Here is a 95016-nt window from a genome sequence, read left to right as displayed (position 1 = left end):
TTATAAAATATATCATAAAAAAATTCAAAATTTGTACATTTTGGGTGTACAGATTTTGAAATTGTGTATACCTTAAATGTAACGTTAGTGATTACAAAATTTTACAGGAGCGAAACATGCAGCAGAAAGGTTACGCCACAGATTCCGCAGCAGCGATCGCACAGTACTTCGAAAAGGCCGCCCTTCCGACCCAACAGGAGACGCTGGGTCAGGTGGTAGTAGAAATTCTCAGCGACGGGCGAAACCTGAATGGCAAATCGCTCTGTACCAAGCTGCTCAGCCGACTCGAGAAAGCGGATGGGCCGGAAGAGGAAGAGCATTACCACATGCTGCTTGGTCTGCTCTTCGAACGGTAAGGTTATGAACAGCAGTGACGCAGACAGTCTGATCGACAAGCTTATCGGTGAAGCCGTTCTCTCTCTGTTGAAAGAGCGGGGGCCTGTGACAACCGAAGGATTGCTACAGCGTCTGCGGGCGATGAAAGCCTGTGAAAAGGATCCCCGGCGGCGGGAGACACTTGCGAGGGTGATTGCCGACATCGGCTCTAACAATCTCGCCTTTACACGTCGCAGAACCGCACAAGGACGAACGAGAAGAGAGGGACCTCTCAACGATAACAGAGACAATGTAGTGCCGTTATTTGGAAGTGGAAAACCGTCCGACCCCAAAAAAATACATTGACTGCAATTTAACAGCTACGGTGAGAACAAATGAGACAAAATATTCAGCTTCAACCCGAATACCACTCTGCTTTTTTAGACAGTGCGCTGGCGGAATATTTCCGTCACGCAGGCGATCGTTTTGCTGAAGAGTCCGCTATTTTTTCTACTGCAGTACGCTGTGTTCTGGCCTCCGAGGGTCACCTGTCTAATAAAGCGATCATCTTATGGCTTATTCAGACGCTGGAAGCCACTAACGACGTGGTTCAGGCGGACGTCATTCGTAAAACGCTGGAAATCGTGGTGGGTTACACGATGGACGATCTCTGAATTCCCGCCAGCCACGCCCCCGACGTGTCATCGTCAAAACTGACGAACAGCCTGACGATGACACGTAACGCCCCGCATAACACCCTGTAAAACCAGCAAACCGAAACTGGCACGCTTCCTGCTTAACGCCACGTACGGGACTGGGTTGTCCAGTCAACTTTGCTTCATTTCTTAACAGGTCTGTTATTGATGAAAAAGATCGCCAGCGTCTGCCCGTACTGCGGTGCAGGCTGTAAATTAAACCTTGTCGTAGAAAATAACCGTATCATCCGTGCCGAAGCGGCAGAGGGGGTAACAAACCAGGGCACCTTATGTCTGAAAGGATTTTACGGTTGGGACTTCCTCAACGATACCCGTCTGCTCACCCCACGCCTGACCCAGCCAATGATCCGCTACCACAAAGGCGAGCCATTCACCCCCGTTACCTGGGAAGAGGCTATCCGTTACACCGCTCACCGGCTCAGCAGCATTAAAGCGCAGCACGGACCAAGGTCAATTATGACCACGGGCTCCTCCCGTGGAACCGGCAATGAAACCAACTATGTGATGCAGAAATTTGCCCGTGCGGTGCTAAACACCAACAACGTGGACTGCTGCGCGCGCGTCTGTCATGGCCCATCCGTTGCCGGGCTTCAGGAGACCCTCGGCAATGGCGCGATGAGTAATTCCATCAACGATATTGAGAACTCAAAATGTCTGCTGGTGTTTGGCTATAACTGCGCAGACTCCCACCCTATCGTCGCCCGGCGCGTGCTGAAAGCGCGTGAAAACGGCGCAAAAATTATCGTCTGCGATCCGCGGCGCATTGAAACGGCGCGAATTGCCGATCAGCATCTGCAGCTCAAAAACGGCAGCAACATGGCGCTGGTGAACGCCTTTGGCTACGTGCTGCTGGAAGAGGAGCTGTACGACAAAAACTACGTTGCACGCTTTACAGAAGGGCTTGAGGCCTACCGGCAGACGGTAAAAGACTATGCGCCAGAGCGTGTGGAACATCTCACCGGCCTCCCCGCCCGTGAGGTGCGTCAGGCGATGCGTACCTTCGCGGCGGCCCCTTCCGCTACCGTGATGTGGGGGATGGGCGTCACCCAGTTTGGTCAGGCCGTTGATGTGGTCAAAGGGCTCGCAAGCCTGGCGCTGTTGACCGGTAATCTCGGTCGCCCTGCCGTCGGCGTCGGACCGGTGCGCGGTCAAAACAATGTTCAGGGGGCCTGTGATATGGGCGTGCTGCCCAATATGTTCCCCGGCTATCAGGATGTCACCGATCCGGCCGTTCGGCAGAAGTTCGCCGACGCCTGGGGGATTGACGTTGCGGCGATGGACGATCGGGTCGGGACGCGCATCACCGAAGTGCCGCACCTGGCGCTGGAAGGCAAGATCAAGGCCTACTACATCATGGGGGAAGATCCGCTGCAAACGGAGGCCGATCTCGGGCTGGTGCGCAGCGGTTTTGAAGCGCTGGATTTTGTCGTGGTTCAGGACATCTTCATGACCAAAACGGCGGAAGTGGCGGACGTTCTGCTCCCGGCAACCTCCTGGGGTGAACACGGCGGCGTCTTTACCTGTGCCGACCGGGGATTCCAGCGTTTCGGCAAAGCCATCGAGGCCAGCGGCAACGTGAAGCGCGACTGGGAGATTATCAGCCTGCTCGCCACCGAGATGGGTTACCCCATGCACTACGACACTAACCAGCAGATCTGGGATGAGATGCGCGAGCTGTGCCCGCTTTTCTACGGGGTAACCTATGAAAAAATGGGCGAGATGGGCCACGTGCAGTGGCCGTGCCCGACGCTGGATCACCCCGGCACACCGTACCTGTACAAAGATAATCAGTTCGACACCCCAACCGGTAAGGGGCAACTGTTTGCCGCGCCGTGGCGCGCGCCGGCAGAAACGCCTGATGACGATTACCCGCTGGTGCTCTGTACGGTGCGCGAAGTGGGACACTACTCCTGCCGCTCCATGACCGGTAACTGCGCCGCGCTGCAAAGCCTGGCCGACGAGCCCGGCCGGGTGCAACTGAACCCTGCCGATGCGGACAAACTGGGCATTACTGACGGGCAGCTGGTCTGGGTGCGTTCGCGTCGCGGCAAAGTGATTACCCGCGCCAGCATCAGCGAGCGCATCAACGCCGGGGCCGTCTACATGACCTATCAGTGGTGGATCGGCGCCTGCAACGAGCTGACCCAGGATAATCTCGACCCCATCTCCAAAACGCCGGAAACGAAGTACTGCGCAGTGCAACTGGAAGCGATTGAGGACCAGCGCTGGGCTGAGGACTATGCGGCGTCTGCCTATCAATCGATGAAGACCCGGTTGATCAGCGCAGTGAATGTGTGAGTAAAAAGAGGCTCACAGCGTGGGCCTCTGACACATTGCGCGTTTATCCAATTAACAGCAGGCAGGATAAATCATCACCGCCGTTGATTTTATTAATTGCAAAGTCCATGCGCGCATCAATGGTCGAATTGTGCATGGTCTTTTCTGACAGGCTGGCGATGGTTTTCATCACCACCTGCTGGTCGATTTCACCCTGCATCGATTTAACGCTGAGAATGCATTTGACGTAGAAAAAGTCCAGCACCATACGATAAAACTGTCGCATGATGGTTGCCGTGTTTTTGCCGGGGAAATAGCTGCTGTAGAGTTTATACAGCAGATAATTGCGTAACACATAAGGCTCTGACAAACAGGAATCCTCACACAGTGTACGCCACTGCTGATTAATCTTGTCGAACTTCGCCTCCAGGTCGGCCGGGTCGTCTGAACCGGCAATATCCAGATACGCGGCAATGTGCTGATGCCCTTCCAGAATAAAACCGTCCCGGGCCGAATCTTTCGCCACGTTGGTTCCCATTACCGACAGCGCAAGATATTTCATCGCGTTTGAACGGGCCAGATTACCGGAATCCATCAGCGATTTTCCGCTTTGCAGTTCAGTCAGTAACGCGTCGTAGAAACGTTCCACTTCCGCAAATCTATTATGCAAATCAAAGTTAACGTGCTGAAGACAGAGAATAAACTGTGCCAGCGCCATTAAATTCTCTTCAATGTTACGGGATGGCGACTGGATGATATTCCAGGCAAAGAGATGGATCACCTGCTGCGTCTGCGAAGCAGACTGGCGCTGCCCAATCAGGTTTGTTTTATAGCGCGCCACAAGCTCATCCTGCTCCTGAAGCAGCATGGCATCCGGGTCAAACAGCACACGTCGCACCACTTCCGGACAGGAGAGCGTCATCGTATGTCGCGTCTCATCCTGATAGCGGGTTGAGTTGCGGGGATAGATACTGCAGGTAGGCGACAGCGCCTCTTCCCCTAAATCACGGTGTACCATGCAGAGCTTGTTTTCATCGATAAACGGACAGTCCCCGTTTTCGTTGAGCCTGATTCTGGAATAGCTGCTCTTGCCCTTGCGCTGCAGGATGAGATTCTCTTTGGCAATGGCGGCAATGCCCGGGTGCGAGGAGAGGAGATATTTCTGGTGGGTTTTCTTATCAATGTTGATCGTCCAGCCACGACAGCATGACATTAAGCACTCTGGCCCAACGCACTGAAACTTAGTAAAAAAAAGCGGCTTGATAGTTTTATGAATATGCATAGCGAAGGCGTCATTTTATAAAGCATAAAAAGTACCATGACGCGCTCGCTATTCTAAAGGCGCATAACCGTGCACTATGTTTTGTAATTCACTGCATCACGGGAACACACTCCCCGTAATGATTGACCAGATAGTCACGCAGCAGGTTCGGGTAACTCTTTTTCTCCACCATTTTACGAATCAGCGCAATCAGTTCAAAATCCGTTCGCAGATTGAATTTCTGCATCATCATATATTTATGCGTAAAGACAGTTTTATCATTCATCTCCAGCGCCCGGGCCACCTGCACTACCGATAGCCCCCGGTAAAAATTCACCATAATGCGAATTTGCTGGGGCGATAATATTTTATACTGGCATTCACAGCAGCTTATTTTTTTCCAGATATAACCGGGCGCCTGCGTGCGATACCAGGCGAGAAACAGCATCTCGCTCAGGCTATCGAGCGAGACATTACGCGGAATAAAAAGAATATCCTGGAAACAGGCGTTAAATGCCGAAACGCCCGGCGCATCCTCCACCAGTCCTATCACGATCCCTTTCTGGCGGGCCTGTAATTCTGGAATACAGGTGAGCGTCTCCCCTTTACAGAGGGAGAGCACGATAATATCGGCAGTGCTGACGTTTTCATGGCTAAATTGCGTCGCGAAGTGGATCGGCTGTTTAAAATTACGCAAAAAGAAATCCATAAAAAAATGCTGCAGTCCACTGCGAAAAAATTGATCGGCTTCCTGAATAAGAATATTCAACATAGCAAGTACCACTGTCCTTAATGAGTGAGGAACGTCAACGCTGACATCTCAGTTATATTGCATCGTCATCACAACGACTGCACTGATACTCCCCGGCGTCGCGCCGCCGCTAACCGATTTGACCGACGCCTGCATGGCCATCGTGGCGGTTCTGTCTGCCGCAATAGTTTGCGTTATTCTGGAACCTGTTCCCTTTAGCGTCCCGGTTCCGGCCTCACGCATGGCGACCGCCACGTTTGTCGCCGAGCCGCTGTTCATATAGTAGTCCGCCCCGGCGAGCGGATCGGGGCTTTCTGTGAACGAGACCGTGACGCTACGGGTTCCCGCCGGACACTGGGTAAACAGCAGGTTAAAAGGCACCGGATCGGATGATGACCCCGGCGTCGCCATATTGGTGGCCTGTATATTCCCAAGATTAATATCCATACTGGTGCTCCCGCCGTTAAAGATACAGGGCGAGGCAACGATATTTCCCGTGACGCCAAGATTCACGCTGTCAGCCGCGAACGTGTGCCCGCAGAATAAAAGCAAAATAAGCCCACGCTGATAATGTAATTTCATCACTCCACCTGTTACTGGTACGTCAGATTTAGCGTGGCGGAGGCATTCGCGGAGCCGGACTCAACGGAGGTTAAGGTCTGGTAATAACGCGCCGTTAACGGGAGCGTCTCTTGTCCACCCGCAGATTGTTTTAATAACAGACGGCTATTTAATGCCAGCGGCGTACCGTTATATAAAAGCTGCACGCCGACACCTTTTGCCGTACCGGCACTCCCCTGCCCCGTTAAGGCCATCACGCTGGTATTTGCACTGTCGGGATTCTGTATTCCGCTGAGCGAGACCGTAATATTGGTGCCAGCGCTGCAGGTTAATCCCAGATTTTGTGTATTCTGCGCCACGCCCGGCGTGGTCCCCACTACGGTGCCAAACGCGGATGCCGGAATATCACCAAGCGGGAACGTCAGCTGTGGCGTACTGATCGTGCATGCCAGGGCGTTGATGGTTCCGCCGGTAAGTTGCTCGGTCAGCCCGTCACGATAAACCCCGTCGCTGCCCTGGAGCGTGACCACGCCGATGACCCCCGGCGTTAAGGCACCGGATGACACCGGGCCGGTCACCACCAGCTCGACCCGGCCGCCATACCAGTCGACATAAGAGGTCTGCGCACTGTAAGAGAATGTATTGCTCGGGTTCTCGAAATAGGCATTTGAAGAAAACCGAATGCCTATGCCGCTGACGTTGGTGTTATACACATGATTGCCGTAGCTGCTCAGCGTGGCATTGTTATAGCGCATGCTAAAACCCAGCATTAAGGGATTGGTACACCCTGTCAGATAGCTGCCTGTCATGCTTCCCGTGCCGGAAAAAATCACCGTGCCGACAGGCGTATCACGTTGAACATTAATGGTCCCCACCGATAGCGTCGACAGCTGCGGCGTAATAGTGGTGCAGGTCCCTGCCCTGGCCACTTGCCAGCCGCACAGACAACACAGCAGTAAAATAGCGTTGATGAACTTCATATTAATGCTCCTGGCGACACGTGACGCTAATGTCAGCGATGCCACCATACTGAGATCCTTTCGGCAGATTAAAATCCGCCCGACACTGCTGGTGGGATTGCGTCCCCCAAGTCGCCAGAACGGTGCCCTGTTCGCGCAGGCCGGTTAAATAGACCTGACCGCGATCGCCGACGATAAAACTGCTGCTGGTGTCTCCCTCCAGCGTGACCACCGCGCCAAACGGCACGAAACGGTTATTGTCCATTAAGGTCATCAGCACCCGGCGTCCCACTTTGGAGAGGTAATCGGCTTTCACGACCGCACCGCGTGTCGGCGTGACCGTGCGCGTGTTGATCTCCAGCTCCACATCCTCGGGCATATTCTCAGGATCGAGGGCGAGATCGTTTTTCCGGTACACGGAGAGGTTATTCACCACCGTGTAGCCCCGGTAATCCGTCCGCACGCCAGCCTGATTGCGAATATTGACGCCGTGCGCGCCAGGGGCTTTGATTAACGCGTTGGTTTCCCCCAGCGGCTGCGACAGCGTAATGCCGTCAGCATGCGCAAGGATGCCGCCCTGTAAGCCATAATTCAGGCGCTCACTACTGGTGTCGTAGCCATAGCCCGCCGAGACCTCGCCGTATGTGCCTTTATAGTCGCCGTTCATATTGCCGGTATAACCCACGCCATCGGTGCCGTAGCCCTGCTGGATATTCCAGTTCAGGGCGCTGTTTTCGAGAGCAACCCCATTCATGCCGAGATTGTGTGTTGTGCCATTATTCTGACTGGCGTTCAGGCCATAGTTGGTCCACGTCTGCGGCAGAAATTTGTCCAGCGGCACGCTGACGGTAAACGCCAGAAGCTGGTCGCGATCCCAGGATTTCGTACCCCCGCTACCGGATGACGCCGGGCTGCCGTTTTTACTGAATGTCCAGGTCACGCCATAGCTGATGTTGTGCCAGTAATTGTTGTAACCGACACTCCATGACGCCATTGATTTGTCGGCGTTCCAGTAATCCTCCCGTGCGGCGCTCAGCGTCAGCGCGCCCAGGTTTCCACCCAGCGTCTGGCTCATCGTCAGCTCCACGCGATTGCGCCGTCTCTCCTGAAGTGCGCCGCTGTCCCCGAAGGAATCCAGCACTTCCTGCATCCCGTAATAGCCACGGGTTGAATAGCGGTATCCTGCAATCGAAAAATTTGTGCCGGTATTGAGCAGGTTCTTGCTGTAACGCGCTCGCAAGGACTGCCCCTGCGTTTTTGCGATATCGGCCGGTGATGACCTGGCCTGGGTGATATCCGCGGAAAGCGCACCGAAATCGCCCATGTTTTTACCTACTCCAAGCGCCAGGGACTGGTACTTGCCGGAACCCTGCACGCCGCCATAGAGCGTAATGCCATCCGGCAGGCCATAAATCGCGGTGATCTGGCCAAACGGGGTTTTCTCCACGCTGCTGTTATAGGCGCGATACTGTCCCGCGGAGAGGGCATATTTCAGCCGTCCCTCGCGCTGCAATACCGGTACCGAGGCATACGGCAGCGTGAAATGCTGCTCGCTGCCATCCGCCTCTTTGATGGTCACGTCTAAGTCGCCCGCGCCGCCGGTGGGGTACATATCGCTAATCTCAAACGCGCCCGGCGCCACATAGCTTTGGTAGATCTGATAGCCATTCTGGCGGATCACCACCTGGGCATTGGTGCGCGCGATCCCGCGTACCACAGGCGCATAGCCCTTCAGGGAATCCGGCAGCATGTCATCGTCCGACGCCAGCTGGACGCCGCGAAACGGCATACTGTCAAACACATCCGCCGGGGCGGAACTGTCCCCGACGGTAAGCTGCGCTTTCAGCGGGATCACGGCGCGTTGCAGGTAGCTGTAGACCGTGTCCCATTGATCCTTGCCGGAAGGATCCCGCGACCAGGTGGTGTAGTTGCGTAAACGCCACGGCCCGATATTGATCCCCGGACGCAGGTTCGCATACTGGCTGTTGCTGCTGGCCCCCGCGCCCGTTTTCGCCCGGCTGGTCGCCCCGCTCAGGCTGTAATTGAGCATGGCTGCGGTTATCCCCTCATCCCACATCTGCGGCGGGACATAACCTCTCGCCGGCAGGTCGATGGCTGCCTGAGGGATGCTGAGCACAAGGCGCTGGGCGCTAAACTGGAAATCTGCACTGGCCTGCGGTATCGCCTGAAGATTGACACATTCGCCCGGTTCCGCACTGAGTGCGGGAAATAATGCGGTTTTAACCCCCCAGCGTTTTAATTGTTCACTGCTCAGGCACGGCTGCAATGTCTCATCGCCATTCTCGTTTTTGCCTGCGGTAAAGCGAATATCCCCCGTCTCCACTAACGCGTCGTCAACAATAATATCGACATGGTAGTTCCCCGGCGCCTGAGAGCCTGATTCAAAAGCCGACAGATCGGCTTTATCCATGCCGGGATTATCCAGCTCTATCAGATCCGTGTTAAATGCCACACTGGCACAGAGCGTCGGAGAGGATCCGGCAAACGCCAGGGCGATAAACGTCGCCAGGCGTGCAGGCCGCATCCTGTTTATTACTGTCATGACGAATTACCTGATAAATACGGGCGTTGCCGTTTGCTAACACATTACAAACTGGCCTGGTGTAAAACGCCGGGACTGCCATAGTCATTAATGATTTTAAACGTGAGTGAATTTCCCCTTACTTCATTCGGTAATGCAAACCGGGCTGAAGCGCCGGGTAAAACGTACGTCACGTCATCCAGTTTTTTCCCCGCCAGCGTAATTTCATTAAAATTAATGACGTATTGCGTGGGATTTTTGACCTCAAGGTTATTTCCTGTTCGTTGCCAGGTTAATTTATTGGCCTGTTCCTCTGGTGTTGACGCCCGCAGACATTCAGGCCGGTAAATCAGTTTGATGCGGGTTTTCACTGCAATTTGCAGGGAGTTCGTCTGTTTTGATGCCGACGGAATCGCTTTAATATTCAGCCAGAACAGACTTTCCCGTTCCTGTGGCAATGCACCCGTCATTACAATTCGCTCAATGTTTTTTTGTCCGCCATCCAGGCGATATAATGGCGGTGTAATAATAAAAGGCGCTTTACCTGAATTCCCTTCCTGCATATCTATCCATGACTGAATTAAATAGGGCGTACTGTCAGGGTTATTTATGCTTATTGACGCTTCTTTTTTAGCCCCATCGAAGATGAGGCGGGTGCCGCCAATAATAACGCCGGCGTTGGCTGTGGTCAGCGTGAGCGCAGACAGCGCCAGGGCCAGTCCTGTCGTGGTGATAAAACGCATGATAAACCTCATACAACAAAGGGGCCGGGTTGGCCCCTTAATGATTCTGCAAAATATCAGTTATAGATCACTGAGAAGTTAGCGACAGAGTTTGCCGGGCCAGCGGTGACTGTCGCTGCGGTGGAAATATACTGGGCATAGAAGCTCAGGGTATTATCCGCCGTGCTGCTCAGCACATAGCTGTAGCTGTTGCTGCCATGAAGCGGGAGATCCGCCTTATCGGCCGTCATCAGGTTAATGGCCACCCCGGTCGCCGCCCCCGCCGCAGACGAATCAATCGCCAGCAGGCTGGCATTGGTGGCATCCGGCGTACCATCAAAACGCACTTTGGCGCTGGTCACCGTCACCGGACAGTTTTTCAACACAATATTAAACTGCGTTGCTGCCGTTCTGGCGCCGGTGGTTGGGAACTCCGTTTTATAATGATCCCCTAATACCACGACCTGATTCTGAGACGCGACATCCACATCGCAGGCGGAATCCAGAATATTACCGTTAAAGTTAACGGTACCGGCTGCGGCAAAAGCGTGCGTCGTTGCCAGAGTGGAGCCGATTGCCAGCATTGCTATCATCATTTTATTTTTCATAAGTAAATCCTGTATCACTTTATTTATTACAGAAATCCAGACAAAGCGGTTTAATGCTGTTCACCGCCACCTCACCTTGTCATTTATATATTGTCAGGTGCCCATTAAATAACGTCGCTTCATAGCTCAGCTTAAACATTTCGGGTTATGCCTGCCGACGAGTAAAATTTATACAACTCTTTTTCGGCGCACAATCTATTTGAGGTCTAGCTGTAGACTCAGGTTTAACAAAATTAAAACAATTCTCTTTAGAATTATCTCAATGCCATTATTACGGGTCTACTTTTAGACCCGTAAAAGACAACCTTAAAATTCATATAATTAGGACTACAACATCTTGCGGTCTATTTTTAGACCTGCCGTAAACATTCCACGACTCGCTGTTTTTTAAGATAATTCTTTATGCCGATCAAAAAATGATCGCATCCGTAAGTGAGGTCTCTGATGAACACCCGAATGGCTCCCGAAGTCGATATTGAAAAAACCCCGGTGCTGACTGCAAAACCCTATAAGCACATCGAGAAATTAATTAATACTCTTCTTCCCCTGACAGAAAGACGCATTCTGTCCAGAGGGGAAGTGGTTCACTATTACCATCACGCCGATCGTCAGTGTTTTTTACTTCTGCAGGGCAGCGTGGCGTTGCACCGTCGGGGAGATGGCATTGTATTAAATTCTGAATCCTCGCCGTTTATTCTCGGCGTCAGCAGTCAGTTCTCGTCAGAACATCTGTACGTCCGGGCGCTGGAAACCTCTGAACTCGCGGCCGTTTCGCTGGAACGTTTTAACAGCACGATTGCGCAACACAATTTGTGGGAACCCTTTTCGCATCTGCTGATCTATACCGCCTCCCGGGTCTACGAACACTGCTCGCGGATCTCACAGATGTCGGCCTATGACATCATCCGGTTTCAACTGGTGGAGTTGATGCAGGAGCCGGAAGCAATACGGATGAACACCACGGCGGCTGCGTATATACAGAGTCGAACCTGGCTGTCGCGCAGCGGGATTATGCGGATCCTGGCCGAACTGCGCACCGGGCAGTACATTACAATGGAGCGCGGCGTGCTGCTTGATATACACCATTTACCGAGGAAATACTGACCCAGGTGGTGCTGGCGAAAACGAGTAACGCTATAATCAGAAAGATGATTCTTTCAGGTTCAGGTTATGTCCACCACAGAAAAGCCACGACGTGGCTCCCCTTATGCACAAGAGCTGATTACGCACTTACAACCTTACTCTGCGATTCGTAACACCGGTCGCGGGGAGCAACTGGATCTGGTGGTCAACGGTCAGGGGATGAGTTATTTGATCCTGGAAGGCACCGTGGCCATTTACCGACGCAGCGACAATCTGATGCTGTCGACGGCGAAAAGCCCGGCGTTTTTTGGTGTGGCCAACCTGAATGACATCTTTTTTGACGACTACCTGAAAACGGTGACCCCCTGCAAAATTGGCCTGTTGCCCACCCGGGAGCTCAACGTCCTCATTCAGGAGAAGGCGCTATGGGGGCTGCTGTCTAACCATCTGATGTTTATGTACAACCGGCTCTACAACACCGTCATGCCGAAGGGCGCCCCAACGGCCTATGAGATGATCCGCCAGCAGCTGATGTTATTGATGAATGAAGATGAGTCTTATCGCCAGGGGATTACCGCTGAGCGCTACATTCGCGACAAGACCCAGCTTTCCCGCAGCGGCGTGATGCGGATCCTCGCGGATTTAAAAACCGGGGGGTTTATCGAAATGGAAGAGGGACGGCTCATTAAAATCAATAAACTGCCCGCTAAATATTGAATTCCGGAGACAAAAAAGGCCGCGGTTGCGGCCTTTTTACGCTCTCAATGGACGTGAACGCCCAACCGCCAGGCAAAATAGATCTCTTCTTTCAGCTCATTCGAAGAGAGCGCCAGCAAATCTGTAAATTCCAGCTCAAGCTGTTTCAGCTTTTTCAGATACTGCGCCGGAGACAGGTTGCTCTTATCGCGACGTAAATATTCAATTGCCAGCTGTGTTGGGGTTATTTCAGTATCCATGATGTCCTCGCTTATGTACAAAACCTGACCAGTATACCACAACCTGCTGGCTAGTTTTTGACCGATTGCAAAAACATCAGGAAAATTTATACAACCGCCGTCGTCAGCCTCGAAGAGCAGCACAGACGGTCCTGCTCATCGCGAATATCGATCTGCCACACCTGATGACGGCTACCGGCGTGCAGCGCACGGCAAATACCGCGCACGCGCCCGCTGCGCACCGAGCGAATGTGGTTAGCATTCACCTCAAGCCCGACAACCTTCTGCTCCCCTTCGGTGCAGAGATACCCCGCCACCGAGCCCAGCGTTTCGGCCAGCACCACGGAGGCGCCGCCGTGCAGCAGGCCAAACGGCTGATGCGTGCGGTGATCGACAGGCATGGTCGCCTCCAGATCGTTCTCGCCGATGCGGGTAAACTGGATATCCAGCAGCCCGACCATATTCCCCTCGCCCATGGCGTTTAACGCCTGTAGCGTGACAGCGCGTTTCCAGATCATCCAATAATCTCCAGCAAAGCCTGCAATGGGTGGCGTACCCCGTTACCTTCGACCCGTTTCACCTGGCTTCGACAGGAGTAGCCCGTCGCCAGGCAGCGGTTTCGCGGTAAACGCTGCATCGCCTGATGCCAGGACAGCTCGTAAATGCCGAGCGAGTTGGCATGGTTTTTCACTTCATGTCCGTAGGTGCCGGCCATTCCGCAGCAGCCCACGTTGACGCTCTCAAGCTTTGCGCCGAACCGGGCAAAGACAGAGGCCCATTGTGCGGGGGCGCCAGGCAATGCGGTGACTTCGGTGCAGTGACCGAACAGGTACCACGGTTCACCGCTGACATCCTGAACCGCTTTGCCTTCCAGAGCCGCCGGCAGCCACTCATGCACCAGCAGCACGTTGAAATCGCCACGCTTGTCGCCCAGCGTCTGCTTATATTCATCGCGGTAGCACAGCACCAGCGCCGGATCGACGCCGACCATCGGTATCCCCAGCTGCGCCACGCGATTCAGGAAATCAGCCGTTTTCTGCGCGGTCTTCGCAAAGCGCGTCAGGAAGCCCTTAATGTGCTGCGCCTTGCCGTTAGGCGAGAATGGCAGGACCACCGGCTGATAGCCCAGCTTTTCTGACAGGCGGATGAAGTCCGCCACCACCTCTGCATCGTAGTAGCTGGTAAACGGATCCTGCACCACCAGTACTATCTTCGCTTTTTGCTCAGGCGTGAGCGCCTCCAGCTGCTCCAGGGTCATGTTCGCCGAGCGATGCCCGACGAGCTGGCGCTGAAGAGAGGGCACCGAGAGCAGCGGCAGATCGACCATCCCGATATGCTTTTCAGAAAGTTTGCGCACCAGCGGCTGGTTAATAAAGAAGTTAAAGGTCTTTGGCGCTCGCGCCATCAGCGGCGCGTAGCTCTCTACCGTCGCCACCAGATGGTCGCGCACCGGACGCAGATAGCGCGTGTGGTAAAGCTGCAGGAAACGCGAGCGGAATTCCGGCACGTCGATTTTTATCGGGCACTGGGTGGAGCAGGCTTTACAGGCCAGACAGCCGGACATCGCCTCTTTCACCTCGTGGGAGAAATCATACTCGCCCTTGCTGGCATGCCAGCTGTTGCGGGTGCGCTCGATAAGCGAGCGCAGGCTGGCGCGTTTTTCCGGTAACTCCTGCTCGAGCCGGAGCGGATCAACCCCGCGGTCGGCGAGCAGGCGCAGCCACTCGCGCACCAGCGTCGCCCGCCCTTTTGGCGAGTGAATACGGTTGCTGGTGATTTTCATCGACGGACACATCGGGCTTTTGACATCAAAGTTAAAGCACAGGCCGTTGCCGTTGCACTCCATCGCGCCGCGCCAGGAGGAACGCACCGCAATCGGGATCTGTCTGTCGTAGGTGCCGCGCTTGACGGCGTCCACCTGCAGCATCGGGGCATCGACACCTTCAGGCGGGCAGATTTTACCCGGGTTGAGGCGGTTATGCGGGTCGAAAGCCGCCTTCACCTTACGCAGCTCCGCATAGAGCTGTTCACCGAAGAACGCCGGGCTGTATTCCGCGCGGAACCCTTTCCCATGTTCGCCCCACAGCAGACCGCCGTATTTGGCGGTTAAGGCCACCACCTCATCGGAGATCTGCTTCATCAGGATCTCCTGCTGCGGGTCGCACATATCCAGCGCAGGACGCACATGCAGCACCCCGGCATCCACGTGGCCGAACATGCCGTAGCTCAGGCCGTGGCTGTCCAGCAGGGCGCGAAACTCAACGATATAATCCGCCAGGTGCTCAGGGGGAACGCAGGTATCTTCGGCAAACGGAATCGGCTTCGCCGCCCCTTTGGCATTGCCGAGCAGCCCCACGGCTTTTTTCCGCATCCCGTAGATACGCTCGATACCGGCCAGATCGTTACAGAGCTGCCAGCCGATCACGCCGCCTTCGCCATGGGCAATCAGTTCGTCCAGTCGCTGACACAGCGTGGTCACCTGGCTGTCGATAAGCGCTGCGTCATCGCCGGCAAATTCCACGATATTAAGACCCAGCATCTCTTTACCCGGCACGTCGGTAATCAGCTCGCTAACGGAGTGCCAGACGATATCTTCCCGGGCCAGATTGAGCACTTTAGAGTCAACGGTTTCCACTGACAGCGCCTGGGCTTCCACCATAAACGGCGCATTGCGCAGCGCGGAGTCGAACGAGTCATATTTGACGTTCACCAGGCGACGCACCTTCGGCAACCGGGTGATATCCAGCCGCGCCTCGGTGATAAACGCCAGCGTCCCTTCGGAGCCGGTCAGCACGCGGGTTAAATCAAACTGGGTCAGGTCATCGTTAAAGACGTGGCGCAGGTCGTACCCGGTCAGGAAGCGGTTCAGTTTGGGGAATTTATCGAGGATCAGCTGCCGGTTGTCGCGGCAGCGCTCCAGCACGGTACGATAAATACGCCCGCTGGCGGTGTTATCTTTGCCCAGCGTTTCCGCCAGCTCCACCGCCATCGGCTGGGTATCGAGGATATCGCCTCCCAGCAGAACCGCTCGCACGCCCAGTACGTGATCGGAGGTTTTGCCGTAGACCAGCGAGCCCTGGCCGGAGGCATCCGTGTTGATCATCCCGCCAATGGTGGCGCGGTTACTGGTGGAGAGTTCAGGTGCGAAGAAGTAGCCGTACGGTTTGAGGTACTGGTTAAGCTGATCTTTGATCACGCCCGCTTCGACCCGCACCCATCCCTCTTCAGGATTGATCTCAATGATGCGGTTCATATAGCGCGACATATCAATAATGATGCCCTGGTTCAGCGCCTGACCGTTGGTCCCGGTGCCGCCGCCGCGCGGCGTAAAGACCAGCGAGGCGAAGCGCTCCTGCGTGGCGAGCCGGGCAATCAGCGCCACGTCGGCCGTTGAACGAGGAAAAACGACGGCATCGGGAAGAAGCTGGTAAATACTGTTATCGGTGGCCATCGTCAGCCTGTCGGCATAGTTCGTGGCGGTATCACCTGTAAAACCCTGTTGCTCCAGTGCCTGCAAAAAATTAAGCACCAGCTGAACGACGCCAGGTGCCTGAGAAATCTGTGGGATCATGACCGTCGACCCTAATTAGAGTAATGTGAAATCGTTTGCGTTGTGTCCGGAAAGTTTTATCACATTTTTTTCTTATAATCTCTGCTGAATTACAGGCAGAATTCGCCTGTCAAAAATCGCTGATATCATTAATGATTAGAGAGACGCGGTTTTCCCTTCCCGCCAGCCTCGCTGGTGTTTTATTAAGGAAAGTTTCATTTATGGTCAATGTTCGCCAGCCCAGGGATGTTGCGCAAATTTTGCTGTCGGTGCTGTTCCTGGCCCTCATGATTATTGCGTGTCTGTGGATTGTTCAACCCTTTATTCTCGGCTTCGCCTGGGCTGCGACCGTGGTCGTCGCCACATGGCCTTTATTGCTGCGCTTGCAGAAGCTGCTGTTCGGCCGCCGCGGATTAGCCGTGCTGGTCATGACGCTGCTGCTGTTTCTGCTGTTTATTATTCCCATTGCTTTGCTGGTGAACAGTCTGGTGGATTCCAGCGGCCCGGTTATCCGTGCCATTACCAGTGGCGACCTGACGCTGCCGGATCTCGCCTGGCTGAACAGCATTCCGCTGGTGGGGGCCAAGCTCTACAGCGGCTGGCATAGCCTGCTGGAGATGGGGGGCAGCGCGTTGATGGCAAAAGTTCGCCCGTATATTGGCACCACCACCACCTGGTTTGTGGGTCAGGCGGCGCATATTGGTCGCTTTATGATGCACTGTACCCTGATGCTGCTCTTCAGCGCCCTGCTCTACTGGCGCGGTGAACAGGTGGCGTTGGGCGTTCGTCACTTTGCAACCCGCCTGGCGGGTAAACGGGGCGACGCTGCGGTACTGCTGGCGGCACAGGCCGTACGCGCGGTTGCGCTGGGCGTGGTGGTGACCGCGCTGGTGCAGGCGGTGCTGGGTGGTATTGGTCTGGCGATTTCCGGCGTACCGTACGCCACGGTCTTCACCGTGGTCATGCTGATGACCTGTCTTGCGCAACTGGGGCCGCTGCTGGTGCTGGTCCCCAGCATTATCTGGCTCTACTGGACGGGTGATACCACGTGGGGAACGGTGTTGCTGGTCTGGAGCTGCGTGGTCGGCACGATGGATAACGTCATTCGCCCGATTTTGATCCGCATGGGCGCTGACCTGCCGCTGATCCTGATCCTCTCCGGGGTGATTGGCGGCTTGATTGCCTTCGGCATGATTGGCCTGTTTATCGGCCCGGTGCTTCTCGCCGTCACCTGGCGTCTGTTCTCCGCCTGGGTGCATGAAATTCCACCGCCGGGAACTGATCCGGACGTGATTTTGAGCGAACTGGAAGAGCTGGAAGAAAAGAATACCCATTAAGCCTTGTTGCCGGGTGGCGCTGACGCTTACCCGGCCTACATTCTCCCGCTCAATACTTTAACGCCGCTAAAGTATTTATTCGTTGCACACTGGTCAGACCCGCGATTCCTGCACTCAATCTGCTCCTAACCTCAAGAAATCTTTACGTCTCTTTAACTATTGAGACGAATCCGATCGACGCTAAAAGCGGACATGCCTACTATTAGCACACGGTTATAAATCAACACCTTGATTTATAAGCATGGAAATCCCCTGAGTGAAACAACGAATTGCTGTGTGTAGTCTTTGCCCATCTCCCACGATGGGCTTTTTTTTATCCTGACTACGCGCGCTTAACCTCACAGGTACTGAGCATCCGCCACTCAGCGGGCAGCACCCGCGTTTCCCCTGTCACATTAACCGTAACCGCCTCGCGGATATCCGCCGACGATGCGCCCATCTGCAGCTCAAACTCGCCCGGCTCAACGATGCGTTTCCCGTCACGACGGGTGAAGTTGAACATCTCCACCGGCAGCGTAAAGGTGAGCGTGGCGGTTTCCCCCGGTGAGAGCGTGACGCGCTGGAAGGCCTTCAGCTCCTGGAGCGGCCGAACCTGCGTGGCGACCTTATCCCTGACGTAAACCTGCACTACCTCGCTGCCGCTGCGCTCCCCGGTGTTGGTGATCTCCACGCTCAGTGCCACCTCGCCGTCGACCGACACCTCAGATGAAGCCACGCTCGCGTTCCCCCAGCTAAATGTCGTCCAGCCGAGGCCGAAGCCAAACGGGTAACGTGCACCGAAATGGAACGCAAACGGCGTGCCGCCGCTTTTGAGCTTGTGATTGTAGTAGTACGGCATCGCGCCGGCGCTTTTCGGCACGCTCACCACCAGACGCCCCTGGGGCTCCGCACGCCCCGTTAGCACGTCCGCAATGGCCCAGCCCCCTTCCTGCCCCGGTGCCCACGCCACGATCAGCGCGGCCACCTTGTCCTCCAGGCCCTGAAGATGGTAAGGACGCCCCCCGGTCATCACGACAATCACCGGTTTGCCCGTCGCCACCAGCGCCTCCAGCAGCTGTTGCTGCACGCCCGGCAGGTTTAAGGAGTCGGTATCCGATCCTTCCCCCACGGTACCGCTCTGGAACAGCCCGGCGAGATCGCCCACGCAGGCCACGACGACATCACTCTCCTGCGCCGCGTTCACAGCCTCGGGGATCAAGGCGGTGCTTTGCGAAACCGGCGACTGCTGCATCGGTTTGCCGCCGCTGTCCCCCGGGAAGACCGGCGCACCCGCCATCCGTTTTTCGATGATGTGACACCCTTTCGCGTAGCGAACCTGCGACGCGCCGAGATAGTGCTCCAGCGCCGCGCGCGGCGTCGTCACCTGAGAGGTCTCCTCGACCATATCGCTGATGATCAGATGCACGGGGAAACTGTAGCCGCTGAGTAACGCCAGCGGATCGTCTGCCGTCGGCCCTACCACCGCCACGCGGGGTTTGCCACCAAGTGGTAAGATGCCGTTGTTCTCCAGCAGCGTGACCGATTTTGTCGCCACCTCCCGCGCGACCTGGCGGGTCACTTCATTTTGCAGATCGATACCGTTTTTATCGACATACGGCTCTTCAAACAGACCGAGACGGAATTTTTCGGTCAGTACACGGCCCACAATCTCATCCACTTTCGCCATGGCGATCAGCCCGCGATCGACGGCTTCGGCCAGGTGGCGTGCGCAGTCATCTTTCGGCAGCTCAACATCCAGCCCGGCGTTGAAGGCCAGCGCAGCAGATTCTGCCGCATCGTGGGAAACCCCATGATGCTGATGCAGCAGGCTGACGCCGCCGTAGTCGGCCACAACGATCCCGTCGAAGCCCCACTGTTCGCGAAGGACGGTGGTCAGCAGGAAGCTGTCGCTGTGTCCCGGCTGGTTATCAATATCGTGATAGGCGGGCATTACCGAACCGGCGTTGGCGAGCTTCACCGCCATTTCAAACGGCAGCAGGAAGGTGTCGTTAAGCTCGCTAAAACCCAGGTGTACCGGAGCATGGTTACGCGCGCCTTCACTGAACGAGTGACCCACATAATGTTTGAGGGTCGCCAGCAGGTCACGTTTGTCGCCCTGCAGTCCCTTAACGTAGGCGGTGGCCATGACGCCCACCAGCCAGGGATCTTCGCCAAAGGTCTCTTCGGTTCGCCCCCAGCGCACGTCGCGGGAGACATCCAGCACCGGCGCCAGCCCCTGTTGGCAGCCCACAGACCGCGCCTCTTTGCCAATCTGTTGTGCCGCTCGCTGCACCAGTTCAGGGTCCCAGGTTGAACCGTAGTTCAGCGACGACGGGAACAGCGTGGCGTCTTTACACAGCAGCCCCACCAGGCACTCCTCATGGAACAGCGCCGGTATGCCGAGACGCGTCTCCTCCATCATCATCCGCTGCAAGCGGTTAGCGGCGCGTACCCCGGTTTTCGCGTCAACGATATGGGTCCCCAGCGGACGGGTGATCTGCCCGACGCCCAGCTTAAGCCGTTCGCCGAGGGAGGCCTGTTGGCTCACGCCGGCGAATTCGTCACTCAGATCGCTGCGCTCGCGGTGGTTGCCGTTTTCATCGAGGATCAGCCAGTACGCATGCATCTGGGCGAACTTCTCTTCCGGGGTCATGCGTGCCAGTAAATCGGCGACGCGCTCGTGCACGGGACGTCCCGCGTCCTTATAGATAGCTGTCATGTTTTACTCCTGTAGTGCGGAAGGGGTTGCCGGGCTGAGCTGCCCTGCTTCGGGTCTTACCTCACGTTTGCTGGCCAGCTCCCGGGCGATGGAGTCCACCAGCCGGCTGTTCAGTTTGTAGATGGCCAGCAGCGCGACCATGCAGAGGAACAGCGCGCAAGGGATAAGGGTGAACAGTGCGTTAATGGTCGAGAGCACGTGCGGTGCCTGGGCTGCCTCACCGGGTGCATAATCCACCATGCCCAGCACCCAGCCGACGACCGCCCCGCCCAGCGCCAGGCCAAATTTGATGGCAAACAGCGCGGTGGAGAACACCAGCCCGTCCAGGCGGCGGCCGCTGCGATGCTCTTCGTAGTCCACCACATCGGAGAACATGGTCCACTGCAGCGGTGTGGTGAGGTTTTGCACAAAGCTGAAGACGATATTGAGGCCAAAGATGAGCCAGACCTGAGAAGGCGGCAGGAAGAAAATCAGCGCGCCGAAGATGACGAAGGAAATAATGGTCCACTGATAGGCGCGTACGCGGTCAAATTTCCCCAGCAGCCGTTCGGATAATAACGCGCCGCTTAAGGAGGCCACCATCCCGGAAACAATAAAGGCAAAAACCAGCTCCGGACGCAACAGCACATATTTCACGTAATACATCGTGGCGGAACCCCGCGTCACCACCGCCGTTAACAGTAAAATATTAAACAGGAACACAATACGCCACTGGCTGTTTCCGGCCAGCAGTTTTAAATCGGTGAACATGGATCCGGAGGTATCGTTGCGTGGAGAATAACGCTCGCGGGTCATCATGAAACAGCAGAAGAACAGCACAATCCCCAGCAGCCCCATCAGGCTCATGGCATAGAAATAGCCTTTCTGCACGTTGCCCTGGCCTAACAAGGAGACCAGCGGCAGGGCAATTACCGTCACAATCAACCCGCCGATAAACGACAGGCCAAAGCGCCAGGATTGCAGGGAGTGACGCTCGCGCGGGTCCAGCGTCAGCGCGCCCGGCATGGCGCAGTAAGGCACGTTAATCGCGGAGTAAATCAGGCTTAAAATAGCGTAGGTCACGCAGGCATACACGATTTTTGCCGTTGGCCCAACATCCGGGACATAGAACGTAATCAGGCAGCTCACGCCAAACGGAATGGCAAACCACAGCAGCCAGGGACGGAAACGACCGTGGCGCGTCCGGGTGCGATCCACCAGCGCGCCAATGCACGGGTCGACAAACGCATCGACCACGCGCACCACTAAAAACATGGTGCCCATAACCGCGGCGGGTAAACCAAAAACGTCCGTATAGAAATAAGCGAGAAATAGCGTTGCCGTTTGCCAGACCAGCGCGCTGGCCATATCACCTAAGCCATAACCTATTTTATCTTTGGTACGCAATACAGAGGAGATTGTCATTGTTATTTGCCTTTTTATCAGGTTAAAACGTATTTCAACCAGTTGCGCATCTTCACCAGGGAAATGCGCAGTAAGGCTCAAGTATTAGCAACGCTTTGCGGGCTAACAATTGTCTAAATTAACAGACAAATTATGATATTTAGTTTTTTACTTTATTTGTGATGGGGAGCATATTCGGGCGGAAATAAAAAAGGCGAGGAGATATCTCCTCGCCTTTATCCGTTTTTTAGCGGTTACTTGTTCAGTTCCGCCAGGCTCAGCCAGGTTTGCACCACGGTGTCCGGGTTCAGGGACAGACTATCAATCCCCTCTTCCATCAGCCATGCGGCAAAGTCTTCATGGTCGGATGGGCCCTGACCACAAATCCCGACGTATTTACCCTGCTTCTTCGCCGCGCGGATGGACATAGAGAGCAGCGCTTTCACTGCCTCGTTACGCTCATCGAACAGCTCAGAGACTACGCCGGAGTCGCGGTCCAGACCCAGCGTCAGTTGCGTCATGTCGTTCGAACCGATAGAGAAGCCGTCGAAGTGCTCAAGGAACTGCTCAGCCAGCAGGGCGTTGGACGGAATTTCACACATCATGATGATCTTCAGCCCGTTCTCGCCGCGCTTCAGCCCCTGACGTGCCAGCTCGTCCACCACGGCTTTCGCCTGATCCACGGTACGCACGAACGGGATCATGATCTCGACGTTGGTCAGCCCCATGTCGTTGCGCACGCGTTTCACCGCCTCACACTCCAGCGCGAAGCAGTCGCGGAAGCTGTCGGATACGTAGCGTCCGGCTCCGCGGAAGCCCAGCATCGGGTTCTCTTCTTCCGGCTCATAGCGCTCGCCGCCCACCAGGTTGGCGTATTCGTTAGACTTAAAGTCTGACAGACGCACAATCACGCGTTTCGGCCAGAACGCCGCGCCCAGCGTGGCGATCCCTTCGGTCAGACGGCCGACGTAGAACTCTTTCGGCGAGTCGTAGCCTTTCATCATCTCGCGGATTTCGTTCTGCAGTTTCGGATCCTGGTCGTCAAACTCCAGCAGCGCACGCGGGTGGACGCCGATCATACGGTTGATGATGAATTCCAGACGCGCCAGACCTACGCCTTCGTTCGGCAGGCAGGCGAAGTCAAACGCGCGGTCCGGGTTGCCGACGTTCATCATGATCTTCAGCGGCAGGTCCGGCATGGTATCCACGCTGGAGCTCTTGACGCTGAAGTCGAGGATATCCGCATACACGTAGCCGGTATCGCCTTCGGCACAGGAGACGGTCACATTCTGTCCGTCCTTCATGCGCTCGGTGGCGTCACCGCAGCCGACAACCGCAGGAATACCCAGTTCACGCGCGATGATGGCAGCGTGACAGGTACGACCACCGCGGTTGGTAACGATAGCCGCGGCTTTCTTCATGATCGGCTCCCAGTCCGGGTCGGTCATGTCGGTTACCAGCACGTCGCCAGGCTCAATACGGTTCATTTCGCTGATGTCGTGGATCACTTTCACCGGGCCGGCACCGATACGGTGACCAATCGCACGGCCTTCCGCCACGATTTTGCCCTGCGCGTGCAGCGTATAACGCTCCATCACCTGGCCGCGAGAACGGACGGTTTCCGGGCGCGCCTGCACGATAAATAGCTTGCCGGTGTTACCGTCTTTCGCCCATTCGATATCCATCGGACGGCCATAGTGTTTTTCGATCTGCACCGCCTGCTTCGCCAGCTCCTGCACTTCGGCGTCGGTCAGGGAGAAGCGATCGCGCTGCTCCTGCGGCACATCTTCAATTTTCACCTGCTTGCCATGCTCCTGCGTCGGGGCATAGATCATGCGGATTTTTTTCGAGCCCATGGTGCGGCGCACCACCGCCGGGCGGCCAGCGGCCAGCGTCGGCTTGTGGACGTAGAATTCGTCAGGGTTAACCGCCCCCTGCACCACCATCTCACCGAGACCCCATGCGGAGGTGATAAACACCACCTGGTCGAAGCCGGATTCAGTATCAATGGAGAACATGACGCCGGAGGAACCGACATCCGAACGCACCATGCGCTGAACGCCAGCGGAAAGCGCAACGCCACGGTGGTCATAGCCCTGATGCACGCGATAGGAGATAGCGCGGTCGTTGAACAGGGACGCAAAGACATGTTTCACCGCCACCAGCACGGCGTCATATCCCTGAACGTTCAGGAAGGTTTCCTGTTGCCCGGCAAACGAGGCGTCCGGCATATCTTCTGCGGTGGCAGAAGAGCGCACGGCAAAAGAGGCCTGTACGTCATCAGCAGAGAGCTGGTTGTACGCGTCGTGAATGGCTTTTTCCAGTTCCGGCTGGAAAGGTGTGTCGATGATCCACTGGCGGATCTGCGCCCCGGCTTTCGCAAGCTCGGTAACGTCATCAATATCCGTTTTATCCAGCAGGTCGTAAATGCGCTGGTTAACACCGCTCTGGTCTAAAAACAGGTTAAAGGCATCGGCGGTGGTGGCAAACCCGTTCGGTACGGAGACACCCATACCTGACAGATTTGTAATCATTTCACCCAGGGAGGCATTTTTGCCCCCAACTCTGTCTACATCATTCATGCCGAGTTGGTTATACCAAAGCACCAGCGGTGACGAGCCATTGTTGGACATCGAAACAATCCTTTTGTGATATTTGATCGGAGTAAGTAACGCCTGACTACGTATTTATAGTGGCATATTTATTTCCGCTAAAAAAACGGTGAATCGTGTAAGCAATTTAAATTTTCAATTTTTCGGATACTTTCCCATCAACGATTAAGCCGATGATTCCTCTATATTCAGCCAGAAACCCCAAAAATAAAGTCGCTATTTGAAAAATGAAATCCACTTTTCAGGAAAATCAAAAACAGCGTTTCATTCATAATTAGGATAAGTTCTTTGCTGTATAAATTACTTTTTTAATTTATGCTTTCAGACAATTACGTATGATATTCAGGGTGGGTAAAATGGATAGTGCTGTCGATCGCCACGTTTTTTATATTTCTGATGGGACGGCGATCACCGCCGAGGTGCTGGGCCACGCGGTGATGTCGCAGTTCCCCGTTTCGATTAACAGCATCACGCTGCCGTTTGTCGAAAATGAGAGCCGCGCCAAAGCGGTGAAAGACCAGATTGACGCCATCTATCAGCAGACCGGCGTCCGCCCGCTGGTGTTTTACTCGATTGTGATCCCCGAGATTCGCTCGATCATTCTGCAAAGTGAAGGGTTCTGTCAGGATATCGTGCAGGCGCTGGTGGCCCCGCTGCAAAGCGAACTTAAGCTCGACCCGACCCCCATCGCCCACCGTACCCACGGGCTTAATCCCGGTAACCTGACCAAGTACGATGCCCGTATCGCCGCTATTGATTACACGCTGGCGCACGACGACGGTATCTCTCTGCGTAATCTCGACCAGGCGCAGGTGATCCTGCTGGGCGTGTCGCGCTGCGGCAAAACCCCGACCAGCCTCTATCTGGCGATGCAGTTCGGTATTCGCGCCGCCAACTACCCCTTTATTGCTGACGACATGGATAACCTGGTGCTGCCCGCCGCCCTGAAGCCGCTGCAGCACAAGCTGTTTGGCCTGACCATCAACCCGGAACGCCTCGCCGCCATCCGCGAAGAGCGCCGCGAAAATAGCCGCTACGCCTCGATGCGCCAGTGCCGAATGGAAGTCTCCGAAGTGGAAGCGCTGTACCGTAAAAACCAGATCCCATGGCTGAACAGCACCAACTATTCGGTAGAAGAGATCGCCACCAAAATTCTCGACATCATGGGGCTTAACCGCCGCATGTACTAATATGCTAGTACATTAACTCAGATTCAGGTATCATCATCGGCAACCACGGGGCGGTGTCGCCCCGAACTTGAAATCAGCAGGGATTGGTTTAAGGTGATGCCCATCACTTCCCGGTAGTCTGCCGATGAAGCAAAAATTTTCTGAGACATTCCATGAATAAAACCGATGAACTCCGCACTGCGCGCATTGACAGCCTTGTTACGCCGGCTGAACTGGCACAGCGGCATCCCGTTTCCGCCACCGTTGCGGAACATGTGACGGCCTCCCGTCGACGCATTGAAAAAATCCTCAATGGTGAAGACCCGCGTCTTCTGGTGGTGATTGGGCCGTGCTCCATCCACGATCTGGATGCGGCGATGGATTATGCCAAACGGCTGCAGGGGCTGCGGGATAAGTACCAGCATCGCCTTGAGATCGTGATGCGAACCTACTTTGAAAAACCGCGCACCGTGGTGGGCTGGAAAGGCCTGATTTCCGACCCTGACCTGAACGGCAGCTATCGTGTGAATCACGGTATTGAGCTGGCGCGTAAGCTGCTGTTACAGGTCAACGAGCTGGGCGTGCCGACGGCAACCGAGTTTCTCGATATGGTGACCGGGCAGTTTATCGCTGACCTGATCAGCTGGGGCGCCATTGGCGCGCGCACCACCGAGAGCCAAATCCACCGCGAGATGGCTTCTGCCCTCTCCTGCCCGGTGGGCTTTAAAAACGGTACCGATGGCAACACCCGTATCGCGGTGGATGCCATCCGCGCAGCCCGTGCCAGCCACATGTTCCTGTCGCCGGACAAGAGCGGCCACATGACCATCTATCAGACCAGCGGTAACCCGTACGGCCATATCATCATGCGCGGCGGCAAGAAGCCCAATTACCATGCAGAAGATATTGCGGCGGCCTGCGAGTCGCTGGCCGAATTCGACCTGCCGGAACATCTGGTGGTGGATTTCAGCCACGGCAACTGCCAGAAACAGCATCGCCGCCAGTTGGATGTGTGCGATGAGATCTGCCAGCAGATCCGCAGCGGTTCAACCGCTATCGCCGGCATTATGGCCGAAAGTTTCATCAAGGAAGGCACGCAGAAGATCGTTGCAGGACAGCAGATGGTTTACGGGCAGTCCATCACCGACCCGTGCCTGGGCTGGGAAGACAGTGAACTGCTGCTGGAGAAGCTGGCTGCCGCCGTGGACACTCGCTTTTAACATCCTGCCGGGTGGCGCTGCGCTTACCCGGCCTACGATTTGTGCCCTTCTCCCTCTCCCCGTGGGAGAGGGTCGGGGTAAGGGCATCAAACCGCACTTCACCCCCAAAGTTGATCCCCTCACCCTTTTTTCACAAAAACGCTTGCTGTGAATTTGCAGTTTATTGATAATGATTATCATTGTTACATTGATTGTTATTTATAAACATTATGTCACGTACGGATAACAGCGCGGCAACGCCAGCCAAAACACACACAGCGCCAGCCCCTACCGAGCGCAGGATTGACAGCAAAACCCTGCTCGGCGATGAGGGACGGGTCATTATCGAGCATGACGGCCAGCGCTACCTTCTGCGCCAGACCCATGCCGGAAAACTGATCCTCACGAAATAAACAACACAAAAAACGACGCCAGCCACCCAGGTGAAACCCAGGCAGCCAGCGCTTTTCAATGCTTATGGAGAGTTGCTATGCCACACCTGCCTTCCGCATCTTTACGCCCGTCACTTCTGGCGCTGGCGATCGTCAGCGCCCTGCCGGACATCGCCTTTGCCGCCACCGATGAAATGACCGTGATCGCCACGGGTAACGCCCGCAGCGCCTTTGAAGCCCCCATGATGGTGAGCGTGATTGACGCCAGAGCCCCGGAGAAACAGACCGCCAGCTCGGCTGCCGACCTGCTGCGTAACATCCCCGGTCTGACGCTGGACGGCACCGGGCGTACCAACGGGCAGGATGTGAACCTGCGCGGCTATGACCGTCGCGGCGTGCTGGTGCTGGTGGACGGCGTGCGGCAGGGAACCGATACCGGACACCTGAACAGCACTTTCCTCGACCCGGCGCTGATTAAACGTATCGAAGTGGTTCGCGGTCCGTCGGCCCTGCTGTACGGCAGCGGCGCGCTGGGCGGCGTGATTTCGTATGACACCGTCGATGCGAAGGATCTGCTGGAGCCGGGGAAAAGCAGCGGTTACCGCGTGTTTGGTACCGGCGCGACGGGCGATCGTAGCCTTGGCATGGGGGCCAGCGCCTACGGCCGCACAGACACGCTGGATGGGCTGGTGTCCTGGTCCAGCCGCGATCGCGGAGATATCCGCCAGAGCGACGGTGCAACGGCGCCTAACGACGAATCCATCAATAACATGCTGGCGAAAGGCAGCTGGAAAATCGATCCGGCCCAGACCCTGAGCGGCTCCCTGCGCTACTATAACAACGCCGCCCGGGAGCCGAAAAACCCGCAAACTCCCGGGGCGGACAGCAGTAACCCGATGACCGATCGCTCCACCATTCAGCGTGACGCGCAGCTGGGCTATAACATTGCCCCGGCGGGTAACGACTGGCTGAACGCCGACGCGAAAATTTACTGGTCCGAAGCGCGCATTAACGCACAGAATATCGACAGCAGCGGTGAGTTTCGCCAGCAGACCACCAAAGGCGGCAAAGTTGAAAACCGCACGCGCCTGTTCAGCGACACCTTTGCGGCACATCTGCTGACCTACGGTGGGGAATACTACCGTCAGGAGCAGCACCCGGGCGGGGCCACCACCGGCTTCCCGGAAGCGAAGATCGATTTCAGCTCTGGCTGGCTGCAGGATGAAATTACCCTTCGCGATCTTCCCGTCACCCTCCTTGGCGGCACACGCTATGACAATTACCGCGGCAGCAGCGATGGCTACGACGATGTCGATGCCGATAAATGGTCGTCCCGCGCCGGGTTAACCATCAGCCCGACCGACTGGCTGATGCTGTTTGGCTCTTACGCGCAGGCGTTCCGCGCGCCTACCATGGGCGAGATGTATAACGACGCCAAACACTTCTCCATCGGACGCTTCTATACCAACTACTGGGTGCCAAACCCGAACCTGCGCCCGGAAACCAACGAAACGCAGGAGTTTGGTTTTGGCCTGCGCTTTGACGATCTGCTGCTCGCCAACGATGCGCTGGAGTTCAAAGCCAGCTATTTCGACACCAAAGCTAAAGACTACATCTCCACCACCGTCGATTTTGCCGCCGCGACCACCATGTCCTATAACGTCCCGAACGCCAAAATCTGGGGCTGGGACATGATGGCAACCTACTCGGCCGACCTCTTCAACCTTGACCTGGCCTATAACCGCACGCGCGGGAAAGACACCGATACGGGCGAATACATCTCCAGCATCAACCCGGACACCGTGACCAGCAAGCTGGACATTCCGGTGGCGCAAAGCGGTTTCTCCGTCGGCTGGATTGGCACCTTTGTCGATCGCTCAACGCATATCAGCAGCAGCTACAGCCAGCAGCCGGGCTATGCGGTCAACGATTTCTACGTGAGCTACAAAGGTCAGCAGCGGCTCAAAGGCGTAACCACAACGCTGGTGCTGGGCAACGCCTTTGACAAAGCGTACTGGTCACCTCAGGGCATTCCGCAGGACGGCCGTAACGGCAAGATTTTCGTAAGTTATCAGTGGTAATTCCCGTCGGGGCCACTCTTCAGAAGGAAAAGACAATGAATCACTACACACGCTGGCTTGAGCTCAAAGAAGATAATCCGGAAAAGTACGCGCGCGATATCGCTGGCTTAATGCACATCAGCGAAGCAGAGCTGGCCTTTGCCCGCGTGGGTCACGACGCCTGGCGACTGCGCGGTGAAATCCGCGAGATCCTGGGCGCGCTGGAAGCGGTGGGCGAAACCAAATGTATCTGCCGTAACGACTATGCCGTACATGAACAGAAAGGGAGCTTCACCAACCAGCACCTGACCGGACACGCCGGGCTGGTGCTTAACCCGCGCGCGCTGGATCTGCGCCTGTTCCTCAACCAGTGGGCAAGCGCATTTCACATCAGCGAAGCCACCGCCCGCGGCGAGCGGCAGAGCATTCAGTTCTTCGACCACCAGGGCGATGCCCTGCTGAAGGTCTACGCCACGGAGAACACCGACGTTTCCGCCTGGGGCGACATGCTGACCCGCTTTATCTTTGCCGAGAATCCCCCGCTGGGGTTACAGGTGGCCGATCGCCCGGCCCACGCTAAACAGCCGGAAGCCGCGCGCGTGGATGCCGAGTGGCGCGCCATGACCGACGTGCATCAGTTCTTCAGCCTGCTCAAGCGCCATAACCTCAGCCGCCAGCAGGCGTTTCGCTTGGTGGGGGACGATCTGGCCTGCAGGGTAGCGAACACCGCGCTGGCGCAGCTGCTGGAGACGGTCCGCCAGGACGGGAACGACATCATGATCTTCGTCGGCAACCGCGGCTGCGTGCAGATCTTCACCGGCGCGGTGGAAAAGCTGGTGCCGATGCAAGGCTGGCTGAACATCTTTAACCCAACCTTTACCCTGCATCTGCTTGAAGGATCCATTGCGGAAACGTGGGTCACGCGCAAACCAACGGCAGACGGGCATGTCACCAGCCTGGAGCTGTTTGCCGCCGACGGGACGCAAATCGCCCAGCTGTACGGCCAGCGTACCGAAGGCGAACCGGAGCAGAGCCGGTGGCGCAGCCAGATTGACGCCTTAACGGCGAAAGGGCTGGCCGCATGAAACGGTGGTTTGCCCTGATCGGCGCCCTGCCCCTGCTGGCGTTTGCTGCGCCGCCGGAGAAAATCGTCACGCTCGGCGGCGACGTCACTGAGATTGTCTACGCCCTCGGTGCGGCTTCTTCGCTGGTGGCGCGCGACAGCACCAGCCAGTGGCCCCAGGCGGCGAATGCGCTCCCTGACGTGGGCTATCTGCGCCAGCTCAACGCGGAAGGGATCTTATCCCTGCGCCCCACGCTGGTGCTGGCCAGCGCCCAGGCGCAGCCGTCTCTGGCGCTAAAGCAGGTTGAGCAAAGCCACGTCAGGGTGATCGAAATTCCCGCCAGTAACGACCTGAGCGTCATTGATGAAAAGGTGCGGATCGTGGCGGAAGCAACGCACCGCGAGGCCGAGGGGCAAGCCCTGCGCAACAGGCTGCGTCAGGCGCTGTCGACACTTCCCGCATCGCCGCTCAACAAGCGGGTGCTGTTTATTCTCAACCACGGCAGGATGACCGCCATGGCTGCCGGACAACAGACCGCCGCCGATGCCGCTATCCGCGCGGCGGGACTGCAGAACGCGATGCAGGGGTTCAGCCGCTATCAGCCGCTGTCTCAGGAAGGCATCATCGCCAGCCGGCCCGATCTGGTGGTGATTTCCTCGGACGGAATCACCGCCCTGGGCGGTGAAGCGAACCTGTGGACGCTGCCCGGCCTGGCGCAAACCCCGGCAGGACGAAACAAGCAGGTGCTGGCGATTGACGATATGGCGCTGCTGGGCTTCAGCCTGCGAACGCCTGAGGCCATCCAGCAGCTGCGCAGCAAAGCGGAGCAGCTGCCCTGATGTCCCGGCGGATCACCTTATCGTTATGGATGCTGACCGCGATCCTGGTCATCATCACCCTCGCGGCAACCGGGGTCGGGGCGTTACACCTGCCGGTCAGCCTGCTGTGGAACGGCACAGACGAGGCGCTACGTCAGATCTGGCTGACGATCCGCCTGCCTCGCGTGCTGCTGGCGCTGGCGATCGGCGGTTCACTGGCAGTGGCGGGCTGCGTGATGCAGGGGCTGTTTCGCAACCCGCTGGCAGACCCGGGCCTGCTCGGCATCAGCAGCGGCGCGGCACTTGCCGTCGCGCTGTGGGTGGTGCTTCCCCTCTCGCTGCCTGCCCTGGTGATGCTGTATGCCCCGATGCTGGCGGCGTTTCTCGGTGCGCTGGCCGCCACCCTGGTGATTTTTATCCTCAGCCGACAACGTGACGGTTCTTTGTCGCGCCTGTTGCTGGTAGGTATTGCCATCAACGCCCTGTGCGGCGCGGCCGTCGGCGTGCTGTCATGGCTCAGCAATGATGCCCAGCTTCGCCAGCTTTCGCTCTGGGGAATGGGCAGCCTCGGCCAGGCGCAGTGGTCGACGCTGCTGGCCGTCTCGTCGCTGATGATACCCACCGTGCTGGTTATCTGGCGTCTGGCAGGCGCCCTTAATTTGCTGCAACTGGGTGACGAAGAGGCGCACTACCTCGGCGTGGACGTCGCCCGCGTGCAGCGGATCCTGCTGCTGTGCAGTGCCCTGCTGGTGGCTGCCGCCGTTGCGGTCAGCGGCGTTATCGGCTTTGTCGGTCTGGTGGTGCCGCACCTGGTGCGCATGTGGCTGGGAGCCGACCACCGCGCCGTACTCCCTGGTTCGGTGCTGGCCGGTGCGTTGCTGTTGCTGGTTGCCGATACGCTGGCGCGCAACGTGGTCGCCCCGGCGGAAATGCCGGTCGGCTTATTGACCAGCCTTCTCGGCGCGCCGGGGTTTCTGTGGCTTATCTTTCGTCGTGGAGGCGCGCATGGCTGAACGCTATTGTGGCGAAAACCTTGTTTTTCGCGTCGGGCAACGGACGCTGATTAACGACGTGTCGCTGACCTTATCTCAGGGCGAGATGGTGGCGTTGATTGGCCCCAACGGCGCCGGGAAATCCACGCTATTGCGGCTGCTTACCGGCTATCTTAAACCGGCGGGCGGACAATGCAGCCTGGCGGGCACGCCGATCGCCGCCTGGCAGCCGGAGACGCTCTCCCGCTACCGGGCGGTGATGCGCCAGAACACGCAGATTGGATTTGACTGGCCGGTTGAAGCAGTAATCGGCATGGGTCGCGCGCCCTGGACCCGCTCGCCTGAAGCCTCGGTAGTAGAAGCGGTGATGGCCGTTACCGGGTGTTTACCGCTGGCGGGCAGGCAGTTTGCCGCACTCTCCGGCGGCGAGCAGCAGCGCATCCAGCTCGCCCGCGCGCTGGCTCAGCTCTGGTGCGACGGTGCGCCACGCGGCTGGCTGTTTCTGGATGAACCCACGTCTGCGCTGGATCTCTACCACCAGCAGCATCTGCTGCGCCTGCTGAAATCCCTGACCCGTCGGGGACATCTGCACGTGTGCGTGGTGCTGCATGACCTTAATCTGGCGGCGCTGTGGGCGGATCGCATCCTGCTGCTGCACGGCGGAAAAATCGTCTCCCAAGGGAAACCGGAAACCGTTTTGCAGGCCAATGCGCTGGCAAAGTGGTACGGCGCGCAGGTCCACGTTGGCCGGCACCCGGCTCACGCCGCGCCGCAGGTGTTTCTCGCCCCCTGACCCGGCTGATAAAAATCTTTCAGGGTTTCCAGCAGGGCATGCGCTGCTTTAGAAAGCTGCGTGTGCCCGGGATGGATCACCCCGATACACTTTTCAATGGGCGGGCTGTCCAGCGGAATACACACCGCGCCTAGTGAGGCCATCTGGGTCTCACACAGCGCCGGTACGGCACTGCCGCCCAGCCCGCTGGCAACCATGCGCCCAACCGTCACCAGTTGATGGCTCTCCAGGGCGACCTCCAGTTTTCTGCCGCTTCGCGCCAGCTCCTCTTCCATCATCAGACGCACCGCAGAGGGACGCTGCAGGGTAATGAAATCCATCGTCAACAGCGCGTCCCATGTCAGGCGCTTTTTGCCTGCAAGCGCAGAATCTTTCGGCACAATGGCAATAAACCGGTCGAGGCCCAGCGGGGTAAACAGCAGGTTGTGCGTTGGCGCAGGCTCGAATGCGATCCCCATCTCCACGCGCCCTTCCCGGACCATCTCTATCACCTGCTCGTTAATCACATCATGCACGGTGACGTTGATCCCGGCGTGGCGGTCGCGAAACGCTTTTAGCACCTCGGGTAAGACATTCGCCGCAAACGACGGCATGGCCGCGACCGAGATTTTACCGCGCTGCAGGGTAAAGCACTGGTGCATGGCCTCTTCAACGTTATCCCAGTCCGCCAGCAGCTGCCGAGCCATCGGCAAAAAGGTCTCCCCTTCCTGCGTCAGAGCTACCTTGCGCGTGCTGCGCTGTAAAAGTGGTCCACCGAGCGCATCCTCCAGCCCTTTTATCGTCAGGCTCAGGGCTGGCTGAGAGAGATTCAGCCGTTCGCTGGCGTGTGCGAAATTCAGAGTGTGAGCTACCGCTAAAAACGCGCGTAACTGTTTGACACTCATTCTCATTTTTCACCTTGTTAACTAATTGAAAAAATTTAGTTAACAGGAAATTAATAAAAAAACCAAATGAGTGGGTCACAAATTCAAAATTAACAAATGAGTCGCCGCCCCTAATGATACCGGCACGGTTAACGGGAGGGATGAGTATGGCAGGACTGGATAAGCGCGTCGGCAGCTATGCGCAGGCGCTGGATGGGCTGACGGACGGGATGACCTTGCTGGCGGGCGGCTTCGGCCTGTGCGGCATTCCGGAGAACCTGATTGCCGAAGTCAGACGCCGGCAGGTGCAGAGTCTCACGGTGGTCTCAAACAACTGCGGCGTGGATGGCTTCGGTCTCGGGATACTGCTTGAGACGCGGCAGGTTCGCAAGGTAGTGGCCTCTTACGTCGGCGAAAACGCGCTGTTCGAGCAGCAGGTGCTGAGCGGCGAGCTGGAGGTGGAACTCACGCCGCAGGGGACGCTGGCCGAAAAGGTGCGCGCAGGCGGCGCCGGGATCCCCGCGTTTTACACCGCGACCGGCTATGGCACGCCTGTGGCTGCAGGCAAAGAGGTGCGCCAGTTTGCGGGTAAACATTACATCCTCGAAGAGGCCATTACCGGGGATTTCGCGCTCATCAAAGGCTGGAAGGCGGACTGGTACGGCAACGTTATCTATCGCCATACCGCGCAAAACTTTAATCCGCTGATGGCAACCGCGGGCCGGATAACGGTGGTGGAGGTGGAAGAGATTGTTCCGCCAGGTGAACTGCCTCCGTCGGCCATTCATACCCCGGGCATTTACGTCGACAGGCTGATTGTCGGCCAGTTTGAAAAACGCATTGAGCAGCGCACGCTGCGCGCGCAAGGAGTGTGACGATGTTGACCCGTGAACAGATGGCCATGCGCGTGGCCCGCGAGCTGCGCGACGGTTACTACGTCAACCTGGGGATCGGCATTCCGACGCTGGTGGCGAACTACATTCCCGCCGGGATGGACGTGATGCTCCAGTCGGAAAACGGTCTGCTGGGGATGGGCGCCTTCCCCGATGAGCAGAGCCTCGACGCCGACATGATCAACGCCGGTAAACAGACCGTCACCGCACGGACAGGGGCCGCCATTTTTGACTCAGCGCAGTCGTTTGCCATGATCCGCGGCGGTCATGTCGACCTGACCGTGCTGGGTGCCTTTGAGGTTGACGTCGAAGGCAATATCGCCTCGTGGATGATCCCCGGAAAAATGGTGAAGGGGATGGGCGGCGCGATGGATCTCGTCGCCGGGGCGCAGAACATCATAGTAGTGATGACCCACGCCTCAAAAAGCGGTGAGTCAAAGCTGCTGCCGCGCTGCACGCTGCCGCTCACGGGCGTGGGCTGCATCCGTCGGGTGTTAACCGACCTTGCGTTGCTGGAAATTGAGGACGGCGCGTTCATCCTGCGGGAGTATGCCCCCGGCGTCAGTATTGACGAGATCGTGGCGAAAACGGCAGGGAAAATCATTGTGGCGGACGACGTGCGCGAGATGCGCTTTAGCTGAGGGCTTCGGATGAAACAGGTCATGATTGTCGGGGCAACGCGTACCCCTGTCGGCAGTTTTCGCGGATCGCTCGCCTCCCTCTCTGCGGTTGAGCTGGGGGCTGTCGCGGTACGTCACCTGCTTGAGAACAGCGGTCTTGATAAAGGGAAGATTGACGACGTGATTTTCGGTCAGGTGCTGACGGCGGGATGTGGACAAAACCCGGCGCGTCAGACGGCCATCGCCGCCGGGTTACCCGTCAGCACGCCAGCGACAACGGTCAATCTGGTGTGCGGCGCGGGCCTGAAAGCGGTGCAACTCGCCGCGCAGGCGATCCGCAGCGGCGACGCCGGGGTAGTTATCGCAGGCGGTCAGGAGAGCATGAGCAACGCCCCCTATCTGCTGGACGGGGCGCGGTCTGGTTTGCGGTTTGGCCATACGGGTCTGCAGGACAGCATGATTACCGATGGTTTGTGGGATGCATTCAACGATTACCACATGGGTATCACCGCTGAAAACGTTGCCCGGCAGTACGGTATTTCCCGCGAACAGCAGGACGATTTCGCCGCCCGGTCGCAGCAAAAAGCGGCGGCCGCCATTGCGTCCGGTCGGTTTGACGCCGAGATAGCGCCGGTCATGGTGAAAGAGGGCAAAAAGCCACCGCGGGTTATTCGTTGTGATGAACAGCCCCGACCAGAGACCACCGCTGAGCAGCTTGCGCAACTGCGCCCCGCATTTTTACGCGAGGAAGGCACAGTCACGGCGGGAAATGCCTCAACGCTCAATGACGGTGCCGCTGCGGTACTGCTGATGAGTGAAGAAAATGCGCGGCAGAGCGGACTGCCGATCCTCGGTCGCATTGTGAGTTACGCCGTGACGGGGGTTGACCCGTCGGTGATGGGCATCGGTCCGGTGAGCGCCTGCCAGACGGCGCTTGCGCGGGCGGGCTGGACGCTCGATGAGGTGGATCTCATTGAAGCCAATGAAGCCTTTGCCGCTCAGGCGCTGGCGGTGGGCAAGCAGCTCGGCTGGGATGCGCGCAAGGTGAATGTAAACGGCGGCGCGATTGCCCTTGGTCATCCGATTGGCGCCTCCGGCTGCCGCATTCTCGTGACGCTGCTGTACGAAATGCAGCGCCGCGACGTTAAAAAAGGGCTCGTCACCCTGTGTATTGGCGGCGGACAAGGCATCGCCCTGACCGTCGAGCGTTAAGCCTCTCGTTGGTACCCGAATAATAATTAAAGTGAGGAGTCGTAATGAGTGTGTTAATTGCCCTGGCGGCGCTGGCACTGCTGATGCTGGCGGCCTATCGCGGATACAGCGTGATTTTGTTTGCCCCGATTGCGGCGCTCGGCGCCGTGCTGCTGACCGATCCTGGCGCCGTCGGCCCGACGTTTACCGGGCTGTTTATGGAAAAAATGGTCGGCTTCGTCAAGCTCTACTTCCCGGTGTTCCTGCTGGGTGCCGTGTTTGGCAAGCTGATTGAACTCTCCGGCTTCTCGCGCGCTATCGTCGCCGCAGCGATTCGGATCCTCGGGCGGCGTCACGCCATCCCGGTGATTGTCCTGGTGTGTGCGCTGTTAACCTACGGTGGCGTTTCGCTGTTTGTGGTGGCGTTTGCGGTTTACCCCTTTGCCGCCGAACTGTTCCGCCAGAGCGGCATCCCGAAACGGCTGATCCCGGCCACCGTGGCGCTCGGGGCATTCTCGTTTACCATGGATGCCCTGCCCGGCACGCCGCAGATCCAGAACATTATCCCCACCAGCTTTTTTGGCACAAACGCCTGGGCCGCGCCGTGGCTGGGGCTGATTGGTTCGCTGTTTATTATCTGTTTTGGTCTGCTCTGGCTGGAGCGCCAGCGCCGCAAAGCGCTGCAGAACAACGAGGGGTACGGCACGGATCTGAAAAATGAACCGGAAACGCCGGACGACATTAACCTTCCTCACCCGCTGATTGCCCTCTCTCCTCTGCTGCTGGTAGGGATCCTCAATCTGCTGCTTACCCGCTGGATCCCCGGCTGGTACGGCACCAGCCACGAGCTGACCCTTCCCGGACTGGCAAAGCCGATTGTGATCGAGGTAAGCAAGATCACCGCCATCTGGGCCGTGGAAGCGGCGCTGATCGCCGGTATCGTGCTGGTGCTGGCTTTTGGCTTTCGCAATATCCGCGGACGTCTGGCGGAAGGCAGCCGCACGGCGGTCAGCGGGGCCATTCTGGCCGCGATGAATACCGCCTCAGAATACGGTTTTGGCGCGGTGATCGCCGCCCAGCCCGGTTTTCTGGTGTTATCCCACGCGCTGGCGGCCATTCCAAATCCGTTACTCAATGAGGCCATCAGCGTGACCGTTCTCGCAGGGATCACCGGTTCGGCGTCCGGCGGGATGAGCATTGCCCTCGCGGCCATGGCCGACACGTTTGTTGCCGCCGCCCACGCGGCCAATATCCCCCTTGAGGTACTGCATCGCGTGGCCTCCATGGCCAGCGGCGGGATGGATACCCTTCCCCATAACGGCGCGGTGATCACCTTGCTGGCGATCACCGGTCTGAGCCATCGTCAGGCCTACGGCGGCATTTTCGCTATCACTATCATTAAAAGTCTGGCAGTGCTTTTTGTCATTGCCGTGTTCTATCTGACCGGCATTGTGTAAGGAGAAAAAGATGAATCTGAACGGTAAAACCGCCCTGGTGACCGGCTCAACCAGCGGCATTGGCCTGGGGATCGCCCGAGTACTGGCGAAAGCCGGGGCACAATTAATTCTTAACGGTTTCGGTGACAGCGAAGCGGCGCGCGCAGAGATCGCGCAACGGGGCAAAAAACCGGGCTATCACGATGCGGACCTGCGTGATGTCCTGCAGATTGAAGCCATGATGCGCTACGCCGAAACGCAGTTTGGCGGGGTGGATATTCTGGTCAATAACGCCGGGATACAGCATGTGGCTCCGGTTGAGGCGTTTCCGGTTGAAAAATGGAATGACATTATCGCCATTAATCTTTCCGCTGTGTTCCACACCAGCCGGCTGGCGCTGCCTGCCATGCGGGAGAAAAACTGGGGGCGCATCATTAATATCGCCTCCGTTCACGGCCTGGTGGCCTCAAAAGAGAAGTCAGCCTACGTTGCTGCCAAGCACGGGGTGGTGGGTTTTACGAAGTCGCTGGCGCTGGAAACCGCCCGCACCGGTATTACCGCAAATGCGCTCTGCCCCGGTTGGGTACTGACCCCGCTGGTGCAACAGCAGATCGACAAACGTATTGCACAGGGCGTCGCGCCGGATCTGGCCCAGGACCAGCTTCTGAGCGAGAAACAGCCTTCCGGGGAGTTTGTTACCCCGGAACAGCTGGGCGAGTTGACGCTGTTTTTATGTAGCGACAGCGCCGTCAACGTTCGTGGCGCAGCGTGGAATATGGATGGCGGTTGGGTCGCTCAGTGATGTCCTGGCCGGGTAGCGTAGCGCCCCCCGGCAAAAGACTAGCTAGAGCAGCTGACCTCCAGCCGCTTGCCCCAGTCAGGCGGGCGGCTGACGTAATCATCATCCCGGTCGGCAAACGGCGTGCGCAACGCCACATGCAGACGGTGTAACTCAGCGTATTCACTCTGCTCTGCCTGCTCAATCGCCCGCTGCGCCAGCCAGTTGCGCAACACCATCGCCGGGTTCACCGCGTTCATCTGCGTCTGGCGTGTAGCATCATCTACCTGCTCCAGCTGTAGCCGCGTGCGGTACTGAGTAAACCAGTCGTCAAACGCCTGTCGGTCGATAAATTCATCGCGCAGCGGCGAGGCAGGACTGTGCTGCTCCGTCTGGCCCAGCATGCGGAAGGTACGGGTATAATCGCTGCCCTCACGCGCCATGAGCGTAAACAGGCCATTCAGGATATCGTTATCGCCTTTCTCCTGGGTCATCAGCCCCAGCTTGTTGCGCATCAGCGTGCCGTAGTCGCGTAGCAACGTCTCCTGATAGCCATCGAGCGCATCATTGAGGGCATCGACGTCGATAAACGGTGACAGGGATTGCGCAAGACGCTGCAGATTCCACAGTCCCACCGCCGGTTGATTGTCAAAGCTGTAGCGCCCCTGGTAGTCGGAGTGGTTGCAGATATACCCCGGCTGATAATCATCGAGGAAACCAAACGGACCGTAATCGAAGGTCAGCCCGAGGATCGACATGTTGTCCGTATTCATAACGCCATGGGCAAAGCCCACCGTTTGCCAGCGTGCGATCATCGTGGCCGTGCGGGCCACCACATCCCTGAACCACAGAACGTATTTATCCGCCTCGTCCTGCAAATGCGGCCAGTGGTGACGGATGGCAAAATCCGCAAGCTGGCGAACCTTGTCCGGCTCGCGGCGATAGTAAAAGTGCTCAAAATGACCGAAGCGCAGATGGCTTTGCGCAATGCGCATCAGCATGGCCCCTTTTTCCATCGTTTCGCGCGCGACCGGCGTATCGCTGGTGACAATCGACAGCGCACGGGTCGTGGGAATACCCAGCGCATGCATCGCTTCAGATGCCAGGCATTCACGAATCGTTGAACGCAGTACCGCGCGCCCGTCGCCCATGCGTGAATAGGGAGTCAGCCCTGCGCCTTTCAGGTGCCAGTCAACCGTCTCCCCGTTGGGAAGCTGTTGTTCGCCGAGCAGGATCCCCCTGCCGTCGCCCAGTTGACCCGCCCAGACGCCAAACTGATGCCCGCTGTAGACCTGAGCGAGGGGTTGCATCCCGGGGAGTAGCGTTTCGCCGCCCCAGACGCCAGCGCCGTCTGAACGCTGAAACAGCGCTGGTGGAATAGCCAGCTCGTCTGCCAGCCGATCGTTATGCCAGATGAGACGGGAATTTTGTAGCGGTGTAGGTTTGAGTGCGGTGTAAAAACCAGGCAACTCGTCATGCCAGTGAGCAGTAAAAGACAGGGTCATAAGTCCTCCTGCTTTTAGTGTAGAGGGTTTACCCGGTCTTAAACACGGGCGAAAGCAAGGGTTATCGCTGCTGAACCAGCGTGGTGACGTGTTCAGCAGAGACGGCAGGCCACAGCGCCCCCTGCATGGCACCAAAATTGAAGGACAGGACGCGCTGCAACAGGGCGTGATCGTCAATGCCCGAGACGATCACCGACTGGCAGTGCGGCGTGATTTGCCAGAGGATAGCGCGCATAAAGGGCTCAAAGGAGAGTTCCTGAGCACGCTGCTGAATGAATCCTTTATCGAGAATAACCCGTTTGAATAATCCATCATAGACCGCTTTGAGCGATGCTGCGCCTGCGCCAAAGTTTGCCAGGACCAGCGGGAAATGGATCGCCATTCTTGCCAGCTGCAGATCGTCCTTTCCGTTATTTAAACCTGGATAATTCTCATTAACAGTAAACTCAAGAAACGGATAGCGCTCAAGAATTGAAACAGCGTTTCCATTACTTAATAAAAACTCAACAATTACAGGTGTAATATTGATCCATGCAATTAACTGATGCTGAATAAAAAACAGTTTACAGGTATCAAGCAATTGCAGTTTTTCGTTAAACAGCGCTAACTCTTCCGCCTCGGAAAGCCGCGGGATAACGAGTTCAGTAGGGATCCTCACTTCGCTGCCGACGCCAGTAAAGTTAACCACAATGTCTAAACCTTTAAGCTCACCTGCGCTATTACGGGCAGGCTGAAGCAACAGTTCAGACTGGTAAGCATTATCTAGCGTAATAATCATTGCACTCGCCCCGCATTAAAGATGAGAGAGGACATCCTGGAGCAATTGCTGACACAATTCCACTGTCTTGATTTTAATAAGATTAATTTCATTAGTTCCGTATTAATTTTCAGATTTATCCCTGAATCTAAAATAATCTTATCCTGGTTGTAGAATAATAGCCAGTTTTAGATAAAACAGACACATGCGGGCTAAGCTAATTTTAGGTAAATTTAACTTTAATCATCTTATTTGAGAAAAAACGGCATGATTTATTAGTTACCCTGCCGTCATAAGAGGCGTCCAGCGGCGACTAAATACGTCGAGCCTGCCAAAAACTTTTACGCCAGTAAACATTATCCAGAGAAGAACGCATCACCCCGCGACTGGTCGACGCGTGAATAAACTGATTGTCTGTATCATATATCCCCACATGGAGACCGCTTTCACCCGACCCGGTTTTGAAGAAAACCAGATCCCCCGGCAGAAGATCGTCTTTATCAATTTCCGTACCGATTTCAGCCTGTTTACGCGTTTCGCGCGGCAGCTGTAAATCAAACTTATCGCGAAACGTCATCAGCACAAAGCCGGAACAATCCACCCCGCCACGGCTCATGCCGCCGTAGCGATAAGGCGTGCCGCGCCAGTTACTCAGCTGATCGTTAAGGCTGGCAATGACGGTGATCGAATCTGAAAGCCGTGGGTTAGGCGGCGGAGCACGATGGCTACTGCATCCCGCAAGAAAGAGTGCAGCCATCAGGAGAAACCAGAATCGCATTTCAGACGAATCCTCTGCTTTTTTTGTTCTTTTCGTAATTTAGCGTGCAAGTGTGTGAACAGGCAAGAAACGGTTACTCCTGCCCGGTAGAAATCAGCATCTTATGTCCCTCTATATCCAGCCTGCGGAACGCCATATTGTACGCGCGGGCAAGATGAGGTGGCGTGAGAACCTGATCCCGCGTACCGCTGGCGATCAGGTTTCCCTTCGACAGCAACCATACCCGGTGGGCATGACGCAGGGTATGGTTGAGGTCATGACTGCTCATTACCACGGCGATGCCTTTTCGGCTCAGGGTGCTTAGCAGCGTATCCAGTGCCGCCTGCTGCGCCACATCCAGACCGCTCATCGGTTCATCAAGCAGCAGCAGCCGCCCGTGAGGATTACCGGCCGGGTGGATCTGCACGATTGCGGCCGCCAGACGCACCCGCTGCCACTCTCCGCCCGAAAGCTGGCTGGCATGACGAGCCAGTTTATCTTCCAGCCCCAGGGCGGCAGCCACGTCCGTCAGCAGCGCCGTATGGTGTTTATCATGCAAATGCAGCGTCAGGTAGTGCCAGACAGGCATCGCAAAGGGCGGTGTCTGCTGCTGCACAAGGTAACTGCGCCGGTGCGCCAGCGAGACTGGCGTCCAGTCGGTAAGGGGATGCCCCAGCAGCGTTACCTGCCCTTCACCACCGACTAGGCCTGCCATCCGCGCCAGCAACGTGCTCTTCCCCGCGCCGTTCGGCCCGACAAGATGCAGAATTTCACCCGCATTGACGGCACCGGTTATCGGCGCCAGACGTCCCTTTTCGGCAACGTCCGTGAGCTGCATCAGCAGTGACATTATTTCGCCAGCGCCAGCTTGATAGATTCCATCACAATCGGATCCTCAGGCGTCATATCCGGTGAAAAACGTTGCACCACCTGGCCATCACGATCAATCAGGAATTTTTCGAAGTTCCACAGAATGTCATCCGGGTAGAGCGGCGCGCGACCTTTGCTGGCCATACGTTCATAAAAACCGCTTCCTTCCGGCGCAACGGCTTTCGGTGCGGCAGCGATCAGCTTCGCGTACAGCGGATGACGATGCTCACCGTTAACATCAATTTTGCTGAACAGCGGGAACGTGACGCCATAGGTGGTGCTACAAAACGTCTTGATCTCCTCTTCGCTGCCCGGCTCCTGGCCCAGGAACTGGTTGCACGGGAACCCCAGCACGGTGAAACCGTCCTTCTCCCAGGCCTTCTGAATGTTCTCCAGCTGTTCGTACTGCGGCGTCAGGCCACATTTGGATGCCACGTTGACGATAAGCAACACGTTGCCTTTGTAGCCTTCCAGCGTGGTGTTATCGCCATCAATGGTGGTCACTTCAGTATTCAGGATATCTGACTGCATAGCATTCCCTCAGGTTGTCTTACGGCTATCGTGATTTAACGTCCAGCTTTTAATAGTAGCCAGATAAAGACCGGCGCGCCCAGCGTGGCGGTCACCACACCAATGGGCAACTCTGCGGCTGTCAGGGCAAGCCGGGCGATGATATCGGCCACCAGCAGCGTGACGGCCCCGGCAACAGCCGAGGCCGGAAGCAAGGTGCGATGGTCAGTGAGGCCACACAGGCGCAGCATGTGCGGGATCACCAGCCCAATAAAACCAATTGCCCCCGCAAGGGCGACGCTGACGCCGACCAGCCAGCCAATGGCAATGACCAGCACATTACGCCAGAACCCAATCGGCATACCGAGCTGGCGGGCAGAGGTTTCACCCAGCGCGAGCATATTCAGCGGCTGCGCCTGCAGGGCAACCCACACAATAACCGGGACCAGCAGCGCCATAAGCCAGCCCTGGTGCCAGTCAACGCCGCCAAAGCCGCCCATCATCCAGTACATGAGCTGTCGCAGGTCAAAGGAGGTTGAGAAGTAGACGGCCCAGGTCATCAGCGCGCTGCAGATGATCCCGAGCGCCACGCCGGCAAGCAGCAGACGGCTGATTGATAAGTGCCGCCTGGCGAAGCGAAGCAGGATGACCGTGATCAGTAATGCGCCGAGAATGGCGCTCAGGCTAATACTCCACCCGGAGAGTTCTCCCCCACCCAGCATCACTGCGGCAATCAGCCCCACGCCAGCCCCGTTCGAGACGCCGAGCAGCCCCGGTTCCGCCAGCGGGTTATCAAATAACGCCTGCATAATGGTGCCGCCCAGCGCCAGCGCGGCCCCCACCAGCATCACCGCGACGGTGCGCGGCAGACGAATTTGCCAGACAAAGAGTTGCCCGTCTGGCCCCCACCAGCTCTCAGGCCCTATCCACCTGTCACCGGCGCAGAGGCTAATCCCTGCGGCGACAATGAGCAGCAGCACCAGTAAAAGCAGGCGACGTTGATCGGAACGGTGCTGGCGATGGGCGTAATCAAGCATGTATTCGGTTTTATTTGCGAGAGATATCATTGATTTTACGGCGGGTTTGCCTGGGAGCGCAAAGAAAAAAGGCCGCATGGGCGGCCTTTTTAGTTAGTTCATATTACTCTGCTTTGGGCGTTGCGTTTTCGACACGGCTTTTTAACTTCTGGCCGGGTCTGAAGGTCACCACGCGGCGGGCTGTAATGGGAATATCTTCCCCCGTCTTCGGGTTACGACCCGGACGTTGGTTTTTGTCTCGCAAATCAAAATTGCCAAAGCCGGAGAGTTTTACCTGCTCACCATTTTCCAGAGCACGACGGATCTCTTCGAAAAACAGCTCTACCAGCTCTTTGGCATCCCGTTTGCTAAGCCCAAGCTTATCAAACAGATATTCTGACATTTCAGCTTTTGTAAGCGCCATAGGTTCAATCCCTCAATGATGCCTGGAATCGCTCTTTTAATGCCTCTACACATTTGGCGACGGTAGCGGCAATCTCCTCTTCTTCGAGTGTACGGCTGGTATCCTGAAGGATAAGGCTGATAGCGAGGCTCTTGAAACCTTCTGCTACGCCCTTGCCGCGGTACACGTCAAATAAGTTTACGCCAACTACCTGATTTACGCCAACTTTCTTACATTCGGCCAAAATATCTGCTGCAGGCACATTTTCGGCGACCACAACCGCGATATCACGGCGGTTTGCCGGGAAGCGGGAGACGTCCTGAGCCTGAGGGATCACGCGGTCTGCCACCAGGTTCCACTCCAGCTCAAACACGATGGTACGGCCGTTCAGGTCCAGTTTACGTTCCAGCTCAGGGTGAACAACGCCAATAAAACCAACACGTTTGCCGGCTAAATAGATGGCTGCACTCTGACCCGGATGCAGGGCCGGAATGGCTTCTGCGCGGAATTCAATTTCAGATAATTTACCGGTCAGATCGAGAATCGCTTCCAGATCGCCCTTCATATCGTAGAAATCAACCGTGCCTTTTGCCAGGTCCCAGTGCTCTTCATAGCGGTTACCGCTAATCGCACCAGCCAGCATAAGATCCTGACGGATGCCTAAATTTGCCTGATTATCCGGCACAAAGCGCAAACCGCTTTCGAAAATTCGCACGCGGTTTTGCTGGCGATTCTGGTTATAAACGACAGTGCCCAGCAGGCCGGTCCACAGAGACAGACGCATAGCCGACATTTCGCTGGAGATCGGGCTTGGCAGGATCAGGGCTTCCTGACCTGGGTGGATCAGCTGCTGCAGTTTTGGATCAACAAAGCTGTAGGTGATCACTTCCTGGTAGCCTTTGTCGTTAAGCATGGTTTTCACACGCTTCAGGGACAGGTCGGCTTCACGGTGGGTCCCCATCACCAGACCCGCCTGCACCGGCTCGTCAGGGATGTTGTTGTAGCCGTACACGCGGGCCACTTCTTCCACCAGATCTTCTTCAATTTCCATGTCGAAACGCCAGGATGGCGCAACGGCTTGCCACTGGTCCTGGCCTTCGGTCACTTCACAGCCCAGACGCTTCAGGATATCGGTCACCTGCGCATCGGGTACGTGGTGACCGATCAGGCGATCCAGCTTGCTGCGACGCAGGGTGATGGTCGCGCGCTTCGGCAGCGTGGCTTCGTGGGTGACATCAATCACCGGGCCCGCTTCACCGCCGCAGATGTCGATCAGCAGACGGGTGGCACGTTCCATCGCTTTGTACTGCAGCGCCGGGTCAACACCGCGCTCGTAACGGTGAGAGGCATCGGTGTGCAGGCCGTGACGGCGTGCGCGACCGGTGATAGAGAGCGGGCTGAAGAATGCACATTCCAGCAGCACGTTTTGCGTCTCATCGTTCACGCCAGAGTGTTCGCCACCGAAGATACCGCCCATCGCCAGCGCTTTGCTGTGGTCAGCAATCACCAGCGTGTCGGCGTTCAGTTTCGCTTCGCTGCCATCGAGCAGAACCAGGGTTTCACCCTCTTTCGCCATGCGCACCACAATACCGCCTTCGATACGATCTTTATCGAACGCGTGCATCGGCTGACCCAGCTCCAGCAGTACGTAGTTGGTCACGTCAACCACCGCATCGATAGAACGAATACCGCAGCGACGCAGTTTCTCTTTCATCCACAGCGGGGTTGGCGCTTTAACATTGATGCCTTTCACCACACGACCGAGGTAGCGTGGGCAGGCATCCGCGGCATCAACCTGAATAGGCAGAACGTCACTGATGGTCGCTTCAACCGGGACGATCTCCGGCGCGTTCAGTTCGGTCTGGTTCAGCACGGCAACGTCGCGCGCCACGCCGATAATCCCTAAGCAATCAGCACGGTTTGGCGTGACGCTGATTTCGATGGTGTTGTCATCAAGCTTCAGGTATTCGCGGATATCGGTACCGATCGGCGCATCCAGCGGCAGCTCGATGATGCCGTTGTGATCGTCGGAAATCCCCAGCTCAGAGAACGAGCACAGCATACCTTCTGACGGTTCACCGCGCAGTTTGGCAGCTTTGATTTTGAAATCACCCGGCAGCACAGCACCGACGGTCGCCACGGCCACTTTCAGCCCCTGACGGCAGTTTGGTGCACCGCAGACGATATCCAGCAGACGGTCACCGCCCACGTTGACTTTTGTTACGCGCAGTTTGTCCGCGTTAGGGTGCTGACCGCACTCCACCACTTCACCCACGACCACGCCATTGAACGCGCCCGAAACCGGCTCAACGCCGTCCACTTCCAGACCCGCCATGGTGATCTGGTTAGAAAGCGCGTCGCTGTCCAGCGTGGTGTTCACCCATTCGCGTAACCACAGTTCACTGAATTTCATTGTTCTGTCCTGCCCTTATTTAAACTGTTTGAGGAAACGCAGATCGTTTTCGAAGAATGCACGTAAATCGGTCACGCCGTAGCGCAGCATGGTCAGACGTTCCATGCCCATACCGAACGCAAAGCCAGAGTAAACTTCCGGATCGATGCCCACGTTGCGCAGCACGTTTGGATGCACCATACCGCAGCCCAGCACTTCCAGCCATTTACCGTTTTTACCCATCACGTCCACTTCCGCAGACGGTTCAGTGAACGGGAAATAGGATGGACGGAAACGAACCTGCAGATCTTCCTCAAAGAAGTTGTTGAGGAAATCATGCAGCGTGCCCTTTAGGTTGGTGAAGCTGATGTTTTTATCAACAATCAGGCCTTCCATCTGGTGGAACATTGGGGTGTGAGTCTGATCGTAGTCGTTACGATAGACGCGGCCCGGCGCGATAATGCGGATTGGCGGTTCCTGCTCCTTCATGGTACGGATCTGAACGCCGGAGGTCTGGGTACGCAGAAGACGGGTCGCGTCGAACCAGAAAGTGTCGTGGTCAGCACGTGCCGGATGATGGCCAGGAATGTTCAGGGCATCGAAGTTATGGTAATCATCTTCAATTTCCGGGCCAGTCGCCACGGTAAAGCCGAGCTCACCGAAGAAACTTTCAATACGATCGATAGTGCGGGTAACCGGATGCAGACCACCGTTTTCAATTCGGCGACCCGGCAGAGAAACGTCGATCGTCTCTGCGGCCAGACGCGCATTCAGCACCGCGCTTTCCAGCTCAGCCTTACGCGCGTTCAGAGCCTGCTGTACCTGCTCTTTGGCTTCGTTAATTACCGCACCTGCTGCCGGGCGTTCTTCTGCCGGCAGTTCACGCAGGGTTGTCATCTGAAGGGTCAGGTGCCCTTTTTTACCAAGATATTCGACGCGGACATTGTCTAACGCGGCAACATCTGAGGCCTGATTAATGGCGGCTGTTGCACTGGCAACCAGCTCTGCGAGATGTGACATGATTTTCCTCGTTATGTAGCGATATTTACCAGCGGCAGATACAAAAAAAGCCTCCATCAGGAGGCTTTCTGGCGCTGTTTTCCGTTTCGTCTCTCACGCGCTAGCCTCCTGATGTCAGGTGCTAAAGTAAAAGAAGAAGCGGAAAATAGCAGCATTCATGCTTGCGTTACCTTGTGTGGTAAGGAACCTAACGCCTTATTGAAAAGGGTAGCCCAAAAATTGTCAACGTTTTGATGCTGTTGAAACGAAAAGAGGGAGCCAGGCCCCCTCTCTCAACTGGCTTATGCCAGTGCTGCTTTCGCTTTTTCGACCAGAGCGGTGAACGCTACTTTGTCGAATACTGCGATGTCAGCCAGGATCTTACGGTCGATTTCAACAGAGGCTTTTTTCAGGCCGTTGATGAATTTGCTGTAAGAAATACCGTTCTGACGTGCTGCTGCGTTGATACGCGCAATCCACAGTTGACGGAACTGACGCTTACGCTGACGACGGTCACGGTAAGCGTACTGACCTGCTTTGATAACAGCCTGGAAGGCAACGCGGTATACGCGTGAACGCGCACCGTAGTAGCCTTTAGCTTGTTTCAAAATTTTCTTGTGACGTGCACGTGCAATTACACCACGTTTTACGCGAGCCATGTGTGCTCTCCTGTATCTATTCTAAGTTAAAAAAGTTAAACGAAACGACTTATGCGTACGGCAGGCACGCGATAACCAGGCCCAGATCGCCTTTAGAAACCATGGCTTTTGGACGCAGGTGACGTTTACGCTTGGTAGCTTTCTTAGTCAGAATGTGACGCAGGTTAGCGTGCTTGTGCTTAAAACCACCTTTACCGGTTTTTTTGAAGCGCTTAGCAGCACCGCGTACGGTCTTAATTTTTGGCATTTTAATAACTTCCACTTCGCATTGTTAAATAAACGAAACCCAGGCGAACAAAACCTGTGAAGCACAAAGGCTCCACAGGAAATGCTACTTGAAGGCCTACTGTTTCTTCTTAGGAGCGAGCACCATGATCATCTGGCGGCCTTCGATCTTCGTAGGGAAGGATTCGACTACTGCCAGTTCACTCAGATCGTCACGGACGCGGTTAAGCACTTCCATACCGATCTGTTGGTGGGCCATCTCACGACCGCGGAAACGCAGTGTGATCTTGGCCTTATCGCCATCTTCCAGAAAGCGAATCAGGCTGCGGAGTTTTACCTGATAATCGCCATCGTCGGTACCAGGACGGAATTTGATTTCCTTAACCTGGATAACTTTTTGCTTTTTCTTCTGTTCCTTAGAAGACTTACTCTTTTCATAAAGGAACTTGCCGTAGTCCATGATACGACAAACTGGCGGTTCGGCGTTAGGGCTGATTTCAACTAAATCTACTCCAGCTTCTTCAGCCTTTTCGATTGCTTCTCTCAGACTCACAATCCCCAGCTGCTCGCCTTCCAGACCTGTTAAGCGAACTTCCTGGGCGCGAATCTCGCCATTGATACGATTCGGACGTGCCGTTTGAACTCGTTTTCCGCCTTTAATACCTTATTCCTCCAGTTGTTGAAGACTGCGGCTGCGAATCTCTTGTTGCAGCTTCTCAATCACTTCACTTACGTCCAGGCTGCCCAGGTCTTTACCACGGCGGGTGCGAACGGCAACTTTGCCTGCTTCCACCTCTTTATCACCACAGACCAACATATACGGGACACGACGTAAAGTGTGCTCGCGGATTTTAAAGCCAATCTTCTCATTTCTCAAGTCTGCTTTTACGCGAATGCCCGCATTTTGTAGTTTCTGCGTCAATTCTTTAACGTAATCCGCCTGAGAATCGGTAATGTTCATCACCACGACCTGCACCGGCGCAAGCCAGGTTGGGAAGAAACCAGCAAACTCTTCGGTCAGGATGCCGATGAAGCGCTCCAGAGAACCGAGAATTGCACGGTGAATCATAACCGGTACCTGACGCTCGTTGTCTTCGCCAACATAAGAGGCGCTTAAACGCTGCGGCAGGGAGAAGTCCAGCTGTACCGTTCCGCACTGCCATGCGCGATCGAGGCAGTCATACAGGGTAAATTCAATTTTCGGACCGTAGAATGCGCCCTCGCCCAGCTGATATTCAAACGGAATCCCGTTCTCTTCCAGTGCCACGGCGAGATCCGCTTCTGCGCGATCCCAGGTCTCATCGCTACCGATACGTTTTTCCGGGCGCGTTGAGAGTTTGACCACGATCTTCTCGAAGCCAAAGGTGCTGTACATATCGTAGACCATACGAATACAGGCGTTAACTTCATCACGGACCTGGTCTTCAGTACAGAAGATATGCGCATCATCCTGAGTAAAGCCACGCACGCGCATCAGACCGTGCAGAGCACCTGATGGTTCGTTACGGTGGCAGCTACCGAACTCCGCCATACGCAGCGGCAGGTCGCGGTAGGATTTCAGACCCTGGTTGAAGATCTGAACGTGGCCCGGGCAGTTCATTGGCTTAATGCAGTATTCACGGTTCTCAGACGAGGTGGTGAACATCGCATCTTTGTAGTTGTCCCAGTGGCCGGTTTTTTCCCACAGCACACGGTCCATCATGAACGGACCTTTCACTTCCTGATACTGATACTCTTTCAGCTTGGAGCGTACGAAGGTTTCCAGTTCACGGAAAATGGTCCAGCCATCGTTATGCCAGAACACCATACCCGGCGCTTCTTCCTGCATGTGGTACAGGTCAAGCTGCTTACCGATTTTACGGTGGTCACGCTTCGCGGCCTCTTCCAGGCGCAGCAGGTACGCGTTCAGGGCTTTTTTGTCGGCCCACGCGGTACCATAAATACGCTGCAACATCTTGTTGTTGCTGTCGCCACGCCAGTAAGCGCCTGCGATCTTCATCAGTTTGAAGTGATGGCAGAAGCGCATGTTCGGCACGTGCGGTCCACGGCACATGTCGACGTATTCTTCGTGATGGTACAAGCCCGGCTTGTCATCATGGGAGATATTTTCGTCAAGAATAGAGACTTTATAGCTCTCGCCGCGCTTCACGAAGGTTTCACGCGCTTCGTGCCAGCTGACTTTCTTCTTGATGACGTCATAGTTGGTTTCGGCGAGCTCGTGCATACGTTTTTCGAGCGCGTCGATATCTTCCTGAGTCAGGGTGTGGTCAAGGTCAACGTCGTAGTAGAAACCGTTGTCGATCACCGGACCGATCGCCATTTTGGTGTTGGGCCACAGCTGTTTGATGGCATGACCTAACAGATGCGCGCAGGAGTGACGAATGATCTCCAGACCTTCTTCGTCTTTCGCGGTGATGATGGCAAGTGTCGCATCGTTTTCGATGAGATCGGAGGCGTCCACCAGTTCACCGTTAACACGGCCAGCGATAGTCGCTTTCGCGAGACCCGGACCGATATCCAGGGCAACATCCATTGGGCTTACAGCGTGATCGAAATGGCGTTGGCTGCCATCAGGAAGAGTAATTACAGGCATTTTATATCCTTATTTGCAGTGATGCCCCACACATAAGAGCATATACAAAGAAAATAATCGTGATTTGACAATAGATTACGAGACCATCTGACCAACAATCGTCAAATTGGTTCGTCATCATTCACCTGCCAGAATCAGAATAATTCGGATTTACGGCAGGCTTCGTAATGGTAACACTAATCACAGGGCGTATGCATCCTCTGCTGGCAGATTGATGCGCTGGCACTTTTGCATGAATTTGCAGGTGGCCAGTTCCCGGTGCTCGCATTCCTGAAATGCTGGGCTACTCTTGAACAGATCTTTAAACCCAAAGGTGCATACCATGAACGTATCCAGTAGAACGGTTGTGATATTGAACATCCTTTCAGCGACAGGTTTATTGTTGATTCTCGCCGAACGATTCCACTGGTTCTAAGCCCAACCCTACGCTGGCATAACCTGATCGATCCTGTGAAGGGGCATGTATCAGCCCTGTTTGATAGACTGTGGGTGTTAACAAACAAGGATCAGGTTATGCCAACAAAACGATTTGCCGTAAAACACTGGAAAATGGTGCTGGTGCTGATTGCCATCTGCGCCGCAATGCTGCTACTTCGCTGGGCGGCGATGATTTGGGGCTAAACGTCAACAAAAGGAAAGCCAACTGGCCTGAGATGAGAAACGGGCCGACATTTTCATCGGCCCGCCATAATTACATTTTATAACCCAGTGAAACCGTGGTTCTGCGGTCGGTATGATCCGGTGCCGTTTCTGGCGGTGACGAGTTCCAGGTGACGTTGTAGGCCACTTTCAGCCCAAAGTGTTCGTTGATGGCCACGTTCAGCGCCGTCTCAGAGTTCAGCGTCGTATCGTCGGCACCAAATACAGAAACACCCTGCGTGAATTTGGTGTTGTCAGTCATCTGCCAGGCATAGGTCCCGGACGCGTAACCGAGCGGTTGGGTTTTGGTATCGCCATCGGTGTACTCGTCATAGCGCACACCTGGACCGAATTCAAAACGGAAGCTGTGTACCGGGCCGTTCAGGAACTGGCGACCATAACCGGCGGTAAACACATCGCGCTGGCGATAACCGTTGTAGCGGTCGGTTAACCAGCTTGCCTGACCAAACAGGTAGTCATAGTCGGTCATGTTGTAACGGCTACGTCCGCCTACCGCATATTTCTCGGAAGAGCGTTCGTCATTCGCGGACGTGTTGCTGGCATTTCCCCACAGCGACCAGGCGGTCGTGTTACCGTACCAGGTGAGCGTACTGTCCGCTGTCAGAGAGGAGCTTTTGGTGTTACCGGATTGTGCCAGATACCCAGCGTTCAGGTTACCTTCAAAAGGTTTTTTCGCGGTGGTGGGATCGTCCATGACAGTAAAAACGGTATCATCGGCGGCTGCGTTCATAGCTGCAAACACGCCACCCGCCAGCATCAGTGCAGCGGGAACTGTCTTTAAAAGCTTCATTTTATTAAGGAGTCCGTACAACAAAAAAAGAGACCACACGGTCCCGGAATCTTTCTTAAGGATCAATGACAAGGCGTCCAGAGAAAGGTAACAAATTATAAAAAGCCGCAAATAACATAGCAATGTTTTCTTATTTCATTTTTTGAATAAGAACGATCCCAAAAAGCGTTTTATTTTATATATCCCGCGCCTCACTTTACGTCTGTATTCATATTTAAAATCATACTGTTATTTACATTGCGTTCCAGACAAAGGGTGCCAGACTAATAGGAACCCACGCTAAAAGGAGGTAATGATGGTTTCTATCTACACCCTGACGCTCTCCCCTTCCCTTGATTCCGCAACCCTGACGCCGCAGATTTACCCGGAAGGTAAGTTGCGCTGTAGCGCCCCTGTTTTTGAGCCCGGCGGCGGCGGTATCAACGTGGCGCGCGCCATTACGCACCTTGGCGGCCACGCCACGGCAATTTTTCCCGTCGGCGGCGCCACTGGCGAACACCTGGTCTCTTTGCTGGCAGATGAACAGGTCGCCGTAGAGACCGTGGAGGCCAAAGACTGGACGCGGCAGAACCTGCACGTGCATGTGGAATCCAGCGGCGAGCAGTATCGCTTTGTGATGCCCGGCGCGAAGCTCAGTGATGACGAGTTTCGTCAGCTTGAAGAGAAAGTACTGACCATAGAAAGCGGTGCACTGCTGGTGATAAGCGGCAGCCTGCCCCCCGGAGTGAGTACAGATAAATTAACCGCGCTTATTCAGGCGGCGCAGCAGCGCGGCATCCGCTGCATTGTCGACAGCAGCGGCGAGGCCCTTCAGGCGGCACTCGTGCCGGGCAATCTGGAGCTGGTCAAACCGAACCAGAAAGAGCTCAGCGCGCTGGTCAACCGAGAGTTGACGCAACCGGATGATGTTCGCACCGCCGCACAGGAACTGGTACGCAGCGGCAAAGCACGACGCGTCGTGGTCTCTCTGGGGCCTCAGGGGGCACTGGCCGTCGATGAAACGTCAGCCGTTCAGGTTGTCCCACCGCCCATGAAAAGCCAGAGTACGGTTGGCGCCGGGGATAGCATGGTTGGCGCGATGACGCTGAAACTGGCGCAGGGCGCGTCTTTGCTGGAAATGGCGCGTTACGGTGTGGCGGCGGGTAGCGCCGCAACCATCAACCAGGGCACGCGTCTGTGTTCACTGGCCGATACGCAAAAAATCGTCGATTACCTGTCCCGGGATTAACGCCCGTTCCCCTTCATCGTTATGGAGGGGAATGTCATCTCTTAGTCGCCAAACGCAAACTATCGACTATGCTAAGAAAACTTCCATGATAACAATGAGGTGAATTATGAGCAGTGGTGACATCACCCGCTACGTCGTAACCGTCAACCTTCATGAAGCCTCGCTGACGGAGCTGAATGAGCTCAACAACGCCTTCACCCGGGCTAAGTTTCTCCTCACGCTCACGGATGACGAGGGCAATATTCACGATTTAGGCACCCTGGCATTTGGTCTCATCTCTGCGCTGACTAAAGAAGAAGTGCATGCGCTGGCCGCCAGTCTGGTGGAAAGTGTGACCGACAAACCCACCGAGATTGACGTCGATACCTGGGAAAGCTGGCAGAAAAAAGAACAATAAGTGCCCTGCATGAATTTAAACCGCTCAGGTGTGCGTTAGTTCGTATTTTTTTACCGCAATAATGCGCTAACTTTATGATCTGGCAGACAACATGGGAGAGACATCATGTGGCAGGCTATCAGTCATCTTTTAAGTGAGCAACTGGGTGAAGGTGAAATCGAACTGCGTAACGAACTGCCAGGCGGTGAGATCCACGCCGCGTGGCATTTACGCTACGCAGGCCGCGATCTCTTCGTAAAATGCGATGAGCGTGAGCTTCTTCCTATATTTACCGCCGAAGCTGACCAGCTGGAGCTGTTGTCCCGCAGCAAAACGGTGACAGTTCCGCAGGTCCTGGCCGTGGGTAGCGACCGCGACTACAGCTTTCTGGTGATGGAATATCTTCCTGCCCGTCCGCTGGATGCCCATAACGCCTTTATTCTCGGCCAGCAATTAGCGCGACTCCATCAATGGAGCGACCAGCCGCAGTTTGGTCTCGATTTCGACAACGATCTCTCCACCACCCCTCAGCCCAACGCCTGGCAGCGCCGCTGGTCGACGTTTTTTGCCGAGCAACGCATTGGCTGGCAGCTTGAGCTGGCCGCTGAGAAAGGGCTGGAATTTGGCAATATTGATGCCATCGTCGAACACGTTCAGCAGCGTCTGGCCTCCCACCAGCCGCAGGCATCTCTGCTGCACGGTGATTTATGGTCCGATAACTGCGCGCTGGGGCCCAACGGCCCCTATATCTACGACCCGGCCTGTTACTGGGGTGACAGAGAGTGCGATCTGGCCATGCTGCCGCTGCATCCTGAGCAGCCGCCGCAAATATACGACGGGTACCAGTCCGTTTCCCCCCTGCCGCACGGTTTCCTCGATCGTCAACCGGTGTATCAGCTGTATACGCTGATGAACCGCGCCATCCTCTTTGGTGGCGAACACCTTGTGAACGCCCAGCGGGCGCTCGAACGCATGCTTGCTGCCTGACAACAAAACGGGTGGCCTGAACGCCACCCTTATCGCTTACAGAAAACCAAGCAGTGAAAAGAAGAAATACCCCGCCACAATGACGATCGCAGGAAGGATATAGAGCGGGAAGATCTGCAGAAAAATGGAGTGACGCGGAACCACAATCCGGGACTCAATCTGTTCCCGGGTCATCCCTTCCGGGCCTTTGGCCTGCTCGAGAATCATCTGATCTTCAACCCCTTCACGAAGAAAACGCGTCTGACGGCTCATTCGTGCGCCGGAGGCCTGCAACGCCATGGCGATAAAGATCAGCGCATAGATAATCCAGAACCCAATATTGAGCTGCTGATGAAAGTCCGGCGTGGGGGAGTTGAACCAGAAGACATTCAAAAATGGCGTGTTAAAACGCATCATCTCAATCATGACATGCGCAAAATCAAGCATGACCGCATTAATACCCGGCTGTTTTTCGCTGTGATCGTACATGAACTTGAGCACAGAAATCAGCGTAGAAATAACGGCGGGAATAAAAATCACCCAGCCAGCAACCCGTTTTAAGACCGCAATGCGTCCAGCTTGTTGATACGTCATCAGTTCCTCTTCATAAAGACGCGTTATTTGTGCCTAAGTCTACCTGCTGGTCATCAATTTCGCCCGCTCTTTAAAAGCAATATGCTAAATTGCAGAGTGTGCTTAGCACGTATCGTCTGTCGAACACCCTGAATAAGGAGACGTTGTGATGTCGACACCGCGCCAAATTCTTGCCGCAATTTTTGACATGGATGGATTACTGATCGATTCCGAGCCGTTGTGGGATCGCGCTGAACTGGACGTCATGGCCAGTCTGGGCGTGGATATCAACCGCCGTAATGAACTTCCTGATACGCTGGGTCTGCGCATCGACATGGTGGTGGACCTGTGGTTTGCCCAACAGCCGTGGGTGGGCCCCGACCGTGATGAAGTGACCGCCCGTATTATCAGCCGCGCGATTTCCCTGGTGGAAGAGAACAGGCCGCTGCTGCCCGGCGTACGTGACGCCGTCGCGCTGTGCAAAGCTCAGGGGCTGAAAGTCGGCCTGGCCTCCGCCTCCCCGCTGCACATGCTGGAAAAAGTGCTCACCATGTTTGAGCTGCGCGACAGTTTCGACGCCCTGGCGTCCGCTGAAAAATTGCCTTACAGCAAGCCGCATCCTCAGGTCTATCTGGACTGCGCCGCGAAACTGGGCCTGGATCCCCTTAACTGTGTGGCGCTGGAAGATTCCGTTAACGGTATGGTGGCGTCCAAAGCCGCACGGATGCGTTCCATTGTGGTGCCCGCTGAAGAGGGCCGTCACGATCCCCGGTTTGCCCTGGCCGATGTGAAGCTCACGTCACTGACAGAGCTCACGGCGCGACACCTGCTGGGCGGTTAACCCTTACCACCGGTTTGTGACAAACAGTTACACCGTCACCTCTTCCGCCTACTGTATAAAAACCCTATACTGTATGAATTGACAGTCTCGTGGGTTTTATCATGACGGCGGAAGGCCACCTGCTTTTTTCTATTGCGTGTGCAGTATTTGCCAAAAATGCTGAACTCACCCCCGTGCTGGCACAGGGGGACTGGTGGCATATTGTCCCTTCCGCCGTATTAACCTGTCTGCTGCCCGACATCGACCACCCGAAATCCTTCCTCGGGCAACGTCTGAAGTGGGTGTCAAAACCCATCGCCCGCGCGTTCGGCCACCGGGGATTTACCCACAGTCTGCTGGCCGTATTTGGCCTGCTGACGCTGTTCTATTTAAAAGTGCCCGAAAGCTGGATAGTGCCTGCGGATGCCATTCAGGGCATGGTGCTGGGTTATCTGAGCCATATTCTCGCCGATATGCTGACGCCTGCGGGCGTGCCGCTGCTGTGGCCCTGCCGCTGGCGTTTTCGTTTTCCCATCCTTGTTCCCCAGAAAGGTAACCAGCTTGAGCGCGCATTGTGCATGGCGCTGTTTGCTTACGCCGTCTGGATGCCGCAAACATTGCCCGAAAACAGTGCAGTCCGCTGGTCGTCCCAGATGATTAATTCGCTGCAATTTCAGTTCAATCGTTTTATTCACCACCAGATTGAACAGTAAACCGACAAAATCATCCCATTTGTCATAACCCATTCCATTTGGATATAAGCGCTACATCACACTTCTGCTAACCTTCCGCCAACAGGATCGGTAAAAACCGGCCCGATAATAAATCAGGAGAACGGGGATGAATTTTCCACTCATCGCGAACGTCGTTGTGTTCGTTGTATTGCTATTGCTTCTCGCGCAGACGCGCCACAAACAGTGGAGCCTGGCGAAGAAAGTGCTGGTCGGTCTGGCCATGGGTGTCGTATTTGGTCTGGCATTACAGGCGATTTATGGCTCCGATAATCCAGTTCTGAAAGATTCTATTCAGTGGTTCAACATTGTCGGTAACGGCTATGTTCAGCTGCTGCAGATGATCGTTATGCCGCTGGTGTTCGCCTCTATTCTGAGCGCCGTTGCGCGCCTGCATAACGCCACTCAACTGGGCAAAATCAGTTTCCTGACCATCGGTACGCTGCTGTTTACCACGCTGATTGCCGCGCTGGTGGGTGTGCTGGTGACCAACCTGTTTGGCCTGACGGCCGAAGGTCTGGTTCAGGGCAGTGCTGAAACGGCGCGTCTGACCGCGATTCAGACCAACTACGTAGGTAAAGTGGCTGACCTGACCGTGCCGCAAATGGTGCTTTCCTTCATTCCGAAGAACCCGTTTGCTGACCTGACCGGTGCAAGCCCAACCTCCATCATCAGCGTGGTGATTTTCGCCGCGTTCCTGGGCGTGGCGGCGCTGAAGCTGCTGAAAGACGACGCGCCAAAAGGCGAGCGCGTGCTGACCGCCATCGATACCCTGCAAAGCTGGGTGATGAAGCTGGTACGTCTGGTGATGCAGCTAACCCCGTATGGCGTGCTGGCGCTGATGACCAAAGTGGTCGCTGGCTCTAACCTGCAGGACATTATCAAGCTGGGAAGTTTCGTCGTCGCCTCTTACCTGGGTCTGGGCATCATGTTCGTGGTGCACGGTATCCTGCTGGGTGTAAACGGCGTCAGCCCGCTGAAATACTTCCGTAAAGTCTGGCCCGTGTTGACCTTTGCCTTCACCAGCCGTTCCAGCGCCGCGTCTATTCCACTGAACGTGGAAGCGCAGACCCGTCGTCTGGGTGTGCCTGAGTCTATCGCCAGCTTCTCGGCCTCGTTTGGTGCAACCATTGGTCAGAACGGTTGTGCAGGCCTCTACCCGGCAATGCTGGCGGTGATGGTCGCGCCAACGGTGGGGATTAACCCGCTGGATCCGGTCTGGATCGCCACGCTGGTCGGGATTGTGACCGTGAGCTCCGCAGGCGTTGCGGGCGTTGGCGGTGGCGCAACTTTCGCCGCGCTGATTGTTCTGCCTGCGCTGGGTCTGCCGGTTACGCTGGTCGCCCTGCTGATCTCCGTTGAACCGCTGATCGACATGGGTCGTACCGCGCTGAATGTCAGCGGCTCGATGACCGCCGGAACGCTGACCAGCCAGTGGCTGAAGCAAACTGACAAAGCGATTCTGGAAAGTGAAGACGACGCCGAGCTGGCGCACCGTTAATCACTGTAGAAATAAAAAAACCGCCTGATGGCGGTTTTTTTATGACTGTTATTCTTCAACCTCTTCATCCTGGCGTATCTGCATCGCCCACCGCTGCGCGGACTCCGGCACCGTAAACACGGGGGACCGACGGAAGTGCTCGCCGATCAGCACAAAGGCCACGTATTTACCCCGCAGTTGCCAGACATCGCGAAACCCCTCCACTTTCAGGGCATGGTCAGGCGGCGCGGGCTCAACGCGGGGCACATAGCTAATAACCTGGCGGTTTTGTTGACGAAGAGGTTTCATAAGCGACGGATTCACTAAAACAAATTCTTGAAGCAGGAAAATTCTATGATAGCCGATCCTGCCCCCACGCGTCGCGCCTTGCGTGTGGTTGAGCGTGCCTTTTACGCAGTCAGTATCTGAAAACTCTTAGTTCACCTGCCCTTTCCCTACATTGTTCTATAGTTAACAGGGTTTTTTAGGAATGAATAAAGGAGAAGCGTGCAATGTCGAACAAAGATAAAACACATCAATCACCCATTCATGGCACCGAAGAATCGCAACCTGGGATGGACTCCCTTGCCCCTGAAGATGGCTCTCATCGCCCTTCCCCTGGCCCGTCCGCCCCAGGCGAGCAGCCTACCGCGCCGGGCAGTCTGAAATCACCGGACACCGGCAATGAGAAGCTGAAATCCCTCGATCCTCATCGCAAAGGCGGAGAAGGCTATGCGCTGACCACCAACCAGGGGGTGCGCATCGCTGACGACCAGAACTCTCTGCGCGCCGGGTCGCGCGGGCCAACCCTGCTGGAAGATTTTATCCTGCGGGAAAAAATTACCCACTTTGACCACGAACGCATACCGGAGCGCATCGTCCACGCGCGCGGCTCCGCTGCGCACGGCTACTTCCAGCCCTACAAGAGCCTGAAAGCCATCACCAAAGCGGACTTCCTCTCCGCCCCGGACAAGATAACGCCGGTGTTTGTGCGTTTCTCCACCGTTCAGGGCGGTGCGGGCTCGGCGGATACAGTGCGTGATATCCGCGGCTTCGCCACCAAGTTTTATACCGAAGAGGGTATTTTCGATCTGGTGGGTAATAACACCCCGGTGTTTTTCATTCAGGATGCGCATAAATTTCCTGACTTTGTCCATGCGGTAAAACCGGAGCCCCACTGGGCTATACCGCAGGGACAAAGTGCGCACGACACCTTCTGGGACTATGTTTCTCTGCAACCTGAAACCTTGCACAACGTGATGTGGGCGATGTCAGACCGCGGGATCCCCCGCAGTTACCGCACCATGGAGGGGTTTGGCATTCACACCTTCCGGATGATCAACGCCGAGGGGAAAGCCACGTTTGTCCGTTTTCACTGGAAACCGGTGGCGGGTAAAGCCTCGCTGGTGTGGGATGAGGCGCAGAAGCTGACCGGGCGCGACCCGGACTTCCATCGTCGGGAGCTGTGGGAGGCCATTGAAGCCGGTGACTTCCCGGAATACGAACTGGGCCTGCAGCTGATCCCGGAAGAGGACGAATTTAAGTTCGATTTCGATCTCCTGGACCCGACAAAACTGATTCCGGAGGAGCTGGTGCCGGTTCAGCTGGTGGGTAAAATGGTGCTCAACCGCAATCCGGATAACTTCTTTGCCGAAAACGAACAGGCCGCCTTCCATCCCGGGCATATCGTGCCGGGGCTGGACTTCACCAACGATCCGCTGTTACAGGGACGCCTGTTCTCGTATACCGATACGCAGATCAGCCGTCTTGGCGGGCCGAACTTCCACGAGATCCCGATCAACCGCCCCACCTGCCCGTATCACAACTTCCAGCGCGACGGGATGCACCGTCAGGATATTGATACCAACCCGGCCAACTATGAGCCGAACTCCATCAACGATAACTGGCCGCGTGAAACCCCTCCGGCCCCAAAACGTGGTGGATTCGAATCGTATCAGGAGCGGATCGATGGCAATAAAATTCGCGAGCGCAGCCCGTCGTTCGGCGAGTATTACGCCCACCCTCGCCTGTTCTGGAACAGCCAGACGCCGATTGAACAGCAGCATATTATCGGCGGCTTCAGCTTCGAACTGAGCAAAGTGGTGCGCACGTATATCCGCGAGCGCGTAGTCGACCAGCTGGCGCATATTGATATTCAGCTTGCCCAGAGCGTGGCGGATAACCTGGGTATCACGCTGACCGATGAGCAACGCAATCTTGCGCCGCCGAAAGAGGTTAACGGCATCAAGAAAGATCCGTCGCTGAGCCTGTACGCGGTGCCGGGAGGGTCGATCAAAGGCCGCGTGGTGGCGATCCTGCTGAACGACAAAACCCGCGCCAGCGACGTGCTGGGGATCATGCAGGCGCTGAAAACCAAAGGCGTACACGCCAAACTGCTTTATTCACGCATGGGTGAAGTGACCGCTGATGACGGCTCCGTGCTGCCGGTGGCGGCAACCTTTGCCGGTGCACCGTCGCTGACGGTGGACGCGGTGATTGTGCCGGGCGGGGATATAACCAGCCTGCTGACCAACGGTGACGCCGTCTATTATCTGCTCGAAGCCTATAAGCACCTGAAACCGATCGCCCTTTCCGGCGATGCGCGACAGTTTAAAGCGCCGTTGAAGGTGGCCGAGCAAGGTGAGGACGGCATTGTGGAGGGCGATAACGTTGACGATGCGTTTATGACGAAGCTGTTTGATCTGCTCGCCGCGCACCGCGTGTGGTCGCGCAGCAGTAAGATTGACCAGATACCGGCGTAAAAAATACCCTCACCCCGGCCCTCTCCCTGAAAGGGAGAGGGAGAAATGCGGACCGGTGCTGGCCTTACAGACCGCACCAACCAGTCCCCTCTCCCCTTTGGGGAGAGGGTTAGGGTGAGGGGGTGAATTTCTCACAGATCCCTGAACGTTCCCAACCGATATCCGCGCTCAGCAATCGCGTACTTGAGCGATGGCGACGTCAACACATCCAGCTCCGCCAGGCGCGGCCAGCAGTAGGCGCTCTTACGCACGGTGTTATCGACAAAGGCGGGATGCGCCATCACCTCCAGCGACCGTTCACCCCGAGCAGCGGAATCGTCCAGCACCTTCAGGAACAGCGCCTCGTCGATCGCATCGCCGTAGAACGCGCTGCTGAACCCCTCGGTTGTGGCCACGGCGTACGCCGGCAGCCCGCGCACGTCGCGATCCACGCGCATGGCGACGCCTTTACGCTGCGCAAATTCCGCAACCAGAGGGAAAATCGCCGGGATCATATGCACATGGTGATGGCTGTCGATATGCGTCGGTTCACGACCAAAGAGGTCCACAAAACGGTTGAACTGACAGTCCAGCTCGCGGGCAATCTCTTCAAGCGGCAACGCGTCCTGTTCCACCATCTCCCAAATCCATTTCCCCAACTGTCCGTCGCGTGTCAGGCCCGGCATCGCTGAAAGCGGCATGCCCAGGGTCAGCACAAAGTGCATGCCCACGCCCAGGTCAGGCACCTCGCGGCTCAGCTGCGCCGCATGCTCAATCGCTTCTCCATTCACCAGCGCCGTCGTCGAGGTGACTACCCCCCGACGACAGGCTTCAACAATGCCGTAGTTCTGCCCTTTCGACAGGCCAAAATCATCAGCATTGACGATCAGCAGGTTTTCCATCGCACATCCTCTTAACGGTGTTGGAACTTGAGCTTCTCTACCGTGGCGGCAAAGTTTGGCAGCCATTTTTCGTGGGCCAGGATCATCTCTGTCGCCAGCACTTCTGCGTCGCGGTCGGAATGCACCAGCGGGCTGAGGTTCAGCGCCAGAAGCACGTCGTTCAGCTCACCGCTCAGCGCCGCGTTGCTGGCCGCCACCTCGAACCCTTTGATGGTGTGAATGAGGCCCATCACCTTCTCATCAAAGTGGGTAATACGCGGATGCGGTTTCGCGCCATCGCGGCCGAGGATGCAGGTCATCTCCACGGCCCAGTCGGCCGGGATATTGTCGATATGGCCATGGTGCGGCACATTGACGTAGTGCTCGGCCTGCTTGTCGTTGTAAATGGCGTTGATCACTTCACACGCCGCATCGGAGTAGTAAGCCCCTCCGCGCTGCTCCAGCTCTTTTGGTTTGACGTTCAGGTTCGGATCTTTATACAAATCAAACAGCTGCTTCTCAACTTTCTGCACGATCTGAGCCCGTGCGCCGCCCTTATAGTACTCGCCCATTTCAATGGCCAGCATCTCTTTCTGCTTGAAGTAGTAGAGCAGGTAGGAGCACGGCAGCAGATTAAGGGAACGGATCAGCCCTTCACTGAACGGCAGGTCGAAGATATTTTTCACGGATGCGGCGGTCAGACGTCCCGACGCCACGCCGTCGAGCAGTTCGGCAAAGCGCGATTTGCCGTTCACGATGACATCTTTGATGAACACCATGTGGTTCAGGCCGAACAGATCGATGGAAAGATCGTCGCTGTCAGTCAGCGCCAGCACGTCACGGATAAACATCTTCATGCCAATCGGAATGTTACAGACACCGATAAAGCGTTTGAAATTCGTATGCCGATAGACCGCCTCGGTCACCATACCGGCCGGATTGGTGAAGTTAATCACCCACGCGTTCGGGCAGATCTCCTGCACGTCTTTGACGATGTCGAAAATGACCGGGATGGTACGCAGACCTTTAAACAGGCCGCCCGCGCCATTGGTCTCTTGCCCCAGATAACCGTGGCTCAGGGGAATACGCTCGTCCAGCTCGCGCGCTTTCAGCTGGCCCACGCGCAGCTGGGTAGTAACGAAATCCGCATCTTTCAGCGCCAGACGGCGATCGAGTGTTTTGTGTACGGTTAAGGGCACACCGGCTTTCGCCACCATGCGCTGACACAGGTCAAAAATGATATCCAATTTTTCCTGCCCTTCCGCAACGTCAACCAGCCATAATTCGCTGACCGGTAATTCGTGATACCGTTTCAGGAAACCTTCAAGTAATTCCGGGGTATAGCTGCTGCCGCCACCAATGGTTACGACTTTCAATTTCTTCTGCATAATATCTCCCTTAGCGTATCAGGTTAATCGCCTGCAAGGTATAGCGTACTCTTCCCGCTATTTGGGCAAGCCATTAAAGCAATATTTGTGGCGGGCAATCCGCCGAACGTTAATTAATTACCGTCAGGTTCTTCCGGTAACTGTTTGGTGTGAATGAGGTCAATTTCTTAAACGTTTTAATAAACAGGCTGGGACTGCTGTACCCGGACTCATAGGCAATATCCGTGACAGAATAGTTGGTAATTTCCAGCTGTTTTTTGGCAAAGTTAATGCGGATTTCATTAATAATTTGCACCGGCGTTTTACGATAATAGCGCTGGGTCGCACGGGTCAGATATTCCTGGGATTTCCCTGACAGTGAAACCATATTTTCCAGCGCATTTTCGCTGAACTGGCCTTTATCGTGCATCAGCTCAACGGTGCTGCGCAGCCACTGTGGAATATCATCCGTCACCTGCTGCTCTTCACGGTGATGGCGCAGCCGGTTCATCACGTAGAAGGTCACCGTTTCAATAAATTCATCGAACTCATTGTCGCGAAAGTTGAGCGAGGCAATCACCGTTTCAATCCAGGTCATGAATTCGTTTTTGACGCGATAGACCTGTGATGCCACAAAACAGAACGGCACCAGCGGCAGATAGTGCTTCTCAAAGAAGCGTCTGCTGACGCCCACGTTCAGAATGCGGGTGGCGCCAAATTCGTAAAAGCTCTGGTGATGGGAGCCCATCGGCAGAAAGACAAAATCTCCGCGCTCAAGCAGAACGCGCTTACCGTTGATCTCCTGATAGTAGCGGCCGGTCAGAACAATCGTGAACTCGTAGTAGTCATGCTGGTGCAGACCACTCGCGCTCTCCGTCTTGTTGTAGATAACCACGTGAAAATTCTTGCCATTAAACAGTTGCTGCTCAAGTGCGGTTTTAATTTCCATCGTGCTGACCCCCTGCTACTCAGTCTGACTTACTGCATCTTCTCGTGAAGCTCAATTAACTCCGCCACCAGCTCGCGCGCCAGCATCGAGGTCATCAGGTGATCCTGGGCGTGTACCAGCACCAGACTGACCTTCATCTTCCCTTCGCCCTGGTCGCCTTCAATCAGCTTCGTCTGCACCAGGTGCGCTTCATTGAGCGCGGTACGGGACTGTTCCATCATGGTTTTCGCGGCGGCGAAATCGCCCTGCTTAGCCTGCCTGAGCGCGGCATACGCCAGGCTGCGTGCCTGACCGGAGTTGATGATAAGGCCCATCACCACTTCTTCGAGGTCATTCTCCGCGCTTTCTTCTGCAACGATACTGTCCAAATCTAACATCTTTAAGCTCCTTTTCGCTGGCGCGGGTTGCCCCGCGCCGTGCAATTTTAGAATTTCAGTGCGAGGGCGATATCCTCTTCGCTCTCTTCTTCATCAATAACGGTTGCGGCTTTGTTGGCGATGGCCACGAACGGCATGTAGAGCAGCGTTGCAATCCCGAGGTTGAATATCGCCAGCAGGAAGGCGGCGACGCTACCGTTGGTGTTAAAGAACGCCCCCAGACCCGCCGGCATGGTCCACGGCGCAATGTTGGTAATTGGTGGGATAATGCCCAGGTAATACGCGGTCAGGGTGATCCCCGCCAGCAGCGGCTGAACCAGGATGAAAGGAATGAACATCACCGGGTTCATGATGATTGGCAGACCAAACAGGATCGGTTCGTTAATCTGGAAGATACCTGACGGCAGTGCCAGCTTCGCCACCTGACGATGGTCAGCGCGACGAGAGACAATAAAGACCGCGATGATCAGACCCAGCGTCGCCCCGGTACCCCCCAGGAAGATATAGGAGTCCAGCATCGGCTTCGCCCACACATGGAAGGTTTTACCGGCCGCCAGCGCCGCGTCAACGGAGCCGTACTGCTGATAAAGTGCAACGTTTTCCAGTGCCCATGGGGTCATGATACCGCTGTCCAGCGCGGCCAGTGCCAGTGAACCATGCACGCCGAAGAACCACAGCAGGGAGGTGAAAATCACGTACGCCCAACCGACCACACCACCCATCGACGCCAGCGGCGTAGAGATAGAGTCCATGATGATCTGGTGGAAGTTTGTGCCCCAGTGAGAGAGCGCCCAGGCAATAATCCCCATGATGGAGAGAATAATGAAGCCTGGAATCAACGCGGAAAATGAACGGGAAACGGACGCCGGCACGCTATCCGGCAGGCGAATCACCCAGTTGCGACGGATAATAAAGGTAAACATCTCTGCCACCACCAGACCGATAACAATACCGGAGATGATGTTGGCCCCACCCAGCCAGTTGGCGCCCACCGCATAGGCTTCACCGACGCTGTAGGGGGTGACGGTCATAAAGGCGGCAACAGATAATAACCCGGCGGCCAGCGGATCCACTTTCCGCTCTTCTGCCAGTGCCATCCCGATAAAGAAAGGCGCCATCAGCGACATAATACCTAACGTACCGTTGTATACGTTACCGCCGATGGCTTTAAAACCATTAAGGGTTTCAATTGTCGATGCGTCTAAGCGAATTCCTAATGAATAAAAGAAGGAACCTTCACCAAAGCTCAGAAAAACGTTGTTAATTAAAACGAACATTGCCCCGGCCAGCGTCAATGGCATTAATTTAATAAAGCCGTTTTTGATGGCGTTAACGTGAGGCTGCTTTCCTATTTTAACAGCAAAAGGAAGGAGTACCTTTTCAAGTGAAGCGATGACTTTACTCATAGGAAAATACCCTTAAATGCCGCAACGACTGTTACGGCGTATTGTGTGTGAAATAACTCTTTGACGGGAAAAATAAAAATTAATTAGCCGCTTTTTTAATGGCTGCAACAGCAGCTTTAAGTACACCTAAACCATCAATCTTGCCGTACAGCCCCGAGTCGATCACTTCGACCGGTTTATTGGGTAACAGACGTTGTATTTCTGGCAGCATGTAGGCAATTTGCGGCCCGAGTAAAACGACATCCGCAGTCTGCCCCTTTTCACCCGCCAGCGTTTCCGGGAACGCTTCGATCACCACAGGCACTTCATACTTTTCAGCCTGCGCACGCATCTTTGACACCAGAAGCGAGGTTGACATGCCCGCTGAGCAGAACAGGTAGATATGTTTCTTTTCCATCGTAATTTCCCTCTTGTATGACTACCTGCCGTCTCGCTATCACTCGACTCGCTCTCCTGGCTGACAGGTAGTGTGCTGACTGTTGTTTATCGTTGGAGTGAGTATACGTAATGGTACAGAGGGGGGATAATTCTGGACAGGCCTAAATTGTCTCTCATTGACCTGGCTTGTTGACTACCTTCACATTTCGGGCAAATAATTCGCGCAAAGAAATAAGATTTACGTATGGATAAAAAAACCGGCCGATGGGCCGGTTTGTTAACATCCTCAGGGCAGCAAGGTTACTGCGCCTTAGGTGCCTGCGGATCGGTGTCATATTCTGCACAGGTCTGATACCCGGAGTTGATGACATGACCGGTATCGTCCAGCGCGACAAAGTAGGTTTCTGCCTTACCATCACGTTGACCCAGGATATAGGTCTGACAGGTACCACGCGCGTGGATCATCGTCACTTCTGAAGACGGCTTACCGGCAATCGCAGCCACCTGCGAACGCGTCATGCCTTTTTTGACATCTTTCACCACGGGCTGTGTGAACTGATCTTTGGTGCGATCGTACGCCGTACACCCTGCCAGCATAGTCAGTACCGCCGCTGCGCTAAGAATTCCTGCTACGTTCTTGTTCATATTCCGTCCTCTTGTTTATCAGCGTGTTATCTAAGCATGGGATAAAAAGTACTATTGTTCAACTTTGTGAGTTACGCCAGACGAATTTCGGAAAATTCTAATAAAACAACGATAACCTGCTAAAACGGCGCAAATTAGCGCACTCGAAACTGTGATCCTTGTCGTTTTCCATCCAAAGGGTTAGTTTTAACAGTTAACACATTCTGTTTATGGAGAGCGTGATGACTCTGCAACAAGAGATTATCCAGGCGCTGGGCGCGAAGCCCGCGATAGATGCAAATGAAGAGATCCGCCGCAGCGTGGATTTTTTAAAAGCGTATTTAAAGACCAACTCTTTCCTGAAATCTCTGGTGCTGGGCATCAGCGGCGGCCAGGATTCCACGCTGACCGGTAAGCTCTGCCAGATGGCGATTTCAGAGCTGCGCGAGGAGACGGGAGATGAAAGCCTGCAGTTTATCGCCGTACGCCTTCCGTATGGCGTACAGGCGGATGAACAGGATTGTCAGGATGCCATCGCCTTTATTCAGCCTGACCGCGTACTGACGGTGAATATCAAAGGATCGGTGCTGGCGAGCGAGCAGGCCCTGCGCGAAGCGGGCATTGAGTTGAGCGATTTTGTTCGCGGCAACGAAAAAGCCCGTGAGCGTATGAAAGCGCAGTACAGCATCGCCGGGATGACCAAAGGCGTCGTGGTCGGCACCGACCATGCAGCCGAAGCGATCACCGGTTTCTTCACCAAATACGGCGACGGCGGCACCGACATTAACCCGATCTTCCGTCTGAATAAGCGTCAGGGTAAGCAGCTGCTTGCCGCGCTGGGCTGCCCGGAGCATCTGTACAAGAAAGCGCCGACAGCGGATCTGGAGGACGATCGTCCTTCCCTGCCGGATGAAGCAGCCCTGGGCGTGACCTATGACAATATCGATGATTATCTTGAAGGCAAAACGCTGGATGAAGGTACCGCCAAAATCATCGAAGGTTGGTATCTGAAAACCGAACACAAGCGTCGCCCACCGATTACGGTGTTTGACGATTTCTGGAAAAAATAAAGCAAAACGGTAACCCAGTTTTGTAAGCCGGGTAAGGCGCAGCCGCGACCCGGCTCTTTTTTAACCAAACCGCCTCTGCTACACTGTATACCTGAACAGTATATGGAGTGGTATGTGAGCAGGCGTCAATCCGCCCCGCGTCTTGAATTTGAAGCGGCGGCTATCTACGAATATCCCGAGCACCTTCGTCCCTGGCTTGAAGCGCTGCCTAAGCTGCCGGGCGTGTATATCTTTCACGGTGAAAGCGACACCCTGCCGCTCTATATCGGCAAAAGCGTGAATATTCGCAGCCGGGTGTTATCCCATCTGCGTACGCCGGACGAGGCCGCCATGCTGCGCCAGTCGCGCCGCATATCCTGGTTCGAGACGGCGGGAGAAATGGGCGCGCTGTTACTGGAAGCCAGGCTTATAAAAGAACAACAGCCGCTGTTTAACAAGCGCCTGCGCCGCAATCGTCAGCTCTGCTCCCTGCAAATAACCGCCGGCAAGCCGCAGGTTGTCTACGCGCGCGAGGTCGATTTTTCTCATGCCCCGAATCTTTACGGCCTGTTTGCGAATAAACGTGCCGCGCTCCAGGCGCTGCAAACCCTGGCGGATGAGCTGCAGCTTTGCTACAGCCTTTTGGGTCTCGAGGCGACCACCCGCGGACGGGCCTGTTTCCGGTCGGCACTTAAGCGCTGCGCAGGCGCCTGCTGCGGGAAAGAGAGTGTCGACGCGCATCACGCCCGGCTCCTCGCCGGCCTGGCGACCATCAGCGTTAACTGCTGGCCCTGGGAAGGCGCCGTTGCGCTAAAAGAGGTGGGTGAAGCGATGACCCAGTACCACATCGTCAACAACTGGTTCTGGCTGGGCGCCGTCGACGATATCAACGACGCGGCAACCCTGTTGCGCACACCCGCCGGATTTGACCACGATGGCTATAAAATTCTCTGTAAACCCGTCTTAGCCGGTAAGTTTGAAGTCATTGAGCTCAATGGCCTGGGAGCCACGTAATTTCACTGAACAACAGGGTGCCCTGAGGCTCCAGCAGACGCAGAGTATGGGTACCCTCCTCCCAGCTGGCGCCCTGATCGGCCGTCAGCAATTTATCCCCCAACTGCCACGCCCCGCTTAAGACAAAGACCACGCCCCCGCGTGTGCCAAAGGTGGTAAAGGTCCGGTCGGCCACGCGCACCTTCGCCCGACAACAGTCGCGACGGGTCATAATATTGAAGTCCATCGCCATCCGCCCATCGGACAGCAGCGCCTTGACCGGCAGATCGCCGGCAAAACTGTAAGGCTGATGGTGCTTAAGGGTATGGAAGAACGCCTGACCGGCATCGAGCGTCACCTCCCCTCCTTCCAGCAAGGTAATCACCCGATCGACGCCGGGGAATGAGGAGAATTCGCCGTTGCTGGCGATAGTCGCGATACTGGCACGCCAGTGAAAATCGCGCGTTGCGGGTGGGAAACAACAAATCTCACGCGTTTCCCCAGCACCATTGCGCCAGAGGCTGACCGGCATCTTACGGATATCAAAGAACTCCATCACCACTCCTGAATGGCACAACCCGTGCCAGGGCAAGGATATTGCTATCGTTGCTGTCTTGTTTGTTATCGTTGGGTATTCACAGACACAGTATCGGCAGCAGAGCGGGCAAGCCTTAGCGCAACGTCAATAAATTTACTAACGTCATGACTCTACAAACATTCTCTGAAGCGACTACAGGAGAATACCGCGCTGGCGGCGGCAGGCAAGAGGGCAGGAAAGAAAAACCGCCGGTCCTGTCCACAGCGATTGCGCTTTTGTGGACAGGATCCCGGCGGTCTTAAGAGTGTGAACCGATTATTCGGTTGGTGCTGGCATTTTACCTTCCATCGCCGGACGTTCTGTCAGACGCTTCTCAAAATTCGCATTAAATTGTTTTTTCTGTTCCGGCGTCAGAATGTTGTAGATCTTGTTCTGGGTTTCCATGTGAGCCAGCATGCGGGCTTTATGCTGCTCGGCCATTTTGTCGATCTGCGCTTCAGCTTTCGCCTTATCGAAGCTGTCGCTGGCGATGATGTCATGCATCGCACGACGCTCTTCAAGCGGTGGACGTTTCATCTGATCGCGCTGACTTTTCATGATGTCGCGGATCTGCTGCTTCTGCGCATCTGTCAGGTTCAGTTCCTTAAACATCATCATCTCGTGCATACCCGGCTTGCCTTTATGATGCATCATCATTTTGCCGTCAGCAGGCGCGGCAGGGGTGGTTGCGGTATCTGCGGCGAACGCCATGCTGGTAGCGCCCAGAGCCAGGGTAGAAGCAACAAACAGTGCAGTAAACTTACGCATAATTTATTTCCTTTCTTTCAGTTATTCTTCGGCGCTATGCCGTGTTGACGAGATTAACTTTACGGGGTTTATCGTCAATTAGTCAGAGCAACGGTAAAACAATGAAAGTGTAAAAAACAAATTTTCGTCAAATGTGGAGAAAATAAGGATAAAGCGTGGAGAGTTGCAACAAATAATATTTAAAATGATGATTTTAAAGAGAATGAGCAGAAGTGTAGCGGAGAGCGGATTAATAATAAAGCAATTCACCAGGAATAATCCGCAAAAGAAGTATGAGCGCTTTAATTGCTAAGAAATGTTTTTCCCCTCCCGAGTGATGAGAGGGGAAAAGGTCAGGATATTTTTTCCAGCATCAGCCCGGCACGCAGGCCAAATGCCACGGTGGGGTTGGGAAATAACACATACTCGGTGGTTTTCTGTACCTCGTAACGCTCTTCGCCATCTTCAGCCAGCAGCGCCCCTTTACGAAACGGCGTGAAGTTCAGGGTGTGCGCGGCCATATGAAGCTGGAAAGCATCGCTGCGGCGCGTGATCTGCTGTACGACCCGATACCACTCGACGGGTTGATGCGTGTGCTCGGGCGCCGCCCCACCCAGCAATGCCCGCAGGGCAAGATGCGTTGGCGCAAAGCGAGTGAGATCGTTTTGCCCAAACGGCAACGCTTTCCCCAGCTCCAGCGTACAGGCCAGCGCGCCGAAGTGTTCACAGGTAAAGTGCGTAAAGGTTCCGCCCGGCGACTGGTGGAACACCAGCGCCTCCAGCCCGGCATCACCCAGCCAGTCGAGGAACGCTTCATCCCACGGCTGATTGCGCTGCGGCAGCACGCCGAAGCGGACATGGTAAGACGCGCGAATGGCCGTGTGCAGATCCAGATGCCAGCGCACTGGCCCCGCCGCCGCAAAGAACGCGCTCACCACGTTCTCCAGCCACTGCGCCCGCGCCGTCTCGTCACTCTGCGGGAACTGCGACCAGCGCCCGCCGAACATGCGGTTAATGTCACTCACCAGATAGCGTTTGTTTTGCGCCAGCGCGGGTGGGTTCCCAAGCACCACCAGCACGCGGCACTGAAGCGTAATCTCTTTGCGATACAACGCGCGCAGCAGCAGGTCAACAATCTCCACGGGCGCCGTTTCATTCCCGTGAATACCGGTCGAAAGCAGTAGCGAGAGATCGCTCTCTACAACCGGCGTCAGTTCAAGCACCCCACGCCCCAGCCACCGCCAGTGGAATGAGGGGCCCTCCCCCTCACTCTGTTCCGGCGTTTCATCGGCCAGGGTCAGCGCCAGTAAATTTTCCATACCCACTCCTTAGCGCTGGAAAGGATAAACCGATCCCAGCTGCAGGATTGATGTTAACGCGTCAAGCGCCTCGCGACCTTCGCGTAACAGCTGCGGGTCAACGAGGTCAGCCTGCGTTAACCGGTCGCGATAGTAGCGGTCCACCCAGTCGTTCAGGGTAGTAAACAGCGTCTCATTCATCATCACTGCCGGGTTAACGGCCTGCATTTCTGACTGCGTCAACACCACGCGCAGGCGCAGACAGGCCGGTCCGCCGCCGTTGGCCATACTTTCGCGCAGGTCAAACACCCGCAGCTCGTCAATCGGGTTATCGGCCTTCACCAGCTCGGTCAGGTAACGCCACACCCCGCTATGATCCCGCGACTCCTGCGGCAGGACCAGCATCATGCTGCCGTCATCACGGCTTAGCAGCTGGCTGTTGAACAGATACGTTTCGACCGCATCCTGGACGCTCACCGCCCGGGTAGGCACCTGAATCGGCATAAAACCGGGTACGCGTTCATGCAGCGTGGCGAGCAGCTTCTCCTGATGGGCAAACGCCTGCTCGTGGCAGAAGAGGACCTGACGGTTCGAAACGGCGATCACGTCGTTATGGAACACGCCCTGGTCGATCACCTGCGGGTTTTGCTGGGCAAAAATCACCTGCGAAGGATTGACCTGGTTCAGGCGGGCGACCGCCTGGCTGGCGGCCAGCGTCTGGCGCGCAGGATAGCGAACAGGGGCAGAATGACCGCCCTCCTCGCGCCCGTAGATAAACAGCTGCACGCCGGGTTCACCGTAATCGCCCCCCAGCCGGTTATGGTTGGCCGCACCTTCGTCGCCAAACATTGCCACCTGCGGCAGAGCCGGATGCACCGCAAAATGGGCGTCATGGTTGAATATGGCGCGCAGCACGCGCTCGGTGGTTTCCGCTTCGGTGGCGCGGTGGAATTTGTTATTCAGGTTCGCCACCGTCAGATGGACTTTGCCATCCAGCGTGTCGGCTGACGGGGCGACGGTGGCCGCGTTGGCGACCCACATCGAAGAGGCCGAACTTGCCGCAGAGAGCAGGTGCGGCGTTTGCGTTCCCGCTTTTTCAACGACCTGCTCATCGCTGCCGGTGAAACCGAGCTGACGCAACACCGCGACGTTCGGGCGTTCCTGCGGCGGAATAACCGCCTGCGGGAAACCGGCATCCGCCAGCGCTTTCATTTTCAACAGCCCCTGCTTCGCCGCCAGCTTCGGGTTGGAGACCTGAAAGCGGTGCTTCGTCGAGGCTTCATTACCAAAAGAGAGACCGGCGTAGTGGTGCGTCAGCCCCACCAGCCCGTCAAAGTTGACTTCACGCGCTTTCATGACGGTCCCCTCCGGTAAAGTCCAGCCCCGGATTAAGCGTTTCCGGCAGCGTCAGCGCCGGGCTTTCCAGGCTCGCCATCGGCCATGCGCAGTAATCTGCGGCGTACCACGCGCTGGCGCGATGGTTGCCCGACGCGCCCACGCCGCCGAACGGCGCGGTGCTCGCAGCACCGGTCAGCGGTTTGTTCCAGTTCACAATCCCCGCACGCGCTTCCAGCAGCAGCTGTTCAAACTTCTCACGCTGCGGCGAAATCAGTCCGCTCGACAGGCCGTAGCGGGTGTTGTTGGCCATTGCGATGGCGCTGTCAAAATCGTCATAACGCCAGACGCAGAGCAGCGGACCAAAGACCTCTTCATCCGGCACGTTGCTCGCCCCGCTCATCTCAACGATGCCCGGCGTCAGCAGCGAGGTACCCGGCTGAACCTGCTTCGGTTCGAGCAGGGTTTTCGCCCCGCGAGCGACGTGGTCCTGCCAGGCCTTCAGCACGTTTTGCGCGGCCTGCTCGGAAATCAGCCCACCGATAAACGGCTGCGGGTCGGCATCCCACGCGGCGGGCACCAGACGCGCACTCACCTCAACCAGACGTTTAAGGAACGCATCCCCCTGCGCGCCCCGTTTCACCAGCAGACGGCGGGCACAGGTGCAACGCTGTCCGGCGGTAATAAAAGCAGACTGAATCGTCAGGTGCACCGCGGCGTCGATATCATCAGGATCTTCCACGATCAGCGGGTTGTTGCCGCCCATCTCGAGGGCGAGGATTTTTTCCGGCTGCCCCGCCAGCTGGCGATGCAGTTGATAGCCCGTCCCGGCGCTGCCGGTAAACAGCAGGCCGTCGATATCGCTCAGCGCGCTCAGCGCCTGACCGGTTTCACGCCCGCCCTGCACCAGATTCAGCACGCCCGGCGGCAGGCCCGCCTGTTCCCACAGCTTAACCACCGCCTCGCCGGTGAACGGCGTTAACTCACTCGGCTTGAAAATAACGGTGTTGCCCGCCAGCAGCGCCGGCACGATGTGGCCATTCGGCAGATGCCCCGGGAAGTTGTACGGACCAAACACCGCCAGCACGCCGTGCGGACGGTGGCGCAGCGTGGCCGCGCCGTCCGGCATCTCGGTATGCTGCTCGCCGGTGCGGGTGTGGTAGGCCTTCACTGAAATGGCGATTTTATTGATCATCGCCGTCACTTCCGTGGCCGCTTCCCAGCGCGGTTTACTGGTTTCAGAGGCAATAATGCGCGTCAGCTCGGCTTTGTTCGCCTCCAGCAGCCCGGCGAACTTTTCAACGAGCGCCTGGCGCACGGCGAAAGGCTGTTTTGCCCACGCCGGAAACGCGCGACGTGCGGCATGGCAGGCTTGTTCCACCTGCGCGGCGCTGGCGTCGTTCCCCTTCCAGAGCACCTCTTTGCCTACCGGATTGGTTTTTACGCGCTGTTCGCCTTCGCCCGTGACCCAGTCACCGTTAATCCATAATGTCATGCTGTTTTCTCCTCAGGGCAGAGACGCACCAGGCGAACCGTATCGCCGGCGTTACATTTCAGGGCATCCAGTTCTGCAGCCGTCAGTACCAGACGTTCACATTTCGGGTTGGTCCGCACCAGCATGGCGCGGAAGTTGGTGTAATTTTCGTTCGCCACCAGGCACGCCGGCCAGTCACCCGGCGCGGGCTGACCTTCGGCAACTTCAACCAGCCGGCTTTTACGGATCGCACGGACGCGGTCGATATCGCACTCAAGCGTTGGCCCACCGTCAAAGATGTCCACATAGTTACGGTAGCGGAAGCCCTCTTTCTCCAGCACCGCGCGGGCAGGCGCGGTTTGCGGATGGACTTCGCCGATCACCGCCTGCGCTTCCGGCGTTAAGAAATGGGTGTAAATAGGATGCTTCGGCATCAGCTCAGCGATAAAGGCTTTCTGACCGGTGCCGCACAGGTAGTCCGCCCGGCTGAACTCCATCGAGAAGAAGCGCTCGCCCAGGCTCTCCCAGAACGGCGAGTAGCCTTTGTCGTCGATCACGCCGCGCATCTCCGCAACCACTTTTTCGTTAAAGCGATCGCGGAAGGCGGCCATAAACAGAAAGCGCGATTTGGAGAGCAGATAGCCGTTGCCCTCTTTGCGCCACGCCGGGTCGAGGAACAGCGTGCAGAGCTCGCTGGCGCCCGTGTGGTCATTACAAAGAAACAGCGTCGGCAGCGCGTTATAGACGTTCAGCTCTTTCGAGGCATGTACCATGGTGCCAACGCGGTAGTTGTACCACGGATCGTTAAGCCCCACGGCCACTTCGATGGCGCAGATCCCGGCCACGGTCCCCGTGGTGGTGTCTTCCAGCACGAACACATATCCCTGTTCGCTTTTTGGCAACGTCCCCTGCCAGGTTTGCAGGGCGCGCTCAATGCGCGCCGACAGCGTTTTTTCATCGGCAGGAAGCGAGGTCAGCCCGCCTCCCGTCTTACCGGCAAGCTGCATGAGCCCGGCGAGATCGCCGCGCTCAACGGGACGGATGACCATCATGATGACACCCCGGACTTCACCTGTTCACACGCCAGCGCAAAACGGTCCAGACCGGTTTGCACCTCTTCCTCGCTGACAATCAGCGCAGGAGCAAAACGCACCACGTTGGCACCGGCAATCAGGACCATCACGCCCATTTTTGCCGCTTCCTGTGAAATAAGTTTAGCTTTTCCGGCAAACTCAGCGGTGAGCTCACAGCCAATTAACAGCCCCAGGCCGCGAATTTCTTTAAACAGCCCCGTTTTGCTGTTGATGGCATTCAGACGCTCAACAAACCAGTCGTGACGCTGCTTAACGCCTTTCAACACCTCTGGGGTATTAATAATGTCGAGAACCTGCCCGGCGACAGCGGTGGCCAGCGGGTTGCCGCCGTAAGTGGTGCCATGGGTGCCCACGGTCATCACGCTGGCGAATTTATCGGTGGTCAGCATCGCCCCAATCGGGAAGCCGCCGCCCAGCGCTTTGGCAGTAGAAAGCACGTCAGGCGTAACGCCGTAGTGCATATAGGCATACAGCTCACCGGTACGGCCCACGCCGGTCTGCACTTCATCGAAAATCAGTACCGCATTGTGACGATCGCACAGCTCGCGCAGCCCCTGCAGAAACGCTTTTTGTGCCGGAAGAACGCCGCCCTCACCCTGCATCGGCTCGACAATTACCGCACAGGTGGTGTCGTTGATCAGTTCGCTGGCGGACTGCAGATCGTTATAAACACCGTGACGGATATCCGGCGGCAGCGGTGCGAAATCCTGCGAGTAAGCAGGCTGGCCGCCCGCGCTGACGGTAAAGAGCGTGCGCCCGTGGAAGGCATTTTTAAACGCCACGATACCGCTCTTGTGGGCACCAAACTTGTCGTGGGCATATTTGCGCGCCAGCTTCAGCGTCGCTTCGTTGGCTTCCGCCCCTGAGTTACAGAAAAAGACTTTTTCGGCAAACGTCGCGTCGATCAGCTTTTTCGCCAGGCGCAGCGCGGGCTCGTTGGTAAAGCCGTTGCCGGTATGCCAGAACTTCGCCGCCTGGTCATTCAGCGCCTGACGCAGCGCCGGGTGCGCATGGCCCAGCGCGTTTACCGCAATCCCACCCGCAAAGTCGATATACTCTTTACCCTGCTGATCCCACAGGCGCGAGCCTTCCCCACGAACCGGAATAAAAGCCGCCGGAGCGTAAACCGGCATCATCCATTCATCGAAATTTTCACGCGTAATTGACAGAGACATAGCGACCTCATCCGGTAAATAAAAGGTTATTTGAATGTTAAATAATTGAGTGTTTGCACTGTGAATGTAGATTGCAGCCTTCGTGCCAGCCAGCGATAAAAATGCATAAACGGGTTGGATGAACAGAATATCAATGAGTTACAATATGGAGTTATTCACTGTTAGTGCATAAAAAGTGAATATTTTTACGACAAGCGGCGCTTTGCCGCATGAAAATCAGAAAGAGTATGCACAGGCCAAATATAATTCTGGAATTGTGATCGCTCGCGAAATTTATCGGCCATTTACGCCCTGTTTGAGGGCGATGCGCGTCAGAATGGTGCAAATATTGCACCACCAGCATTATCTGTCGCAGTTATTGGTCGAAGCCGGTAACAGTTGACGCAAATTCTGCTACCATCCTTGCACTATTCACCTTGCACTGGCAGCGACTATGAAATTTGTCTCTTTTAATATCAACGGCCTGCGTGCCCGCCCTCATCAGCTTGAAGCTATCGTTGAGCAACATCAGCCAGATGTGATTGGCCTGCAGGAGACCAAGGTCCACGACGACATGTTCCCTCTCGAAGAGGTGGCGAAACTCGGTTATAACGTCTTTTACCACGGTCAGAAAGGTCACTATGGCGTCGCGCTGCTGACCAAAGCGCCGCCGGTTTCCGTACGCCGCGGCTTCCCCGGTGACGGTGAAGAAGCCCAGCGCCGCATCATCATGGCGGAAGTGCCTTCTGCGCTCGGCAATATCACGGTCATTAACGGCTATTTCCCGCAGGGTGAGAGCCGTGACCACGAGACAAAATTCCCGGCCAAAGCGAAGTTTTATCAGGATCTGCAGGACTTCCTGACAACCGAACTCAAAAAAGAGAATCCGGTGCTGATCATGGGCGACATGAATATCAGCCCGACGGATCTCGATATCGGTATTGGCGAAGAGAACCGCAAGCGCTGGTTGCGTACCGGCAAATGCTCTTTCCTGCCGGAAGAGCGTGAGTGGATGGAGCGCCTGCTGGGCTGGGGCCTGGTGGATACCTTCCGCAACGCCAACCCGGAAACGCAGGACCGCTTCTCCTGGTTCGACTATCGTTCAAGAGGCTTTGACGACAACCGTGGCCTGCGCATCGATCTTCTGCTGGCCAGTGCGCCGCTGGCAGAACGCTGCATCGAAACCGGGATCGACTACGATATCCGCAGCATGGAAAAGCCGTCAGATCATGCGCCAGTGTGGGCGACCTTCAAGCTGTAATGACGCGTGAACAGTCGAAAAATCCTTCTCCTGTGCGCCCTTCTGGGCGCATTTATTCTGACGTTTGTTCTCCTTCCGCCGGGTACACTCTCTCTGGAAGGGATTAAAGCGCACCAGCAGGCGTTACTCGCCCACGTCGACCGCGCGCCGCTGCAGAGCGCCCTGATCTTTTTTGCGCTCTATGTGCTGGTTTCCGCCCTGTCGATACCGGGTGCAGCGATACTGACCCTGCTGGGTGGGACGCTGTTTCCCCTGGGTGAAGGCATCGTGCTGGTCTCATTTGCCTCGACGCTCGGGGCGACGCTTGCGATGCTCGCCAGCCGTTATCTGCTGCGTGAGTGGTTACAGCAGCGATTTGCTCAGCAGATGAAAACGGTTAACGCTGGCATGACGCATGACGGCGCAGGCTATCTTTTTGCCCTGCGCCTGATGCCGCTGTTTCCGTTTTTTCTGGTGAATTTGCTGATGGGGCTGACCCGCATGGGGGTATTCCGCTACTGGTGGGTGAGCCAGGTGGCGATGCTGCCCGCGACGGTTGTCTTTCTGAACGCCGGGCGCGAACTGGGAAAAGTGGCATCGCTTCGCGATATTTTGTCGCCGGGCATGGTATTCGCCTTTACACTACTGGGGTTATTACCGCTGGTCACGCGCCAGCTCTTTTCCCGTTACACCCCCTTGTCTAAAAAGTGAGGCATTATGCGCCGTGTGCGTTTTTGCGCGTTTCTGACCGGCCTGCTGCTGGCAGCCCCCCTCTGTGCTGCCGACAGCTGGCAGGCAATCCAACAACAGGCCAAAGGCCAGACCGTCTGGTTTAACGCCTGGGGCGGCGATCCGGCGGTCAACCGCTATCTGGAGTGGGTCAGCGGTGAGATGCAAACGCACTATGCCATTACCCTTAAGATCGTCCCGCTGGCGGATGCTGCCGACGCGGTAAAACGCATTCAGACGGAAGCCGCAGCAGGGCGTAAGAGCAACGGCTCCGTCGATCTGTTGTGGGTCAACGGTGAAAATTTCCGCACGTTAAAAGAGGCTAACCTGCTGCTGAGCGGATGGGCACAGACGCTGCCGAACTGGCGCTATGTCGATACCCGCAAACCCGTTACCGAAGACTTTGCGGTGCCCACCGACGGGGCGGAATCGCCGTGGGGCGGCGCACAGCTGACCTTTATCGCCCGCAAAGGCACCATGCCAGCGCCACCGGCGGATCCGCAGGCGCTGCTGGCTTACGCACAGCAGCATCCGGGTAAGATGAGCTACCCTCGCCCACCCGATTTTACCGGCACGGCATTCCTTGAGCAGCTGCTGCTGGCGCTCACCGCTCGTCCACAGGCGCTGCAAAAAGCGCCCGATGATACCTTTGCCCAGGTGACCGCGCCGCTCTGGGATTACCTCGACACACTCCACCCGCTGCTGTGGCGTGAAGGAAAAGATTTCCCGCCCTCACCTGCCCGGATGGATGCCCTGCTTGCCAGCGGCAGTCTGAACCTGTCGCTGACATTTAACCCGGCCCATGTGCAGCAAAAAGTCGCCCGCGGCGAACTGCCCGCCGACAGCTACAGCTTTGGTTTCCACGGCGGAACGATCGGTAACGTCCATTTTGTGGCGATTCCGGCCAACGCCCGCGCCAGTGCAGGCGCGAAGGTGGTCGCCAATTTCCTGCTTTCACCGCAGGCGCAGATCCGCAAAGCTGACCCCGCCGTCTGGGGCGACCCAAGCGTGCTGGATGCCAGGGCGCTGCCTGACAATGAAGCAACGCGCCTGCAGGCCTATACGCCTCAGGGGCTACCGAAAGTGCTTGCAGAGCCGCAGTCCGGCTGGGTGAACGCGCTGGAGCAGGAATGGCTGCGTCGTTACGGCACCCGCTAAGCGGGCTGGTCTGGCTGGCGATGGCGGTTATCTATCTGCCGATCCTGCCCGCTGGCGCCATGCTGTTAGCCCCGGCGTTTTCTGCGGCAAACTGGCAGAGGCTGCTGGACGACCCGCAGCTTCCGCAGGCGGCCCTCGCCACGCTGGTCTCAACGCTCATCGCCACGCTGGGCGCGTTGCTGATTGCCCTGATTTTCGTCAGCCTTTTCTGGCCCGGCAAACGCTGGCGACGTCTCACCACCCGCCTGCCGTGGCTGCTGGCGATCCCGCACGTGGCGTTTGCCACCAGCGCGTTACTGCTGTTTGCCGAGGGCGGGCTGTTCTATCAGCTCTGTACCGTCTGTACGGCTCCCTTTGACCGCTACGGCGTTGGGCTGGGGCTGACGCTCGCCGTAAAAGAGAGCGCGTTTGTGCTGTGGGCAATTTACGCCGTACTGCCGGAAAAACGGCTGGCACAGCAGAAGATCGTCCTGCGAACCTTCGGGTACGGGCGGTTTCAGATACTTAACTGGCTGATCCTCCCGGCGATCGCCCCTCTCCTCGGCGCGGTGATGCTGGCGGTACTGGCGTGGTCGCTGTCGGTTGTGGATGTGGCAATCGTTCTCGGCCCCGGAAATCCACCTACCCTGGCCGTGCTGGCCTGGCAGTGGCTGAGCCAGGGCGATGCCGGGCAGCAGGTGAAAGGGATGCTGCTGTGCCTGGTTCTGCTTTTGCTGCTGGCTGCGCTGGCCGCCCTGGGGTACGGCCTCTGGAAGGCATGGCGCCGCACGGTTGCCGACCTCACCGGGACGCGCCGCCGATCTCAGCGCATTCTGCCGGAAAGCGCAGTAAGCGGGTTTCTGCCCGCATGCGGCGTCCTGTGCGCTGCGGTGCTGCTGATGCTGGCGCAGCGGGACGACGTGGGCCCTGTGGGGAACAGCCTCTCCTTCGGCCTGCTGTCGAGCCTGCTCGGTCTGGTCGTCAGCGCGCTCTGGCTGGAATGGGGACCGCAGCGCGGCGCAGAGTGGGTATGGTCTCCGCTTGCCCTTCCGGCACTGCCGCTCGTCACCGGCCAATATACGATTGCGTTGCAGCTGGGGCTCGACGGGGAGTATGCCGCCGTGCTCTGGAGCCATCTACTGTGGGTGTTACCGTGGATGCTGCTGGTGCTGCAACCTGCCTGGCGCCGGATCGATCCCCGGCTTATCCTTACCGCCAGAACGCTGGGCTGGCGACGGACAAAAATCTTCTGCCTGCTGAAATGTCCGCTGCTGATACGCCCTGCGCTGCTGGCCTTTGCCACCGGTTTTTCCGTCAGCATGGCGCAGTACATGCCGACGCTGTGGCTGGGCGCAGGGCGTTTCGCCACGCTGACCACCGAAACCGTCGCGCTCAGCAGCGGGGGCAGCATTCCGCTTCTGGCTAACCGGGCGCTGGGGTTACTGCTGGTTACGGGGGCCGTGTTTGGCTTTGCCGCCCTGCTATCCCGGTTCGTGGGCCACTACCGCCAGGGATTACGTTAATGTTGCAGGTAAAAAATCTCACCATCGAACCGCTGTTCCGCGAGGTCAATTTTTGCGTTCCCCGCGGGGAGATAGTCACCCTGATGGGCCCCTCCGGCAGCGGCAAATCGACCCTCTTTGCCTGGATGGTCGGCGCGTTGTCAGACGATTTTCAGGCGCGGGGCGAACTGTGGCTCGACGCGCGTCGTTGCGACGCCCTTCCCGTGGAATCCCGCGGGCTGGGTATTCTCTTTCAGGACGCGCTGCTGTTCGACACATTCAGCGTCGGGCAAAATCTGCTGCTGGCGTTGCCTGAGCGGATCGTCGGAGGCGCGCGTCGGGAAGCGGTCGAGCAGGCGCTGGACTCCGCCGGTCTGGGCGGCCGTTACGCCAGCGATCCGGCCACCCTCTCCGGCGGGGAGCGCGCCCGGGTCAGCCTGTTGCGGGCCCTGCTCGCGGAGCCGCAGGCGCTGCTGCTGGATGAACCGTTCAGCCGCCTCGATAAGACGCTACGGGCCTCATTTCGGCAATGGGTATTTGACGCCGTTCGCGCACGCGATATTCCGGCGGTGCTGGTCACCCACGATGAGGACGATATTCCGCCCGGCGGCGAGCTGATTGAGATTTCTCGCTGGCAATAATGTGCTAACGCAATGTCTTCCATGACGGGAGAGACGACAATGCCCCCCTCTTTTACTGACGTCAGGTTATTCGATGAAACGTGTTTCTCAACTGACCGCGCTGGCCCTGCTCTGCGGCCTCGCCTCTTTTTCCTCTCTGGCCGCTGATATGCCCAACGCGATGACGCTGTCCCAGCTTCAGGCACAGCACGGCACGCCTGTCGACACCCGCGCCAGCGCCTTCTATAACGGCTGGCCGCAAACGCTCAGCGGTCCCTCCGGGCATGAACCCGCCGCACTTAATCTGTCAGCCGCCTGGCTGGACGCGATGAGCGACGAGCAGATTGCGCTGTGGGCCAAACAGCATCAGCTTACCCCCTCGTCGGCCATCGCGCTGTATGGGGACGCGCGCGATAATAAGGCAGTGAGAGCCCGTCTGGAGAAAGCTGGATTCCATTCTGTTTCGCTGCTCAGCGATGCCCTGCAGACGCCCGGGCGCCTTCAGCGCCTGCCCCATTTCGAACAGCTCGTCTACCCGCAGTGGATCCATCAGCTTCAGCAGGGTAAACCGGTGGTTGCCGCACCGGAGGGTGACTGGAAAGTGATTGAGGCCGCCTGGGGCGCGCCGAAGTTTTATCTGCTGAATCACATTCCCGGCGCGGGCTATATCGACACCAACGAAGTGGAGAGCGAGCCGCTATGGAATAAAGTCTCCGACGATAAGCTGAAAGCGATGCTGGCGAAGCACGGGATCCGTCACGACACCACCGTCATTTTGTATGGCCGTGACGTCTACGCCGCCGCACGCGTGGCGCAGATTATGCTTTATGCGGGGGTGAAAGATGTGCGCCTTCTCGATGGCGGCTGGAAGGCGTGGTCAGATGCCAACCTTCCGGTTGAGCGCGGTACGCCAGCGAAGGTGATGCCGGCCCCTGATTTTGGCACGCCGATCCCCGGCCAGCCGCAACTGATGGTTGATATGACGCAGGCACGCGGGATGCTGCACCGTCAGGATGCCTCCCTGGTCAGCATTCGTTCGTGGCCGGAGTTCATCGGCGAAACCAGCGGTTACAGCTACATCAAGCCCAAAGGTGACATTGCCGGTGCCCGCTGGGGCCACGCCGGCAGCGATGCCACCCACATGGAAGATTTTCATAACCCGGATGGCACCATGCGCACAGCTGACGATATTGCCGCCATGTGGAAACGCTGGAACATTCTGCCGGAACAACAGGTCGCGTTTTACTGCGGCACAGGCTGGCGAGCGTCTGAAGCCTTCATGTACGCCCGGGCGATGGGCTGGAAGAAGGCCGCAGTCTATGACGGCGGCTGGTACGAATGGAGCAGTCACCCGCAGAACCCGGTCTCCACCGGCGAGCGCGGGCCCGACAGCGCCCGCTAAGCGTGACGTGATTTAAGCGTCACGTACCCGCTCCAGATGCGCGTTGTGGTGGTCAGCCAGCACAGCGCGCCAAATACCCACGCCAACAGCGCAAAGTGCGCCGGAAACAGGCAGCACAGCACGAACAGCGCGATGGTCTCTGTCCCTTCCGTTAACCCGCCGAGGTAATAAAACGACTTATGCGCATAGCCGGGGTTGTCAATGTCGTGCTTCGCGGCCAGCGCCGCAAACGCCAGAAAACTGCTGCCGGTGCCGATAAACGCAAACAGCAGCCAGGCGGCAGGTAGCGCATTCTCAGCGGGTGCCGCCAGCGCAAAACCAAACGGCACCAGGGCGTAGAACAGAAAATCGAGCGCGATATCGAGAAATCCCCCTGCGTCCGTCAGCCCTCTCCGGCGCGCCAGCGCGCCGTCCAGACCATCCAGCAGGCGGTTGAGCGCAATAGCGACCAGCGCCGCGGGGTACCAGCCAAGGGCCAGAAACGGCAGCGCCAGCACGCCGATGGCAAACCCGGTCAGGGTTAATCCGTCAGGGGTGATGCCCGGCTTATCCAGTACGGACACCAGTCCATTCAGTGTCGGTTTTAACCGCGGGTGCAGGTGGCGATCAAGCATGAGGCTTCTCGTTAAACGTGGCACACAGGCCCTGAGACGGAATATCCAGGGCGGCATTGAAGCGGGCAGAGAGATTCTGAAACGCAATGAGCGCCGTCATCTCAGTAATCGCGTCGTCCGTGAAGTGATGTTTCAGCGCCGTTCGGATGGCCTCATCCGCCCGGGGCGGCGTGGCGGTCACCGCCTCGGCGTAGGCCAGCGCCGCACGCTCCTGGCTCGTGAACAGCGCGGAGTCTTGCCAGTTGCTCACGGCCTGAACTTTATCCAGCGCCCCACAGCGTTCGGCCAGCCGCAGGCTATTGGCATCAATACAGAAAGCGCAGTGGCAAAGTTGCGATACCCGCGTCATGAGCAGGGAGCGCAGCACGGGCGTCAGGCGCGCGTGACGACGCTCCAGAAAACCGACAAACAGCGCCACCAGCCAGAAAAGACGCGGCATACGTCCCCACCAGCGTGTGGGGTTTAGCACGGCACCAAAATGTTTTTTCTGCATGGCGGCAATCGGTTTTAAACTCGCCGGAAGGGTTGGGATGGGGTCGACCCAGGTGTACGTCTCTTTCACCGGATTCTCCTGATGGCTGGACTCTGACAAAGGGCACGATAATATGGTGCTTTTCGTTATTAAGTATTGACGCCCATGCTAAAAACAGTCGATGTCGTTGCGGCCATCATCGAAAAAAACGGCAACATTTTACTGGCACAGCGCCCTGATCACGCTGACCAACCGGGGATGTGGGAATTCGCCGGCGGAAAGGTGGAATCCGGCGAAACACAACCGGAGGCGCTTATCCGCGAACTGCAGGAAGAACTCGGTATTGTGGCCCTTCCGGGCCAGTATGTCGCCAGCCACCAGCGGGAGGTCTCGCAGCGGTTGATCCACCTGCATGCCTGGCACGTGCCCGCTTATAGCGGCGAGCTCACGGCGCACTATCACAGCGCGCTGGTGTGGTGTACACCAGAAGAGGCGTTCAGCTACCCCTTAGCCCCGGCCGATATTCCGCTGCTGGAAGCGTTTATTGTTTTACGCGACGCCAGACCAGCGGGTTCGTGCTGATGGCGCGCTCATCGCGCTGGCACTGCAGCAGCACGCCGTCCGCCTTCACCACCGCCCCTTCGGAATAGTTCTGATCCTGATAGATGCAGCACTGGTTACAGGGCTGCGCTCTCTGGCCGCTGGAACTAAAGACCTCAGGCGGGACATTCACTTCCACATCCGGGCGAATACGGTCAGCCTGCGCGCCGGCCGAGAACATCAAACATAACGCGGTGAATACATAACGGTTCATAGACTTATCTTCCTGTCGTGTCCTGATAAAGACTATAACGGTTAATCCACGCGGAACCTTTAATTTATCTCGCCATCGCTTTTTGTTATGACCCGCCCCGGGTCATTAATTTCCCTTTCGGCATGAATTTCTGCTTGCTTCACAAAGCGGTGCGGGTGGTATAGTCAAAAAAACAACACAAATTGCATAAGCAATAGACACAAATAACTATAAGAGGTTCTTATATCTATGGATCAGACACGCTCTCTGGAAAGTTTCCTTGCCCATGTTCAGCAGCGCGACCCGCATCAAAGCGAGTTCGCCCAGGCCGTTCGTGAAGTGATGACCACCCTGTGGCCCTTCCTTGAAGAAAATCCACGTTATCGTCAGCTGTCTCTGCTTGAGCGCCTGGTTGAACCTGAGCGCATTATCCAGTTTCGCGTGACCTGGGTGGACGATCGTAATCAGGTTCAGGTTAACCGCGCGTGGCGCGTGCAGTTTAACTCCGCCATCGGGCCGTTTAAGGGCGGGATGCGCTTCCATCCCTCCGTTAACCTGTCGATTCTCAAATTCCTTGGCTTCGAGCAAACCTTTAAAAATGCGCTGACCACCCTGCCGATGGGTGGCGGTAAAGGCGGAAGTGATTTCGACCCCAAAGGCAAAAGCGAAGGCGAAGTGATGCGTTTCTGTCAGGCGCTGATGACCGAACTCTACCGCCACCTTGGTCCGGATACCGACGTGCCAGCGGGAGATATCGGCGTCGGAGCCCGCGAAGTGGGCTTTATGGCCGGGATGATGAAAAAGCTCTCCAACAACAGCGCCTGCGTCTTCACCGGCAAAGGGTTGTCCTTCGGCGGCAGCCTGATCCGCCCGGAGGCCACGGGCTTCGGCCTGGTCTATTTCACCGAGGCGATGCTCAAGCGCCACGGCCTGGGCTTTGAAGGGATGCGCGTGGCGGTGTCCGGCTCCGGTAACGTGGCGCAGTATGCTATCGAAAAAGCGATGCAGTTTGGCGCCCGCGTGGTGACGGCGTCAGACTCCCGAGGCACGGTGGTGGATGAAGCCGGTTTTACGGCGGAAAAGCTGGCACGCCTGTGCGCAATCAAAGCCAGCCGCGATGGCCGTCTCGCCGACTATGCCGCAGAGTTTGGCCTGACCTGGCTGGAAGGCAAACAGCCGTGGAGCGTGCCGGTGGATATCGCCCTGCCGTGCGCCACGCAGAACGAACTGGATGTGGACGCCGCGCGGACATTAATTAGCAATGGCGTGAAGGCGGTGGCCGAAGGGGCCAATATGCCAGCCACCATCGAGGCGACCGATCTGTTCCTGGAAGCGGGCGTGCTGTTTGCACCGGGCAAAGCCGCCAACGCAGGCGGCGTGGCGACATCCGGTCTGGAGATGGCGCAAAACGCCGCGCGTCTCGGCTGGAAAGCGGAGAAAGTGGATGCGCGTCTGCACCATATCATGCTGGATATTCACCACGCCTGCGTGGAGTACGGCGGAGAGGCGTCGCAAACCAACTACGTGCGCGGCGCGAATATCGCCGGGTTCGTTAAGGTGGCGGATGCGATGATTGGGCAGGGTGTGATTTAAGCAATCGCTGCGTTTTCAACCTGTAGGCCCGGTAAGCGTTAGCGCCACCGGGCTTTTTTCAGGCCGCAGAACTGTTTTCGCCGGGTGGCGGCTACGCCTTACCCGGCCTACGGTTTAAGAGGCTGGCGCGCTCTTTTTCTTTTTAAACGGTTTCTTCGCACCGCTCCCCGGTGCCACCATTCCTCTGAACCGCTTCACCGGCGTGCTGCGTGCCTGATCGATCAGCTGATAAAGCGTCCCCACCAGCGGCTGCATAAAGTCCTGATAACGACACTGCTTTTCGCTGATCTGCGTCAGCACCGATTCCCAGTGCGCGGTCATGTCCGGCCTTGCGGCCAGCTCCGGCAGGGAATGAATCAGGGCGCGTCCCGGCTCAGTCGAATGGATATAGCGTCCTTTCTTCTCCAGGAAACCGCGTTTAAACAGCAGCTCGATGATTCCGGCACGGGTCGCTTCGGTGCCCAGACCGTCGGTGGCGCGCAGGATCTTCTTCAGATCTTTATCCTGCACAAACCGGGCGATCCCGGTCATCGCCGACAGCAGCGTCGCATCGGTGAAATGGCGCGGCGGCTGCGTCTGGCGCTCAATCACTTCCCCTTTCTCACACAGCAGCTCGTCGTCTTTAGCCACCACCGGCAGCGGCGTGCCGTCGTTCTCTTCGTCGCGCTCTTTACTGCCAAGCAGGGTGCGCCAGCCCGCTTCTGCGAGGAAGCGCGCTTTGGCGACAAACTTGCCTTTGGCAATGTCCAGTTCGATTACGCATTTGCGGAACACCGCATCCGGGCAGAACTGCATCAGGTACTGACGGGCGATCAGGTTATAGACCTTCGCTTCGTTATCCGTCAGGTTAACGCTGCTGGCGCGGGCCGTCGGGATAATCGCGTGGTGGGCATCCACCTTCTTATCATCCCAGCAGCGGTTGTGAGTGTCCGGGTTCACCGCCGGCTGCGGCAGCAGATCCGGCGCGTGGGCGCTAATGGCGTTCATCACCGCGTGGCGTCCGGCAAAATGCTCTTCCGGCAGGTAACGGCTGTCCGAACGCGGATAGGTGATGAGCTTGTGGGTTTCATACAGCTTCTGGCAGATGTCCAGCACGTTCTGCGCGCTAAGCCCAAAGCGCTTCGCGGCCTCAATCTGCAGGGCAGAAAGTGAAAACGGCAGCGGCGCGGGTTCTGATTCCCGTTTATCGTTATAGCTGGTCACGATGGCCGGTTGCCCGGTGATGCGGTTAACCACATGCTCAGCCAGCGGACGATGCAGCAAACGCCCCTCTTCATCCTGATACGATTCGCAGGCATCGCTCGGCTGCCAGACAGCGGTAAAGCGCTCCTCTTTCGGGGTGACGATATGCGCTTTCACTTCAAAGAATTCTTTGGCGACGAAATTCTCAATCTCTTCGTCGCGACGCACCACCAGCCCCAGCACCGGCGTCTGCACGCGGCCCACGGAGAGCACGCCCTGATAGCCAGCGTTACGCCCGAGGATGGTGTAGGCGCGGGTCATGTTGATGCCGTACAGCCAGTCCGCACGCGCACGGGCCAGCGCGGAGACGCACAGCGGGATAAACTCGCTGTTGGCGCGCAGACGCGAGATCGCACGCTCAACGGCCTGCGGGTTGAGGTCGTTAATCAGGCAGCGTTGTACCTGCTGGCGCTTTTCCGGTGCCAGCTCCAGGTAGTCCAGCACTTCATCCACCAGCAGTTGCCCTTCCCTGTCCGGGTCACCCGCGTGCACGATCTCAGCCGCTTCATGCAGGAAGCGTTTGATCACGTTGAGCTGTTTGGTGACCGAAGGTCGGGGCTGCAGGCGCCATTTTTCGGGCACGATGGGCAAATCATTCAGATTCCAGCGGGCGTAGCGGCTGTCATAGACATCCGGCTGCGCCTGCTCAAGCAGGTGACCAATACACCAGGTAACCACCTGCCCGTTACCGCATTCAATAAAGCCGTCGCCTTTGCGATGCGGTTTAGGCAGCACATCGGCGATGGCTCGCGCCAGACTCGGCTTTTCGGCAATAAACAACCGCATCGAATTAACGGATCTCAATCATCGGTCGGCCACCGCGTGCGGTTACCAGCTCGCCGATCGCCGTCAGGGTAATGCCAAACTCGGCAGCCGTCGCCTGAACCTCGGCTTCAGACTCCGGCGTGACCGCCAGCAGCAGACCGCCGGAAGTTTGCGGATCGCACAGCAGGTTGCGCCATTCTTCAGGCATTTCGCCCATCAGATGACCGTAGCTGGCGAAGTTGCGCTGGGTACCGCCCGGGACTGCGCCCTGAGCAATGTACTCTTCCACGCCCGGCAGTTTCGGCACGTCCTGATACCAGACCTGCGCCTGCACGCCCGCCCCCTGACACACTTCGGAAAGGTGTCCCAGCAGACCAAAACCGGTCACGTCGGTCATCGCCTTCACGCCGTCGATATTGGCGAAAGCGGCACCCGCGAGGTTCATCTGGCACATGACTTCTGTCGCCAACCCCTGGTGCTCTGGTTTCAGCAGGGATTTTTTCTCGGCGGTGGTCAGCACGCCAATGCCCAGCGGCTTGGTGAGGAACAGCTTGCAGCCCGCCTGCGCGGTGCTGTTACGCTTCACGCGCTCGGTCGGCACCACACCGGTGACGGCCAGCCCGAAGATAGGCTCCGGCGCATCAATCGAGTGACCACCGGCCAGCGCAATCCCCGCCTGCTGACAGGCGAAACGCCCGCCATCTATCACCTCGCGGGCAACTTCTGGCGGGATGGTGTTGATCGGCCAGCCCAGAATAGCGATCGCCATAATCGGTTTGCCGCCCATGGCGAAGATATCGCTGATGGCGTTAGTGGCCGCAATACGCCCGAAGTCGAACGGGTTGTCGACAATCGGCATAAAGAAGTCGGTGGTGCTGATAATGCTGGTGCCGTTACCCAGGTCATAAACCGCTGCATCGTCACGCGTTTCGTTGCCGACAAGCAGGTTCGGGTCGACAAACTTCGCCTGTTCGCTGTGCAGGATGGTCTCCAGCACTTTCGGGGAAATTTTACAACCGCAACCGGCTCCGTGGCTGTACTGCGTTAAACGAATGGTTTGCTCGCTCATGGACGTCTCCTGTCATCTCAATCGCGCTATGGTAGCGCTCATTCCATAAAGAGGTAAGTATGACTGTCTGAATTCTGCGGCAGATGCTCAGAATCCAGACAGTTTAGCGTGCGTTATCAGAAACGGCTGACGAAAGGCGTGGTGTCCGGCACGCTGATGGTGCTGGAGGCTTTGAGCTGCGGGGTACCGAGATAGAGGAAACCGACAATTTTGTCATGCTCGCCGCAGTCAAAACCGTCACGGACCGCCGGGCTTTCGGTCAGCGGACCGGTGCGCCAGATGCCGTTGAAGCCTTGCGCGACAGCGGCCATTTGCATCGCCATCACGGCGCAGCCGGCAGACATTTCCTGTTCCCAGACCGGCACCTTATGGTCAGCCTGGCATTTTGCCACGACAGCGATGATCATCGGGGCGCGGAACGGAGCATTACGCGCCTTGTCGATACCTTTCTCATCCTGCCCTGCGGCCACCGCGCCCTGCTCCAGCAGTTGGCTGAAACGATCGCGGCCTTCGCCTTCAATCACAAAGAAGTGCCACGGCTGCAGAGTGCCATGATCGGGCGCACGCATACCGGCACGCAGAATGTTCTCCAGCTGTTCGCCCGCCGGGGCCGGTTCGGCCAGACGTGAAGCGCTACGGCGGTTAACAAGCAGTTCGAGTGCATCCATTGGTTAACTCCTTTCTTGAAATTTACTCACAAAATTAACACGACGGCAGATTTTGTTACAGCCTGGCAGGCGATTCCTGCTGACAAGTGGCGGTTGGGTCATTACGATAACCCAACATAACCGTCCAGTGGCGACGGAAACAGTCATTTTCTGGTTAGGGAGAATACATGCGAACCCTTTGGCGAATCTTTGCCGGTTTCTTTAAATGGACGTGGCGACTGCTCAACTTCGTCCGCAACCTGGTGATGAACATCTTCTTCATTTTCCTGGTTCTGGTTTGCGCGGGCATCTGGATGCACATCAGTAACGCGAATCAGGCGCAGCATTCGACTCGCGGGGCGCTGTTACTCGATATCACCGGCGTTATTGTTGATAAACCGTCCGCCAGCAGCCGTCTGGGGGTAATCAGCCGCCAGCTGTTTGGCGCGACATCAGACCGTCTGCAGGAAAATTCCCTGTTTGATATTGTCGATACCATTCGTCAGGCCAAAGACGACCGAAACATCACCGGGATCGTGCTGGATCTGAAAGATTTTGCCGGCGGCGATCAGCCTTCCATGCAGTACATCGGTAAAGCGCTGCGCGAATTCCGCGACAGCGGCAAGCCGGTGATTGCCGTGGGCGACAGCTACAGCCAGGGGCAATATTATCTGGCGAGCTTTGCCAATAAGATCTGGCTCTCCCCACAGGGCACGGTCGATCTGCACGGTTTTGCCACCAACGGTCTGTATTACAAATCGCTGCTCGACAAGCTGAAGGTCACCACCCACGTCTTCCGCGTCGGGACTTATAAGTCGGCCGTTGAGCCGTTCATCCGCGATGATATGTCCCCTGCCGCCCGTGAAGCGGACAGCCGCTGGATTGGCGAACTGTGGCAGAACTATCTGGGCACCGTTGCCGCTAACCGCCAGATTACGCCGGAACAGGTGTTCCCTGGCGCACAGGGCGTGCTGGACGGCCTGCGTAAGGTGGATGGCGATACCGCGAAATATGCGCTAGACAACAAACTGGTTGATGCCCTGGGCACCAGCGCCGAGATTGAAAAATCCCTGAGCAAACAGTTTGGCTGGAGCAAAGAGGACAAAAATTACAGCGCCATCAGCATGTACGACTACTCGGCGAAAAAACCGGATGAGAACGGTGACAGCGTCGCGGTGGTCTTTGCTAACGGTGCCATCATGGACGGTCAGGAGACGCCGGGGAACGTGGGCGGTGATACCACGGCATCACAAATCCGCGATGCGCGCCTGGATCCGAAAGTGAAAGCGATTGTGCTGCGGGTGAACAGCCCAGGCGGCAGCGTCAGCGCCTCCGAGGTGATCCGCGCTGAACTGGCTGCCGCGCGTGCCGCCGGCAAGCCGATCGTCGTCTCCATGGGCGGAATGGCCGCCTCCGGGGGGTACTGGATCTCAACCCCCGCGAACTACATCGTGGCTAACCCAAGCACATTGACCGGATCAATTGGCATCTTCGGGGTGATCAACACCGTGGAAAACAGCCTGGATTCTCTGGGCGTGCATACTGACGGCGTGGCGACCTCCCCGCTGGCGGATGTGTCGGTGACAAAATCTCTGCCGCCGGAAGTCTCTGAGATGATGCAGCTCAGCATTGAGAACGGCTATAAACGCTTTATCACCCTGGTGGCGGATTCGCGTAAAAAGACGCCTGAGCAGATCGACCAGATTGCCCAGGGCCACGTCTGGACCGGCCAGGATGCGAAGAGCAACGGTCTGGTCGACAGCCTGGGCGACTTCGATGACGCAGTGAAGAAGGCCGCTGAACTGGCGAAGCTGAAACAGTGGCATGTTGAATACTATCAGGACGAGCCGTCGTTCTTTGATATGGTCATGGACAGCATGTCCGGCTCCGTGCGCGCCATGCTGCCGGAGGCGCTGCAGGCCTATCTGCCTGCGCCCGTCGCCACGGCGGCAAAAGCGATGAAAGCGGAAAGCGATAAGCTCGCGGCCTTTAATGATCCACAAAGTCGTTACGCGTTTTGCCTGACCTGCGCGAACGTCCGTTAAAAACCGTCCCCTCTTCTCGCGAAGAGGGGATTTTTTTCTTTTGAAGAACAAGAACTCACTACCATGCAGAAGAAATCGATTTATGTAGCCTACACTGGCGGTACCATCGGTATGCAACGCTCTGAAAACGGCTATATCCCCGTCTCCGGCCACCTTCAGCGTCAGCTTGCGCTGATGCCAGAATTCCATCGTCCTGAAATGCCTGACTTCACTATCCATGAATATGAGCCGCTGATGGACTCCTCCGATATGACGCCAGAAGACTGGCAGCACATCGCGGATGACATCAAAGCCCATTACGACCAGTACGACGGTTTCGTGATCCTCCACGGTACCGACACCATGGCTTTTACCGCCTCGGCGCTCTCCTTCATGCTGGAGAATCTGAGCAAGCCGGTTATCGTGACGGGCTCGCAAATTCCGCTGGCGGAACTGCGCTCCGACGGTCAGATCAACCTGCTGAACTCCCTGTACGTGGCGGCGAATTACCCGATTAACGAAGTGTCGTTGTTCTTTAACAACCGCCTGTATCGCGGCAACCGCACCACCAAAGCCCATGCCGACGGGTTTGACGCTTTCGCTTCACCTAACCTTCAGCCGCTGCTGGAAGCCGGTATTCATATTCGTCGTCTGGGAACCCCGCCTGCGCCAAACACCGCAGGCGAGCTGATTGTGCATCCGATCACGCCGCAACCGATTGGCGTGGTCACCATCTACCCGGGGATCTCTGCGGACGTGGTGCGCAACTTCCTGCGCCAGCCGGTGAAAGCGCTGATTTTGCGCTCCTATGGCGTGGGCAATGCGCCGCAGAACGGCGAATTCCTGAAAGAGCTTCAGGAGGCCAGCGAGCGCGGAATTGTGGTGGTGAACCTGACGCAGTGCATGTCCGGTAAAGTCAATATGGGCGGCTATGCCACCGGCAACGCGCTGGCGCATGCGGGGGTGATCAGCGGCTTCGACATGACCGTTGAGGCAACGCTGACTAAACTTCACTATTTACTGAGCCAGGATCTGGATATTCAGTCCATTCGCAGCGCGATGATGCAAAACCTGCGCGGCGAACTGACGCCTGACGAATAAGGAGGTCTCATGAAGCAACGCGCCCTGCTACTGGTCGATTTGCAAAATGATTTCTGCGCGGGCGGTGCGCTGGCCGTCGCCGAAGGTGACAGCACCGTTGACGTGGCCAACACGCTGATTGACTGGTGCAAAGCCCGCGGTGAAGCCGTTGTCGCAAGCCAGGACTGGCACCCGGCAAATCACGGCAGCTTTGCCAGCCAGCATCACGTCGAGCCATTCACTCAGGGAGAACTCGACGGGTTGCCACAAACCTTCTGGCCGGATCACTGCGTACAGCAGACACAAGGCGCGGAGCTGCATCCGCTCCTGAAACAGAAAGCCATCGATGCGGTGTTCCATAAAGGGGAAAACCCGGCTATCGACAGCTACAGCGCGTTTTTTGATAACGGGCATCGCCAGAAAACGGCGCTGGACGCGTGGTTACGTCACCATGAAATCACGGAGCTGATTGTGCTGGGACTGGCAACCGATTACTGCGTGAAGTTTACCGTGCTGGACGCGCTCCAGTTAGGCTATACCGTCAGCGTCATCACCGATGGTTGCCGTGGGGTGAATATTCAGCCGCAGGACAGTGCCCAGGCGTTTATGGACATGGCCGCGGAAGGCGCGACGCTGTATACACTCGAAGACTGGCTGGAAACGCAGGCGTAGTCTTTTATGCCGGGTGGCGACATCAACAAATTAGACGTCCGCCAGATTACGCATCTCAACTACTCATTTGGTCTGATCTATAA

The 95016-nt window shown here is 56.7% G+C and carries 94 protein-coding genes, 1 other RNA gene and 1 other annotated feature; of the genes, 44 read left to right on the top strand and 51 right to left on the bottom strand.

The window, feature by feature from the left end; genetic code table 11:
• The first annotated feature begins 116 nt into the window (after positions 1-116).
• The 4 genes from ycgZ to fdhF all read left to right on the top strand — a co-directional run bounded on the left by ycgZ (position 117) and on the right by fdhF (position 3329).
• Complete coding sequence (ycgZ, locus tag GM298_RS18665) at positions 117-356, top strand: regulatory protein YcgZ (RefSeq protein ID WP_266155027.1); 240 nt, start codon at positions 117-119, stop codon at positions 354-356.
• Positions 357-360: 4 nt separating this feature from the next.
• Positions 361-681: a hypothetical protein gene (locus GM298_RS18660; protein ID WP_045284951.1), complete on the top strand. Its 321-nt coding sequence runs from the start codon at positions 361-363 to the stop codon at positions 679-681.
• A gap of 29 nt (positions 682-710) precedes the next feature.
• Positions 711-989, top strand: a complete 279-nt coding sequence (locus GM298_RS18655) for a biofilm development regulator YmgB/AriR family protein (RefSeq protein ID WP_023327185.1) — start codon at positions 711-713, stop codon at positions 987-989.
• Between the two features lie 189 nt (positions 990-1178).
• Positions 1179-3329: a formate dehydrogenase subunit alpha gene (gene fdhF, locus GM298_RS18650; protein WP_128339754.1), complete on the top strand. Its 2151-nt coding sequence runs from the start codon at positions 1179-1181 to the stop codon at positions 3327-3329.
• 43 nt (positions 3330-3372) lie between these two features.
• On the opposite strand, the gene fliB is transcribed toward fdhF, so the two are convergent.
• The 7 genes from fliB to GM298_RS18615 form a co-directional block, all read right to left on the bottom strand.
• A complete protein-coding gene (fliB, locus tag GM298_RS18645) occupies positions 3373-4590 on the bottom strand; it encodes a flagellin lysine-N-methylase (protein ID WP_128339755.1) in 1218 nt (405 codons plus the stop codon).
• 88 nt (positions 4591-4678) lie between these two features.
• On the bottom strand, positions 4679-5341 hold the full coding sequence (locus GM298_RS18640) for a helix-turn-helix transcriptional regulator (RefSeq protein ID WP_252087181.1): 663 nt from the start codon (positions 5339-5341) through the stop codon (positions 4679-4681).
• A 48-nt stretch (positions 5342-5389) separates the two neighbouring features.
• On the bottom strand, positions 5390-5902 hold the full coding sequence (locus tag GM298_RS18635; protein WP_266155026.1) for a fimbrial protein: 513 nt from the start codon (positions 5900-5902) through the stop codon (positions 5390-5392).
• Between the two features lie 11 nt (positions 5903-5913).
• Positions 5914-6861: a fimbrial protein gene (locus tag GM298_RS18630; protein WP_208283786.1), complete on the bottom strand. Its 948-nt coding sequence runs from the start codon at positions 6859-6861 to the stop codon at positions 5914-5916.
• Position 6862: 1 nt separating this feature from the next.
• A complete protein-coding gene (locus tag GM298_RS18625; protein WP_266155025.1) occupies positions 6863-9403 on the bottom strand; it encodes a fimbria/pilus outer membrane usher protein in 2541 nt (846 codons plus the stop codon).
• A 44-nt stretch (positions 9404-9447) separates the two neighbouring features.
• Positions 9448-10125 carry a molecular chaperone gene (locus tag GM298_RS18620; protein ID WP_266155023.1) on the bottom strand — a complete coding sequence of 226 codons (678 nt, stop codon included), beginning with the start codon at positions 10123-10125 and terminating at the stop codon, positions 9448-9450.
• Between the two features lie 56 nt (positions 10126-10181).
• Positions 10182-10712, bottom strand: coding sequence for a fimbrial protein (locus GM298_RS18615; RefSeq protein ID WP_266155022.1), 531 nt, complete (start codon positions 10710-10712; stop codon positions 10182-10184).
• A gap of 444 nt (positions 10713-11156) precedes the next feature.
• On the opposite strand from GM298_RS18615, the gene GM298_RS18610 reads away from it, so the two are divergent.
• Positions 11157-11816: a winged helix-turn-helix transcriptional regulator gene (locus GM298_RS18610; RefSeq protein WP_266155021.1), complete on the top strand. Its 660-nt coding sequence runs from the start codon at positions 11157-11159 to the stop codon at positions 11814-11816.
• A 66-nt stretch (positions 11817-11882) separates the two neighbouring features.
• Positions 11883-12512 carry a helix-turn-helix domain-containing protein gene (locus tag GM298_RS18605; protein ID WP_025757315.1) on the top strand — a complete coding sequence of 210 codons (630 nt, stop codon included), beginning with the start codon at positions 11883-11885 and terminating at the stop codon, positions 12510-12512.
• A gap of 44 nt (positions 12513-12556) precedes the next feature.
• Here GM298_RS18605 and GM298_RS18600 read toward each other — a convergent pair whose 3' ends face one another.
• The 3 genes from GM298_RS18600 to GM298_RS18590 all read right to left on the bottom strand — a co-directional run bounded on the left by GM298_RS18600 (position 12557) and on the right by GM298_RS18590 (position 16301).
• Complete coding sequence (locus GM298_RS18600) at positions 12557-12751, bottom strand: YdiH family protein (protein WP_003857766.1); 195 nt, start codon at positions 12749-12751, stop codon at positions 12557-12559.
• Between the two features lie 86 nt (positions 12752-12837).
• Positions 12838-13248, bottom strand: coding sequence for a 1,4-dihydroxy-2-naphthoyl-CoA hydrolase (gene menI, locus GM298_RS18595; RefSeq protein WP_266155019.1), 411 nt, complete (start codon positions 13246-13248; stop codon positions 12838-12840).
• Positions 13245-16301 (bottom strand): FAD-binding and (Fe-S)-binding domain-containing protein, encoded by a 3057-nt coding sequence (locus tag GM298_RS18590; protein WP_266155018.1) that lies wholly within the window; start codon positions 16299-16301, stop codon positions 13245-13247. Before GM298_RS18590 ends, menI begins: the two co-directional genes overlap by 4 nt.
• A gap of 200 nt (positions 16302-16501) precedes the next feature.
• On the opposite strand from GM298_RS18590, the gene ydiK reads away from it, so the two are divergent.
• Together ydiK and rprA are read left to right on the top strand one after the other, a co-directional pair.
• Positions 16502-17617 (top strand): AI-2E family transporter YdiK, encoded by a 1116-nt coding sequence (ydiK, locus tag GM298_RS18585; RefSeq protein ID WP_025757318.1) that lies wholly within the window; start codon positions 16502-16504, stop codon positions 17615-17617.
• A 209-nt stretch (positions 17618-17826) separates the two neighbouring features.
• Positions 17827-17934, top strand: an RNA gene (gene rprA / locus GM298_RS18580) — antisense sRNA RprA.
• Between the two features lie 5 nt (positions 17935-17939).
• Here rprA and GM298_RS18575 read toward each other — a convergent pair.
• The 3 genes from GM298_RS18575 to ppsA all read right to left on the bottom strand — a co-directional run bounded on the left by GM298_RS18575 (position 17940) and on the right by ppsA (position 24331).
• A complete protein-coding gene (locus GM298_RS18575) occupies positions 17940-20315 on the bottom strand; it encodes a glycoside hydrolase family 3 N-terminal domain-containing protein (protein WP_266155017.1) in 2376 nt (791 codons plus the stop codon).
• A gap of 3 nt (positions 20316-20318) precedes the next feature.
• The gene (locus GM298_RS18570) at positions 20319-21719 is read right to left on the bottom strand and encodes an MFS transporter (RefSeq protein WP_025757320.1); all 1401 of its coding nucleotides are present in this window, start codon (positions 21717-21719) and stop codon (positions 20319-20321) included.
• A 233-nt stretch (positions 21720-21952) separates the two neighbouring features.
• Positions 21953-24331: a phosphoenolpyruvate synthase gene (gene ppsA, locus GM298_RS18565; RefSeq protein ID WP_266155016.1), complete on the bottom strand. Its 2379-nt coding sequence runs from the start codon at positions 24329-24331 to the stop codon at positions 21953-21955.
• Between the two features lie 335 nt (positions 24332-24666).
• Between ppsA and GM298_RS18560 the strand changes: the two genes are divergently transcribed.
• The 8 genes from GM298_RS18560 (at position 24667) to GM298_RS18525 (ending at position 32797) form a co-directional block, all read left to right on the top strand.
• Complete coding sequence (locus GM298_RS18560; RefSeq protein ID WP_023311315.1) at positions 24667-25500, top strand: pyruvate, water dikinase regulatory protein; 834 nt, start codon at positions 24667-24669, stop codon at positions 25498-25500.
• Between the two features lie 152 nt (positions 25501-25652).
• Positions 25653-26699, top strand: coding sequence for a 3-deoxy-7-phosphoheptulonate synthase AroH (gene aroH / locus GM298_RS18555; protein ID WP_025757322.1), 1047 nt, complete (start codon positions 25653-25655; stop codon positions 26697-26699).
• A gap of 209 nt (positions 26700-26908) precedes the next feature.
• Positions 26909-27091, top strand: coding sequence for a hemin uptake protein HemP (gene hemP, locus GM298_RS18550; protein ID WP_025757323.1), 183 nt, complete (start codon positions 26909-26911; stop codon positions 27089-27091).
• Between the two features lie 77 nt (positions 27092-27168).
• A complete protein-coding gene (locus GM298_RS18545; protein ID WP_266155014.1) occupies positions 27169-29151 on the top strand; it encodes a TonB-dependent hemoglobin/transferrin/lactoferrin family receptor in 1983 nt (660 codons plus the stop codon).
• A 35-nt stretch (positions 29152-29186) separates the two neighbouring features.
• Positions 29187-30215, top strand: a complete 1029-nt coding sequence (locus GM298_RS18540) for a hemin-degrading factor (protein ID WP_266155013.1) — start codon at positions 29187-29189, stop codon at positions 30213-30215.
• A complete protein-coding gene (locus GM298_RS18535; protein ID WP_266155011.1) occupies positions 30212-31033 on the top strand; it encodes a heme/hemin ABC transporter substrate-binding protein in 822 nt (273 codons plus the stop codon). Before GM298_RS18540 ends, GM298_RS18535 begins: the two co-directional genes overlap by 4 nt.
• Positions 31033-32025, top strand: coding sequence for a FecCD family ABC transporter permease (locus GM298_RS18530; protein ID WP_266155009.1), 993 nt, complete (start codon positions 31033-31035; stop codon positions 32023-32025). The genes GM298_RS18535 and GM298_RS18530 overlap by 1 nt, the downstream gene beginning before the upstream one ends.
• Entirely contained in the window at positions 32018-32797 is a 780-nt protein-coding gene (locus GM298_RS18525; protein WP_252087193.1) for a heme ABC transporter ATP-binding protein, read from the top strand. Before GM298_RS18530 ends, GM298_RS18525 begins: the two co-directional genes overlap by 8 nt.
• Here the strand turns inward: GM298_RS18525 and GM298_RS18520 are convergent.
• The gene (locus GM298_RS18520) at positions 32764-33687 is read right to left on the bottom strand and encodes a LysR family transcriptional regulator (RefSeq protein WP_266155007.1); all 924 of its coding nucleotides are present in this window, start codon (positions 33685-33687) and stop codon (positions 32764-32766) included. The genes GM298_RS18525 and GM298_RS18520 overlap by 34 nt on opposite strands.
• Before the next feature lie 140 nt (positions 33688-33827).
• Between GM298_RS18520 and GM298_RS18515 the strand changes: the two genes are divergently transcribed.
• From GM298_RS18515 to GM298_RS18495, 5 genes are read left to right on the top strand one after another with little or no spacing between them, the layout of a single operon-like run.
• Positions 33828-34535 carry a CoA transferase subunit A gene (locus GM298_RS18515; RefSeq protein WP_266155005.1) on the top strand — a complete coding sequence of 236 codons (708 nt, stop codon included), beginning with the start codon at positions 33828-33830 and terminating at the stop codon, positions 34533-34535.
• A 2-nt stretch (positions 34536-34537) separates the two neighbouring features.
• A complete protein-coding gene (locus GM298_RS18510; RefSeq protein ID WP_095440830.1) occupies positions 34538-35194 on the top strand; it encodes a CoA transferase subunit B in 657 nt (218 codons plus the stop codon).
• Positions 35195-35203: 9 nt separating this feature from the next.
• The gene (locus GM298_RS18505) at positions 35204-36385 is read left to right on the top strand and encodes an acetyl-CoA C-acetyltransferase (protein ID WP_266155003.1); all 1182 of its coding nucleotides are present in this window, start codon (positions 35204-35206) and stop codon (positions 36383-36385) included.
• Between the two features lie 44 nt (positions 36386-36429).
• Positions 36430-37821 (top strand): GntP family permease, encoded by a 1392-nt coding sequence (locus GM298_RS18500; protein WP_266155001.1) that lies wholly within the window; start codon positions 36430-36432, stop codon positions 37819-37821.
• A 10-nt stretch (positions 37822-37831) separates the two neighbouring features.
• Entirely contained in the window at positions 37832-38602 is a 771-nt protein-coding gene (locus tag GM298_RS18495) for a 3-hydroxybutyrate dehydrogenase (RefSeq protein WP_266155000.1), read from the top strand.
• Positions 38603-38640: 38 nt separating this feature from the next.
• Here the strand turns inward: GM298_RS18495 and selO are convergent, their stop codons facing one another.
• From selO to thrS, 14 genes are all read right to left on the bottom strand, one after another.
• Positions 38641-40083 carry a protein adenylyltransferase SelO gene (selO, locus tag GM298_RS18490; protein WP_266154998.1) on the bottom strand — a complete coding sequence of 481 codons (1443 nt, stop codon included), beginning with the start codon at positions 40081-40083 and terminating at the stop codon, positions 38641-38643.
• 61 nt (positions 40084-40144) lie between these two features.
• A complete protein-coding gene (locus GM298_RS18485) occupies positions 40145-40861 on the bottom strand; it encodes an EAL domain-containing protein (protein WP_025757336.1) in 717 nt (238 codons plus the stop codon).
• Positions 40862-41153: 292 nt separating this feature from the next.
• The gene (locus GM298_RS18480) at positions 41154-41618 is read right to left on the bottom strand and encodes an NlpC/P60 family protein (protein ID WP_025757337.1); all 465 of its coding nucleotides are present in this window, start codon (positions 41616-41618) and stop codon (positions 41154-41156) included.
• A 73-nt stretch (positions 41619-41691) separates the two neighbouring features.
• Complete coding sequence (btuD, locus tag GM298_RS18475; protein WP_025757338.1) at positions 41692-42447, bottom strand: vitamin B12 ABC transporter ATP-binding protein BtuD; 756 nt, start codon at positions 42445-42447, stop codon at positions 41692-41694.
• Positions 42447-42998: a glutathione peroxidase gene (locus GM298_RS18470; RefSeq protein ID WP_266154994.1), complete on the bottom strand. Its 552-nt coding sequence runs from the start codon at positions 42996-42998 to the stop codon at positions 42447-42449. The genes btuD and GM298_RS18470 overlap by 1 nt, the downstream gene beginning before the upstream one ends.
• Before the next feature lie 35 nt (positions 42999-43033).
• Positions 43034-44014, bottom strand: a complete 981-nt coding sequence (btuC, locus tag GM298_RS18465) for a vitamin B12 ABC transporter permease BtuC (protein ID WP_176472175.1) — start codon at positions 44012-44014, stop codon at positions 43034-43036.
• 103 nt (positions 44015-44117) lie between these two features.
• Positions 44118-44417, bottom strand: a complete 300-nt coding sequence (ihfA, locus tag GM298_RS18460; protein ID WP_003857805.1) for an integration host factor subunit alpha — start codon at positions 44415-44417, stop codon at positions 44118-44120.
• 4 nt (positions 44418-44421) lie between these two features.
• Positions 44422-46809 carry a phenylalanine--tRNA ligase subunit beta gene (pheT, locus tag GM298_RS18455; protein ID WP_266154993.1) on the bottom strand — a complete coding sequence of 796 codons (2388 nt, stop codon included), beginning with the start codon at positions 46807-46809 and terminating at the stop codon, positions 44422-44424.
• Between the two features lie 15 nt (positions 46810-46824).
• On the bottom strand, positions 46825-47808 hold the full coding sequence (pheS, locus tag GM298_RS18450; protein ID WP_003857809.1) for a phenylalanine--tRNA ligase subunit alpha: 984 nt from the start codon (positions 47806-47808) through the stop codon (positions 46825-46827).
• Positions 47809-47848: 40 nt separating this feature from the next.
• Positions 47849-47972, bottom strand: a sequence feature (Phe leader region).
• Positions 47923-47967 carry a pheST operon leader peptide PheM gene (gene pheM / locus GM298_RS18445; RefSeq protein WP_001386830.1) on the bottom strand — a complete coding sequence of 15 codons (45 nt, stop codon included), beginning with the start codon at positions 47965-47967 and terminating at the stop codon, positions 47923-47925. (Overlaps the previous feature by 45 nt.)
• A gap of 117 nt (positions 47973-48089) precedes the next feature.
• Positions 48090-48446 carry a 50S ribosomal protein L20 gene (gene rplT / locus GM298_RS18440; RefSeq protein WP_000124850.1) on the bottom strand — a complete coding sequence of 119 codons (357 nt, stop codon included), beginning with the start codon at positions 48444-48446 and terminating at the stop codon, positions 48090-48092.
• A 49-nt stretch (positions 48447-48495) separates the two neighbouring features.
• The gene (rpmI, locus tag GM298_RS18435; RefSeq protein ID WP_001124225.1) at positions 48496-48693 is read right to left on the bottom strand and encodes a 50S ribosomal protein L35; all 198 of its coding nucleotides are present in this window, start codon (positions 48691-48693) and stop codon (positions 48496-48498) included.
• 96 nt (positions 48694-48789) lie between these two features.
• The gene (gene infC / locus GM298_RS18430) at positions 48790-49332 is read right to left on the bottom strand and encodes a translation initiation factor IF-3 (protein WP_023616141.1); all 543 of its coding nucleotides are present in this window, start codon (positions 49330-49332) and stop codon (positions 48790-48792) included.
• Between the two features lie 3 nt (positions 49333-49335).
• Positions 49336-51264, bottom strand: coding sequence for a threonine--tRNA ligase (gene thrS, locus GM298_RS18425; protein WP_025757343.1), 1929 nt, complete (start codon positions 51262-51264; stop codon positions 49336-49338).
• 322 nt (positions 51265-51586) lie between these two features.
• Between thrS and yncL the strand changes: the two genes are divergently transcribed.
• Both yncL and yniD read left to right on the top strand, forming a co-directional pair.
• Positions 51587-51679 (top strand): stress response membrane protein YncL, encoded by a 93-nt coding sequence (gene yncL / locus GM298_RS18420; protein ID WP_021241082.1) that lies wholly within the window; start codon positions 51587-51589, stop codon positions 51677-51679.
• Positions 51680-51777: 98 nt separating this feature from the next.
• A complete protein-coding gene (gene yniD, locus GM298_RS18415; RefSeq protein ID WP_120262318.1) occupies positions 51778-51885 on the top strand; it encodes a small membrane protein YniD in 108 nt (35 codons plus the stop codon).
• A gap of 70 nt (positions 51886-51955) precedes the next feature.
• On the opposite strand, the gene GM298_RS18410 is transcribed toward yniD, so the two are convergent.
• Entirely contained in the window at positions 51956-52714 is a 759-nt protein-coding gene (locus GM298_RS18410) for a DUF481 domain-containing protein (RefSeq protein WP_025757344.1), read from the bottom strand.
• Between the two features lie 295 nt (positions 52715-53009).
• On the opposite strand from GM298_RS18410, the gene pfkB reads away from it, so the two are divergent.
• The 3 genes from pfkB (at position 53010) to GM298_RS18395 (ending at position 55305) form a co-directional block, all read left to right on the top strand.
• Positions 53010-53942, top strand: a complete 933-nt coding sequence (pfkB, locus tag GM298_RS18405) for a 6-phosphofructokinase II (RefSeq protein ID WP_045285277.1) — start codon at positions 53010-53012, stop codon at positions 53940-53942.
• Positions 53943-54048: 106 nt separating this feature from the next.
• Positions 54049-54339, top strand: coding sequence for a type V toxin-antitoxin system endoribonuclease antitoxin GhoS (gene ghoS / locus GM298_RS18400; RefSeq protein ID WP_025757346.1), 291 nt, complete (start codon positions 54049-54051; stop codon positions 54337-54339).
• Between the two features lie 105 nt (positions 54340-54444).
• A complete protein-coding gene (locus GM298_RS18395; protein ID WP_025757347.1) occupies positions 54445-55305 on the top strand; it encodes a fructosamine kinase family protein in 861 nt (286 codons plus the stop codon).
• A gap of 36 nt (positions 55306-55341) precedes the next feature.
• On the opposite strand, the gene GM298_RS18390 is transcribed toward GM298_RS18395, so the two are convergent.
• Positions 55342-55878, bottom strand: a complete 537-nt coding sequence (locus GM298_RS18390) for a YniB family protein (RefSeq protein ID WP_025757348.1) — start codon at positions 55876-55878, stop codon at positions 55342-55344.
• Between the two features lie 148 nt (positions 55879-56026).
• On the opposite strand from GM298_RS18390, the gene hxpB reads away from it, so the two are divergent.
• The 3 genes from hxpB (at position 56027) to tcyP (ending at position 58909) form a co-directional block, all read left to right on the top strand.
• Entirely contained in the window at positions 56027-56698 is a 672-nt protein-coding gene (gene hxpB / locus GM298_RS18385; protein WP_094918961.1) for a hexitol phosphatase HxpB, read from the top strand.
• Between the two features lie 101 nt (positions 56699-56799).
• Positions 56800-57390, top strand: coding sequence for a metal-dependent hydrolase (locus GM298_RS18380; protein WP_025757350.1), 591 nt, complete (start codon positions 56800-56802; stop codon positions 57388-57390).
• A gap of 127 nt (positions 57391-57517) precedes the next feature.
• The gene (gene tcyP / locus GM298_RS18375) at positions 57518-58909 is read left to right on the top strand and encodes a cystine/sulfocysteine:cation symporter (RefSeq protein WP_025757351.1); all 1392 of its coding nucleotides are present in this window, start codon (positions 57518-57520) and stop codon (positions 58907-58909) included.
• Positions 58910-58957: 48 nt separating this feature from the next.
• On the opposite strand, the gene cedA is transcribed toward tcyP, so the two are convergent.
• Entirely contained in the window at positions 58958-59197 is a 240-nt protein-coding gene (cedA, locus tag GM298_RS18370) for a cell division activator CedA (protein WP_025757352.1), read from the bottom strand.
• A 203-nt stretch (positions 59198-59400) separates the two neighbouring features.
• On the opposite strand from cedA, the gene katE reads away from it, so the two are divergent.
• Positions 59401-61650: a catalase HPII gene (gene katE, locus GM298_RS18365; RefSeq protein ID WP_266154989.1), complete on the top strand. Its 2250-nt coding sequence runs from the start codon at positions 59401-59403 to the stop codon at positions 61648-61650.
• 131 nt (positions 61651-61781) lie between these two features.
• Here the strand turns inward: katE and chbG are convergent, their stop codons facing one another.
• The 7 genes from chbG to osmE form a co-directional block, all read right to left on the bottom strand.
• On the bottom strand, positions 61782-62531 hold the full coding sequence (gene chbG, locus GM298_RS18360; RefSeq protein ID WP_266154988.1) for a chitin disaccharide deacetylase: 750 nt from the start codon (positions 62529-62531) through the stop codon (positions 61782-61784).
• Positions 62532-62542: 11 nt separating this feature from the next.
• Positions 62543-63898 carry a 6-phospho-beta-glucosidase gene (locus GM298_RS18355; RefSeq protein WP_045285272.1) on the bottom strand — a complete coding sequence of 452 codons (1356 nt, stop codon included), beginning with the start codon at positions 63896-63898 and terminating at the stop codon, positions 62543-62545.
• Between the two features lie 109 nt (positions 63899-64007).
• Complete coding sequence (gene chbR, locus GM298_RS18350; protein WP_025757356.1) at positions 64008-64826, bottom strand: transcriptional regulator ChbR; 819 nt, start codon at positions 64824-64826, stop codon at positions 64008-64010.
• 29 nt (positions 64827-64855) lie between these two features.
• Positions 64856-65203: a PTS N,N'-diacetylchitobiose transporter subunit IIA gene (gene chbA / locus GM298_RS18345; RefSeq protein WP_045285271.1), complete on the bottom strand. Its 348-nt coding sequence runs from the start codon at positions 65201-65203 to the stop codon at positions 64856-64858.
• Positions 65204-65250: 47 nt separating this feature from the next.
• Entirely contained in the window at positions 65251-66609 is a 1359-nt protein-coding gene (chbC, locus tag GM298_RS18340; protein ID WP_025757358.1) for a PTS N,N'-diacetylchitobiose transporter subunit IIC, read from the bottom strand.
• Between the two features lie 79 nt (positions 66610-66688).
• On the bottom strand, positions 66689-67006 hold the full coding sequence (gene chbB, locus GM298_RS18335) for a PTS N,N'-diacetylchitobiose transporter subunit IIB (RefSeq protein ID WP_008500676.1): 318 nt from the start codon (positions 67004-67006) through the stop codon (positions 66689-66691).
• Positions 67007-67287: 281 nt separating this feature from the next.
• Positions 67288-67632: an osmotically-inducible lipoprotein OsmE gene (osmE, locus tag GM298_RS18330; protein WP_003857836.1), complete on the bottom strand. Its 345-nt coding sequence runs from the start codon at positions 67630-67632 to the stop codon at positions 67288-67290.
• Positions 67633-67853: 221 nt separating this feature from the next.
• Here osmE and nadE point away from each other — a divergent pair, with 221 nt between their 5' ends.
• Together nadE and cho are read left to right on the top strand one after the other, a co-directional pair.
• Positions 67854-68681, top strand: coding sequence for an ammonia-dependent NAD(+) synthetase (gene nadE, locus GM298_RS18325; protein WP_025757359.1), 828 nt, complete (start codon positions 67854-67856; stop codon positions 68679-68681).
• A 114-nt stretch (positions 68682-68795) separates the two neighbouring features.
• Complete coding sequence (gene cho / locus GM298_RS18320) at positions 68796-69674, top strand: excinuclease Cho (RefSeq protein WP_266154986.1); 879 nt, start codon at positions 68796-68798, stop codon at positions 69672-69674.
• Here the strand turns inward: cho and ves are convergent.
• From ves to GM298_RS18285, 7 genes are all read right to left on the bottom strand, one after another.
• Positions 69652-70209: an environmental stress-induced protein Ves gene (ves, locus tag GM298_RS18315; protein WP_025757361.1), complete on the bottom strand. Its 558-nt coding sequence runs from the start codon at positions 70207-70209 to the stop codon at positions 69652-69654. The genes cho and ves overlap by 23 nt on opposite strands.
• A gap of 297 nt (positions 70210-70506) precedes the next feature.
• On the bottom strand, positions 70507-70998 hold the full coding sequence (spy, locus tag GM298_RS18310) for an ATP-independent periplasmic protein-refolding chaperone Spy (protein ID WP_266154985.1): 492 nt from the start codon (positions 70996-70998) through the stop codon (positions 70507-70509).
• A 332-nt stretch (positions 70999-71330) separates the two neighbouring features.
• Positions 71331-72296, bottom strand: a complete 966-nt coding sequence (astE, locus tag GM298_RS18305; RefSeq protein ID WP_266154983.1) for a succinylglutamate desuccinylase — start codon at positions 72294-72296, stop codon at positions 71331-71333.
• A 9-nt stretch (positions 72297-72305) separates the two neighbouring features.
• Positions 72306-73631 carry an N-succinylarginine dihydrolase gene (gene astB, locus GM298_RS18300; protein WP_104556287.1) on the bottom strand — a complete coding sequence of 442 codons (1326 nt, stop codon included), beginning with the start codon at positions 73629-73631 and terminating at the stop codon, positions 72306-72308.
• Complete coding sequence (gene astD / locus GM298_RS18295; protein ID WP_266154980.1) at positions 73618-75105, bottom strand: succinylglutamate-semialdehyde dehydrogenase; 1488 nt, start codon at positions 75103-75105, stop codon at positions 73618-73620. Before astD ends, astB begins: the two co-directional genes overlap by 14 nt.
• Positions 75102-76136 carry an arginine N-succinyltransferase gene (gene astA, locus GM298_RS18290; protein ID WP_025757366.1) on the bottom strand — a complete coding sequence of 345 codons (1035 nt, stop codon included), beginning with the start codon at positions 76134-76136 and terminating at the stop codon, positions 75102-75104. Before astA ends, astD begins: the two co-directional genes overlap by 4 nt.
• Positions 76133-77353, bottom strand: coding sequence for an aspartate aminotransferase family protein (locus GM298_RS18285; protein ID WP_266154979.1), 1221 nt, complete (start codon positions 77351-77353; stop codon positions 76133-76135). Before GM298_RS18285 ends, astA begins: the two co-directional genes overlap by 4 nt.
• Positions 77354-77786: 433 nt before the next feature.
• Between GM298_RS18285 and xthA the strand changes: the two genes are divergently transcribed.
• The 6 genes from xthA to GM298_RS18255 all read left to right on the top strand — a co-directional run bounded on the left by xthA (position 77787) and on the right by GM298_RS18255 (position 83962).
• Complete coding sequence (gene xthA / locus GM298_RS18280) at positions 77787-78593, top strand: exodeoxyribonuclease III (RefSeq protein WP_266154978.1); 807 nt, start codon at positions 77787-77789, stop codon at positions 78591-78593.
• A gap of 6 nt (positions 78594-78599) precedes the next feature.
• Positions 78600-79283: a TVP38/TMEM64 family protein gene (locus GM298_RS18275; RefSeq protein ID WP_025757369.1), complete on the top strand. Its 684-nt coding sequence runs from the start codon at positions 78600-78602 to the stop codon at positions 79281-79283.
• A 15-nt stretch (positions 79284-79298) separates the two neighbouring features.
• Positions 79299-80459 carry an ABC transporter substrate-binding protein gene (locus GM298_RS18270; RefSeq protein ID WP_390889694.1) on the top strand — a complete coding sequence of 387 codons (1161 nt, stop codon included), beginning with the start codon at positions 79299-79301 and terminating at the stop codon, positions 80457-80459.
• The gene (locus GM298_RS18265) at positions 80432-81961 is read left to right on the top strand and encodes a thiamine ABC transporter permease (protein ID WP_266154975.1); all 1530 of its coding nucleotides are present in this window, start codon (positions 80432-80434) and stop codon (positions 81959-81961) included. Before GM298_RS18270 ends, GM298_RS18265 begins: the two co-directional genes overlap by 28 nt.
• Positions 81961-82581: an ATP-binding cassette domain-containing protein gene (locus GM298_RS18260; RefSeq protein ID WP_266154974.1), complete on the top strand. Its 621-nt coding sequence runs from the start codon at positions 81961-81963 to the stop codon at positions 82579-82581. The genes GM298_RS18265 and GM298_RS18260 overlap by 1 nt, the downstream gene beginning before the upstream one ends.
• Positions 82582-82654: 73 nt before the next feature.
• Complete coding sequence (locus tag GM298_RS18255; RefSeq protein WP_266154973.1) at positions 82655-83962, top strand: sulfurtransferase; 1308 nt, start codon at positions 82655-82657, stop codon at positions 83960-83962.
• On the opposite strand, the gene GM298_RS18250 is transcribed toward GM298_RS18255, so the two are convergent.
• Together GM298_RS18250 and GM298_RS18245 are read right to left on the bottom strand one after the other, a co-directional pair.
• Positions 83959-84576, bottom strand: a complete 618-nt coding sequence (locus GM298_RS18250; RefSeq protein ID WP_095450729.1) for a CDP-alcohol phosphatidyltransferase family protein — start codon at positions 84574-84576, stop codon at positions 83959-83961. The two genes, GM298_RS18255 and GM298_RS18250, sit on opposite strands and share 4 nt — an antisense overlap.
• Complete coding sequence (locus GM298_RS18245; protein ID WP_025757374.1) at positions 84569-85138, bottom strand: carboxymuconolactone decarboxylase family protein; 570 nt, start codon at positions 85136-85138, stop codon at positions 84569-84571. Before GM298_RS18245 ends, GM298_RS18250 begins: the two co-directional genes overlap by 8 nt.
• 75 nt (positions 85139-85213) lie before the next feature.
• Here GM298_RS18245 and GM298_RS18240 point away from each other — a divergent pair, with 75 nt between their 5' ends.
• Positions 85214-85630, top strand: coding sequence for a pyrimidine (deoxy)nucleoside triphosphate diphosphatase (locus GM298_RS18240; protein ID WP_266154971.1), 417 nt, complete (start codon positions 85214-85216; stop codon positions 85628-85630).
• On the opposite strand, the gene GM298_RS18235 is transcribed toward GM298_RS18240, so the two are convergent.
• Positions 85590-85862 (bottom strand): YnjH family protein, encoded by a 273-nt coding sequence (locus GM298_RS18235; protein ID WP_025757376.1) that lies wholly within the window; start codon positions 85860-85862, stop codon positions 85590-85592. The two genes, GM298_RS18240 and GM298_RS18235, sit on opposite strands and share 41 nt — an antisense overlap.
• A 228-nt stretch (positions 85863-86090) precedes the next feature.
• Between GM298_RS18235 and gdhA the strand changes: the two genes are divergently transcribed.
• The gene (gene gdhA, locus GM298_RS18230; RefSeq protein ID WP_266154968.1) at positions 86091-87434 is read left to right on the top strand and encodes an NADP-specific glutamate dehydrogenase; all 1344 of its coding nucleotides are present in this window, start codon (positions 86091-86093) and stop codon (positions 87432-87434) included.
• 114 nt (positions 87435-87548) lie between these two features.
• On the opposite strand, the gene GM298_RS18225 is transcribed toward gdhA, so the two are convergent.
• The 3 genes from GM298_RS18225 to GM298_RS18215 all read right to left on the bottom strand — a co-directional run bounded on the left by GM298_RS18225 (position 87549) and on the right by GM298_RS18215 (position 91178).
• Positions 87549-89462 carry a DNA topoisomerase III gene (locus tag GM298_RS18225; protein WP_266154966.1) on the bottom strand — a complete coding sequence of 638 codons (1914 nt, stop codon included), beginning with the start codon at positions 89460-89462 and terminating at the stop codon, positions 87549-87551.
• Positions 89463-89466: 4 nt separating this feature from the next.
• Entirely contained in the window at positions 89467-90510 is a 1044-nt protein-coding gene (selD, locus tag GM298_RS18220) for a selenide, water dikinase SelD (RefSeq protein WP_023616289.1), read from the bottom strand.
• Positions 90511-90626: 116 nt separating this feature from the next.
• Positions 90627-91178 carry an NAD(P)H nitroreductase gene (locus GM298_RS18215; RefSeq protein ID WP_025757379.1) on the bottom strand — a complete coding sequence of 184 codons (552 nt, stop codon included), beginning with the start codon at positions 91176-91178 and terminating at the stop codon, positions 90627-90629.
• Between the two features lie 167 nt (positions 91179-91345).
• Here GM298_RS18215 and sppA point away from each other — a divergent pair, with 167 nt between their 5' ends.
• The 4 genes from sppA to GM298_RS18195 form a co-directional block, all read left to right on the top strand.
• Positions 91346-93202, top strand: coding sequence for a signal peptide peptidase SppA (gene sppA / locus GM298_RS18210; RefSeq protein ID WP_266154965.1), 1857 nt, complete (start codon positions 91346-91348; stop codon positions 93200-93202).
• A 63-nt stretch (positions 93203-93265) separates the two neighbouring features.
• The gene (gene ansA / locus GM298_RS18205) at positions 93266-94282 is read left to right on the top strand and encodes an asparaginase (RefSeq protein ID WP_008500705.1); all 1017 of its coding nucleotides are present in this window, start codon (positions 93266-93268) and stop codon (positions 94280-94282) included.
• 9 nt (positions 94283-94291) lie between these two features.
• The gene (pncA, locus tag GM298_RS18200) at positions 94292-94933 is read left to right on the top strand and encodes a bifunctional nicotinamidase/pyrazinamidase (RefSeq protein WP_025757381.1); all 642 of its coding nucleotides are present in this window, start codon (positions 94292-94294) and stop codon (positions 94931-94933) included.
• A gap of 6 nt (positions 94934-94939) precedes the next feature.
• Positions 94940-95016: hypothetical protein (locus tag GM298_RS18195; RefSeq protein ID WP_266155028.1), on the top strand; the 77-nt coding region annotated here is incomplete at its 3' end.

This window comes from Enterobacter sp. HSTU-ASh6 (assembly GCF_026319105.1).
GTDB classification, from domain to species: domain Bacteria; phylum Pseudomonadota; class Gammaproteobacteria; order Enterobacterales; family Enterobacteriaceae; genus Enterobacter; species Enterobacter sichuanensis.
This window is presented reverse-complemented; position numbering and strand designations above follow the sequence as displayed.

Excerpts from the sequence above, each read along its gene's own strand:
- btuC (WP_176472175.1), bottom strand. The coding sequence starts at position 44,014 with ATGCTTGATTACGCCCATCGCCAGCACCGTTCCGATCAACGTCGCCTG.
- GM298_RS18480 (WP_025757337.1), bottom strand. The coding sequence starts at position 41,618 with ATGCGATTCTGGTTTCTCCTGATGGCTGCACTCTTTCTTGCGGGATGC.
- GM298_RS18640 (WP_252087181.1), bottom strand. The coding sequence starts at position 5,341 with ATGTTGAATATTCTTATTCAGGAAGCCGATCAATTTTTTCGCAGTGGA.
- GM298_RS18560 (WP_023311315.1), top strand. The coding sequence starts at position 24,667 with ATGGATAGTGCTGTCGATCGCCACGTTTTTTATATTTCTGATGGGACG.
- pheT (WP_266154993.1), bottom strand. The coding sequence starts at position 46,809 with ATGAAATTCAGTGAACTGTGGTTACGCGAATGGGTGAACACCACGCTG.
- GM298_RS18500 (WP_266155001.1), top strand. The coding sequence starts at position 36,430 with ATGAGTGTGTTAATTGCCCTGGCGGCGCTGGCACTGCTGATGCTGGCG.
- GM298_RS18570 (WP_025757320.1), bottom strand. The coding sequence starts at position 21,719 with ATGACAATCTCCTCTGTATTGCGTACCAAAGATAAAATAGGTTATGGC.
- yniD (WP_120262318.1), top strand. The coding sequence starts at position 51,778 with ATGCCAACAAAACGATTTGCCGTAAAACACTGGAAAATGGTGCTGGTG.
- astA (WP_025757366.1), bottom strand. The coding sequence starts at position 76,136 with ATGATGGTCATCCGTCCCGTTGAGCGCGGCGATCTCGCCGGGCTCATG.
- chbR (WP_025757356.1), bottom strand. The coding sequence starts at position 64,826 with ATGGAAATTAAAACCGCACTTGAGCAGCAACTGTTTAATGGCAAGAAT.
- GM298_RS18535 (WP_266155011.1), top strand. The coding sequence starts at position 30,212 with ATGAAACGGTGGTTTGCCCTGATCGGCGCCCTGCCCCTGCTGGCGTTT.
- btuD (WP_025757338.1), bottom strand. The coding sequence starts at position 42,447 with ATGTCACTGCTGATGCAGCTCACGGACGTTGCCGAAAAGGGACGTCTG.
- GM298_RS18260 (WP_266154974.1), top strand. The coding sequence starts at position 81,961 with ATGTTGCAGGTAAAAAATCTCACCATCGAACCGCTGTTCCGCGAGGTC.
- hxpB (WP_094918961.1), top strand. The coding sequence starts at position 56,027 with ATGTCGACACCGCGCCAAATTCTTGCCGCAATTTTTGACATGGATGGA.
- GM298_RS18635 (WP_266155026.1), bottom strand. The coding sequence starts at position 5,902 with ATGAAATTACATTATCAGCGTGGGCTTATTTTGCTTTTATTCTGCGGG.
- ihfA (WP_003857805.1), bottom strand. The coding sequence starts at position 44,417 with ATGGCGCTTACAAAAGCTGAAATGTCAGAATATCTGTTTGATAAGCTT.
- nadE (WP_025757359.1), top strand. The coding sequence starts at position 67,854 with ATGACTCTGCAACAAGAGATTATCCAGGCGCTGGGCGCGAAGCCCGCG.
- GM298_RS18600 (WP_003857766.1), bottom strand. The coding sequence starts at position 12,751 with ATGGATACTGAAATAACCCCAACACAGCTGGCAATTGAATATTTACGT.
- GM298_RS18225 (WP_266154966.1), bottom strand. The coding sequence starts at position 89,462 with ATGCGGTTGTTTATTGCCGAAAAGCCGAGTCTGGCGCGAGCCATCGCC.
- yncL (WP_021241082.1), top strand. The coding sequence starts at position 51,587 with ATGAACGTATCCAGTAGAACGGTTGTGATATTGAACATCCTTTCAGCG.
- GM298_RS18390 (WP_025757348.1), bottom strand. The coding sequence starts at position 55,878 with ATGACGTATCAACAAGCTGGACGCATTGCGGTCTTAAAACGGGTTGCT.
- aroH (WP_025757322.1), top strand. The coding sequence starts at position 25,653 with ATGAATAAAACCGATGAACTCCGCACTGCGCGCATTGACAGCCTTGTT.
- katE (WP_266154989.1), top strand. The coding sequence starts at position 59,401 with ATGTCGAACAAAGATAAAACACATCAATCACCCATTCATGGCACCGAA.
- ppsA (WP_266155016.1), bottom strand. The coding sequence starts at position 24,331 with ATGTCCAACAATGGCTCGTCACCGCTGGTGCTTTGGTATAACCAACTC.
- fdhF (WP_128339754.1), top strand. The coding sequence starts at position 1,179 with ATGAAAAAGATCGCCAGCGTCTGCCCGTACTGCGGTGCAGGCTGTAAA.
- GM298_RS18515 (WP_266155005.1), top strand. The coding sequence starts at position 33,828 with ATGGCAGGACTGGATAAGCGCGTCGGCAGCTATGCGCAGGCGCTGGAT.
- GM298_RS18265 (WP_266154975.1), top strand. The coding sequence starts at position 80,432 with ATGGCTGCGTCGTTACGGCACCCGCTAAGCGGGCTGGTCTGGCTGGCG.
- GM298_RS18255 (WP_266154973.1), top strand. The coding sequence starts at position 82,655 with ATGAAACGTGTTTCTCAACTGACCGCGCTGGCCCTGCTCTGCGGCCTC.
- GM298_RS18530 (WP_266155009.1), top strand. The coding sequence starts at position 31,033 with ATGTCCCGGCGGATCACCTTATCGTTATGGATGCTGACCGCGATCCTG.
- thrS (WP_025757343.1), bottom strand. The coding sequence starts at position 51,264 with ATGCCTGTAATTACTCTTCCTGATGGCAGCCAACGCCATTTCGATCAC.
- ycgZ (WP_266155027.1), top strand. The coding sequence starts at position 117 with ATGCAGCAGAAAGGTTACGCCACAGATTCCGCAGCAGCGATCGCACAG.
- GM298_RS18495 (WP_266155000.1), top strand. The coding sequence starts at position 37,832 with ATGAATCTGAACGGTAAAACCGCCCTGGTGACCGGCTCAACCAGCGGC.
- GM298_RS18395 (WP_025757347.1), top strand. The coding sequence starts at position 54,445 with ATGTGGCAGGCTATCAGTCATCTTTTAAGTGAGCAACTGGGTGAAGGT.
- osmE (WP_003857836.1), bottom strand. The coding sequence starts at position 67,632 with ATGAACAAGAACGTAGCAGGAATTCTTAGCGCAGCGGCGGTACTGACT.
- GM298_RS18510 (WP_095440830.1), top strand. The coding sequence starts at position 34,538 with ATGTTGACCCGTGAACAGATGGCCATGCGCGTGGCCCGCGAGCTGCGC.
- GM298_RS18250 (WP_095450729.1), bottom strand. The coding sequence starts at position 84,576 with ATGCTTGATCGCCACCTGCACCCGCGGTTAAAACCGACACTGAATGGA.
- GM298_RS18545 (WP_266155014.1), top strand. The coding sequence starts at position 27,169 with ATGCCACACCTGCCTTCCGCATCTTTACGCCCGTCACTTCTGGCGCTG.
- GM298_RS18355 (WP_045285272.1), bottom strand. The coding sequence starts at position 63,898 with ATGCAGAAGAAATTGAAAGTCGTAACCATTGGTGGCGGCAGCAGCTAT.
- GM298_RS18240 (WP_266154971.1), top strand. The coding sequence starts at position 85,214 with ATGCTAAAAACAGTCGATGTCGTTGCGGCCATCATCGAAAAAAACGGC.
- GM298_RS18625 (WP_266155025.1), bottom strand. The coding sequence starts at position 9,403 with ATGACAGTAATAAACAGGATGCGGCCTGCACGCCTGGCGACGTTTATC.
- xthA (WP_266154978.1), top strand. The coding sequence starts at position 77,787 with ATGAAATTTGTCTCTTTTAATATCAACGGCCTGCGTGCCCGCCCTCAT.
- GM298_RS18620 (WP_266155023.1), bottom strand. The coding sequence starts at position 10,125 with ATGCGTTTTATCACCACGACAGGACTGGCCCTGGCGCTGTCTGCGCTC.
- menI (WP_266155019.1), bottom strand. The coding sequence starts at position 13,248 with ATGATCTGGAAACGCGCTGTCACGCTACAGGCGTTAAACGCCATGGGC.
- pfkB (WP_045285277.1), top strand. The coding sequence starts at position 53,010 with ATGGTTTCTATCTACACCCTGACGCTCTCCCCTTCCCTTGATTCCGCA.
- GM298_RS18660 (WP_045284951.1), top strand. The coding sequence starts at position 361 with ATGAACAGCAGTGACGCAGACAGTCTGATCGACAAGCTTATCGGTGAA.
- ydiK (WP_025757318.1), top strand. The coding sequence starts at position 16,502 with ATGGTCAATGTTCGCCAGCCCAGGGATGTTGCGCAAATTTTGCTGTCG.
- GM298_RS18610 (WP_266155021.1), top strand. The coding sequence starts at position 11,157 with ATGAACACCCGAATGGCTCCCGAAGTCGATATTGAAAAAACCCCGGTG.
- sppA (WP_266154965.1), top strand. The coding sequence starts at position 91,346 with ATGCGAACCCTTTGGCGAATCTTTGCCGGTTTCTTTAAATGGACGTGG.
- GM298_RS18505 (WP_266155003.1), top strand. The coding sequence starts at position 35,204 with ATGAAACAGGTCATGATTGTCGGGGCAACGCGTACCCCTGTCGGCAGT.
- GM298_RS18380 (WP_025757350.1), top strand. The coding sequence starts at position 56,800 with ATGACGGCGGAAGGCCACCTGCTTTTTTCTATTGCGTGTGCAGTATTT.
- GM298_RS18215 (WP_025757379.1), bottom strand. The coding sequence starts at position 91,178 with ATGGATGCACTCGAACTGCTTGTTAACCGCCGTAGCGCTTCACGTCTG.
- selD (WP_023616289.1), bottom strand. The coding sequence starts at position 90,510 with ATGAGCGAGCAAACCATTCGTTTAACGCAGTACAGCCACGGAGCCGGT.
- rpmI (WP_001124225.1), bottom strand. The coding sequence starts at position 48,693 with ATGCCAAAAATTAAGACCGTACGCGGTGCTGCTAAGCGCTTCAAAAAA.
- hemP (WP_025757323.1), top strand. The coding sequence starts at position 26,909 with ATGTCACGTACGGATAACAGCGCGGCAACGCCAGCCAAAACACACACA.
- spy (WP_266154985.1), bottom strand. The coding sequence starts at position 70,998 with ATGCGTAAGTTTACTGCACTGTTTGTTGCTTCTACCCTGGCTCTGGGC.
- GM298_RS18615 (WP_266155022.1), bottom strand. The coding sequence starts at position 10,712 with ATGAAAAATAAAATGATGATAGCAATGCTGGCAATCGGCTCCACTCTG.
- ghoS (WP_025757346.1), top strand. The coding sequence starts at position 54,049 with ATGAGCAGTGGTGACATCACCCGCTACGTCGTAACCGTCAACCTTCAT.
- ves (WP_025757361.1), bottom strand. The coding sequence starts at position 70,209 with ATGGAGTTCTTTGATATCCGTAAGATGCCGGTCAGCCTCTGGCGCAAT.
- chbB (WP_008500676.1), bottom strand. The coding sequence starts at position 67,006 with ATGGAAAAGAAACATATCTACCTGTTCTGCTCAGCGGGCATGTCAACC.
- GM298_RS18410 (WP_025757344.1), bottom strand. The coding sequence starts at position 52,714 with ATGAAGCTTTTAAAGACAGTTCCCGCTGCACTGATGCTGGCGGGTGGC.
- pheS (WP_003857809.1), bottom strand. The coding sequence starts at position 47,808 with ATGTCACATCTCGCAGAGCTGGTTGCCAGTGCAACAGCCGCCATTAAT.
- GM298_RS18235 (WP_025757376.1), bottom strand. The coding sequence starts at position 85,862 with ATGAACCGTTATGTATTCACCGCGTTATGTTTGATGTTCTCGGCCGGC.
- chbC (WP_025757358.1), bottom strand. The coding sequence starts at position 66,609 with ATGAGTAAAGTCATCGCTTCACTTGAAAAGGTACTCCTTCCTTTTGCT.
- GM298_RS18605 (WP_025757315.1), top strand. The coding sequence starts at position 11,883 with ATGTCCACCACAGAAAAGCCACGACGTGGCTCCCCTTATGCACAAGAG.
- astE (WP_266154983.1), bottom strand. The coding sequence starts at position 72,296 with ATGGAAAATTTACTGGCGCTGACCCTGGCCGATGAAACGCCGGAACAG.
- GM298_RS18575 (WP_266155017.1), bottom strand. The coding sequence starts at position 20,315 with ATGACAGCTATCTATAAGGACGCGGGACGTCCCGTGCACGAGCGCGTC.
- GM298_RS18630 (WP_208283786.1), bottom strand. The coding sequence starts at position 6,861 with ATGAAGTTCATCAACGCTATTTTACTGCTGTGTTGTCTGTGCGGCTGG.
- ansA (WP_008500705.1), top strand. The coding sequence starts at position 93,266 with ATGCAGAAGAAATCGATTTATGTAGCCTACACTGGCGGTACCATCGGT.
- astD (WP_266154980.1), bottom strand. The coding sequence starts at position 75,105 with ATGACATTATGGATTAACGGTGACTGGGTCACGGGCGAAGGCGAACAG.
- GM298_RS18540 (WP_266155013.1), top strand. The coding sequence starts at position 29,187 with ATGAATCACTACACACGCTGGCTTGAGCTCAAAGAAGATAATCCGGAA.
- fliB (WP_128339755.1), bottom strand. The coding sequence starts at position 4,590 with ATGCATATTCATAAAACTATCAAGCCGCTTTTTTTTACTAAGTTTCAG.
- rplT (WP_000124850.1), bottom strand. The coding sequence starts at position 48,446 with ATGGCTCGCGTAAAACGTGGTGTAATTGCACGTGCACGTCACAAGAAA.
- GM298_RS18520 (WP_266155007.1), bottom strand. The coding sequence starts at position 33,687 with ATGAGAATGAGTGTCAAACAGTTACGCGCGTTTTTAGCGGTAGCTCAC.
- cedA (WP_025757352.1), bottom strand. The coding sequence starts at position 59,197 with ATGAAACCTCTTCGTCAACAAAACCGCCAGGTTATTAGCTATGTGCCC.
- selO (WP_266154998.1), bottom strand. The coding sequence starts at position 40,083 with ATGACCCTGTCTTTTACTGCTCACTGGCATGACGAGTTGCCTGGTTTT.
- chbG (WP_266154988.1), bottom strand. The coding sequence starts at position 62,531 with ATGGAAAACCTGCTGATCGTCAATGCTGATGATTTTGGCCTGTCGAAA.
- GM298_RS18525 (WP_252087193.1), top strand. The coding sequence starts at position 32,018 with ATGGCTGAACGCTATTGTGGCGAAAACCTTGTTTTTCGCGTCGGGCAA.
- GM298_RS18285 (WP_266154979.1), bottom strand. The coding sequence starts at position 77,353 with ATGTCTCTGTCAATTACGCGTGAAAATTTCGATGAATGGATGATGCCG.
- GM298_RS18590 (WP_266155018.1), bottom strand. The coding sequence starts at position 16,301 with ATGATCCCACAGATTTCTCAGGCACCTGGCGTCGTTCAGCTGGTGCTT.
- GM298_RS18485 (WP_025757336.1), bottom strand. The coding sequence starts at position 40,861 with ATGATTATTACGCTAGATAATGCTTACCAGTCTGAACTGTTGCTTCAG.
- gdhA (WP_266154968.1), top strand. The coding sequence starts at position 86,091 with ATGGATCAGACACGCTCTCTGGAAAGTTTCCTTGCCCATGTTCAGCAG.
- tcyP (WP_025757351.1), top strand. The coding sequence starts at position 57,518 with ATGAATTTTCCACTCATCGCGAACGTCGTTGTGTTCGTTGTATTGCTA.
- GM298_RS18655 (WP_023327185.1), top strand. The coding sequence starts at position 711 with ATGAGACAAAATATTCAGCTTCAACCCGAATACCACTCTGCTTTTTTA.
- GM298_RS18470 (WP_266154994.1), bottom strand. The coding sequence starts at position 42,998 with ATGCAGTCAGATATCCTGAATACTGAAGTGACCACCATTGATGGCGAT.
- pncA (WP_025757381.1), top strand. The coding sequence starts at position 94,292 with ATGAAGCAACGCGCCCTGCTACTGGTCGATTTGCAAAATGATTTCTGC.
- chbA (WP_045285271.1), bottom strand. The coding sequence starts at position 65,203 with ATGTTAGATTTGGACAGTATCGTTGCAGAAGAAAGCGCGGAGAATGAC.
- astB (WP_104556287.1), bottom strand. The coding sequence starts at position 73,631 with ATGAAAGCGCGTGAAGTCAACTTTGACGGGCTGGTGGGGCTGACGCAC.